Source organism: Kribbella sp. VKM Ac-2568 (genome assembly GCF_004345365.1).
Classification (GTDB): domain Bacteria; phylum Actinomycetota; class Actinomycetes; order Propionibacteriales; family Kribbellaceae; genus Kribbella; species Kribbella orskensis.
Genome location: NZ_SLVF01000003.1, coordinates 455,788 through 566,076, shown reverse-complemented (window position 1 = coordinate 566,076; position 110,289 = coordinate 455,788). Strand labels below are relative to the sequence as shown.

General features: G+C 68.7%; 114 protein-coding genes, 2 tRNA genes, 1 other RNA gene and 5 pseudogenes (1 of these 122 only partly in view). 63 read left to right on the top strand and 59 right to left on the bottom strand.

The window, feature by feature from the left end:
- Positions 1 to 159: 159 nt before the first annotated feature.
- Positions 160 to 1,053, top strand: a complete 894-nt coding sequence (locus tag EV648_RS10125) for a methyltransferase domain-containing protein (protein ID WP_132288102.1) — start codon at positions 160 to 162, stop codon at positions 1,051 to 1,053.
- Between the two features lie 74 nt (positions 1,054 to 1,127).
- Here EV648_RS10125 and EV648_RS10120 read toward each other — a convergent pair whose 3' ends face one another.
- Entirely contained in the window at positions 1,128 to 1,400 is a 273-nt protein-coding gene (locus tag EV648_RS10120; RefSeq protein WP_132288099.1) for a GlsB/YeaQ/YmgE family stress response membrane protein, read from the bottom strand.
- 221 nt (positions 1,401 to 1,621) lie between these two features.
- Between EV648_RS10120 and EV648_RS43970 the strand changes: the two are divergent.
- From EV648_RS43970 to EV648_RS10105, 4 genes and pseudogenes are all read left to right on the top strand, one after another.
- Positions 1,622 to 1,792, top strand: a pseudogene (locus EV648_RS43970) (DUF899 family protein); the annotation flags it as partial.
- A gap of 52 nt (positions 1,793 to 1,844) precedes the next feature.
- Positions 1,845 to 2,221 (top strand): annotated as a pseudogene (locus tag EV648_RS43965) (DUF899 family protein).
- Between the two features lie 140 nt (positions 2,222 to 2,361).
- Positions 2,362 to 3,258: a zinc metalloprotease HtpX gene (gene htpX, locus EV648_RS10110; RefSeq protein WP_132288096.1), complete on the top strand. Its 897-nt coding sequence runs from the start codon at positions 2,362 to 2,364 to the stop codon at positions 3,256 to 3,258.
- 2 nt (positions 3,259 to 3,260) lie between these two features.
- Positions 3,261 to 3,824, top strand: coding sequence for a hypothetical protein (locus EV648_RS10105; RefSeq protein ID WP_132288093.1), 564 nt, complete (start codon positions 3,261 to 3,263; stop codon positions 3,822 to 3,824).
- Between the two features lie 229 nt (positions 3,825 to 4,053).
- Here the strand turns inward: EV648_RS10105 and EV648_RS10100 are convergent, their stop codons facing one another.
- On the bottom strand, positions 4,054 to 5,076 hold the full coding sequence (locus EV648_RS10100; RefSeq protein WP_132288090.1) for a DUF4331 family protein: 1,023 nt from the start codon (positions 5,074 to 5,076) through the stop codon (positions 4,054 to 4,056).
- Between the two features lie 264 nt (positions 5,077 to 5,340).
- Complete coding sequence (locus EV648_RS10095) at positions 5,341 to 6,597, bottom strand: MFS transporter (RefSeq protein ID WP_132288087.1); 1,257 nt, start codon at positions 6,595 to 6,597, stop codon at positions 5,341 to 5,343.
- Positions 6,598 to 6,653: 56 nt separating this feature from the next.
- Here EV648_RS10095 and EV648_RS10090 point away from each other — a divergent pair, with 56 nt between their 5' ends.
- Positions 6,654 to 7,613, top strand: a complete 960-nt coding sequence (locus EV648_RS10090; RefSeq protein ID WP_132288084.1) for a DUF5937 family protein — start codon at positions 6,654 to 6,656, stop codon at positions 7,611 to 7,613.
- Between the two features lie 289 nt (positions 7,614 to 7,902).
- Here EV648_RS10090 and EV648_RS43960 read toward each other — a convergent pair whose 3' ends face one another.
- Positions 7,903 to 8,655: a hypothetical protein gene (locus EV648_RS43960; protein WP_241995046.1), complete on the bottom strand. Its 753-nt coding sequence runs from the start codon at positions 8,653 to 8,655 to the stop codon at positions 7,903 to 7,905.
- 12 nt (positions 8,656 to 8,667) lie between these two features.
- On the opposite strand from EV648_RS43960, the gene EV648_RS44730 reads away from it, so the two are divergent.
- Positions 8,668 to 8,793 carry a hypothetical protein gene (locus EV648_RS44730; RefSeq protein ID WP_255512835.1) on the top strand — a complete coding sequence of 42 codons (126 nt, stop codon included), beginning with the start codon at positions 8,668 to 8,670 and terminating at the stop codon, positions 8,791 to 8,793.
- Here the strand turns inward: EV648_RS44730 and EV648_RS43955 are convergent.
- Positions 8,751 to 9,182 (bottom strand): annotated as a pseudogene (locus EV648_RS43955) (SigE family RNA polymerase sigma factor); the annotation flags it as partial. The gene EV648_RS44730 and the pseudogene EV648_RS43955 overlap by 43 nt on opposite strands.
- Positions 9,183 to 9,450: 268 nt before the next feature.
- A tRNA-Ser gene (locus tag EV648_RS10075) sits at positions 9,451 to 9,538 on the bottom strand.
- Positions 9,539 to 9,660: 122 nt separating this feature from the next.
- Between EV648_RS10075 and EV648_RS10070 the strand changes: the two genes are divergently transcribed.
- Both EV648_RS10070 and EV648_RS10065 read left to right on the top strand, forming a co-directional pair.
- Positions 9,661 to 10,293 (top strand): CatB-related O-acetyltransferase, encoded by a 633-nt coding sequence (locus EV648_RS10070; RefSeq protein ID WP_132288078.1) that lies wholly within the window; start codon positions 9,661 to 9,663, stop codon positions 10,291 to 10,293.
- Positions 10,290 to 11,258: a GNAT family N-acetyltransferase gene (locus tag EV648_RS10065; protein WP_132288075.1), complete on the top strand. Its 969-nt coding sequence runs from the start codon at positions 10,290 to 10,292 to the stop codon at positions 11,256 to 11,258. Before EV648_RS10070 ends, EV648_RS10065 begins: the two co-directional genes overlap by 4 nt.
- On the opposite strand, the gene EV648_RS10060 is transcribed toward EV648_RS10065, so the two are convergent.
- Positions 11,255 to 12,073, bottom strand: coding sequence for a TIGR03620 family F420-dependent LLM class oxidoreductase (locus EV648_RS10060; protein ID WP_132288072.1), 819 nt, complete (start codon positions 12,071 to 12,073; stop codon positions 11,255 to 11,257). The genes EV648_RS10065 and EV648_RS10060 overlap by 4 nt on opposite strands.
- A 119-nt stretch (positions 12,074 to 12,192) precedes the next feature.
- On the opposite strand from EV648_RS10060, the gene ffs reads away from it, so the two are divergent.
- The 3 genes from ffs (at position 12,193) to EV648_RS10045 (ending at position 14,554) form a co-directional block, all read left to right on the top strand.
- Positions 12,193 to 12,289: signal recognition particle sRNA small type (ffs, locus tag EV648_RS10055), an RNA gene on the top strand.
- A gap of 81 nt (positions 12,290 to 12,370) precedes the next feature.
- Positions 12,371 to 13,189 (top strand): ammonia-dependent NAD(+) synthetase, encoded by an 819-nt coding sequence (gene nadE / locus EV648_RS10050; RefSeq protein WP_132288069.1) that lies wholly within the window; start codon positions 12,371 to 12,373, stop codon positions 13,187 to 13,189.
- Between the two features lie 192 nt (positions 13,190 to 13,381).
- Positions 13,382 to 14,554 (top strand): acyl-CoA dehydrogenase family protein, encoded by a 1,173-nt coding sequence (locus tag EV648_RS10045; protein WP_132288066.1) that lies wholly within the window; start codon positions 13,382 to 13,384, stop codon positions 14,552 to 14,554.
- Here EV648_RS10045 and EV648_RS10040 read toward each other — a convergent pair whose 3' ends face one another.
- Genes EV648_RS10040 through EV648_RS10030 form a run of 3 tightly spaced genes read right to left on the bottom strand, consistent with a single transcriptional unit; the run spans position 14,555 to position 16,269 of the window.
- Positions 14,555 to 14,938 (bottom strand): hypothetical protein, encoded by a 384-nt coding sequence (locus EV648_RS10040; RefSeq protein ID WP_132288062.1) that lies wholly within the window; start codon positions 14,936 to 14,938, stop codon positions 14,555 to 14,557.
- Positions 14,939 to 14,944: 6 nt separating this feature from the next.
- Entirely contained in the window at positions 14,945 to 15,409 is a 465-nt protein-coding gene (locus EV648_RS10035) for a MarR family winged helix-turn-helix transcriptional regulator (RefSeq protein WP_132288059.1), read from the bottom strand.
- Positions 15,406 to 16,269 (bottom strand): N-acyl homoserine lactonase family protein, encoded by an 864-nt coding sequence (locus tag EV648_RS10030; RefSeq protein ID WP_132288056.1) that lies wholly within the window; start codon positions 16,267 to 16,269, stop codon positions 15,406 to 15,408. Before EV648_RS10030 ends, EV648_RS10035 begins: the two co-directional genes overlap by 4 nt.
- Positions 16,270 to 16,370: 101 nt before the next feature.
- Here EV648_RS10030 and EV648_RS10025 point away from each other — a divergent pair, with 101 nt between their 5' ends.
- Positions 16,371 to 17,471, top strand: a complete 1,101-nt coding sequence (locus tag EV648_RS10025; protein ID WP_132288053.1) for a Gfo/Idh/MocA family protein — start codon at positions 16,371 to 16,373, stop codon at positions 17,469 to 17,471.
- A gap of 93 nt (positions 17,472 to 17,564) precedes the next feature.
- Positions 17,565 to 19,193, top strand: coding sequence for a long-chain fatty acid--CoA ligase (locus EV648_RS10020; RefSeq protein WP_241995011.1), 1,629 nt, complete (start codon positions 17,565 to 17,567; stop codon positions 19,191 to 19,193).
- On the opposite strand, the gene EV648_RS10015 is transcribed toward EV648_RS10020, so the two are convergent.
- Positions 19,190 to 20,011: a nucleotidyltransferase domain-containing protein gene (locus EV648_RS10015; protein ID WP_158293954.1), complete on the bottom strand. Its 822-nt coding sequence runs from the start codon at positions 20,009 to 20,011 to the stop codon at positions 19,190 to 19,192. The two genes, EV648_RS10020 and EV648_RS10015, sit on opposite strands and share 4 nt — an antisense overlap.
- A gap of 37 nt (positions 20,012 to 20,048) precedes the next feature.
- Here EV648_RS10015 and rfbA point away from each other — a divergent pair, with 37 nt between their 5' ends.
- The 8 genes and pseudogenes from rfbA (at position 20,049) to EV648_RS09980 (ending at position 27,389) form a co-directional block, all read left to right on the top strand.
- The gene (gene rfbA, locus EV648_RS10010) at positions 20,049 to 20,930 is read left to right on the top strand and encodes a glucose-1-phosphate thymidylyltransferase RfbA (RefSeq protein WP_132288047.1); all 882 of its coding nucleotides are present in this window, start codon (positions 20,049 to 20,051) and stop codon (positions 20,928 to 20,930) included.
- Positions 20,927 to 21,112, top strand: a pseudogene (locus tag EV648_RS45145) (aminoglycoside phosphotransferase); the annotation flags it as partial. The gene rfbA and the pseudogene EV648_RS45145, both read left to right, overlap by 4 nt.
- A 131-nt stretch (positions 21,113 to 21,243) precedes the next feature.
- Positions 21,244 to 21,783 (top strand): fructosamine kinase family protein, encoded by a 540-nt coding sequence (locus EV648_RS44725; protein ID WP_199234519.1) that lies wholly within the window; start codon positions 21,244 to 21,246, stop codon positions 21,781 to 21,783.
- Positions 21,784 to 22,146: 363 nt separating this feature from the next.
- On the top strand, positions 22,147 to 24,609 hold the full coding sequence (locus EV648_RS10000) for a DNA polymerase III subunit gamma and tau (protein ID WP_199234518.1): 2,463 nt from the start codon (positions 22,147 to 22,149) through the stop codon (positions 24,607 to 24,609).
- Between the two features lie 313 nt (positions 24,610 to 24,922).
- Complete coding sequence (locus EV648_RS09995) at positions 24,923 to 25,369, top strand: YbaB/EbfC family nucleoid-associated protein (RefSeq protein WP_132288041.1); 447 nt, start codon at positions 24,923 to 24,925, stop codon at positions 25,367 to 25,369.
- Position 25,370: 1 nt separating this feature from the next.
- Entirely contained in the window at positions 25,371 to 25,970 is a 600-nt protein-coding gene (recR, locus tag EV648_RS09990) for a recombination mediator RecR (protein WP_020391097.1), read from the top strand.
- On the top strand, positions 25,963 to 26,619 hold the full coding sequence (locus tag EV648_RS09985) for a DUF5063 domain-containing protein (protein WP_132288038.1): 657 nt from the start codon (positions 25,963 to 25,965) through the stop codon (positions 26,617 to 26,619). The genes recR and EV648_RS09985 overlap by 8 nt, the downstream gene beginning before the upstream one ends.
- A 113-nt stretch (positions 26,620 to 26,732) precedes the next feature.
- On the top strand, positions 26,733 to 27,389 hold the full coding sequence (locus tag EV648_RS09980) for a hypothetical protein (RefSeq protein WP_132288035.1): 657 nt from the start codon (positions 26,733 to 26,735) through the stop codon (positions 27,387 to 27,389).
- Here EV648_RS09980 and add read toward each other — a convergent pair.
- The 3 genes from add to EV648_RS09965 are packed head-to-tail and all read right to left on the bottom strand — an operon-like array spanning position 27,374 to position 30,179.
- Entirely contained in the window at positions 27,374 to 28,357 is a 984-nt protein-coding gene (add, locus tag EV648_RS09975) for an adenosine deaminase (protein WP_132288032.1), read from the bottom strand. The two genes, EV648_RS09980 and add, sit on opposite strands and share 16 nt — an antisense overlap.
- Positions 28,358 to 28,366: 9 nt before the next feature.
- Entirely contained in the window at positions 28,367 to 29,794 is a 1,428-nt protein-coding gene (locus tag EV648_RS09970; protein ID WP_199234517.1) for an MFS transporter, read from the bottom strand.
- Position 29,795: 1 nt separating this feature from the next.
- Positions 29,796 to 30,179 carry a nuclear transport factor 2 family protein gene (locus EV648_RS09965; RefSeq protein WP_132288026.1) on the bottom strand — a complete coding sequence of 128 codons (384 nt, stop codon included), beginning with the start codon at positions 30,177 to 30,179 and terminating at the stop codon, positions 29,796 to 29,798.
- A gap of 74 nt (positions 30,180 to 30,253) precedes the next feature.
- Here EV648_RS09965 and EV648_RS09960 point away from each other — a divergent pair, with 74 nt between their 5' ends.
- Positions 30,254 to 30,880, top strand: coding sequence for a TetR/AcrR family transcriptional regulator (locus EV648_RS09960; RefSeq protein ID WP_132288023.1), 627 nt, complete (start codon positions 30,254 to 30,256; stop codon positions 30,878 to 30,880).
- On the opposite strand, the gene dinB is transcribed toward EV648_RS09960, so the two are convergent.
- The gene (gene dinB / locus EV648_RS09955; RefSeq protein WP_132288020.1) at positions 30,855 to 32,054 is read right to left on the bottom strand and encodes a DNA polymerase IV; all 1,200 of its coding nucleotides are present in this window, start codon (positions 32,052 to 32,054) and stop codon (positions 30,855 to 30,857) included. The two genes, EV648_RS09960 and dinB, sit on opposite strands and share 26 nt — an antisense overlap.
- Before the next feature lie 71 nt (positions 32,055 to 32,125).
- On the opposite strand from dinB, the gene EV648_RS09950 reads away from it, so the two are divergent.
- Positions 32,126 to 33,355 carry an MFS transporter gene (locus tag EV648_RS09950; RefSeq protein WP_132288017.1) on the top strand — a complete coding sequence of 410 codons (1,230 nt, stop codon included), beginning with the start codon at positions 32,126 to 32,128 and terminating at the stop codon, positions 33,353 to 33,355.
- Positions 33,356 to 33,368: 13 nt separating this feature from the next.
- On the opposite strand, the gene EV648_RS09945 is transcribed toward EV648_RS09950, so the two are convergent.
- The 4 genes from EV648_RS09945 to EV648_RS09930 all read right to left on the bottom strand — a co-directional run bounded on the left by EV648_RS09945 (position 33,369) and on the right by EV648_RS09930 (position 35,309).
- Positions 33,369 to 33,797 carry a MerR family transcriptional regulator gene (locus EV648_RS09945; protein ID WP_132288014.1) on the bottom strand — a complete coding sequence of 143 codons (429 nt, stop codon included), beginning with the start codon at positions 33,795 to 33,797 and terminating at the stop codon, positions 33,369 to 33,371.
- A gap of 33 nt (positions 33,798 to 33,830) precedes the next feature.
- Positions 33,831 to 34,376, bottom strand: coding sequence for a dihydrofolate reductase family protein (locus tag EV648_RS09940; protein WP_132288011.1), 546 nt, complete (start codon positions 34,374 to 34,376; stop codon positions 33,831 to 33,833).
- A gap of 77 nt (positions 34,377 to 34,453) precedes the next feature.
- Positions 34,454 to 34,972 (bottom strand): SRPBCC family protein, encoded by a 519-nt coding sequence (locus EV648_RS09935; RefSeq protein WP_132288008.1) that lies wholly within the window; start codon positions 34,970 to 34,972, stop codon positions 34,454 to 34,456.
- Positions 34,965 to 35,309 carry a helix-turn-helix transcriptional regulator gene (locus EV648_RS09930; protein WP_132288005.1) on the bottom strand — a complete coding sequence of 115 codons (345 nt, stop codon included), beginning with the start codon at positions 35,307 to 35,309 and terminating at the stop codon, positions 34,965 to 34,967. Before EV648_RS09930 ends, EV648_RS09935 begins: the two co-directional genes overlap by 8 nt.
- Positions 35,310 to 35,571: 262 nt before the next feature.
- Between EV648_RS09930 and EV648_RS09925 the strand changes: the two genes are divergently transcribed.
- On the top strand, positions 35,572 to 36,840 hold the full coding sequence (locus EV648_RS09925) for an aspartate kinase (RefSeq protein WP_132288002.1): 1,269 nt from the start codon (positions 35,572 to 35,574) through the stop codon (positions 36,838 to 36,840).
- Positions 36,841 to 36,845: 5 nt separating this feature from the next.
- Positions 36,846 to 37,937 (top strand): aspartate-semialdehyde dehydrogenase, encoded by a 1,092-nt coding sequence (locus EV648_RS09920; protein ID WP_370452703.1) that lies wholly within the window; start codon positions 36,846 to 36,848, stop codon positions 37,935 to 37,937.
- A gap of 61 nt (positions 37,938 to 37,998) precedes the next feature.
- Here the strand turns inward: EV648_RS09920 and EV648_RS09915 are convergent, their stop codons facing one another.
- Positions 37,999 to 38,991, bottom strand: coding sequence for a helix-turn-helix domain-containing protein (locus EV648_RS09915; protein WP_132287996.1), 993 nt, complete (start codon positions 38,989 to 38,991; stop codon positions 37,999 to 38,001).
- 1,099 nt (positions 38,992 to 40,090) lie between these two features.
- Between EV648_RS09915 and EV648_RS09910 the strand changes: the two genes are divergently transcribed.
- Genes EV648_RS09910 through EV648_RS09845 form a run of 14 tightly spaced genes read left to right on the top strand, consistent with a single transcriptional unit; the run spans position 40,091 to position 56,258 of the window.
- Entirely contained in the window at positions 40,091 to 40,954 is an 864-nt protein-coding gene (locus EV648_RS09910) for an ABC transporter permease (protein ID WP_132287993.1), read from the top strand.
- On the top strand, positions 40,941 to 41,756 hold the full coding sequence (locus tag EV648_RS09905) for an ABC transporter ATP-binding protein (protein WP_241995009.1): 816 nt from the start codon (positions 40,941 to 40,943) through the stop codon (positions 41,754 to 41,756). The genes EV648_RS09910 and EV648_RS09905 overlap by 14 nt, the downstream gene beginning before the upstream one ends.
- Positions 41,757 to 41,758: 2 nt before the next feature.
- Positions 41,759 to 42,862: a glycosyltransferase gene (locus tag EV648_RS09900; protein ID WP_132287990.1), complete on the top strand. Its 1,104-nt coding sequence runs from the start codon at positions 41,759 to 41,761 to the stop codon at positions 42,860 to 42,862.
- Positions 42,859 to 44,181: a glycosyltransferase gene (locus EV648_RS09895; protein WP_241995008.1), complete on the top strand. Its 1,323-nt coding sequence runs from the start codon at positions 42,859 to 42,861 to the stop codon at positions 44,179 to 44,181. The genes EV648_RS09900 and EV648_RS09895 overlap by 4 nt, the downstream gene beginning before the upstream one ends.
- Before the next feature lies 1 nt (position 44,182).
- Positions 44,183 to 44,887, top strand: coding sequence for a hypothetical protein (locus EV648_RS09890; protein ID WP_132287987.1), 705 nt, complete (start codon positions 44,183 to 44,185; stop codon positions 44,885 to 44,887).
- A gap of 29 nt (positions 44,888 to 44,916) precedes the next feature.
- Entirely contained in the window at positions 44,917 to 46,110 is a 1,194-nt protein-coding gene (locus tag EV648_RS09885; protein WP_132287984.1) for a hypothetical protein, read from the top strand.
- The gene (locus EV648_RS09880) at positions 46,107 to 46,718 is read left to right on the top strand and encodes an acyltransferase (RefSeq protein ID WP_132287981.1); all 612 of its coding nucleotides are present in this window, start codon (positions 46,107 to 46,109) and stop codon (positions 46,716 to 46,718) included. The genes EV648_RS09885 and EV648_RS09880 overlap by 4 nt, the downstream gene beginning before the upstream one ends.
- Positions 46,715 to 47,806: a DegT/DnrJ/EryC1/StrS aminotransferase family protein gene (locus EV648_RS09875; RefSeq protein WP_132288744.1), complete on the top strand. Its 1,092-nt coding sequence runs from the start codon at positions 46,715 to 46,717 to the stop codon at positions 47,804 to 47,806. Before EV648_RS09880 ends, EV648_RS09875 begins: the two co-directional genes overlap by 4 nt.
- A 1-nt stretch (position 47,807) precedes the next feature.
- Positions 47,808 to 48,845: a Gfo/Idh/MocA family protein gene (locus EV648_RS09870; RefSeq protein ID WP_132287978.1), complete on the top strand. Its 1,038-nt coding sequence runs from the start codon at positions 47,808 to 47,810 to the stop codon at positions 48,843 to 48,845.
- Positions 48,842 to 49,900 carry a non-hydrolyzing UDP-N-acetylglucosamine 2-epimerase gene (wecB, locus tag EV648_RS09865; RefSeq protein WP_132287975.1) on the top strand — a complete coding sequence of 353 codons (1,059 nt, stop codon included), beginning with the start codon at positions 48,842 to 48,844 and terminating at the stop codon, positions 49,898 to 49,900. The genes EV648_RS09870 and wecB overlap by 4 nt, the downstream gene beginning before the upstream one ends.
- A gap of 4 nt (positions 49,901 to 49,904) precedes the next feature.
- Complete coding sequence (locus EV648_RS09860; protein ID WP_132287972.1) at positions 49,905 to 51,098, top strand: acyltransferase; 1,194 nt, start codon at positions 49,905 to 49,907, stop codon at positions 51,096 to 51,098.
- 28 nt (positions 51,099 to 51,126) lie between these two features.
- Positions 51,127 to 52,428 carry a nucleotide sugar dehydrogenase gene (locus tag EV648_RS09855; protein WP_132287969.1) on the top strand — a complete coding sequence of 434 codons (1,302 nt, stop codon included), beginning with the start codon at positions 51,127 to 51,129 and terminating at the stop codon, positions 52,426 to 52,428.
- Positions 52,425 to 55,025, top strand: a complete 2,601-nt coding sequence (locus tag EV648_RS09850; RefSeq protein ID WP_132287966.1) for a glycosyltransferase — start codon at positions 52,425 to 52,427, stop codon at positions 55,023 to 55,025. Before EV648_RS09855 ends, EV648_RS09850 begins: the two co-directional genes overlap by 4 nt.
- 39 nt (positions 55,026 to 55,064) lie before the next feature.
- On the top strand, positions 55,065 to 56,258 hold the full coding sequence (locus tag EV648_RS09845) for a glycosyltransferase (protein ID WP_132287963.1): 1,194 nt from the start codon (positions 55,065 to 55,067) through the stop codon (positions 56,256 to 56,258).
- Between the two features lie 69 nt (positions 56,259 to 56,327).
- Here EV648_RS09845 and EV648_RS43945 read toward each other — a convergent pair whose 3' ends face one another.
- Positions 56,328 to 56,468 carry a hypothetical protein gene (locus EV648_RS43945; protein ID WP_241995007.1) on the bottom strand — a complete coding sequence of 47 codons (141 nt, stop codon included), beginning with the start codon at positions 56,466 to 56,468 and terminating at the stop codon, positions 56,328 to 56,330.
- 2 nt (positions 56,469 to 56,470) lie between these two features.
- The gene (locus EV648_RS09840) at positions 56,471 to 57,076 is read right to left on the bottom strand and encodes a CocE/NonD family hydrolase C-terminal non-catalytic domain-containing protein (protein ID WP_241995006.1); all 606 of its coding nucleotides are present in this window, start codon (positions 57,074 to 57,076) and stop codon (positions 56,471 to 56,473) included.
- Positions 57,077 to 57,561: 485 nt separating this feature from the next.
- On the opposite strand from EV648_RS09840, the pseudogene EV648_RS45140 reads away from it, so the two are divergent.
- A pseudogene (locus tag EV648_RS45140) lies at positions 57,562 to 57,858 on the top strand (helix-turn-helix domain-containing protein); the annotation flags it as partial.
- A gap of 108 nt (positions 57,859 to 57,966) precedes the next feature.
- Complete coding sequence (locus EV648_RS43940; protein ID WP_241995005.1) at positions 57,967 to 58,473, top strand: hypothetical protein; 507 nt, start codon at positions 57,967 to 57,969, stop codon at positions 58,471 to 58,473.
- A 14-nt stretch (positions 58,474 to 58,487) separates the two neighbouring features.
- Here the strand turns inward: EV648_RS43940 and EV648_RS09830 are convergent, their stop codons facing one another.
- On the bottom strand, positions 58,488 to 59,363 hold the full coding sequence (locus EV648_RS09830; protein WP_132287957.1) for a hypothetical protein: 876 nt from the start codon (positions 59,361 to 59,363) through the stop codon (positions 58,488 to 58,490).
- Positions 59,360 to 60,358 (bottom strand): SPFH domain-containing protein, encoded by a 999-nt coding sequence (locus EV648_RS09825; RefSeq protein ID WP_132287955.1) that lies wholly within the window; start codon positions 60,356 to 60,358, stop codon positions 59,360 to 59,362. The genes EV648_RS09830 and EV648_RS09825 overlap by 4 nt, the downstream gene beginning before the upstream one ends.
- A 121-nt stretch (positions 60,359 to 60,479) precedes the next feature.
- Between EV648_RS09825 and EV648_RS09820 the strand changes: the two genes are divergently transcribed.
- Positions 60,480 to 61,163, top strand: a complete 684-nt coding sequence (locus EV648_RS09820; protein ID WP_132287952.1) for an NUDIX domain-containing protein — start codon at positions 60,480 to 60,482, stop codon at positions 61,161 to 61,163.
- Between the two features lie 7 nt (positions 61,164 to 61,170).
- Here the strand turns inward: EV648_RS09820 and EV648_RS09815 are convergent, their stop codons facing one another.
- Entirely contained in the window at positions 61,171 to 62,010 is an 840-nt protein-coding gene (locus EV648_RS09815; protein ID WP_132287949.1) for an oxidoreductase, read from the bottom strand.
- A gap of 86 nt (positions 62,011 to 62,096) precedes the next feature.
- On the opposite strand from EV648_RS09815, the gene EV648_RS09810 reads away from it, so the two are divergent.
- On the top strand, positions 62,097 to 62,996 hold the full coding sequence (locus EV648_RS09810) for a LysR family transcriptional regulator (protein WP_199234516.1): 900 nt from the start codon (positions 62,097 to 62,099) through the stop codon (positions 62,994 to 62,996).
- Positions 62,997 to 62,999: 3 nt separating this feature from the next.
- Here EV648_RS09810 and EV648_RS09805 read toward each other — a convergent pair whose 3' ends face one another.
- The 7 genes from EV648_RS09805 to lipB form a co-directional block, all read right to left on the bottom strand.
- Positions 63,000 to 63,884 (bottom strand): carbohydrate kinase family protein, encoded by an 885-nt coding sequence (locus tag EV648_RS09805; protein WP_132287943.1) that lies wholly within the window; start codon positions 63,882 to 63,884, stop codon positions 63,000 to 63,002.
- A 220-nt stretch (positions 63,885 to 64,104) separates the two neighbouring features.
- A complete protein-coding gene (locus tag EV648_RS09800; RefSeq protein ID WP_132287940.1) occupies positions 64,105 to 64,734 on the bottom strand; it encodes a CoA transferase subunit B in 630 nt (209 codons plus the stop codon).
- A 1-nt stretch (position 64,735) separates the two neighbouring features.
- The gene (locus tag EV648_RS09795) at positions 64,736 to 65,524 is read right to left on the bottom strand and encodes a CoA transferase subunit A (protein ID WP_132287936.1); all 789 of its coding nucleotides are present in this window, start codon (positions 65,522 to 65,524) and stop codon (positions 64,736 to 64,738) included.
- Between the two features lie 30 nt (positions 65,525 to 65,554).
- On the bottom strand, positions 65,555 to 66,661 hold the full coding sequence (locus EV648_RS09790) for a hypothetical protein (protein WP_132287933.1): 1,107 nt from the start codon (positions 66,659 to 66,661) through the stop codon (positions 65,555 to 65,557).
- A gap of 79 nt (positions 66,662 to 66,740) precedes the next feature.
- On the bottom strand, positions 66,741 to 67,448 hold the full coding sequence (locus EV648_RS09785; protein WP_132287930.1) for a carbohydrate-binding family 9-like protein: 708 nt from the start codon (positions 67,446 to 67,448) through the stop codon (positions 66,741 to 66,743).
- Positions 67,441 to 67,956 (bottom strand): hypothetical protein, encoded by a 516-nt coding sequence (locus EV648_RS09780; RefSeq protein ID WP_241995004.1) that lies wholly within the window; start codon positions 67,954 to 67,956, stop codon positions 67,441 to 67,443. Before EV648_RS09780 ends, EV648_RS09785 begins: the two co-directional genes overlap by 8 nt.
- Positions 67,957 to 68,001: 45 nt before the next feature.
- A complete protein-coding gene (gene lipB, locus EV648_RS09775) occupies positions 68,002 to 68,631 on the bottom strand; it encodes a lipoyl(octanoyl) transferase LipB (RefSeq protein ID WP_132288738.1) in 630 nt (209 codons plus the stop codon).
- Positions 68,632 to 68,724: 93 nt separating this feature from the next.
- On the opposite strand from lipB, the gene EV648_RS09770 reads away from it, so the two are divergent.
- On the top strand, positions 68,725 to 69,840 hold the full coding sequence (locus EV648_RS09770; RefSeq protein ID WP_199234514.1) for a serine hydrolase: 1,116 nt from the start codon (positions 68,725 to 68,727) through the stop codon (positions 69,838 to 69,840).
- Between the two features lie 50 nt (positions 69,841 to 69,890).
- Here the strand turns inward: EV648_RS09770 and EV648_RS09765 are convergent.
- Positions 69,891 to 69,967 (bottom strand) — tRNA-Pro (locus EV648_RS09765).
- 46 nt (positions 69,968 to 70,013) lie between these two features.
- Positions 70,014 to 70,952, bottom strand: a complete 939-nt coding sequence (locus tag EV648_RS09760; RefSeq protein ID WP_132287924.1) for a metallophosphoesterase — start codon at positions 70,950 to 70,952, stop codon at positions 70,014 to 70,016.
- A 26-nt stretch (positions 70,953 to 70,978) separates the two neighbouring features.
- On the opposite strand from EV648_RS09760, the gene EV648_RS09755 reads away from it, so the two are divergent.
- Positions 70,979 to 71,446, top strand: a complete 468-nt coding sequence (locus tag EV648_RS09755; RefSeq protein ID WP_132190434.1) for a GatB/YqeY domain-containing protein — start codon at positions 70,979 to 70,981, stop codon at positions 71,444 to 71,446.
- Positions 71,447 to 71,510: 64 nt separating this feature from the next.
- On the opposite strand, the gene EV648_RS09750 is transcribed toward EV648_RS09755, so the two are convergent.
- The 4 genes from EV648_RS09750 to EV648_RS09735 form a co-directional block, all read right to left on the bottom strand.
- A complete protein-coding gene (locus EV648_RS09750; RefSeq protein ID WP_132287921.1) occupies positions 71,511 to 73,904 on the bottom strand; it encodes a penicillin-binding protein in 2,394 nt (797 codons plus the stop codon).
- Positions 73,905 to 74,068: 164 nt separating this feature from the next.
- A complete protein-coding gene (gene lon / locus EV648_RS09745) occupies positions 74,069 to 76,420 on the bottom strand; it encodes an endopeptidase La (RefSeq protein ID WP_132287918.1) in 2,352 nt (783 codons plus the stop codon).
- A 181-nt stretch (positions 76,421 to 76,601) separates the two neighbouring features.
- Positions 76,602 to 77,723, bottom strand: coding sequence for an ArsA-related P-loop ATPase (locus EV648_RS09740; protein WP_132287915.1), 1,122 nt, complete (start codon positions 77,721 to 77,723; stop codon positions 76,602 to 76,604).
- Positions 77,720 to 78,670 (bottom strand): ArsA-related P-loop ATPase, encoded by a 951-nt coding sequence (locus EV648_RS09735; protein WP_132287912.1) that lies wholly within the window; start codon positions 78,668 to 78,670, stop codon positions 77,720 to 77,722. Before EV648_RS09735 ends, EV648_RS09740 begins: the two co-directional genes overlap by 4 nt.
- 61 nt (positions 78,671 to 78,731) lie before the next feature.
- On the opposite strand from EV648_RS09735, the gene EV648_RS43115 reads away from it, so the two are divergent.
- The 5 genes from EV648_RS43115 (at position 78,732) to EV648_RS09710 (ending at position 82,420) form a co-directional block, all read left to right on the top strand.
- Positions 78,732 to 78,893 (top strand): hypothetical protein, encoded by a 162-nt coding sequence (locus EV648_RS43115; protein WP_132190429.1) that lies wholly within the window; start codon positions 78,732 to 78,734, stop codon positions 78,891 to 78,893.
- Complete coding sequence (locus EV648_RS09725) at positions 78,890 to 79,351, top strand: RidA family protein (protein ID WP_132287910.1); 462 nt, start codon at positions 78,890 to 78,892, stop codon at positions 79,349 to 79,351. Before EV648_RS43115 ends, EV648_RS09725 begins: the two co-directional genes overlap by 4 nt.
- A 286-nt stretch (positions 79,352 to 79,637) precedes the next feature.
- A complete protein-coding gene (locus EV648_RS09720) occupies positions 79,638 to 80,468 on the top strand; it encodes an NUDIX domain-containing protein (protein ID WP_132287907.1) in 831 nt (276 codons plus the stop codon).
- Positions 80,465 to 81,256 (top strand): MBL fold metallo-hydrolase, encoded by a 792-nt coding sequence (locus EV648_RS09715; protein WP_132287904.1) that lies wholly within the window; start codon positions 80,465 to 80,467, stop codon positions 81,254 to 81,256. The genes EV648_RS09720 and EV648_RS09715 overlap by 4 nt, the downstream gene beginning before the upstream one ends.
- A gap of 216 nt (positions 81,257 to 81,472) precedes the next feature.
- Complete coding sequence (locus tag EV648_RS09710) at positions 81,473 to 82,420, top strand: type IV toxin-antitoxin system AbiEi family antitoxin domain-containing protein (RefSeq protein WP_132287902.1); 948 nt, start codon at positions 81,473 to 81,475, stop codon at positions 82,418 to 82,420.
- Between the two features lie 93 nt (positions 82,421 to 82,513).
- Here EV648_RS09710 and EV648_RS09705 read toward each other — a convergent pair whose 3' ends face one another.
- Positions 82,514 to 83,191, bottom strand: coding sequence for a Crp/Fnr family transcriptional regulator (locus tag EV648_RS09705; RefSeq protein ID WP_132190424.1), 678 nt, complete (start codon positions 83,189 to 83,191; stop codon positions 82,514 to 82,516).
- Positions 83,192 to 83,326: 135 nt separating this feature from the next.
- Between EV648_RS09705 and nth the strand changes: the two genes are divergently transcribed.
- The 5 genes from nth (at position 83,327) to EV648_RS09680 (ending at position 87,768) form a co-directional block, all read left to right on the top strand.
- A complete protein-coding gene (nth, locus tag EV648_RS09700; RefSeq protein ID WP_132287900.1) occupies positions 83,327 to 84,112 on the top strand; it encodes an endonuclease III in 786 nt (261 codons plus the stop codon).
- Positions 84,109 to 84,867 carry a TlpA disulfide reductase family protein gene (locus tag EV648_RS43935; RefSeq protein WP_241995003.1) on the top strand — a complete coding sequence of 253 codons (759 nt, stop codon included), beginning with the start codon at positions 84,109 to 84,111 and terminating at the stop codon, positions 84,865 to 84,867. Before nth ends, EV648_RS43935 begins: the two co-directional genes overlap by 4 nt.
- Positions 84,864 to 85,646 carry a CoA pyrophosphatase gene (locus EV648_RS09690; protein ID WP_199234513.1) on the top strand — a complete coding sequence of 261 codons (783 nt, stop codon included), beginning with the start codon at positions 84,864 to 84,866 and terminating at the stop codon, positions 85,644 to 85,646. Before EV648_RS43935 ends, EV648_RS09690 begins: the two co-directional genes overlap by 4 nt.
- Positions 85,643 to 86,815 carry a MarP family serine protease gene (locus EV648_RS09685; protein WP_132287897.1) on the top strand — a complete coding sequence of 391 codons (1,173 nt, stop codon included), beginning with the start codon at positions 85,643 to 85,645 and terminating at the stop codon, positions 86,813 to 86,815. The genes EV648_RS09690 and EV648_RS09685 overlap by 4 nt, the downstream gene beginning before the upstream one ends.
- Positions 86,816 to 87,057: 242 nt before the next feature.
- Entirely contained in the window at positions 87,058 to 87,768 is a 711-nt protein-coding gene (locus tag EV648_RS09680) for a GAF and ANTAR domain-containing protein (protein WP_132287894.1), read from the top strand.
- On the opposite strand, the gene EV648_RS09675 is transcribed toward EV648_RS09680, so the two are convergent.
- The 4 genes from EV648_RS09675 to EV648_RS09660 form a co-directional block, all read right to left on the bottom strand.
- Entirely contained in the window at positions 87,733 to 88,644 is a 912-nt protein-coding gene (locus tag EV648_RS09675; protein ID WP_132287891.1) for an alpha/beta fold hydrolase, read from the bottom strand. The two genes, EV648_RS09680 and EV648_RS09675, sit on opposite strands and share 36 nt — an antisense overlap.
- Before the next feature lie 29 nt (positions 88,645 to 88,673).
- On the bottom strand, positions 88,674 to 89,072 hold the full coding sequence (locus EV648_RS09670) for a phage holin family protein (RefSeq protein WP_370452701.1): 399 nt from the start codon (positions 89,070 to 89,072) through the stop codon (positions 88,674 to 88,676).
- 55 nt (positions 89,073 to 89,127) lie between these two features.
- Complete coding sequence (gene nhaA / locus EV648_RS09665; protein WP_132287885.1) at positions 89,128 to 90,333, bottom strand: Na+/H+ antiporter NhaA; 1,206 nt, start codon at positions 90,331 to 90,333, stop codon at positions 89,128 to 89,130.
- Positions 90,334 to 90,432: 99 nt separating this feature from the next.
- Positions 90,433 to 91,110 (bottom strand): haloacid dehalogenase type II, encoded by a 678-nt coding sequence (locus tag EV648_RS09660; protein WP_132287882.1) that lies wholly within the window; start codon positions 91,108 to 91,110, stop codon positions 90,433 to 90,435.
- Between the two features lie 51 nt (positions 91,111 to 91,161).
- Between EV648_RS09660 and EV648_RS09655 the strand changes: the two genes are divergently transcribed.
- Positions 91,162 to 91,743 (top strand): TetR/AcrR family transcriptional regulator, encoded by a 582-nt coding sequence (locus EV648_RS09655; RefSeq protein WP_132287879.1) that lies wholly within the window; start codon positions 91,162 to 91,164, stop codon positions 91,741 to 91,743.
- A gap of 1 nt (position 91,744) precedes the next feature.
- On the opposite strand, the gene EV648_RS09650 is transcribed toward EV648_RS09655, so the two are convergent.
- A complete protein-coding gene (locus tag EV648_RS09650) occupies positions 91,745 to 92,692 on the bottom strand; it encodes a glutathione S-transferase family protein (RefSeq protein WP_132287876.1) in 948 nt (315 codons plus the stop codon).
- A gap of 166 nt (positions 92,693 to 92,858) precedes the next feature.
- Here EV648_RS09650 and EV648_RS09645 point away from each other — a divergent pair, with 166 nt between their 5' ends.
- Positions 92,859 to 93,617 (top strand): GntR family transcriptional regulator, encoded by a 759-nt coding sequence (locus EV648_RS09645; protein ID WP_132287873.1) that lies wholly within the window; start codon positions 92,859 to 92,861, stop codon positions 93,615 to 93,617.
- Between the two features lie 240 nt (positions 93,618 to 93,857).
- On the opposite strand, the gene EV648_RS09640 is transcribed toward EV648_RS09645, so the two are convergent.
- Positions 93,858 to 94,298 carry a hypothetical protein gene (locus EV648_RS09640; protein WP_132287870.1) on the bottom strand — a complete coding sequence of 147 codons (441 nt, stop codon included), beginning with the start codon at positions 94,296 to 94,298 and terminating at the stop codon, positions 93,858 to 93,860.
- Positions 94,299 to 94,388: 90 nt separating this feature from the next.
- A complete protein-coding gene (gene acs / locus EV648_RS09635) occupies positions 94,389 to 96,323 on the bottom strand; it encodes an acetate--CoA ligase (protein ID WP_132288729.1) in 1,935 nt (644 codons plus the stop codon).
- A 264-nt stretch (positions 96,324 to 96,587) separates the two neighbouring features.
- Between acs and EV648_RS42530 the strand changes: the two genes are divergently transcribed.
- Positions 96,588 to 96,746 carry a hypothetical protein gene (locus EV648_RS42530; protein WP_206751935.1) on the top strand — a complete coding sequence of 53 codons (159 nt, stop codon included), beginning with the start codon at positions 96,588 to 96,590 and terminating at the stop codon, positions 96,744 to 96,746.
- Between the two features lie 213 nt (positions 96,747 to 96,959).
- Here EV648_RS42530 and EV648_RS09625 read toward each other — a convergent pair whose 3' ends face one another.
- A complete protein-coding gene (locus tag EV648_RS09625; protein ID WP_206751934.1) occupies positions 96,960 to 97,409 on the bottom strand; it encodes a MarR family winged helix-turn-helix transcriptional regulator in 450 nt (149 codons plus the stop codon).
- 36 nt (positions 97,410 to 97,445) lie between these two features.
- On the bottom strand, positions 97,446 to 97,799 hold the full coding sequence (locus tag EV648_RS09620; RefSeq protein WP_132287867.1) for a helix-turn-helix domain-containing protein: 354 nt from the start codon (positions 97,797 to 97,799) through the stop codon (positions 97,446 to 97,448).
- A gap of 80 nt (positions 97,800 to 97,879) precedes the next feature.
- Between EV648_RS09620 and EV648_RS09615 the strand changes: the two genes are divergently transcribed.
- Together EV648_RS09615 and EV648_RS09610 are read left to right on the top strand one after the other, a co-directional pair.
- Positions 97,880 to 98,506, top strand: a complete 627-nt coding sequence (locus tag EV648_RS09615) for an NAD(P)-dependent oxidoreductase (RefSeq protein ID WP_132287864.1) — start codon at positions 97,880 to 97,882, stop codon at positions 98,504 to 98,506.
- 285 nt (positions 98,507 to 98,791) lie between these two features.
- Positions 98,792 to 99,217, top strand: coding sequence for a MarR family winged helix-turn-helix transcriptional regulator (locus EV648_RS09610; protein WP_132287861.1), 426 nt, complete (start codon positions 98,792 to 98,794; stop codon positions 99,215 to 99,217).
- Positions 99,218 to 99,388: 171 nt separating this feature from the next.
- On the opposite strand, the gene EV648_RS09605 is transcribed toward EV648_RS09610, so the two are convergent.
- Positions 99,389 to 100,453 (bottom strand): hypothetical protein, encoded by a 1,065-nt coding sequence (locus EV648_RS09605; RefSeq protein ID WP_132287858.1) that lies wholly within the window; start codon positions 100,451 to 100,453, stop codon positions 99,389 to 99,391.
- A gap of 38 nt (positions 100,454 to 100,491) precedes the next feature.
- On the bottom strand, positions 100,492 to 100,791 hold the full coding sequence (locus EV648_RS43930) for a hypothetical protein (protein WP_241995002.1): 300 nt from the start codon (positions 100,789 to 100,791) through the stop codon (positions 100,492 to 100,494).
- Between EV648_RS43930 and EV648_RS44720 the strand changes: the two genes are divergently transcribed.
- A complete protein-coding gene (locus EV648_RS44720; RefSeq protein WP_255512804.1) occupies positions 100,784 to 100,918 on the top strand; it encodes a hypothetical protein in 135 nt (44 codons plus the stop codon). The two genes, EV648_RS43930 and EV648_RS44720, sit on opposite strands and share 8 nt — an antisense overlap.
- A gap of 251 nt (positions 100,919 to 101,169) precedes the next feature.
- Here the strand turns inward: EV648_RS44720 and EV648_RS09595 are convergent, their stop codons facing one another.
- Positions 101,170 to 101,610 (bottom strand): pyridoxamine 5'-phosphate oxidase, encoded by a 441-nt coding sequence (locus EV648_RS09595; RefSeq protein ID WP_158293952.1) that lies wholly within the window; start codon positions 101,608 to 101,610, stop codon positions 101,170 to 101,172.
- Positions 101,611 to 101,660: 50 nt separating this feature from the next.
- On the opposite strand from EV648_RS09595, the gene EV648_RS09590 reads away from it, so the two are divergent.
- Complete coding sequence (locus EV648_RS09590; protein ID WP_132287852.1) at positions 101,661 to 102,314, top strand: helix-turn-helix domain-containing protein; 654 nt, start codon at positions 101,661 to 101,663, stop codon at positions 102,312 to 102,314.
- An 86-nt stretch (positions 102,315 to 102,400) separates the two neighbouring features.
- On the opposite strand, the gene EV648_RS09585 is transcribed toward EV648_RS09590, so the two are convergent.
- The 8 genes from EV648_RS09585 to pseB all read right to left on the bottom strand — a co-directional run.
- On the bottom strand, positions 102,401 to 104,041 hold the full coding sequence (locus EV648_RS09585; protein ID WP_132287849.1) for a cation acetate symporter: 1,641 nt from the start codon (positions 104,039 to 104,041) through the stop codon (positions 102,401 to 102,403).
- Positions 104,038 to 104,379: a DUF485 domain-containing protein gene (locus EV648_RS09580; protein ID WP_132287847.1), complete on the bottom strand. Its 342-nt coding sequence runs from the start codon at positions 104,377 to 104,379 to the stop codon at positions 104,038 to 104,040. The genes EV648_RS09585 and EV648_RS09580 overlap by 4 nt, the downstream gene beginning before the upstream one ends.
- Before the next feature lie 90 nt (positions 104,380 to 104,469).
- Positions 104,470 to 105,276 carry a class I SAM-dependent methyltransferase gene (locus EV648_RS09575; RefSeq protein ID WP_132287844.1) on the bottom strand — a complete coding sequence of 269 codons (807 nt, stop codon included), beginning with the start codon at positions 105,274 to 105,276 and terminating at the stop codon, positions 104,470 to 104,472.
- A gap of 38 nt (positions 105,277 to 105,314) precedes the next feature.
- Positions 105,315 to 106,043, bottom strand: coding sequence for a cytidylyltransferase domain-containing protein (locus EV648_RS09570; protein WP_132287841.1), 729 nt, complete (start codon positions 106,041 to 106,043; stop codon positions 105,315 to 105,317).
- Complete coding sequence (locus tag EV648_RS09565; RefSeq protein WP_132287838.1) at positions 106,040 to 106,870, bottom strand: hypothetical protein; 831 nt, start codon at positions 106,868 to 106,870, stop codon at positions 106,040 to 106,042. Before EV648_RS09565 ends, EV648_RS09570 begins: the two co-directional genes overlap by 4 nt.
- On the bottom strand, positions 106,870 to 108,303 hold the full coding sequence (locus EV648_RS09560) for a hypothetical protein (protein WP_241995001.1): 1,434 nt from the start codon (positions 108,301 to 108,303) through the stop codon (positions 106,870 to 106,872). Before EV648_RS09560 ends, EV648_RS09565 begins: the two co-directional genes overlap by 1 nt.
- Positions 108,300 to 109,436 carry a UDP-4-amino-4,6-dideoxy-N-acetyl-beta-L-altrosamine transaminase gene (gene pseC / locus EV648_RS09555; protein ID WP_132287835.1) on the bottom strand — a complete coding sequence of 379 codons (1,137 nt, stop codon included), beginning with the start codon at positions 109,434 to 109,436 and terminating at the stop codon, positions 108,300 to 108,302. The genes EV648_RS09560 and pseC overlap by 4 nt, the downstream gene beginning before the upstream one ends.
- On the bottom strand, positions 109,429 to 110,289 hold the 3' portion of the coding sequence (gene pseB, locus EV648_RS09550) for a UDP-N-acetylglucosamine 4,6-dehydratase (inverting) (RefSeq protein WP_132287832.1). The gene runs 123 nt beyond the window's last position; only the last 861 of its 984 coding nucleotides appear in the window; its start codon lies beyond the right edge, outside the window — the gene reads right to left on this strand; it ends in the stop codon at positions 109,429 to 109,431. Before pseB ends, pseC begins: the two co-directional genes overlap by 8 nt.

Sequence of the window (110,289 nt, the reverse complement as noted above, 5' to 3'; positions counted from 1 at the left end):
GACCTCCCCCTGTCGAAGGGTGACACATCGCGCCCGCCTCAGGCGGACCTTTTTCGGCGAGAGGTGCTCCGGGGCGGGGTGCCGCGGTGGGCATAATGGCGCGCACTACAGTCGCGGTCTCGCCCTCGTCGGGGTGAGACGAGAGAGCGGGTTTTGTTGATGAGCGATGGACCGGGGTCGGCCAGGGTCGCCTGCATCATGTGTGCGACGAGCGGGCCGTTCCGCCCTCGCACGGCGAAGGACGGCTACGGGATCGAGGAGTGTCCGGAGTGTGGGCTGGTGCAACTCGTGCCTACCCCGACTGCGGAGACCCTCCGCGCACTCTATGAAGAGGAGTCGTACTTCGGCGGAGAGGGTTCCGGCTACTCGCAGTACGAGAGTCAGGAGACCGAGTACCTGGCCACGTTCCGCGAGGACGTGCGGCGGATCGCCGAGTTCGTGCCGCAGGGCAGGATCCTCGAGGTCGGCTGCGGGTACGGGTACTTCCTGAAATGCGCGCTCGACGCCGGCTATGACGCCTACGGGATCGACCTCTCACCGGCCGCCGTCGAACGAGCCGCCGAGTTGTACCCCGGCCGCGTGTTCCACGGGCTGCTCGAGGAGGTGCCTGAGATCGAGGGGCAGACCTTCGACGTCATCTTCGCCTCGCACTTGATCGAGCACATCACCGACCCGGCTGCCTTCCTTCGCACCGCGGCCCGCTTCCTCCGCCCAGGCGGCCTTGTCGTCATGGTCACCCCCAACATCAAGAGCCTCCTGGCCCGCGTCTCCGGCCGCCGCTGGGTCTCCTACAAAATCCCCGAACACGTCAGCTATTACGACCCTCAAACCATCACCGACCTGCTGTCCCGCACCGGCTTCACGGTCAGCGCCGTCGACCCGGCGTACCAGTACTACGCCGTCCCGTTCGTGACCTCCCGAGTCCGCGAACTCCTCCACCCCGTGTCCCGCTTGGTGCCACCTGTCGAACGCCTTTCGCTCCTCCGCGAGCGTCGCATCCGGGTCACCAGCGGATCCATGCGCGTCCTGGCGGCGCGCAACGCCGAGGCCTGAGTCTCGCGAGACCCCGAACGAAAGCTGGGCCGGTCGCCTGTGCAACCGGCCCAGCTTGTGTTTCGCGCCGTGCTTCAGACCCGCCTGGACGTGTTCCTGCCGGTCAAAGTGGATGCGGCGACGACGAGAACGGCCGCGACCAGGATGGCCACGAGCCAGCGCACCCAGTCGATACCGGCGCTGCCGTTGCCCCCGAACGCGGTGTAGATGAACCATCCGATGATCACACCGCCGATGCCGCACAGGATCGTGAGCCAGATCGGGATGTTGTCCTTGTTGCCCGGAGCGACGAACTTGCCGAGCAGTCCGATGATGATGCCCGCGACGATTACACCGATGATCTCCATGTCCCTGTCTTCCTTGTACCTCAACTGTGCGGCGCTGTGCCTCACAGCACGGCGAGGTACCCATGCCGAGAAACCGACAAACGGTCCGAAGTCCGTGGGTTACTCGGTCGCTGTCCGGGAGATCTGTTGAAGCCCTGAACTGAATAGCCGGGTCCGTGGACGGGAACCAGTTCGATGGTGAGCAGGCCGTGCCGGAACGAGACCAGTTGGGAGTGGTCGGGATGACGATCGGGAACCTGCCTGAGGTGGTGTCGCGCGAGGAGTGGCTCGCCGCCCGCAGGGAACTGCTGGCGAAGGAGAAGGAGCTGACGCGCGCCAGAGACCGGCTCAACGCGGACCGCCGTCGGTTGCCGATGGTCCGCATGGACAAGCCGTACGTGTTCGAGGGCCCGGACGGAAACAGTGAGCCTGCTCGACCTGTTCGAGGGCCGGCAACAACTGGTGATGCACCACTTCATGTACGGCCCGGACTGGGACCAAGGCTGCCCGAGCTGTTCCTCCGCCGCCGACGGGATCGGCCGATTGAGGCAACTGCACGTGCGCAACACGACACTCGTCGCGGTCTCCCGAGCGCCGTACGGGAAACTCGCCGCTTTCCGCTCCCCGGCATCAGCACCTTCCTGCGCGTCGACAACGAGGTCTTCCACACCTACTCCACCTACGGCCGAGGCATCGAAGAGTTCCACAACGGCTACCACTACCTAGACCTGACCGCCCTAGGCCGCCAAGAACCCTGGGAAGAACCCCAGGGCCGCGCAACCCCCCTCGGCCTCCAGGTAGGCGGCCCCGCCATGCGCCTCCCCGACGAGTACGACACCTGACCCCCGGGCTGTCCGTTGTTCCGGACGCGCGGCCGCCAACGCGAAGGCGAAGGCGAGCACGTTTTCGACATTGCCTTGGATCCGCGTGGAAAGCTGGACTACGCCTACCAGAAAGCAGCTGTAGATCCCGGGGTGTGCCGATGAGAACCCGCTTCAAGCCCGACCGTGGCCTGACCGGCCGGATGCTGGTCACTACCTTCCTGCTCGGGTTGCTTTATGTCGTCTTCGTCGCCTTGCTCATTGCCCTGACGAAGAGCGCGCTGGTGGCTGTCGTCATCGCCGGCGCGCTGCTGTTCTCGCAGTACTGGTTCTCCGACCGGATCGCGCTTTACGCGATGCACGGCCGCATCGTCACTCCGGAGGAAGCCCCGGAGCTGCACGGAGTGGTCGACCGGCTGTGCGCCCTTGCCGACATGCCCAAACCCACGGTGGCCATTGCCGACGTCGACATGCCCAACGCCTTCGCCACCGGGCGCAGCCCCAACAAGGCGGTGTTGTGCGTGACTACCGGGATCTTGCGTCGGCTGGACGCCAACGAACTGGAAGGCGTGCTCGCGCACGAGCTGTCCCATATCGCGCATCGCGATGTTGCCGTGATGACCATCGCCTCCTTCCTCGGCGTACTCGCCGGGCTGACCACTCGCATCGGCCTCTGGGGTGGCTTCGGCCGGAGCCGTGACCAGAACGCCACGGTGGTGGTGCTGACCGTCGTGCTCGTGTCGGCAGTCGTCTATGCGCTCTCCTTCTTCCTCACTCGAGCGCTGTCCCGCTACCGGGAACTGTCCGCGGATCGCGCCGCGGCCATCCTGACCGGCCATCCCTCCGCGCTGGCCTCGGCGCTGACCAAGGTCAGTGGCGAGATCGCCCGTATCCCGTCCCGCGACCTGCGGCAGGCTGCGGCGTTCAACGCGTTCTACTTCGCCCCCGCGATCGCGCCGGGCCTCAGCCTCTCCTCGCTGTTCGCCACCCACCCGCCGCTGGAGCGGCGTCTCGACCAGTTGGCCGGCATCGCCCGGGAGCTCGGGGAGCAGGGGTAGAGATGGGCCTCCTGGACATCCTGTTCGGCCGGACCAAACCCGTCCCCCCGAATCTCGACCAGCTCTTCGGACTGCCCGCCGCCGCGATCACCCTGCAGACCTCCACCGGGTACCGGCCGACCGGTACCGGCTCGGTGTGTTTCAAGGCCGCCGAGGGCGGCGGATTCGCCGCCCTGCGCGAGGAGGGCGACAGACTGCTCGCCCTGGATGATGGCAAGTACACCAGCCAGACCGACGCCTATGGCTACACGTGGCTGATCCGCCAGGTCGCGGACGACGACCTGGCTGGCCTGGCCACCGACCTGCACGGGGTGAACAGCGCCCTCGTCGACGCCGGCTTCGGCGCCGCGCTGCTGTGCACCCTGATCGCCTTCACCGACGGCACCCACCCACTCGGGCTCGTCTACCTCTACAAGCAAGGCACCTGGTACCCCTTCGCCCCGACCGGCCCGAACCGCCGCGACAACACCATCGAACTTCAGATCAGGTCGGCCCTCGAAAGCGACCTGCGGATCGAGACCGACCTCACCCGCTGGTTCCCGCTGTACGGCGCACCCGGTCTGTGACCCGGCGCGCGGGGGTTTCGGCCGCCGCAGAGGAACAACTGAGACGGAACGACTCCGGGGCGGCTCCCAGACTGGGAGCCGCCCCGGCTTTGTCGCTTCTCTCACAGAGTCGAGACCACGCTCCGACCTGTCTCAGTTCTCCACCCGCACAGGTATGACTTAGGGCTCCCGTGCTCGATCGCCATCGACAGGGGCGCGATGGCGTTACGGGTCCGAGGTCCCCGGTTGGTCACGCTGGAAGAACGTAAGGGAAGTTGCTGTCCCGCAGATGCTCGGATACGGACGGCTTCAGCCCTGAAGGTACCGCGGTGTTGGTGACGAGGGACAGCATTGCCTCGGGCGCGTTGTCGGCCTGCGTCCTGCCGTTGAAGGCGGCGAACCCGTAGGTCGCGGGCGTGCCTACCAGGTAGGGCATGACGTCGGGGAACAGCCGCCGGGCCACGGTCTGGCCGTAGCCCTGGGGGTCATCGGAGGTCCCGCTGGCCGCCACGACGGCGGCGACCTGCTCGCCGATGTACTGGCCCGTGGCGTTGAAGTCTTCGGACGGGTGCCGGGTGTTGGCGGGGTCGGAGAAGTCGGTGTCGTTGGGCCAGAAGATCGGCCACATCATGGGATGCCCAAAGCGGTTGATCTGCCGCCAGCCGCCCGCGTCGGTGGCAAGTTTGGTGGCGCACCACACGCTGGTGCGGGCGCCGGGTCGCAGCTGCGGGTGCTGGTGAGAGACTTCGAGGACGATGGAGTCGACGTGGGTGTTGGCGAAGCTGTTCTTCGCGTTCTCCGGTCGCCATCCCGACAGGTCCGGTGCGGTCCCGTTTGCCACCGCCCCGTTGACAATGGTGAGCAGCGACAGGTCGATGTAGAACGAGTCGCCGACGCGTCCGGCCCAGATCCGGGTGCCGCCCCCGCTGGCCGCCTCGCCGGTTCGGCCCTCCAGCACGAGTTCGCCATCTGCGGAGTCCTCGCGTGCCTGGTCGCCGGTGAGCGCGTGCAGCTGCAGGGCCTGCCGCCCGCCGGAGTCGGCTTCACCGAACGAGACCCGGTAGGTGAGGGCTTCGAAGTCCGCTCCGTCGAAGTGCACCTTGAACTCATAGCGCGCCTCCGGATGGAACCCAGGCTCGGAATGCAGGCCGTTGACGTTGGAGTTGACGTCCATGATGAACACCGTGTTGCCCTCGCCGTGGAAGACGTACAGGTCATCGATGTAGAGCTGGCCGGTCTGGCTTGCGAGCGGGGTGTCGAGGTGATGGGACATGCTGAGTTCCTCCTGACTTGGACCCTTAGGTGCGCCGCTGAGCGCCGGTAGTCCTACTCTGCTCCGTCCATATCGCAGCCGCCAGATCGGTGCGAGCGGGTGCCGGGTGTGGGGTCGGCGTAGCCGATTGCCTGCGACGCGACCGCAGGAGCCGCCCGACACGCGGCGGCTGCGAGCCGGCGAGCGATTGTCCGGGTTCTGTCGGTGTGGTCCTGAGTTCGATCGCCGTACGTCGCAGGCACAGCTGAGCATCGGGTCCTGGCATTAAGTGCGGGCGGGAGTGGTGCCGACTGGCGTGTTGCGCTGATCCCTGCGTGTGGCGGCGTGGTTCGCGACGACCGCGGTTGCGGTGCCGGTGGCTGCGAAGAGTGTGCCGAGCGCGATCCAACCTGGCGTGCCGTGGTCGATCGCGGTTGTGGTGACGACGGCAGGGCCGAGCATCAGGGCGAGTGCGTTGCCGGTTTGGCTGAGGCCTTGGTAGGCGCCGGCGCGAGTGGGGTCGGCGAGTTCGAAGGCCATGCCCCAGCCTCCTGCTTCGCCCTGCGTCTCGGCTGCAGAGGAGGCGAGGGCGGCGAGGAACAGGACGGCGATTGCTGCCGCGGCGCCGAGATGGCCTGCTAAGGCGAAGAGCAGGCAGGCGGTGAGCAGGAGCAGGCCCGCTCGGCGCACTGACCGCCCAGCGGTGCGCAGGTTCTGTGTGCCGCGGGAGGCACGGACCTGGAAGAGCGCTACAAAGGCGGTGTTCACGAGCAGGAGCGCGGATACGACGATGGTCGGGGCGTCGGTGTGGTCTGCCACCCACAGCGGGATCCCGACCGTTGTCAGCGCGAAGTGGACCGCGAGTACCGCGTTGAGGACTGTCGAGGCGACGTACGTGCGATCCCGTAGGGGGGAGCGTCCGCGTGACGCCTCGGCGCTACCGGAGGCGTCCATCCGTGCAGCCAGTCCGGCGACCCTGCGGCGCAGGCCAATCAGTGGGACCGTGCCGAGGATCGTGATCGCGCCGACGAGTACCACCGTTAGGCGGTATGCCATTGTGGTGTCGGCCATCAGAGCCAGTCCCGCGAGCAGGGTGCCGATGCCGATGAGGACGTTCATCACCACCCGCAGCCGGGCGCGGACAGCGACCCGCTCCGGGCCGACGTACCAACGGGCGAGCATCGTCATCTGGGCGGTGCTCTGCAGGCCGCGGGTGGCGGAGACGCAGGCCGCGACCAGGACGAAGCTGACGACGTTGCCGGCGAGGGCGTACGCCAGCAGCGAGGCTCCGTTCGCGGCCAGCGCCCACTGCTGGAGCCGATCGGCACCGCATCGGTCGCTCAGTCGCCCACCGGCGTACGACGCCAGGACGCCGACCCCTCCGGCGAGGGTGAGACCGATCCCGACGACGGCGGGAGACAGGCCGACTCCGCGGGTGAAGTACAGGGCGCTGACGGCGAAGAACATTCCACGGGACAGCGACATCGCGGCCACGGCGGAGGCGAGTGCGCGCTCGAGAGGATCGCGGAGGAGTTCAGGCACCTGACAGTTGTCGCATCCGGAGGTCCTCCGGTACCAACGATGTAGGGTATTGCTTCATGATCGAGTACGAGCTCGCGGGCAACGACCTCGGCGAAGTGCGTTTCGCGATCTCGCCGCTGAACGAGTTGGTCCTCTCCCTGCGGACCCTGCGCGACCCCGGCCGATTCCCGCTTCAACTGCCCTGGCTGCGCGCCACCGGGCCGACGCGTGCCGGGCTCGACCTGGAACTGCTCGGCGCGTTGACGAACGAGTCGCTGTGGACGCCGGACTTCCTCACTCCGCGGCCTTACACACCGCTCGGCAGGATCGACGACGAGTTGGCGGCGCTCACGGGCACACCGGCCGGCGTCGTACGCGCGGATCTGGCGGAGATCCATCCGGCCATGCTCCCACCGGTACTTCGGGGTCGGCCGGACAAGGTGCTCGACCGTGTGCTGGCAGCGCTGCGGGACTACTGGGAGGCCTGTTTCGAGCCGTACTGGGCGCGTATGCGGACAGTGCTCGAGGCCGACGTCGTCTACCGCGGCCGGGTCACGGCGCAAGCCGGTCTCGCGGCGATGTTCGCAGGAATCGACCCACATGTACGCCTCGACGACACCGTCCTCCGGGTACGTCTGCGCAGCGACTACTCCTACCGCACCTCGACCGCCGGTCGCGGCCTGACGCTCACTCCTTCGCTCTTCAGCCGGCGCGGATCGGTGCCGATCTCTCCCGAGGAGCCGCCGCACATCATGTACCCGGCACGCGGTCTCGGAACGCTGTGGGAGACCAAGACGACTACGCCGCCGACCGCCCTGGTGGGCCTGATCGGCCGTGTCCGTGGCCAGCTGCTGAGGCTGCTCGAGACGCCGACGTCGTCGACCGAGCTCGCCGTGCGCCTCGACGTCACGCCGAGCGCGGTCAACCAGCACCTGCGCGCACTGCGCGCGGCCGGCCTGCTCATCTCGGCCCGGCACGGCCGCTCAATCCTCTACCGCCGCTCGGACCTCGGCGACCGGGTCCTCCGCGGGGCGTAGATCATGTTTTCGGCACGCCTGGGGTTCGCGGCTTGATCTGGGCAGCTCGGCGGGAGAGATCTAGAACGGCTCGGACGGCGCGCAGCAGTCCGCTTGAGAGGGTCGTTGACACCCTCGTTGAGACCCTGGACGAAGGAAGGCCGGTCGCTGATGCAACCACGGCCGACACGGTTCGGCCCACCTGCTGCACTGGTCACGCTGGCGACGCCGCCACCAAGCCCGAGCACGCGACTGCCACCAACGCCGTCAAACAGCCCAACTCGCCTGATCACGAACTACGGCTGGAACTCTAGGAGATCACCTGCGGGCCGACTGTGCCTGTGATCTGCCAATCGGCGCCTGCGCGTTCGAGGCGGTAGGTGAGCCAGTGCGCGCCGGTGCATCCGGTCCACTGGCTGACGCGGACATCCAGCCGGTTACCTCCCGCTGGGTGGATCTCGCCGAGGGTGAGGATCGCGCCGCCCTCCAGGACCTGACCGCAGGCGGTACCGCCCTGCTTGGCCGCGTTCGGTTTGCTGACCCAGCGGACCGGCGCGACCTGGCGAATCTCCGCCGCGATCTGCTGCTGGATCGCGGGCGCGATCGGCGCCAGCGGCTCGTCGGTGAAGGTACCGTCGGCCGCGTTTGCCCGTGGGGCGTCCAGTACGAACAGCACCGGCCAACCCGCGCCCGGACGGTCCATGACGGTGATCGCCTTCATCACGGCGCCGTAGATCTTCGCGTCGGCGACGACGTGCCCGGACGTCGTCCCACCGGTCGGCCCAGTGCCCGGCCCACTGCCCGGCGCTGTGGCCGGTGTCTGGTTGGTCGTGCTGACCGTCGACCCGCCGATCGGCTCGTCCGGCCCCAGGCCACCGAGCAGGGTGGCCGAGATGGCGACCGCTGCGACCGAGGCAGCAGCCGCGACCGCGAGCCAGCGACCGCGGCGCGGCGTGCCGGGCATCGCCGGCAGCTGACGCTGGTCGGTCGCCTGGCGCTCGGCGTCGGCAAAGGTCTCCCGCAGCAGTAGCACCAGGTCGTCGTCGTCGTCGGTCTTCGGCATGGCAATGCCTCCGTGTCAGTATCAAGGCCCGGTACGCCGCTGCGCAGGCTCGCCAGCGCCCGGGCGGCGTTCGAGCGGACCGTGCTCGGCGAGCAACCCAGCACCGCGGCGATCTCGGCGTCCGGCAGATCTTCGTAGTAACGCAGCACCAAGACAACCCGCTGCTGCCGCGGCAGCAGCGCCAGCAACCGCCACATCGCGTCACGCTGGGCCTGCCGAGTGCTGGCGTCCTCGACACCAGGAACATCGCCCAACTCCGCGACCGGGACCTCCCGGCTGGTCATCCGCCGACGCCAACTGAGGAACTCGTTGACGACCATCCGCCGCAGGTACGCCTCCGGCCGGTCGGCCGCCGCGACGCGGTCCCAGCGCCGATACGCCCGCACCAGCACGGTCTGGACCAGATCCTCGGCCGTATGCAGGCTGCCCGACAGCATCAGCGCAAGCCGCAGCAACTTGCGCCCACTAGACGCCACCAGCTCATCGAACGAGACCGGCTCCACAGCCGCCTCCGGTACGAGGTTCATACCCTGACGACGCTCCAGCCTGCCCGATCTGCTGCATCACGCCGAGACAGCTACCGAAACACGGAGAGGTTAAGCGGTATTACAACGCGGCACTGGCGGCCGGATCACCCACCATCCCGCCAAGCTCATGCCATAGGGACAACTGAGACGGAAACTGAGACGGAACGACTCCGGGGCGGCTCCCAGATGTGGGAGCCGCCCCGGCTTTGTCGTTCCTTTCAGAGAGTGAAACCGCGCTCTGACCTGCGGTTTTGTGTCTCTCGGAGAGTGGCGGAGGATACGAGATTCGAACTCGTGAGGGGTTGCCCCCAACACGCTTTCCAAGCGTGCGCCCTAGGCCTCTAGGCGAATCCTCCAAGGCGAGAGGATACGCGAGACAGGGGTGGGGGGTGAAATCGGGGGTTGGGAGGGCCGCGGAGCCTGAGGTGGGTGGCAAAGGGGAGGAAGTGGGGGCCTGGCGGGGTTTTAGGGTCGGGGGATGGAGAGTGGGCCGGATCCTGGGCAGATGTATCCGATGGCTGGAGTTGAGCGCGTGGTGTTGCTCAAGCCGCTGGTCGAGTCGGAGCTGGTCGAGGTGGGGGAGTTCACGTACTACGACGATCCGGTGGCGCCGGAGGCGTTCGGGGTGGAGAACGTGCTGTACCACTACGGGCCCGAGAAGCTGCGGATCGGGAAGTACTGCGCGCTGGGCACGGGGACCACGTTCATCATGAACGGAGCCAACCACCGCATGGACGGGCCGTCGACGTTCCCGTTTCCGATCATGGGTGGTGCGTGGGCCGAGCACTTCGATCTGATTACCGGGTTGCCCGGGCGCGGGGACACCGTGGTGGGGAACGACGTCTGGTTCGGGTACCGCGCGATGGTGATGCCGGGCGTGCGGATCGGGCACGGGGCGATCGTGGCGTCGGGTGCGGTGGTGGTCGACGACGTACCGGACTACGCGATCGTCGGGGGCAACCCCGCCAAGGTGATCCGCAAACGCTTCGGCGACGAGGAGATCACCCGGCTGCTGGCGGTCGCCTGGTGGGACTGGGCGCCGGAGAAGGTGACCAGGAACGTCCGCAAGATCATGGCCGGCAGTGTCACCGAACTGGAGGAGGCAGAGTGAGGCTGCGGGAGATCACGCCAGATGACGTCGACGAACTCCAGGAGTTGATCGAGTCCGATCCGGGCTACACCGAGCGCATCACGGGCTATCCGCCAGGCCCGGCGGATGCGCAGAGCCTCCTGATGATGCGGCCCGAGGGACTGCCCGAGGACGCGAAGGTGGTGCTCGGCGCCTGGGAAGGGGATCAACTCGTCGCGGTGATCGACCTGCTCAAGGGATACCCGGACGAGCGTACGGCGTACATCGGGCTGCTGGAGGTCCACAAGAAGCACCAGGGCCGCGGAGTGGGCGCGGCGGCGTACAGGTTGCTCGAGGAGTACCTCGGGAGCGACTGGTGGAGGCTCAGGTTGGCGGTGGTGGATACCAATGCCGAGCAGGCCGCGGGGTTCTGGAGCCGGCAGGGGTTCGAGCCGACCGGCGAGGTGAAGCCGTACACCTACGACAAGCTCGAGAGCACGGTGCGGCTGTACGAGAAGCAGCTCACCTGGTCGCATCCGGGTCTCGGGGTACGGCGGTCCGGGATCGCCGGGCAGGGGTTGTTCGCCACCAAGGCGATCACCAAGGGCGAGGTGGTCTCCCGGCTGGCTGGGCGGAAGGTGAGCACGGCCGAACTCCGTGAACTGCTGAAGAATCCGCCGGTGGACACGATCACCCTGGCCGACGACGAGCATCTGGTTCTCCCCAGTGATCCGCGGCCGACCATTGCCTATGGCAACCACAGCTGTGATCCGAACCTCTGGTGGATCGACGCTGTCACCCTCGAGGCTCGCCGGGACATCGCACCGGGCGAGGAGATCACCAGCGACTACGGCACGAGCACGGGCACCGACTTCGAGATGGCGTGCGACTGCGGCTCATCGCTTTGCCGGGGGAAGATCACTGGCGAGGACTGGCAGCGTGACGAGTTGCGGGAGCGGTACGGCGACCACTGGATCCCCGCGCTGCTCAACAGGATCAGAGGCTAGGAGAGTACGGCGTCCGCCAGTGCGCGCCACTGGTCGATCGGTTGGGGGCCGGTGACGCCGGTGATCACGTTGATGGCGACGTGGTTCGCGCCGGCGTCGAGGTGTTCTGTCAGCTTCGCGGCGATGTCGGCCGGCGTACCCCAGGCGGCGAGCGAATCGACCACGTGATCGGGCAGTTCGGCGATCTCCTGGTCGCTGAATCCCTGCCGCTTCAACGAGGCGAGGTAGCCGGGGATCCGCGGGAAGAAACTGATCGTTCCCCGCGCGATCTCCCGGGCGCGGTCGGCGTCGGTCTCTACGACCGCGAGGTGGGATACCGCGAGCAGTTTGTCCGGGCCGAGGGTCTTGCGGGCTTCGGCCGTGTACTCGGAGCGGATGAGGAAGGGGTACGCGCCGGCCGTGCGGTCGCGGGCCAGCTCGAGCATCCGCGGGCCAAGCGCAGCCAGCAGACGGTGGTCGGTCGGTACTGCGGTCAGCTGGTCGAGATAGTTGTTCAGAGTGCTGAGTGGTCGCGGGCCGTGCGCTCCGCCGAGGCCTACGGTGAAGCGTCCAGGTGCAGACGCCTCTAACTGCGCGTATGTCGCGCTGACGTCGGCCGCGGTGTATCTGTCGACGGCGAGGATCCCGCTGACGAACCTGATCGTCTCGGTCGCCTGGATCAGGTCGACGATGGTCTGCAGTCCGGGCAACGGGCCGCCGGACAGCCAGATCGCTGGATAACCGAGCTCCTCCGCGGCAGCCGCTGCCGCCAGTGACTCGGGGCTGCTGTCCAGCCCGGTGGTGATCCCGAAGCGGCCGAAGTCGAGGTTTCCCATACAACCGGCAACCCGCGGTGGAGCTGCTCTATTCCGGTACTGCGGGCTGCCTGGCGGGGGTTCGCTGTCGCCGGTTGACCCGGTTTGCTGGATGGGGCCCTCGATCCCGTACACTCTTCGATGGTTCCCCGCGTGGCGGTATCTCGCCCAACTCCCCCAGGGCCGGAAGGCAGCAAGGGTAAGTGAGCTCTTCCGGGTGCGCGGGGAATCCTCATGTCCGGTGACTGACCCCCGGACGGCGCCCGGTGCCGGAGAAAATAGGCTGGTCTCGTCTGTCCACACCGACGAGGGAGTCCGATGAGCGAGCTCGACCGCCAGTACCTGCAGGAGCTGATCGTCGCCGAGCTCGGCGTGACGCCGTCGTTCGACCCGGACCTCGAGATCGAGCGCCGCCTCACCTTCCTGACGGATCAGCTCCGCCTGTCCGGCGCCTCGACGTACGTGCTGGGCATCAGCGGCGGCGTCGACTCCAGTACTGCGGGGCGCCTCTGCCAGCTCGCGGTCGAGCGGGTCCGCGCGAGCGGTGGGGATGCCACCTTCGTCGCGATGCGCCTCCCGTACGGCGTACAGGCCGACGAGGTGGACGCCCAGCGGGCGCTCGAGTTCATCCGCCCGGACGAGACGCTCACGGTCGACGTGAAACCCGCCACGGACGCGATGGTGGAGTCGGTCAAGCACTCGGATCTCGGCGACCGGGCGGATTACCACACAGGCAACATCAAGGCGCGCCAGCGGATGATCGCGCAGTACGTCGTGGCCGGCGCGCGCGGCGGGCTCGTGGTCGGTACGGATCACGCGGCGGAGGCGCTGATGGGGTTCTTCACCAAGTACGGCGACGGCGCTTGCGACCTGACTCCGCTGGCCGGGCTGACCAAGCGGCGGGTGCGGGCGATCGGATCACGCCTGGGCGCGCCCGACGAGATCACCGGCAAGATCCCGACGGCGGACCTGGAGACCAACAACCCGGGCCTGCCCGACGAGGTCGCGCTGGGTGTCACCTACGACCAGATCGACGACTTCCTCGAAGGCAAGCCGGTCGACGAGAAGGCCGCCGAAACGATCATCGCGACCCACCGCCGCACCACCCACAAGCGCGCCGTCCCCATCGCTCCCTAAGGCGCGGACGTCCACCACTCACGAAACCCTCGGTAGCCGAAGGCCGCAGGCTCGGGCCGAGCCCGCCGACTGAGATCCCGCGTCCTTGGTGAGTGGTGGGCGACCGGTGGACGCGTACTGCGAATCTCCATCAGCATGTGCTGCGCCCTAGATCGGCCTACGGTGGTTGAACACCGGATCGATGGAGGGCTGATGGTCGACTTCTCGCTCAGTGAGGAACAGCGGGCGATTCGCGAGACGACGCGCGAGTTCGTGCGCAGGGAGCTGATGCCGCTGGAGAACGAGGTGCTCAAGCGGGAGCGGGAGGGGTTGCCCGGGCTGGAGCCGGGCGTCGTGGACGAGCTCCGGCAGAAGGCGAAGTCGTTCGGCTTCTGGGGGCTGAGCACGCCCGAGGAGTACGGCGGGATGGACCTGTCGTCGGTCGACCAGGCGCTGATCACCAGCGAGCTGGCCCGGAGCTTCGTGCCGTTCTCGTTCGGCGGCGAGGCCGACAACATTCTTTTCGAGAGCAATGAGGAGCAGCGCAAGGAGTACCTGCTGCCGACCATCTCCGGCGAGCGGCGGTCCTGCTTCGCGATCACCGAGCCCGGGGCGGGCTCCGACACCCGCGCGATCCGCACCACCGCGCGACGCGACGGTGACGACTGGGTGATCCGGGGTGAGAAGACCTTCATCACGGGAGGCAACGAAGCCGACTTCGCCATCGTGATCGCGGTGACGGATGCGGAGAAGGGCTCGAAGGGGGGCTTCACCGCGTTCCTGGTCGACCGGGACCGCGGCTGGACCTCGGACGAGATCGTCACGATGGGCCCGGCGGTCCCGGCGACGCTGAACTTCGACGATGTCCGGGTGCCCCAGGATCATGTGCTCGGCGAGATCGGCCAGGGGTACGAGCTGGCGATGCGCTGGATCATGAAGGGCCGCTTCATCATCCCGGCCCGCGGGATCGGCGTCTGCGAACGCCTTCTGCAGTTGGCGATCGAGCACGCCAACACCCGTCAGACCTTCGGCAGCCCGATCGCCGACAACCAGGCGATCCAGTGGATGATCGCCGACTCCGAGGTCGAGCTGGAGGCGGCCCGCTGGCTGGTCCTGTACGCCGCCTGGACCGTCGACCAGGGCCGGCATCCCCAGCACGACAGCGCGATCGCCAAGCTCTACGGCACGAACACGGTGAACCGCGTCGCCGATCGGGTGCTGCAGATCCACGGCGGCATGGGCTACACCAAGGAACTCCCGATCGAACGCTGGTTCCGCGAGGTCCGCCTCTGGCGCATCTTCGAGGGCACCGACGAGATGCAGCGCCTGATCATCTCCCGCGACCTCCTCCGCGGCTACCGCAAACCCGGCGCCCACTTCCACTGACTACAGCGTGGAGAGGCCGAGCACCCGCTCGCGCAACCGCTCCAGCCGTACTGCGGCGATCCCGCGATAGGCAGAACGCAGTACTGCGGCCAGCGGGCCGGTGTGCTCGAACGAATGGGTGACCCGGCCGTCCTCGATCGACCAAATACCGTGCTCGTGGAAACCCGGGACCTGCCAGGTGATCTCCACACGGTCGCTGGTGATCGCGGTGTACTCGAGCCAGCCGCTGAGACCGGGGCGGACCCGGAGCGTGTAGCGGGTGCCGACGGAAGGGACGGGCGGGCCGTCGATGTGCAGGAAAGCCTCGTTCCACAAGGGAAGCGCGAGGGGATCGAGCAGAACGTCGACGGGTGATCCGGAGATGGTGAGAGTTGCTTGTTCCATGGGGTTTCAGGCCTCCTCGGCGGCGCGCCGGCGGGCTAGGGCTTCTCCGGCGGGGAAGGCCCCGGCCAGCGCGCGCAGCGTGATGATGGTTTCGTCCACCGGTTGTCCGGCGACGAGTTGTTCGATGCTGTCGTGCAGCACTTCCTCAGCCGCGACGATGCGCTTGCTGAGGGCCTTCCCTTCCGTGGTCAGGCTCAGCGCGAGGTAGCGGCGGTCGTCCGGATCCGTGTCGCGCTGGACCAGTCCCTGCGCGACGAGCCGATCGACCAGCCGGCTCGGGCTGTTCCCCGTCTCGCAGACGAGCAGTCCGCCCAGGGCGTTCAAGGTGAGCGGCCCGTGGTCTCGCAGTACGCGCAGAACCTCAGCCTGCGATGGCGTCACGCCCAGCGGCCGGAGCTCCGCCGCCAGCAGCCGGTTGCCCTCGCGCTGGATCGCCAGGATCAAGTAGCGCAGTTCCTCCGCGACCTTCACCAGCCCACCCCCGGCGCCGAACCACCAGCCGGTACGACGAGGCGCCCGGCCGCGGCGGGATCGTGGGCGGCCAGGACCACCAGGCCGCGGTGCTGCTCGCGCAACTCGTTGACCTTGGCAACGGACTGCCGGAGTTCCGATTTCTTCCCGACTCCAGGGACCTCCCCGGCCGCGAGGAGCTCCGCGTCGTACGTGAGATCCCCGACCATGAGCAGCGGCGGCTCGCCGGGGCGGCGTACGAGCATCGACAGCGAGCCCGGCGTGTGTCCGGGAGTCGGCAGCAGCACCAGGCCGCCGTCGCCGAAGAGGTCGTGGCCGGTAGTGAACGGACCGGTTTCCAGCGGCTCGAGGTGAATCCGTTCCCAGTGCAGATCGGGCCGATCGATGTGTTGCCGCAGGTAGCCGCGCGCGGCCGCGAGCGGGCGGCGCATCGACTTCCACTCGTCGTCCGCGATCACGATGCGGGCGTGGCTGAGCTCGGGCAGCCCGCCGATGTGGTCCTGGTGCAGGTGCGACAGGACGGCCGTGTGCACGTCGCGGATGTCGTACCCGTTGGCGGCGAGCAGGCGGGTCAACGTCTGCTCGGGACCGATCTCGAAGGTGGCGAGCCGGTCGTAGATCAGGCCGTTCAGCCCGCCCGGGAAGTAGTCGGGCTCGGTCACCGAGGCGCGGTCCTGGCCGGTGTCGAACAGCACCAGACCCTCTCGGTGCTCGACGACGTAGACGTTGATCGGCCGCGGTGGGGTCCAACTGCGCGAGGTGGCGAGCCAGACGTACAGATGCTTGTCCGTGGGGCCGACATGTTCGGGCCGGATGCGGACGGTGCCGGTGCTGAGCGCACTCACTCTGCTGATGTCCATGAGCAATAGATTACACGACATGTATGTCGTGTCAACTAATTGTTGAGCGGAGGCGACTGGGGGAGAATGCTTCCGGCGGGCCCAACCGATGAAGGGGTGACATGGCGACACTTCCAGCGGACAACGCCAGGCCGGGGCGGTACGGGATCGTCGGGAGCGGCTGGCGCACCGGCTTCTTCCACCGGCTGGCGGAGGCGATGCCGGACAGGTTCGAGGTCAGCGGTGTCGTCACCCGTACTGCGGAACGCGGCCAGGAGGTGGAACGGGAGTGGCGCGTCCCCACCTACCGCTCCGTCGGCGAGTTGGCGGTGGACAAGCCGGACTTCGTGATCGTCTCCGTACCGTGGGAGGTTGCTCCGCGGGTGACCACGGAACTCGTTGCCCTCGGCATCCCGGTGCTGAGCGAGACCCCGCCCGCGCCGGATCTCGAGGGTTTGCGCCGACTCTGGTCGGACGTCGGCGCGACCGGGCTCGTCCAGGTGGCCGAGCAGAATCCGTTCCTGCCGTCACATGCGGCGCAGGCGGCTCTGATCGACTCGGGAGCCCTCGGTCAGGCCACCTCGGTCCAGATGTCGTCCACGCACCTCTACCACGCGCTGGCGGTGGTCCGCCGGCTGCTCGACGCGGGGCGCGGGCCGGCCACGGTCCACGCCCGCAAGTTCGGCGCGCCGCTGGCCGATCCGATGGTTCGTGACGGCTGGTCGGGCAACGACGACCCGAAGGACGCCACCACCACGCTGGCGACCATCGACTTCGGCGGCGGCCGGACCGCGCTCTACGACTTCACCGACAACCAGTGGCACAACCCGCTCCGCCAGAACCGCATCGTGATCCGCGGCAGCCGGGGTGAACTGGTCGACGACCACCTCATCCGCCTCGCCGACGTCACCACGGCGGTGGAGTCACGGCTGGTCCGCCGCCAGACCGGCATCGACTTCAACCTCGAAGGCTTCGCCCTGGACCACTTGTCGCTCGACGGTCAGGTGCTCTACCGCAACCCCTTCCCGGACGTGCGACTGGCCGACGAGGACATTTCGATCGCGACCCTGCTCGACCGCATGACAACCTTCGCCCGCGGTGACGGCCCCCCGCCGTACCCGCTGGCCGAGGCCTCCCAAGACCACCTCCTAGCCCTAGCCATCGAGGAGTCCGCCCGCACGGGCGAACCCGTCACCACCGCCGCCGAACCCTGGTCGAACTGACTTCAGGGCCGATCGAGGAATTCCTCGACAGTGCGTTGTCGGGTCCCGGAGCGGTCATGGCCAAGCTGACACCAGGACTGGCAGAGTGTGGTCATGAAAGGTCTGATGCAGGACTTCCCGTTGTCGCTGGACACGATCTTCCGGCGGGCTGAGCAGCATTTCCCGGACAAGACCGTGCATACCGGCGGACCCGCGCCCACCACGACGACGTACGCCGAATGGGCGGCGCGGACGAGGCGGCTGGGTGGTGTGCTCGACACGCTCGGCATCAGTGCGGACGGGCGGGTCGGGACGTTCGCCTGGAACTCGGGACGGCACCTCGAGCTGTACTTCGCGGCACCGTGCACCGGGCGGGTCTTGCACACCCTGAACATCAGGCTGTTCCCCGACCAGGTCGTCTACATCGCGAACCACGCCGAGGACGAGGTCGTCTTCGTCGACCGGACGCTGCTCGGGCTGTTCCTCCCGCTGCTCGACCGGTTGCCGTTGGTCCGGCACGTCGTGGTGATGGACGACCTGCCGGCCGGAGCGCCGGGCGTGGAGGTGCCGGACGACCCGCGGTTCCACGACTACGAGGAGCTGCTGGCGGCGGCCGAGCCGGTCGAGTTCCACGTCGACGACGAGAACCAGGCCGCGGCGATGTGCTACACGAGCGGTACGACGGGCAACCCCAAGGGCGTCGTGTACTCGCACCGGTCGACCTGGCTGCACTCGATCGGCGTCCTCACCAACGCCGGGATCGGGCTGACCGAGACCGACACGGTGATGCCGGTGGTGCCGATGTTCCACGCGAACGCCTGGGGCCTCGCCCACGCGGCTCCGATGGCCGGCGCCAACCTGGTGTTCCCCGGGCCGGACATGACGCCGCAGGGGATCCTCAAGCTGCTGCTGGAGCAGGAGGTGACCCTGGCAGCGGGCGTTCCGACCATCTGGCAGGGGCTGCTGCCGCTGCTCGACGGGGTGGAGCTGCCGAAGCTGCGGCGAGTCCCGTGCGGCGGCTCCGCAGTGCCGCAGGCGCTGTCGGAAGCGTTCAGGGAGAAGCTCGGGAAGCCGATCCTGCAGGCGTGGGGGATGACCGAGACCAGCCCGGTCGCCACCGCGGCGCACGTTCCGGCTCGCTACGACGACCTGCCGGAGGACAAGAAGGCCCGGCTCCGTGCCCGGCAAGGACAGCCGCTGCCGGGAGTTGAAGTACGGATCGTCGAGCCTGGGTCGATCACGCCGCTGCCGTGGGATGACGAGGCGACGGGTGAGCTTCAGGTGCGGGGTCCCTGGATCGCGGCCGAGTACTACCGCCCCGACGAAGGTGTCGAGCTGAACACCGAGGACGGCTGGATGAAGACGGGCGACGTCGCGGCGATCGATACGTTCGGCTCGGTGCGGCTGGTCGACCGGACGAAGGACCTGGTGAAGTCCGGTGGCGAGTGGATCAGCTCGGTGGAGCTGGAGAACCTGCTGATGGCGCACCCGGCGATCAAGGAGGCGGCCGTCATCGGCGTACCGCATCCGAAGTGGGACGAGCGGCCATTGGCATGCGTAGTGCTGCAGGAGGGCGAGACCGCGACGTCGGCGGAGATCCTGGCCTACCTCGAGCCGCTGGTGGCGAAGTGGTGGCTGCCGGACGCGGTCGAGTTCATCGACGAGGTCCCGAAGACGAGCGTCGGCAAGTTCTCCAAGAAGGACCTGCGCTCGCGCTTCGCGGACTACCACCTGGAGAACTAGAAGGGCACGCCGAAGTGGCGGTGGAGGTGGGCGAGGGTCGCGTCGACGAAGGCTTGCGGCCACGGCTCGCCGGTGACCTCGGCGAGAGCTTTGCCTCGTCGGATGAACTCGCGGCAGAGGTATCGGTTCGCCGCGACGATGTCCGCCGGGTCGCAGCCTGCTGACGGGATCCCCTCCAGGCAGGTGCGCTGTTCGTCGGACAGATAGGCGTTCAGGCGCTTGGCTCCACCGGTACGGCGTACGCCGCGCTCGGCCAGCATCAGCGCGATGAGCTGGTCGCGGACGGCGCCGATTCCCTGGTGCCCGACGATCTGCTCGTCCCGGCCGAGCACGGTGACCAGGTTGCCCAGGAAGTAGAAGAACAACCTGACTTCCCGCTCCGGCCAGTACGGCGTACCCGGGCGACCTCCTGCGCGCGGCTGGTCGCCGTCGGGGAGGTGGGATCCGTCGCGGTCGAAGAGCACCCGGATCCCGTCGTACTGGAACCGGTCGAAACCCGCGCTCGGGTGCAGGACGAGGTCGACGTGCAGCCAGTCCGGCGTGATGCCGAGACCACCCAGCAGCCCGGGGATCCGGTCGGTGAGGACGGTCGGCCCGGCGATCGCGGTCATCGCCTCGGTCCAGTGCTCCTCGAACCAGGGAACGCTGTCGTCGGTGATGACGCAGTGCACGTCGACGTCGCTGAACTCGTCAGCCTCGCCGGTGCCGTAGCTGCCGGCCAGGTAGACGGCGAGGATGCGGTCGTCCTCAGGTAATACGGTGCGGGCCCGTTCGATGACGAGTTGCTGCCTGGCGTCTCCTGTCGGGTTGATGGTCACCCGCGACAGCGTAGGACCCGGCGGTATTGTGGCCGGAATGCGAGGGATCATCCTGGCCGGCGGTGACGGGACGCGGCTGCACCCGTTGACGATGGGGCTCAGTAAGCAGTTGCTGCCGGTGTACGACAAGCCGATGATCTACTACCCGTTGTCGACGCTGATCCTGGCGAACATCCGCGAGGTGCTGGTGATCACCCGGCCGGAGGACACCGCGCAGTTCCAGCGCCTGCTCGGCGACGGATCGCAGTTCGGGATGGAACTCTCGTACGCCGAACAGCCCGCGCCCGAGGGGCTCGCCCAGGCATTCCTGATCGGGGAGTCGTTCATCGGGTCCGAGCCGGTCGCGCTCGCGCTCGGCGACAACATCTTCTACGGGCCCGGCCTCGGGTTGCACCTGCAGCGGTTCAACGAGGTGGACGGCGGGGTGGTCTTCGCGTACCGGGTGGCGGACCCGTCGGCGTACGGCGTGGTCGAGTTCGACGACGACGGCCGGGCGCTGAGCATCGAGGAGAAACCCGAACGGCCGAAGAGCAGGTACGCCATACCGGGGCTGTACTTCTACTCCAGCGATGTCGTCGAGATCGCCAAGGAGATCAAGCCGTCGGATCGGGGCGAGCTGGAGATCACGGCGATCAACGCGAGCTACCTGGAGCAGAAGCGGCTGCAGGTCGAAGTACTGCCGCGCGGTACCGCGTGGCTCGACACCGGGACGTTCGACGCGTTGATGGCGGCCGGTGAGTTCGTCCGCGCGGTGGAGACGCGACAGGGCCAGAAGATCAGCTGTCCCGAGGAGATCGCCTGGCGCCGGGGCTTCATCGACGACGCCGGCCTGCAGCGCTGCGCCGACAACCACACCAAGTCCGGCTACGGCGACTACCTCCTCTCAGTCCTGGAGGAAGGCCGCCGCTCAGCCCCATGACGGACGAGCGATGGAGTGACGACCTCGCGCCGGCCGGCGTGGAGGTTCGCTCGGTGGAGGAGTTGACAGGCGGGTTCGCGAACACCGCTTGGCAGGTGACGCTGTCTGACGGCCAGACCGTGGTTGTGAAGTCTTCACGCGGCGCGCCGGACGACCTGTTCGCCATCGAAGCCGCAGGTCTGCGAGTACTGCGGGATCTGGGCGGCCTGCGTACTCCGGCCGTCGTCGCGGTCGGCGCCGAATCGTTGACGCTGGAGGCACTGACCTCCGGCAGCCCGACACAACTGAGTTCTGGGAAGCGGCCGGGCGGGCCGTGGCAGAGCTGCACGGCAAGACCTCCCCGCAGCACGGCTGGGACCACGACGGCTGGCTGGGCCTGCTTCCTCAGGAGAACCCTTGGGACGAGGACGGGCACCACTTCTTCGCGACCCACCGCATCCTGCGCTACCTGCGCGAGCCGAGAGTCCAGCAGGCTTTGGAGCTCGAGGACCTCGTGGGGCTCGAACGCCTCTGCGGCCGGTTGAGCGAGTTGGTCCCAGCGGCGCCGGCCGTGCTCACCCATGGGGATCTGTGGAAGTCGAACATCATCAGCACCACCACGGGTGAGCCGGTCTTCATCGACCCGGCCGTGAGCTGGACCTGGGCCGAGGTCGATCTGAGCATGGCCTACTGCACCGGCGGAATCCCCGAACCCTTCTTCGCCGCCTACCACGAGCTCCGACCCCCGGAGCCCGGCTGGCGCGACCGCCTCCAGCTACTGAACCTCCGCGAACTCCTCAGTGTCCTGGCCCACTTCGGCCCGGCGGGGGACTACGCAGTACGGGTCCGTGACGTCGTCAAGCGGTTCAGCTGATCATCACTCGCCGTACAGGGCGGGTCGTTGTGGTTGGTCCAGCGGAAGTTGACCGGGTCGGCGAAGGTGCCGGGGGTCTTGCCGAGACTCTGGATCACTGTGGCCGTGCCGTGGCGTGGCCGACGGCGTAGAGGTAGCCCGCGCCGGTGTCCTTGTCGATGCCCAGGAGGAGAGTGCCGTGCTGGCCGCAGCGGCTGGCCATCAGGGTCTCGTACCGTCCGGATGCTCGCCTTTGCGTGGTCCACCCCCAGTTGTGAATACCTATCCGGCTCGATGTCCGGAAGCGGCCCGAAGTTCAGGGGCGCCGTACGGGGATCAGGGCGTGGGGAGGAAATGTCGGGCGTCGGCGCTAGGGTTGCCGTCGTGGAAGCACCCCTAGCGTTGTACCGCCGGTATCGCCCGGAGAACTTCTCCGAGGTGATCGGGCAGGACCATGTCACCGTTCCGCTGCGGAACGCGCTGAGCAACAACCGGGTGAACCACGCCTACCTGTTCTCCGGCCCGCGCGGCTGCGGCAAGACCACCAGCGCCCGGATCCTGGCCCGCGCGATCAACTGCGAGAAGGGCCCGATCGCCGAGCCGTGCGGGGTCTGCAAGTCCTGTACCGACCTGGCCCGCGGCGGCCCCGGCTCCATCGACGTGATCGAGATCGACGCCGCCTCGCACGGTGGTGTCGACGACGCGCGCGACCTTCGTGAGCGGGCCTTCTTCGCGCCGGTCGAGAGCCGCTACAAGATCTACATCATCGACGAGGCTCACATGGTCACCACGCAGGGCTTCAACGCCCTGCTGAAGCTGGTCGAGGAGCCGCCGCCGCACCTGAAGTTCATCTTCGCGACGACCGAACCGGACAAAGTGATCGGGACGATCCGGTCCCGGACCCACCACTACCCGTTCCGCCTGCTGCCGCCGAAGCTGCTCGCCGACTACATGGCGACCCTGTGCGAGGCTGAGGGCGTCACGATCGCGCCGGCCGCGCTGCCCCTGGTGGTGCGCGCCGGTGCCGGTTCGGTGCGTGACTCGCTCAGTGTGCTGGACCAGTTGATCGGTGGCGCCGACGCGGACGGCGTCACGTATCAGCTGGCTGTCCAGTTGCTCGGGTTCACGCCGGACTCGCTGCTCGACGCCTGTGTCGACGGATTCGCCGCGCACGACAGCAAGGCCGTCTTCGAGACGATCGAGAAGGTCATCGAGACCGGGCAGGACCCGAAGCGCTTCGCCGAGGACCTGCTCCGCCGGCTGCGCGACCTGGTGATCCTGTCGGCCGTGCCCAACGCAGTCGCCTCCGGGCTGATCGAGGCCGCCGAGGACCAGGGCGAGCGCCTCCAGACCCAGGCGGCCGGTATCGGCCCCGCCGAACTGACCCGAGCCGCCGACATCGTCGCCGCCGGCCTCCTGGAGATGCGCGGAGCCACCGCCCCACGCCTCCAACTGGAACTGATCTGCGCCAAAGTCCTTCTCCCAGGCGCCGACGACTCCACCAACGGCATCCAAGCCCGCCTGGACCGGATGGAACGCCGCCTGACCATCACCGGCGCCCCAGCCGGTACTGCGCCGGCGGCTCCTTCACCTCAGCCGCAAGCAACTCCCCAGGCGCAGCCACCCTCGGCTCCTCAGCAACGGGCGGCGCGCCCACAAACGCCCGACCAGTCACAAGCGCCGGACCAGTCACAGGCACCGAGCCAGCCTCAGGCACCGAGCCAGCCTCAGGCACCGAGCCAGACTCAGGTCCCGGGCCAGCAGCAGGCGCCGGCGGGGCGGTCCCAGGGCGCGGCGGCCTCGCAAGCTGCGCCTCCCGCTGCCCAGGCGCCGGTCGACAACTCAGGATCGCGCTCCGGGGCGTGGGGAGACGAACCCGCATCCAGCTCCGCACAGTCGTCCGGGCGGTCGACCGCTCCAGCTCCGAGCGCACCCGCCGCCAGCGCTCCGTCGGCTCCCAGCGCTGCGCAGGCGTCCTCGGGGTCGGTGGGGTTGGCTGATGTGCGGCGGTTGTGGCCCGAGATCCTCGAGGCGGTCAAGGCCAAGCGGCGGTTCGCCTGGATCATGCTGAGCCAGAACGCGCAGGTCATCGCGATCGACGAGCAGACCCTCACGCTGGGGCTGGTGAACGCCGGTGCCCGCGAGAGCTTCGCGCGGTCCGGCAGCGACGAGATCCTCCGGCAGGCGATGATCGACACCATCGGCCTGAACCGCCGGGTCGAGGCTGTCGTCGACCCGTCGAGTGATCCCGGTGCGGCTCCTCCCGCGGCGCCGCCACCGCCGAGTTCTCCGCCTTCGTCGTCCTGGGATGCGGCGTCCCCAGCCGCTCCGCCTGCCGGTGGACCCGGCGGCACTGCTCCCACCGGCGGCACGGATGCGCCCACGAGCAACGGATCAAGTGCAGGTCCCGCTGGCAACCACTCGCAAGCCGGTACTGCGGATGCTCTCGCCGCGGGAGTTGCCGATGGTGGCGCGGTTGCCACCGCGGTGCAGTCGCCGGCCGCGGGCGACCAGGCGGTCGCGGTACAGGATGCTCCGGCGGCTAGTGATCAGGCCGCGCTTCAGTCGGATCAGCAGGCCGGGGGACCGCAAGCGCCGGCAGCCAACCCGGAACAGCTCTCCGCGGACCGCCGGGAACAAGCCGCCAGCAAGCGTCGCGCAGCTGAGGCGGCCGAGCAGACTCGGCGCGCCGCTCAGGTCCAGGTCGAGGAAGCTCCCCTCACCCCCGAGGAGGAAGCGGAGGCCATCGGGGAGGACGACGTGATCCTCGAAGAGGACTCCCGCAGCCACACCGACCTCCTCCGCGAAACCCTCGGCGCCCAGATCATCACCGAAGAGCCGAACTGACCCTTCGGGCCACCGCGGAGTGGTGCCGCGCTACCTGGGGAAGAGCCGCGGTGTGAACGTTTGCTGAATTCACAGGTTCTCCGTGTTCATCCACAGCGTGGAAGCGAGTAGGGGATTGTCGGCAGGCGGGAGCGGCGACGGCGCGCTACCTGCCATCCACAGGTTGTGGATAAAGGTGTCCACAACCTGTGGAGAAGGCTTGGGAGACTTATCGGTTTCCCGGTCTGGGTGACCGGCGGGTGGGGTTGTCCGGGCGACCGGCTAGGCTCGGGGAGCAAGTGGAACTGGGAAGCAGTTCGGACGGGAGATCGCGGTGTTCGACGGTGGCGGTTCGCAGGGCGCTGGTGGCTTCGACATGTCCGACCTGCTGGCTCAGGCGCAGCAGATGCAGAACCAGTTGATGGAGGCCCAGGCCAACCTGGAGAGTCAGGAGATCGAGGGCTCCGCGGGTGGTGGGCTGGTGACCGCGCTGGTGTCCGGCACGGGTGAGCTGCTCAGCCTGACGATCCACCCCCAGGCAGTCGACCCCGACGACACCGAGACCCTGGCCGACCTGATCGTCGCCGCGGTCCGGGACGCCTCGGAGAACGCCAAGGAGGTCGCGGCCCGGGCGATGGGCCCGCTGGCCGGCGGTCTTGGCGGCGGCCTGCCCGGCCTCGGCGGCCCGACGGATGATGACGCGGCCGAAGGCGGCCGTCCGGGGATCGGGTTCACGAACCCCGGTGGCACGACCGGTCTGCCCGGTCAGAACCCGGGCTGACGTGTACGAAGGGGCCGTCCAGGACCTCATCGACGAGCTCGGCCGGCTCCCCGGCGTCGGTCCGAAGTCCGCACAGCGCATCGCGTTCCACCTGCTCTCCGCCGACGAGACCGACGTACGGCGTCTCGCGCACGTGCTCGTGCAGGTGAAGGAGAAGGTCAAGTTCTGTGAGATCTGCGGCAACGTCTCGGAGGAGACGCAGTGCCGGATCTGCCGCGACCCGCGTCGCGACCTCGCGCTGATCTGCGTGGTCGAGGAGGCCAAGGACGTCGTGGCGATCGAGCGGACCCGCGAGTTCCGCGGCCGCTACCACGTCCTCGGCGGCGCGATCTCGCCGATCGAGGGGATCGGACCGGACGAGCTGCGGATCAGGGAACTGATGCAACGGCTCGCCAGCGGAGAGGTGACCGAGATCATCCTGGCCACCGATCCGAACCTGGAGGGTGAGGCGACAGCCACCTACCTGAGCCGGTTGCTCCGGCCCATGGGGTTGCGCGTCACCCGTTTGGCTAGTGGACTTCCAGTAGGCGGTGATCTCGAGTACGCCGACGAGGTCACACTCGGACGGGCGTTTGAAGGGCGACGATCGATCGATGACTGAATCAACCGATAGTCCGGTGGACATCGCGGACCGGGCGCTCGCGACGGACAGCGAGGACCTGCTCGATTTCGCCGAGCAGATCGCCGACCAGGTCCAGAGCTTCCTGATCTCCGTGCGCGACATCGCCGCGCAACCCGACGAGGACGGCATCGACGAGGGTCTCGCCTCGCTGCCGTACCTGCTGCTCGAGGTGAGCCAGTTGCTGCTCGCCGGCGGCCGGCTCGGCGCGTTCGAGGACTTCGTCCCGGAGGAGCGGTTCGAGAGCGACGCGGGCCCGGACCCGGACCTCGACGCGATGCGCGACCGCCTCGCGATCCTCTTCGAGGGCCTGGACGAGTACGCCGAGGTCTTCGATCCGTACGCCGCGCCGCCGGAGATCACCGTCAACCGGCTCTCCGACGACCTCACCGCGATCGCCACGGATCTGGTGCACGGCCTCGCCCACTACGAAGAGGGCCGGGTCGTCGAGGCGTTGTGGTGGTGGCAGTTCTCCTACGTCTCCACCTGGGGCGCGGCCGCGAGCGCAGTACTGCGGGCTATCCAGTCGCTGATCGCGCACGACCGGCTGGAGCCGGCCCACGACCCGGAGACCGAGGCAACCGACCGCGAACTCGTCGAGGTAGCCGAAGAAGTCGTCCAGCGCCGCTGACCAGCGCGTTCGAGCGAACCGCGGCCCACTCGATCACGAGGGTGGACCGCGGCGGGCCACGATTATCCACAGGCGACTGCGCGGATGTTCCCCGGAAGCGCTTGAATGTTCGGGTGTCCGTCTACGAACTGATCAGCCGGCTGCCTGACATCGACAAGGTGCGCAGGACCAGCCGGGCCCTCGCGGTGCTCGACGCGGTGCTGAGCCCGGAGCCGGAGTACCGGTACTACAGCTTCGACTCGCGCTGGTCGGAGACCGAGGAGACCGCGCTGATGCGCAACGGGTCGGGTGACGAGTACTCGATCGTCTTCTCACCCGCCGGTGCCATCGCGCAGGGCTTCGACCACGAGTCGCCGATGTCGCCGTGGGTGCACCCTTCGATGCAGTCGTGGCCCGGCTTGTTCATCGGTGTTCCGGACGAACTCGCGCCGGCGTTGGATGAACCAGCCTTCCAGGACGAGCAGGGCAACCGCTCCGTGACCGTCTGCTTCTGGCGCACCCCGGCTGATGACCGGTGGCACTGCGGCCCGGTCGAGAATGCCGCCAGGGACGGCGCCGACTGGCTGTTCAGCCTGCTGGCCGACGGTCGGCCCGAGGCATATCTGTCGTTTGCCGAGGACTACTACGAGGTCCCGCTCGAGCTCGACGCCGTCCATCACGTCTACGCGCAGCTGCCACTCACCGAGGAGATCGTCACCGCGCTGAACCCGGAGGTCCGGCTCAAGGACCTGAAGGACGACATCGCCGAGATCGGCTACCCGCGGCTCTGAATCCACTCGTCGACCCCGGCGAGTCCCGTCTCGATCAACGAGGCCGGCGCATCGCTGGTGGCGAGTGAGGTGCGGGCGATCTCGGCCAACTCCTCGTCGGACAGCCCGAGGGCGGATCGCGCGAGCTCGTACTCGTCGTACAGGCCGACGCTGAACATCAGCGGGTCGTCGGCCCCGAGCGAGCACCGTACTCCGGCCGCAAGCAACCGCGGCAACGGGTGCTCGGCGATCGAAGGCACCACCCCGAGCAGCAGGTTCGAGGTCAAACACACGTCGAGCGAGACTCCGCGCGAGGCCAGAAACTCCAGTACCAAAGGATCTTCGGCCGCGCGAACCCCATGCGCGACGCGAGTGGCGCCAAGCTCCTCCACGGCAGCACGCACACTCTCCGGTCCGGCCAACTCGCCCGCGTGAGGTGCACAAGTCAACCCCGCATCCCGCGCGATCGCGAACGCCTTCGCGAACACCTCGGCCGGAGCGACCGTGTCATTGCCGGTCAACCCCAGCGCGTGTACTCCGCGTCCGACATAGCGTGCCGCGTACCGGGCAAGATCCTCGGCGACCTCCGCGTCGGTATGCCGCTGGGCCGCCATCGTCAACCCGAAGCCCACGCCGTATTCGAGGCCGGCGGCGAACCCCTCGTCCAGCACGAGCTCCATCACCTCATCAGGCGTGCCGAGCGGCGTGAAGACATGCGGATCGAAGTGCGGCTGCACCCAGACGACACCGTCGGCGGCCGCGTCCGCCACCACTTCACGAACCAACCGGCGCATGTTCTCCGGCCGCGCGGTGCACAACTGGAAGGATGCCAGGAAGCACTTCTGGAAGTCGTCGAAGCTCGCGAAAACGCGCGGATCAGGTGCGTCGATCCCTTCCTGAACGGCGAGCTCCGCCATCGTCGACTGCCGCATCGCGCCCAGCAGATGAACATGCAATTCGGCCTTCGGCAACGACCTCAGATCCCTCACTCGAGCACCCTACCCGGCGGACCGCCTCCCAACCGTCAGGAACGCCGCAATCGCTGCAGTACAAAGGAATCCGGCCGCTCCGGCACTCGCTGTCGTGAACCCATGAACGGTGGCCGTAGCCCCCGATCCAGGGTGCGTCCGGAGGAAGCCGGCGGCCGCAGTAGCGGCGATTGTGCTGAGCAAAGCGGTGCCGAGAGAGGCGCCGATCTGCTGCGAGGTCATCACCATCGCGCCGGCCACCGCGGTGTCGGCTCCGGCGTCCAGCGTGGCGATGCTGTTGGCCGTCACCAGCACCCACCCGGTGCCGAGACCCACCAACAGGAACACCGGAGAGACGTGCAGCCAATAGCCGCTGTCGACCCTGACCAGACTGAGCAGTCCCAGCCCGGCCGCGATCGTGAGGAGTCCCGGGCTGAGCAGCCAACCCACCGACGCGCGGGCGAGGAGCGGACTCACCATCCGTACGCCGATCATCAGGCCCGCGGTGAGCGGGAGGAATGCCAGCCCGGCTTGGATCGGCGAATACCCGAGCACGTTTTGCAGGTAGAAGGTGAGGAAGAACAACGCCGCGAACATACCGACGGCTAACGTGAAGACGGCGAGGTAGGACGCGGCCCGGCGGCGGCTGAGTACCACTCGGAGTGGCAGCAATGGTGCCGAGACCCGGCTCTGTGCCCAGACGAAGGCGCCCAACGCGAGCACACCGACTGCCAGCGATCCGACAGTGATCGCCGCACCCCAGCCGTCGGACTCGGCCCGGGCGAAGCCATAGACCAAGGCCATCAGTCCACCCGTGGCAAGCAGTAGTCCGACGAGGTCGATCCGTACGCCGCTCGCCGGGGGCGCGGGCCGCACCGCGTACAGCACTCCGAATCCGGCGGCGACCGCGATCGGCAGGTTCACGTACATGCACCAGCGCCAGTCGAGGTAGGCCGTGAGGATGCCGCCGAGCACCACGCCCAAGCCGGAGGAGCTCCCCATGGCCGTCCCGTAGATCCCGAAGGCCTTGCCGCGTTCGGTCGGAGTCGGGAAGGTGGCGGCGAGCGTCGCCAGCACCGACGGAGTCAACAGGGCGGCGAACGCCCCCTGCAGTGCACGTGAGCCGATCAGCATCGTCGGTCCGGTCGCAGCGCCACCGAGCGCCGAAGCGAGCGCGAACCCGGTCAGCCCGATCAGCAGGCTGCGCCGACGGCCGAGCAGGTTCGACAGCCGTCCAGCCAGGAGCAGCAGGCTGCCGTACCCCAGAGCGAACGCGGTGATAACCCATTGGCGCCCTGGATCGGACAGGTCGAGGGAGGTCTGCACGGACGGCAGAGCGATGTTCATCACCGTCAGGTCGAGGCCGATCATCAGTTGCGCCGTCGACACCGCGGCCAGCGCCCACCACCGGCGCGGATCAGCGACCAACGTCGGCTGGGCGGGGTTGACCGTAGTCACCTCAGAACATTCCGTTCTGATTCGCGGCGTCCTCGGGGATCGGTTGCATGACATCCCAGTGCTCCACGATCTTGCCGTCCTCGAGGCGGAAGATGTCGACGATCGCGGTACCGCGCTGGCCGGGGACCCGGATCCCGTGCACGTGACCGATGACGTAGTCGCCGTCAGCGAAGACGCGCTTCACCTCGGCCCGCAGTTGCGGGAACTCGGTGGCCAGGTAGCCGAGGAAGTCCCGGAAACCCTCGATCCCGTCGGCGATCAACGGATTGTGCTGGACGTAGCACGGACCGATCAGCTTCGAGGCGGCCTCGAAGTCCCGCTGGTTGAGGCCGACCTCATAAAAGTCCAGGACGGTCTGCTTGTTGTCTTCCAGAGACGGGGGCATGGCGGATTCTCCTTAACTGAACAGCTGTAGTGCTACGACTGTAGCGCGACAGTTGTCCGACTACAATCGCCGGTATGGAAACCACGGCGAAGGACGGCGCGCGCGGGCGGAACCCGCGCGGCCAGGGTGAGCGGCTCCGGGAGGAGATCGTCAGCGCCGCCGTCCGGATGCTCGACAACCTGGCCGACGACCAGGCGCTGTCGCTGCGAGCCGTGGCCCGCGAGATCGGCATCGCGGCGACTTCCGTCTACATCCACTTCGCGGACCGTGACGCCCTCGTGCTCGCTGCGCTGGAGAGCTCGCATCGAGACCTGATGGAGTCGGTCCAGCAGGCTGCGGATGCCGCATCCGACCCAGTCGCTGTACTTCGTGCCCGCGTGCTGGTGCTCGGCAATTGGGCCCACCGGCACCCCGGCCTGTACAAGGTGCTGCACGAGAGCACGATCAATCAGCGGGCGGACGTGTCGTTCAAGCTCGTCCTCGGCCGGCAGCTGACCGAAGCGGTCCAGCGTTGTATGGACGCCGGCCTTGCTCCGGCCGACGATGCCGCGGTGGTCTCGCTCGACCTGCGGGCGGCCGTCCATGGCGCCGTGTCGATGAGGGTCAACCAGCCCGATCTGCCCTGGCCGCCGCTCGAAGAGCAGGTCGATCGGTATCTGGTGAAGCTCGTCGGGGTCAGTCCGGCAGCATCGGGACGGTGAGGCCCTGGTCTCGACCGAGGAGGACGGCGCGGGTGACCGCCTTGCTGCCGAACTTGTCGCGGACGTTGTCGAGCGCCGAGTCGAGCTCGTCGTTGCTGGCCTTGTCGAACGGCAGGGCCAGCTGAACGCTTCCCTCGTTCTCCAGGTTGGCGACCGAGACGCCGACCATGGTGATGCCCTGTCTCTCGATCAAGGGGCGCGCCGCCGCCATCAGCGCGCGGGCCGTGATCAGAATGGCCCGGGTCTGACCGGTTGCCTGAGGCAACGTATGGGACCGGGTCGCCCGGGTGAAGTCGTCGAACCGCAGTCGGAGCGTGACGGTTCTCCCGGCCCGCCCCGCCGACCGCATCCGTCGGGTCACCCGATCCACCAACCCGGCCAGTACTGCGTCCAGGGTCTCCGGCGACTTGGGGGATCGCCCGAGCGCGCGTTGTGAGCCGATCGAGCCCCGCCGCCGGCCGACCTCGATCGGCCGCGGGTCCCGGTTGTGCGCGAGCGCGTGCAGGTGCCGCCCGGAGGCCCGGCCTAGCATCGCGACCAGCGCGGCCTCCGGCAGGATCGCGACATCCCCGACCTTGGTCAGCCCGCGGTTGCGCAGCTTCTCCGCGGTCACCTCGCCGACGCCCCACAGTCGCTCCACCGCCAGCGGGTGCAGGAACTCGAGCTCCTGGTCCGGCGGCACCACCAGCAGCCCGTCCGGCTTGGCGACTCCACTGGCCACCTTGGCGAGGAACTTCGTCCGGGCCACCCCGACCGTGATCGGCAGACCCACCTGGGCCAGTACGTCGGCACGAAGGCGCCGGGCGATCTCGACCGGCGTACCGGCGATCTTGCGCAGTCCGCCGACGTCTAGGAACGCCTCGTCGATCGACAACCCCTCGACCAGCGGGGTGGTGTTCTCGAAGACCTTGAAGACCGCCTTGCTGGCCTCGGAGTACGCCGACATGCGGGGTTGCACGACGATCGCCTGCGGGCACCGCCGGAACGCCTGGCCGCCGTTCATCGCGGTCCGGACGCCGTAGGCCTTCGCCTCGTAACTGCAGGCGAGCACCACCCCGGCGCCGACGATCACCGGCCGGCCGCGCAGGCGTGGGTCGTCCCGCTGCTCGACCGACGCGTAGAACGCGTCCAGGTCGGCATGCAGGATGTTCGACTCGCCGCCCGACACGAACATATGTTCGCATACTCTCGTGCCGTAGAGATAGGGAGAAATCCCGAGGCGCGACGCAACCCCGACAGGACAGAATGCGGGTTATGGACCTGTCGGCTTACCGTGCGCTCTGGCAGACGCGAGGGGTCTTCGCCTTGCTGGCGTCGGCGCTGCTCGCCCGGCTCCCGGTGATGGCGGCCCTGGTGCCGGTCTCCTTCCTGGCGAAAGATGCGGCCGGCAACTTCGGTTGGGCCGGTGTGGTCGCCGGCGCCTACTCGGTCGGCATGGCCGTGGGCGGACCGATCTGGTCGCGGCTGGCCGACCGCCGCGGCGGCCGGCGTGTGGTGATCGGCACCGGAATGGCGTGGGGCGTGGCGATGGCCGTGCTCGCCTTGCTGCCCAACGACTGGTACCGCTTGATGCCTCTGGTGTCCGCGCTGGCGGGAGCGGTCGTCTCGCCGGTCACGTCGACACTGCGGGCCGCCTGGCCGCGTCTGGTGCAGGGATCCCGCCTGCGCGCGGTCTATGCGCTGGATGCGACGGCGCAGGAGGTGCTGTTCTCGATCGGGCCGTTGCTCGGCGCGGTGATCGTCAGCTTCGCCAGCCCGCGGGCCGGCGTACTGGTGGCGGCGGCGTCCGCGGCGGTCTCGATCTGGTGGTTCGGAGTCCGCCAACCCCCGGCGCTGCCGCACGACGAGTCGGCCGGGGCCCGGCTGACCGCGCCGCAGTTGCTCTGGCACCGGTACCGGCTGCCGCTGATCGTCGCTTTCGGCCTCTTCGTCACGGCCTTCGCGTCCATCTCGCTCGGCATCGTCGCCTTCGCGGACGACCACGGCAACCGGCTGATCGCCGGGGTGCTCGAGACTGTCTGGGCCGTCGGCAGCCTGATCGGTGGTGTTGTCGTCGGCGCACTGCCCGGGCGGCGCAACTCGTACGTCTGGCGACGGGCCTTGCTCGTCTCGATCGGGATGCTGGTCTGCGTGTTCGCGACCTGGTCGCCCGTCTCGCTGGCGATCGCCTTGCTGCTGTCGGGCTGCGCCCTGGCGCCGACGGTCGGAGCGCTCTACGAGCGGCTGGGTGCGATGACGCCTGACTCGGTGCGGACCGAGGTGTTCGGCTGGATGGGCAGCGGCGCGATGATCGGCGGCGCGGTCGGATCGAGCGTGGCCGGGCTCGTGGTGGAGACCTTCGGTGTCCGCTATGTCTGGCTGATGGCCTCGATCCTGGCCCTGCTCGCGACGCTAGCGGTCCTGCACGTTCCGCCGCACCGGCCGGAAGAGAACGAGGCCGAGGAGGAAGTCCCCAGCCTCGCTGTCACCACCTGATCAGTTCTGCTGATCAGTTCCGGGCCGCCGCATCCCGCGGTGGCGGATCGTTTCCGTCCTCCGCGGCCTGGTACGCGGCGATCTTCCAGTCGATCAGCTCGAGATCAGCCTCGAGCTGGGCGAGGTCCATCGCCACGCGTTCACGGTGTGCCCGCAGCAGGGCGAGCCGGCCGGCGCGCTGCTTGTCCCCGGCGCGGATCTGCTCGGCGAACTCCTTGACCTGCTCGACGGGCATCCCGGTCCGGCGGAGCCGCAGCAGGACGTCGAGCAGGCCGAGCGCGTCCGGGGTGAACCGCCGCCGGCCGCCGGTGTCCCGGGGCAGATCCCCGAAGAACCCCTCGCGGTCGTAGTACCGCAGTGTCTCCACCGGCAGGCCCGACACCCGCGAGGCCTCGCCGATGGTGACACCTTGAACCTGACCAAGCTCCTCAACAAGCCTCATCACCGCAGCATGCAACCTGGAGTGGGCTCCAGGTCAAGCCGCGCGGTACACCGAGTGCAGTACGCCGGTGCTGAAGGCGGTGCTGGAGATCAGCTCGAGCGGCAGCGGCTCCTCGTCCTCGACGAACAGCCTGGCGCCGTGCCCGACCGCGATCGGGTGGACCAGCAGGTGCAGCTCGTCGAGCAGCTTCGCCCGGAGCAGGGACCGGACCAGCGTCACGCTGCCGACCACGCTGAGGTCCTTGCCGTCGGTCTCCTTGATCGCGGCCAGCGTCTCGGCCGGGTCGCCCGCCAGGATCTCGGAGTTCTGCCACGCGCTGACATCGGTCAGCGTGGTGGAGATGACCAGCTTGCGGGTGTCGTTCATGTGGCCCGCCAGCTCGACGTCGTCGGTCGCGTTCGGCCAGTAGCCGGAGAACATCTGCCAGGTGTTCCGGCCCAGCAGCATGGTGTCCGCGTCGGCGGCCAGCGAGCCGACGACGCCTCCCATCTCTTCGTTGAAGTACGGGAAGTGCCAGGTCTCCGGCGCCTCGATGACGCCGTCGAGCGAGATGAACAGGCCTGCCGTGATCTTCCTCATGGTGGTACTCCCATCGGTGTCAGCTGGTTGCTTTCACCGACGCGTCGACCGGTCCGCGGCCCGATCGACATTTCGTCTCAAAGATTTTTCGCGGCTGCTTCCCAGTGGGGTTTGAGCTGCTCCTCGGCGTCGGACCACGCGACGTCCGCCGGGTCGCGACCCGCGAGGAACTCGTGCAGCCGGTTGAGGAAGTCCTCCCAGCCGCACCCGTAGTCGACCGCCGTCTTCTCGGTCACCAAGGAGTGCCGCAAGGTAAGCGCTGTCGCTTCCCCCTCCGCGTCGAGCAGTACCTCGACGCGCGAATCCTCCTCGCCCGGGAACGACCAGCTCACGGCCAGCCGGTGGGGCTCCTCGCACGTCTCGATCCGCAGTTCGGCGGTGTCCTCGGGGCCCATCGTGAGCCGGACTTCCGCACCGACCACCCGGTCGCCGGCGAGCTCGCCGATCCAGCGGGCGAGCCGCTCGGGCTCCGTCCAGGCGGACCACAGCTCCGCCGGCGTCGCGTCGTACGAGCGTCGCATCGTGACCGTACGTCGCTCGCGGGAGCGCGTGATCGTCCGCTCGGTCGGTCCGAAGAAGGTGAGCAGGTCAGGCATCGGGGGTGTCCTTCCTCGCGGCGCGGCGGCCACGGCGGATCTCGGTGTCGAGGGCGTCGAGGCGGTTCGTCCAGAACTTGCGGTACTTGTCCAGCCAGGCGTCGATCTCCTGCAACGGGCCGGTGTCGACCGCGTAGAGGCGGCGGGTGCCGTCGACGGTGACCGTGGCGAAACCGTTGTCGCGGAGCACCCGCAGGTGCTGCGAGACGGCCGGCTGGCTGATGCCGAACTCCGCGCCGATGGTGGTCGCGATGCTGCCGGCCGGCAGCTCTCCGTCGGCGAGCAACTCCAGGATCCGGCGCCGGACCGGGTCGCCGAGAATGTCGAAGGCGTGCATGTTGCCGAGTATTTCAGTGATGACTTATATAAGCAAGTGGTCCGTTCAGCCGGAAGGTCTCCGGCCGGATCGGGGCCCGGCGAAGGAACCTCCAGGCGTCGCCGGTCGGGGCCGAACGGATCGACCAGGTGGTGGTCGGCCCGCAGACAAGCGGGCTTTCACAGCTAGAATGACCACGATCGAACACGCCTGGTGCAGCGCCGCACGGCGTACCGCAACCAGTGTTGCCGCTGGGGATTCAAGCTATGAGGAGACACAAGCTGTGGGACGCGTCGTGCACAAGTACGGCGGTTCTTCGGTCGCTGACGCCGATTGCATCAAGCGTGTGGCCCAACGGATCGTCGCGACGAAGAAGGCCGGGAACGACGTGGTGGTGGTCATCTCCGCCATGGGGGACACCACCGACGAACTGATGGACCTGGCCCAGCAGGTCTCCCCGTTGCCACCGCCGCGAGAGCTGGACATGCTGCTCACCTCGGGTGAGCGGATCTCGGCCGCGCTGCTGGCGATGGCGATCGCGAACCTGGGCTACGAGGCGCGTTCCTTCACCGGTTCGCAGGCCGGCGTGATCACCACCGCCAGGCACGGGAACGCGCGCATCATCGACATCACCCCGGGCCGGATCGAGGACGCGCTGGCCGACGGCCACGTCGCGATCGTGGCCGGTTTCCAGGGCGTCGCCCAGGACACCAAGGACATCACCACGATGGGCCGCGGCGCGTCCGACACCACCGCGGTCGCGCTGGCCGCGGCGCTGGAGGCGGACTACTGCGAGATCTACACCGACGTCGACGGCATCTTCACCGCGGACCCGCGGATCGTGCCGGCGGCGAGGCAGATCCCGATGATCTCCTACGAGGAGATGCTCGAGATGGCCGCCTGCGGCGCGAAGGTGCTGCACCTGCGTTGCGTCGAGTACGCGCGGCGCTACAACGTCCCCGTCCACGTGCGCTCCTCCTTCTCGCAGAAGGAAGGCACCTGGGTCGTCGATGCGAAGGAACTGAAGAACATGGAACAGGCGATCATCTCCGGCGTGGCCCACGACCGCAGCGAGGCCAAGATCACCGTGGTCGGCGTGCCCGACAAGCCGGGTGAGGCCGCACGCATCTTCGAGACGGTCGCCGGCGCCGAGACGAACATCGACATGATCGTCCAGAACGTCTCCGCGGTCGCCACCAACCGGACCGACATCTCGTTCACGCTGCCGCGCTCCGACGGCTCCCGCGCGATGTCCGCGCTGGCCCGGATGAAGGACGAGGTCGGCTACGAGCAACTGCTGTACGACGACCAGATCGGCAAGGTCTCGGTGATCGGCGTCGGCATGCGCTCGCACCCTGGCGTTTCGGCGAAGTTCTTCTCCGCGCTCGCCGATGCCGGCGTCAACATCGAGATGATCTCCACGTCCGAGATCCGGATCTCGGTGGTCGTCGACGAGAACCTGGTGGACGCGGCGGTCACCGCGGCGCACACTGCATTCGACCTGGACGACGAGCACACCCAAGCTGTCGTGTACGGAGGAACTGGACGGTGACACCTGTGAGCGCTTTGGATCAGACCGAGGATCGGACCGGACTCCCCTCGCTGGCGGTGGTCGGCGCGACGGGCGCCGTCGGCACGGTGATGCTCACCCTGCTGTCCACCCGGCAGAACGTCTGGGGAGAGATCCGCCTGATCGCGTCCGAGCGCTCCGCCGGCAAGCGGCTCAAGGTCCGCGGCGAGGAGGTCGAGGTGGTCGCGATCAGCGCGGACGCCTTCGACGGCATCGACGTGGCGATGTTCGACGTGCCGGACGAGGTGTCCGCGCACTGGGCCCCGATCGCCGCCTCCAAGGGCGCCGTCGTGGTGGACAACTCCGGCGCCTTCCGGATGGACCCGGACGTGCCGCTGGTGGTGCCCGAGGTGAACGCCGAGGCCGCCCGCAACCGGCCGAAGGGGATCATCTCGAACCCCAACTGCACGACGCTGTCGATGATCGTGGCGATGGGCGCGCTGCACCACCGCTACGAGCTCGAGCAGCTCGTGGTCGCGTCGTACCAGGCGGCCTCCGGGGCCGGTCAGGAAGGTATCGACGCGCTCTACGACCAGCTGATGAAGGTGGCCGGCAACCGGGAGCTCGGCACCACGCCGGGCGACGTCCGCCGGGTGATCGGCAATGCGCTCGGTCCGTTCCCGGCGCCGCTGGCGATGAACGTGGTGCCCTGGGCCGGTTCGCTCAAGGACGACGGCTGGTCGTCGGAGGAGCTGAAGGTCCGCAACGAGTCCCGCAAGATCCTCAACCTGCCGGACCTGAAGGTCTCCGCGACCTGCGTCCGCGTCCCGGTGATCACCACCCACTCGCTCTCGGTGCACGCCCGCTTCGGCCGCGAGGTCGACGTCGACGAGGCCCGCGAGGTACTGCGGGACGCGCCCGGCGTGCTCGTCTTCGACAACCCGGCCGAGGCGGAGTTCCCGACCCCGGCGGACGTCGTCGGCACCGACCCGACCTGGGTCGGCCGGATCCGCAAGTCGCTGGACGACCCGCAGGCGCTCGAGCTGTTCGTCTGCGGCGACAACCTGCGCAAGGGCGCGGCGCTGAACACCGCGCAGATCGCCGAGGTCGTCGCCAAGGACTTCACCCCGGCGCAGTGATCGTCAACAGAACAAGGGCTCCGGGCGATTCGCCCGGAGCCCTTGTTGCTGTCTGCAACAGCTACAGCCAGCTCTCGCGGGCGGCGTGCAGGGCCAGCTGGAACCGGGTGCTCGCGCCCGTGCGGTTCATCAGGCGCTCGAGATAGCGGAAGAACGTCCGGCGGCTGATGCCCAACGTGCGGGCGATCGTGTCGTCGGCGGCACCGGTCGCCAGCAGCGCCAGCAGCCGTCGCTCGATCGGCTCCAGCCGGTCGTCCTCGGCGCCGACGGACGCGTGCAGCGGCAGGGCGCTTCGCCAGCAGAGCTCGAACATCCCGATCAGCGCGGTGAGCAGGCTGCTCGGCCGGATGATCAGCAGCGAGCGGTTCACGTCGGTGTCGCGCACCGACATCGAGACGAAGGCGATCGAGGAGTCGATGATGGTCAGCTTCGCCGGTACGTCGGGCAGCACCCGCGCCTGCTCGCCGGCCTCCACGCAGGGAAGGATGTTCTCGGTCAGGTAGCCCGGCACCTCGACGGACTCCGGCGAGTACACCACCCGGTAGGCGACGCCGCGCTTGAGCTGCTCGATCTCCTCCTGGTTCGGGCCGGCGCCGAGGTAGTACGGCGGGGAGTCGATGGCCAGGATCTCCCGCTGGGCGCTGCCCTTGATCTGGTGGATCCGCTCGACGATCGCGCTGCCGGTGACCACCTCGATCAGGTGCGTGGTCGACTCGTTGTGCACGGTCCGGCGGAACTCGTCGTACGCGTTCAGCACCTCGATCCGGGCCTGCTTCAGCTCGGACTCGCGGCGCAGCGTGAGCGCCTCCAGCCCGGCGTCGGGCGGCACCGGCAGGAACCTGGAGTGGTCGGAACCGGACCGGCGCGCGAGACCCGCCTGGACCAGCCCGCCGAGCGTGTCGTCGATGCCGGCGTCCCGGTCGGGCACCGCCTCGTCCAGCTCGGTGACCGAGGACGGCCCGGTCCGGAGCAGGTGCTGGTACACCTTGATCTCGTCGTCGGTCAGACCGAGCACCCGCAAATGGTCGGCACGCTCCGTGTCGGTCGAGCTCATGACTCTCCCCTCCTGCCGCGCGCGGTCACTGTGCGCTACCGCCACTCCAGCGTAGATCCATCAGCGAAACACCGATGGCACTGTCCGTATCCCGGCGGGTGCACCGAGCGATATTTGTTGTCCTGTCAGCATTCTTGTGCCGTGTCACCATCTGGCCACCATTTCCGCGCAGTTGTGAGCGAGAATTGAGGTCCAGCAGCCCGGCGACGGACCACCTGAGCGCCGCCGGGCTGCTGTTCCAATTCTGGCCTCAGTTCGCTCATCCGTCAGCGAACGCCGTTTCGGTTGGGTCTCGATCCCGGCGCATCGGTGCCCTCGCACTCCCGTGCCATCACCGGCTGTGCCGGAGGGTGTACAAACTGTGCATCTCCATCGTGAGGCCGATGAGGAGGGGGACCCCCGTGCAGCACCCAGCGCGTCAGGTTCTGCCCAGCCAGCACAGGGCCTTCGGCCTGGGTGCGATGACCGCCGCCCTGGTCATCGTGCCGTCCCACTCGGCGAGTGTCCGGACCACCTCCGCCCAAGGCGGGCCGGGCCCCCGGGTCGCCGGTGGAACCCCTGCGGGAACAGGTGAGATTCCGTGGATGGTGAGGCTGTCCACGGGAAGTGGTGCCACGACCGGCTCCTCTCAGCGACCGCTGACCGCCTTGCCCCGCACGGGTTCCACCGGCCACGTAGCACCCGTTCCGACGTACCGGGTGACCCGGAACACCTTCTGATCCACCGCCCTCGTCGTCCCCCATCGCGACGACGGTGAGGCCCCGGCAGACCCGCCGGGGCCTTACTGCATGGCGATTCGCTTCGCGAAGCTTGTCAAATGTATATTCGCGATAACGATCGGCAGGGGGGCGACTCTTTCGCTCGGGTCGCGACGTTTGGTAGCCGTCTGTACGTCGCTGCTCACCCAGGAGGCACGCTGTGTCGTCGGCAACGACGCCAATCCGCTACTCTGCTTCCGGTTTGCGTGGCCCCGTCGTCGTAGACCGCGGCCGCCGCCGAACATCCTCGATCGAACGGTGGTCGGCCGATTAGGCGAAGCGCGAATGACTACAGTTCGATCTTCGATGACTACGACCGTCCCCAGAGAGGCGTCGCCTGAATGAACGCGACTAGCGTCGACGAGGAGTTCAACCCGTCGGTGCATGTGTACGAGCCACACAAGGTGGGACTGCCGCCCCTGCGCCCCTACTTCAAGGCGCTGTGGGAGCGGCGGGAGTTCGCCGCCGAGATGTCCCGGACCGGGATCCGGGCGGCGAACACGAACACCTTCTTCGGCCAGGTCTGGCTGGTGTTGAACCCGCTGATGCTGGCCGGCGTCTACTACATCCTGGTGGAGATCATCTCCGGCGGCGGTAAGGGAGACGGGTCGGCCCGGTTCGCCCACATGTGTGGCGGCCTTTTCGCGTTCTACTACTTCTCCGGTGCGATGACGACGGCCGCCTCGAGCGTGGTGGGCGGCGGCAAGTTGCTGATGAACATGTCGTTCCCCCGGATGCTGCTGCCGCTGTCGGCACTGCGGACCGCGTTCTTCCGGTTCCTGCCGACCCTGATCGTGTACGCGGCCATCCACCTGCTGATGCGGCAGCCGTTGCACTGGGCGATGCTGCTGGCCCCGATCTTCCTGGTCCTGCTGACGATCTTCGCGGCTGGGATGGGGATGATCTTCGCGGCCATCCAGGTCTACTTCCGCGACACCACGAGCTTCCTGCCGTACTTCGTCCGGATCTGGCTCTACCTGTCGCCGGTGCTGTGGTTCGCCGAGGACGCGCCGGAGCGGTTCCGCCGCTTCATCGTCTACAACCCGTTGTACTCGTTGATCGGGGGCTGGACCGATCTGCTGGTGCGGGGCAACATCCCGGACCTGTCGATGTGGATCGGTGGGGTGCTGTGGGCGGCCGCCGCGGCCCTGGTCGGTGCGTTGTTCTTCATGTCGAGGGAGCGTGAGTTCGTTGTCCGTCTCTGAGGCCGAGAAGAAGGCGATGGAGAATAGCCAGCCGGTCCCGGCGGTCAAGGTCCAGGACGTGTCCATCACGTACCGGACCACGTTCGAGCGGGTCCCCACCTTCAAGAGCGCGCTGGTCCGGTTCGGTCGCGGTGAGCGCGCCGTCCGCGAGGTCAAGGCGGTCCAGAACGTCTCGTTCGACGTGAACCACGGCACCACCATCGGCATCATCGGCGCCAACGGCGCCGGCAAGTCCACCCTGATGCGGGCGCTGGCCGGCATCCTGCCGCCGACCGAGGGCCGGATCGAGGTGCACGGCCGGGTCAGCACCCTGCTGTCGCTCGGCGTCGGCTTCAACGCGGCGCTGTCCGGCCGCGAGAACGTCGTGCTCGGTGGTCTGGCCGCGGGCCTGAGCCGCAAGGAGATCCAGGCCCGGTACGAGGAGATCGCCGCCTTCGCCGAGCTCGAGGAGTTCATCGACATGCCGATGCGGACGTACTCGTCCGGCATGTTCAGCCGGCTGGCCTTCTCGGTCGCCGTGCACATGGACCCCGACATCCTGCTGATCGACGAGGCCCTGTCGGCCGGTGACGCGTCCTTCAAACAGAAGGCCGCCGCGAAGATGAAGGAACTGGTCACCAACAGCCGGACCATGTTCCTGGTCAGCCACGCGATGAGCAGCGTCAGGGATCTGTGCAACGACTGCATCTGGCTGCACAAGGGCAAGGTGATGATGCGCGGCGAGCCCAGCGAGGTGATCGCGGCCTACACCAAGTTCCTCCAGGTCGGGGAACAGGACTCCGTCACTCTCGAGGACCTCTGACGATGCGATCCGCCCCGGCACCGGACGTGGGCATCATCACGACCGGCCACGACGTCGCTGACGCACGGCTGCACAAGATCACCGCAGCCCTGCAGCAGCGAGGTCTGCACGTCGAGCTCTGGGGTCTGGGGGACCCGGCCGGCGGGCCCGCCGGGGCGGATGTGCACGCCCGGCTCCGGGGCAGCCTGGCGCGGCGACTCGCCCAGACGGCGGTGCTGCCCTGGCGGACGAAGGCCAAGGTGGTGATGACCGTTGATCCGGACATGATCCCGATCACCCGGCTCGTCGCCAGGCTGCGCGGCCGCAAGATGGTCGCGGACGTGCACGAGGACTACGGCCGGCTGCTGGCCGACCGTGCCTGGGCCAGAGGTCCGGTCGGGCTGCCGGCCCGCCTGATGGTGCTGGCCAGCTCCAAGCTGGCCGCCGGTGCCGACCTGACCGTGGTCGCGGACTCCCACCTGGCGCCGCACCAGGCGAAGAAGCGCCTGGTGGTCACGAACCTGCCGGTCCGCGCCTTCCTGGCCCCCTCCTGCCAGTCCGGCCCCTCCGGGGAGCCGAGGGCGGTGTACGTGGGCGACCTGCGCGAGAGCCGCGGTCTGTTCGACATGGTCGAGGCGATCGCGGCCGCCCCGGGCTGGTCACTGGATCTGGTCGGCCCGGTGGCTCCGGCCGACCGGGACCGGCTGGAGCGCCGGATCGAGCGGGCCGACCTGGCCGGCCGGGTCCGGCTGCACGGACGGCAGCCACCGGCCGCCGCCTGGAAGATCGCCGAGGGAGCCTGGGCCAGCATGGCGCTGTTGCAGGAGACCCCGGCGTTCGTCGAGGCGATGCCGTCCAAGATCTACGAGTACCTCGCCAGCGGGCTGCCGGTGATCTCCACCCGGTTGCCCCGCCAGACGAGGATCATCGAGGAGTCCGGTGGCGGTGTCCTGATCGACAACGTCGCGGAGGCGGCCGAGACGCTGCGCCGCTGGTCCGACGATCCAGGGGAGCTGGAGAAGTTGCGCGACTGCGCGCTCCAGTGGGCCATGGACAACCTGCCCACCATCACGCCGTACGACGAACTGGCCGACGCAATTCAGGACCTGCTGCGAGGAAGTGCATGACCGACGCCCGCCCACACATGCTGTACGTCGCCTGGGGTTATCCGCCCTGCCGAGGCGGCGGTGTCTACCGCGCGCTGGCGACCGCGAATAGGTTCGCCGAGCAAGGCTGGCGCGTCACCGTGCTGACCGCGGACCGCGAGACGTTCCACCGCTTCACCGGCGCCGACCTGACGCTGGAGGAGCGGATCCACCCCGACGTCGAGGTCGTCCGAGTGCCGTTCGAGTGGCCGATCCTGGAAGCCGACCTGCGCCGCTGGTCCCGGTCCCGGGCCAAGAACCCCAAGCTGTGGGCCAAGATGCGGACCAAGCGCGACCAGATTCCCTTCCCGGAAACGGGATACGGGCCGTGGCGCAGCACGATCGAGAAGGCCGCCGAGCGGATCCACAAGGCCAACAAGGTGGACCTGACGGTCGCCACGGCCAACCCGCACGTGGCCTTCACCGCGGCCTACCACCTGCACGAGAAGTTCAAGGTGCAGTACGTGATGGACTACCGCGACGCCTGGCTGCTGGACGTCTTCAGCGGCGACCGGCTGCACGAGCCGAAGAGCCGCGCGGCCCGGTGGGAGCGCAAGCTGGTGCAGTCCGCCCGGGAGGTCTGGTTCGTCAACGACCCGATCCTCGAGTGGCACCAGAAGCTCTACCCCGAGCACGCCGCCAAGATGCACACGGTGGCCAACGGGTTCGACCCCGACCTGGTGCCGGACACCCAGGACCGTGGCCCGGTCGCCGACAAGCCGCTCGTCTTCGGGTATGTCGGCACTGTCTCGCCGAAGGTCCCGCTGGCCGACTTCGTCAAGGGCTGGCAGCTGGCCAAGGAGCAGTCCGAGGACCTGCGTGACGCCAAGGCGAAGATTCACGGCTACCTCGGGTACTACGCCCAGCCGCGCGCGGACATGCTCGCGATCATCGAGGCGGCCGCCGACGACGGGGTCAGCTACGAGGGCCCGGTCGGCAAGGCCGAGATCGCCCGTGCGTACGACGAGTTCGACGTCCAGCTGCTGATGCTGGGCAAGGGCCGCTACGTCACCAGCGGCAAGGTCTTCGAGTACCTCGCCACCGGGTTGCCGATCGTCTCGGTGCACGACCCGGTGAACGCGGCGTCCGACGTACTGCGCGGGCATCCGCTCTGGTTCCCGGTGAAGGATCTGGAACCCGAGTCGATCGCCGAAGCACTGGTGGAGGCGGCCCGCTCCGCGCGCACCGCCGACGAGGGCATCCGGGCGAAGGCCCGGGAGTTCGGCGCCGGCTACCGGCGCGACCTGCAGCTGGATCCGCGGATCGAGGCGCTCGGTGCGCTGGTAGGGGCGGTGGCCTGAGATGAAGGTTGTGCTGCTCAGCACCCGCCGGCTTCCTCCGGCGTACTTCGACACTGTCCGCGCCGACCTGGGCGGCCGCCCGGACGTCGGCCTCGACGTGGTGGCGTGGGTTCCGCCGGCCGGTCCGGTCGACGGGCTGGTCGAGAGCTTCACGCTGATCGGCCCGGGCAAGATGCCGGTCGAGACGGTGCCGCCTGCCGTACCGGCGGACAGCGCGTCCACCCCGCCCGCCGATGCCGAGGCCGTTCCCGCCGACGTCAGCGAGGCCACCAAGGCTCCCGCTCCGGAGGCTGTCGCCGAGCCGGAGCCGGAGCCGGAGCCGGAGCCGGAACCCGCGCCCGCGGCGGCGAAGCCGCGGCCGACCGGCGCCAAGCGGGTCGTCAAGGCCGTGCAGTGGCGGTACCGCCGGCTGCGCCGGGCCGGTGGCAAGGTGCTGCCCAAGTCGATCAAGAAGGCGGCGCCGATCCGCAAGCTGACCGCCAACCGGCGCGGCAACGACCTGTCCAAGAACTACTGGACCCGGGTGCAGAGCCGGCCGGACGTGATGAAGGTCGTCGAGCAGGCCGATGTCGTGATCGCGCTGGACGCCGGTTCGATCTGGGCCGGCTGGCAGCTCGGCCAGCGCAGGACCGACACCCCGGTGGTGCTCGGGCTGCCCGCGGCTCGTCGTGAGCTGGACCGGCTCGTCGGGGCGGGGAATGGGTGAGTGAGGTCAGGTCAGAGCGGAGGGGTGCGGTGGCTGTGACCGCCCCCCGCTCCCTTCGCGACCACCTGCCGGCTCCGCTCGCCCGGACCGCGGGTGCGGTCCGGCGACGGCTGGTGGGCCTGCGCTACTCGTACGCGCAACTGCCCGCCTTCCCGCAGGTCTCGAACGACCCGGTCCGGCTGTTCGTCGGACCGACCAACTCGGCCGGCCAGGGTTACGCCTGGGCACGGTCTGCCCGCACTCTTCCCGGGGTGAACGCCGTGTCGTTCTCGGTGCACCGCCGGGGGCAGTTCCTGTTCGCCGACGACTACGGCGTACCGCTGTCCTGGTTCGGGCAGCCGCGGTGGCAGCGGGCCCAGGAGCAGCACGTCCTGGGCTCCTACACGCATGTCCTGATCGAGTCGCTGCGCCCGCTGTTCGGCGCGCGCGGCATCCTGGACGCGTCCGGCGAGATCAACCGGCTGGTGGAGTCAGGGATCAACACCGGGCTCGTCTTCCACGGCTCCGACATCCGGCTGCCCAGCAGGCACGCGAGGCGCGAGCGCTGGTCGCCGTTCAAGCCCGGTGACGACCTGACCGACCGGCTGGAGGCGCAGGCGAGCCGGTTCGCCGCGATCGTGGCGGACGCGGGGGTCCCGGTGTTCGTATCCACGGTCGACCTGCTGGACGACGTACCGACCGCCCATTGGTTACCGGTGGCGATCGATCCGGAGCCATGGCAGCGGGCGGCTCGTCCTTTGTTCTCGGGCGACCGCCCGATCGTCGTTCACGTGCCGTCGAACCCGCAGCTCAAGGGCACCGCGCGGATCGACGAGGTGCTGACCGGCCTGGCCGACCAGGGCCTGGTCGACTACCGCCGGGTCAGCGGCGTCACCCACGAGCAGATGCCCGCCGTGATCGGCGAGGCCGACATCGTCATCGACCAACTGCAGATGGGCCTGTACGGCGTCGCCGCCTGCGAGGCGCTCGCGGCGGGCCGGGTGGTGGTCTCGTACGTCGGTTCGGTGGTTCGCGACCGGATGCGTAGTCTGACCGGGCGCGAGGTGCCGATCGTCGAGGCGGATCCCGATTCGCTCGGCGCGGTCCTCGCCGACCTGCTCTCCGACCGTGCCGCGGCCGCCGAGCTGGCCGCCGCCGGCCCCGGCTACGTGGCGGAACTGCACGACGGGCGGCGCTCCGCCCAGGCACTCACTGATTGGCTGACTTCGAAGGAGAACGTGTGACGTCCCGGATCGCAGCTTCGGCTGACGTCGACGAGACCGCCGTCATCGGCGACGGATCGTCCGTCTGGAACCTCTCCCAGATCCGCGAGAACGCGGTGCTCGGGACCAACTGCATCGTCGGCCGCGGCGCGTACGTCGGTACCGGGGTGCGGATCGGGAACAACTGCAAGATCCAGAACGACGCCCTGGTCTACGAGCCGGCCGTGCTCGAGGACGGCGTCTTCATCGGTCCGGCCGTGGTGCTGACCAACGACCAGTTCCCGCGCGCGATCAACCCGGACGGCAGCCTGAAGAGCGCCTCCGACTGGGAGGCCGTCGGCGTGACGCTACGGCAGGGCAGCGCGGTCGGCGCCCGCTCGGTCTGCGTGGCCCCGGTCACGATCGGCCGCTGGGCCACGGTCGCCGCGGGTGCGGTGGTCACCAAGGACGTGCCAGACTTCGCGCTGGTCGCCGGGGTCCCGGCCCGCCGGATCAAGTGGGTCGGCAAGGCAGGTGTCCCGTTGCTGGAGGTGGGCGACGGCGAGTGGAAGTGCCCGAGCTCGGGCGAGATGTACATCGAAACCGATGGACGGCTGCGGCCGGCCGACGAAACTCTGGAGGAGAACTGATGGTGCAGCCGATTCCGGCCGCGAAGCCGATCATCGGGCAGGAGGAGCGGGAGGCAGTCGACCGTGTGATGCGCAGCGGAATGCTCGCCCAGGGTCCTGAGGTCGCTTCGTTCGAGCAGGAGTTCGGCGCAGCGCTGGTCTCCGGCCGAGCCTGCGTCGCGACCAACTCGGGCACCTCGGGTCTGCACCTCGGCCTGCTGGCCGCGGGCATCGGCCCCGGTGACGAGGTGATCGTCCCGTCCTTCACCTTCGCGGCGACCGCCAACAGCGTCGCCCTCACCGGCGCGACCCCGGTCTTCGCCGACATCGAGCCGACCTACTTCTGCCTCAGCCCGGCCGCCGTCGAGGCCGCCGTGACCGAGAAGACCAAGGCGATCATGCCGGTGCACCTGTTCGGTCACCCGGCCAACCTGACCGAGCTGCAGGCCGTCGCGGACAAGCACGGCCTGATGATCTTCGAGGACGCCGCGCAGGCGCACGGCGCGACCTGGAACGGCGCGCAGGTCGGCACCTTCGGCGAGTTCGCCATGTTCAGCCTCTACCCGACCAAGAACATGACGTCCGGTGAGGGCGGCATGAACTCGGTCGCGAACGCCGACATCGAGCGCCGGATGCGGCTGCTGCGCAACCAGGGCATGCTCAAGCAGTACGAGAACGAGCTCGTCGGCGTGAACAACCGGATGACGGACCTGCACGCGGCCATCGGCCGGGTGCAGCTGACCAAGGTGGCCGGCTGGACCAAGCAGCGGCAGGAGAACGCGACCTTCCTGGACGCGAACCTGCGCGGCGTGGCCGTGCCGACCGTGGCGCCCGAGGCGACGCACGTCTACCACCAGTACACGATCCGGGTGACCGAGGACCGCGACGGCTTCGCCGACGCGCTCCGCAACGAGCACGGCGTCGGCTGCGGCGTCTACTACCCGATCCCGAACCACCGGCTGCCCTCGTTCAAGCGCGAGCTGGACCTGCCGGAGACCGAGAAGGCCGCGGCCGAGGTGCTCTCGCTGCCCGTCCACCCATCGCTGTCCGAGGAAGATCTCGACCGCATCGTGACCGCGGTCGCGACCGTCGCGAAGGCTGGTGCCTGAGATGGCTAACCTGCGAGCCGGACTGATCGGTCTGGGCATGATGGGCCGGCACCACGCCCGCGTGCTCGGTTCCCTGGAAGGCGTCGACCTGGTCGCCGTCGCGGACCCGGGTGGCGACAAGCACGGCGTGGCCAACGGCCTGCCGGTGCACGAGAACGTCGAGCAGCTGATCGAGGCCGGCATCGACTACTGCATGGTCGCGGTGCCGACGCAGTACCACACCGAGATCGCCAAGACGCTCGCCGAGGCCGGCGTGCACGCGATGATCGAGAAGCCGCTGGCCGGCTCCTCGGCGGAGGCGGCGGAGATCGCCAAGGCCTTCGAGGCGGCCGGCGTGATCGGCGCGGTCGGCCACATCGAGCGGTACAACCCGGCGCTGCAGGCGCTGCGGGTGCGGCTGGAGGCCGGCGAGCTCGGCGAGATCTACCAGATCACCACCCGCCGGCAGGGTCCGTTCCCGGCCCGGATCGCCGACGTCGGCGTGGTGCTCGACCTGGCCACCCACGACATCGACCTGACGGCGTGGGTGACCCAGTCGCCGTTCGCCTCGGTGTCCGCGCAGAGCGCGCACAAGAGCGGCCGGCAGTACGAGGACCTGATCGCCGTCACCGGCATGCTGCAGGACGGCACCGTGTCCAGCCACCTGGTCAACTGGCTGTCCCCGATGAAGGAGCGCCTCACCGTCGTCACGGGTGAGCGCGGCGCCTTCATCGCCGACACCCTGCTCGCCGACCTGTCGTTCCACGCCAACGGCACCGTGCAGACCGCCTGGGACGACGTCGCGCACTTCCGCGGTGTCAGCGAGGGCGACATGATCCGCTACGCGATCGCCAAGCCCGAGCCGCTGAGGGCCGAGCACGAGGCGTTCCGCGACGCGATCCTGGGCAAGGAGACGGACATCGTCACCCTGCAGCAGGGTCTGGCCACGGTCGTCGTCGCCGAGGCCGTCATCCAGTCCGCGGCCGAGGACGGCCGGTCGGTCCGGCTGACCGACGCTCTCAACGGCGTGCTCGAGAGTGCTGGAGCCGCGCAGTCATGAAGGTCCTGAGCGTCGTCGGGGCGCGCCCGCAGTTCGTGAAGCTCGCCCCGGTGTCGGAGGCGTTCGCCGCCACCGAGCATCAGCACGTCATCGTGCACACGGGTCAGCACTACGACGCCAAGATGTCCGACGTCTTCTTCGCCGATCTGAAGATCCCCGCTCCCGACGTCCACCTGGGCGTCGGGTCGGGCAGTCACGGTGTCCAGACCGGCGCGATGCTGTCCGCGATGGACGCGGTGCTGGACGAGCACCGGCCGGATTGGGTGCTCGTCTACGGCGACACCAACTCCACCCTGGCCGGCACGCTGTCCGCGGTGAAGATGCACCTGCCGGTGGCTCACCTCGAGGCCGGCCTGCGCTCCTTCAACCGGTCGATGCCGGAGGAACACAACCGGGTGCTCACAGACCACGCGGCGGACCTACTGCTCGCCCCGACCCAGGTCGCGATGGACCACCTGGCCAACGAGGGCCTGAAGGACCGCGCCAGGCAGGTCGGCGACGTCATGACCGATGTCTGCTTCCGGGTCCGCGACGCGGTCAAGGACGAGCCGCTCGACCTGCCCGACGGCCTGAAGCGCGGCGAGTACCTGGTCTCCACCATTCACCGGGCCGACAACACCGACGACCCGGAGCAGTTGGCCGCGATCGTCGACGGGCTGGCCTCGCTCGACACCCCGGTGCTGCTGCTGGCCCACCCGCGGCTGGTCGCGCGTTGTGCCGAGTTCGGCATCAAGCTCGAGCGTCCGGGTGGTTCGCTGCACACCGCCGAGCCGCTGGCCTACCCGCAGATGGTCGCGGCGGTGCTCGGCTCGGTCGGCGTGGTGACGGACTCGGGCGGCCTGCAGAAGGAGGCCTTCCTGCTCGGCACCCCGTGTACGACGCTGCGCACGGAGACCGAGTGGACCGAGACGCTCGAGGACGGATGGAACATCCTCACCACCGACCTCACCAAGCTGCCCGAGGTGGCTGTGCGGCCGGTGCCGACGAGCGAGCAGGCCGCGCCGTACGGCGACGGCCAGGCGGCGGGTCGCGTCGTCTCCGCCCTCGCGGGGTAGCGACATGACGAAGGCCGCCGAGGAGAAGGAAGAGGGACAGGTCCGGGCCGCGCCCGCGCCGCTGGCTCATGACGAGCCGCCGGCGCCGGTGCCGGTGCCGGCGGATCCTGCCGCACCGCCGGCCACCCGGAAGCGGTTGCCGAGGGTCGAGTCGCTCACCGGTCTGCGCTGGTGGGCGGCGTTCTTCGTGTTCACCCACCACATGACGAACCTGGCGCCGCTGCCGATCTACAAGTTCCTCAAGTTCGGCACCTCCGGCGTGACCTTCTTCTTCGTCCTCTCCGGCTTCGTGCTGACCTGGTCGGCGCAGCCCGGGACGAAGGTCCGGACCTTCTACCGGCGCCGGTTCGCCCGGATCTGGCCGGCGCACGCCGTCGCCCTGCTGGCGGCGGTGTTCGTCTTCTACCGGATCCACCCGGACCCGGCGATGAGCTGGATCAAGCCCTTCGACATCGGCATCCTGCTGCTCTCGGTGGTGCTGCTGCACGGCTGGTCGAATGACCCGACCATCCTGTACTCCGGCAACCCGGCGTCGTGGACGCTGTCGGTGGAGGCGTTCTTCTACGCCTACTTCCCGTTCTTGCAGCGGGCCACGGTCCGGCTGAAGACGGCCGGCGGCCTGGTGATGTGCGTCGTGGTGGTGGCGCTCGGCGGCGCCTACCGGCTGGCGCTGTACAAGTGGCCGGACACCGTCCCGGTGCTGCCGCAGCCGGTGCTGCACTCGGTCGCGTTCATCTTCGGCATCGGCCTGGCCATCGCGCTGCGGTCGGGCTGGCGGCCGCGCTTCCCGTTCTGGCTGGCGTTCGCGATCTTTGCCGTTGGCATCTACACCCTGTACTACTCCGGCGAGCACCGGACGGTCCCGTTCGCCACCACCATGGCTCTGACCCAGAAGGAGATCCTGACCGTCCTGTACGGCCTGATGATCCTCGCGGTCGCGTCCCGGGACATGCGCGGCGGCAGGTCGTTGCTGCGCAGCCGCCCGCTGGTCGCGCTCGGTCAGTGGTCCTACTCCTTCTACCTCGTGCACGCGACGATCCTCTACGCGATCCGTGAGTTCCACGGCCTCGCGGGCCCCGTCGGCTGGTCGAACCTGACCTGGTACGCCGGTGTTCTCGTGCTCTCGATATTCGCCTCCTGGCTGCTCTACAAGTTCGTCGAACACCCGCTGGAGCGGCGCCTCAGAGGTCCCCGATGATGACTGATTCATACCTAGTGGAGTTCCCGTGCGAGTAGCAGTAATTGCCTTAGGCAAGATCGGGCTGCCGTTGGCGGTCCAGTTCGCGGCCAAGGGCCACCAAGTGGTCGGCGTCGACATCAACCAGGCCACCGTCGATCAGGTCAATGCCGGACAGGAGCCGTTCCCGGGTGAGGCCCACCTGGCCGAGCTGCTGGGCGAGACGGTCGGCGACGGCCGGCTGCGGGCTACCACCGACTACGCGGACGCCATCCCCGGCAGCGACGCCGTCGTCATCGTCGTACCTCTGTTCGTGGACGAGCAGACCGGCGAGCCGGAGTTCGGCTGGATGGAGAATGCGACCCGCTCGCTGGCCGAGAACCTGACCCCGGGCACCCTGGTCAGCTACGAGACCACGTTGCCGGTCGGCACCACCCGGAACCGCTGGAAGCCGCTGATCGAGGAGGTCTCCGGCCTGGTCGAGGGCCAGGACTTCCACCTGGTCTTCTCGCCGGAGCGCGTCCTCACCGGCCGCGTCTTCGCGGACCTGCGCAAGTACCCGAAGCTGGTCGGCGGCCTGTCCGAGGAAGGCGCCAAGCGGGCGATCTCCTTCTACGAGGCCGTGCTGGACTTCGACGAGCGCGCCGACCTCGAGCGCGGCAACGGTGTCTGGGACCTGGGTTCGGCCGAGGCGGCCGAGCTGGCCAAGCTGGCGGAGACCACCTACCGCGACGTCAACATCGGCCTGGCGAACCAGTTCGCCCGGTTCGCCGGCGCGAACGGCATCGACGTGCACCAGGTGATCGAGGCGTCGAACTCGCAGCCGTACAGCCACATCCACCGGCCCGGCATCGCCGTCGGCGGCCACTGCATCCCGGTCTACCCGCGGCTGTACCTGTGGACCGACCCGGAGGCGACTGTCGTCCGCGCCGCCCGTGAGGCGAACCTCGGCATGCCCGACTACACCATCGGTCTGCTCGAGGGCGCGTACGGCGACCTGGCCGGCGCCCGGGTGGTCGTGCTGGGCGCGGCCTACCGTGGAGCCGTGAAGGAGACCGCGTTCTCCGGCGTCTTCCCGACCGTCGAGGCGCTGAAGGCGCGCGGCGCCGAGGTGTTCGTGCACGACCCGATGTACACCGACGAGGAGCTGCAGCGCCTCGGCTTCGCCCCGTTCCACCTGGGTGAGGCGGTCGACGCGGCCGTGCTGCAGGCCGACCACCCGGAGTACAAGGAGCTGACCCCGGCCGAGCTGACCGGCATCAAGGTTCTCGTCGACGGTCGCGACAGCACCGACCCGGCTCGCTGGGCGGGTGTCCGTCGAATCGTGATCGGAAGGTCGGTGCGTCTGTGACGAGGTCCCCGGGAGATCTGCGGGTGGTGATGCTCGTCGCGAACGAGGTCACCAACGACAGCCGGGTCCGTAAAGAGGCTGCAGCCCTGACCGAGGCCGGAGTACAGGTGACTGTGCTCGGGATCTCGATCGGTGAGCAGTCGCGGGAGATGCTCGACGGCGCGATGGTCGTCCGGGTGGCGGTCCCGTTCACCCTGCGCGAGGAACGGATCTTCAACCGCGCCAGGCGGCGGAACTGGCGTCCGCCGCTGGTCGGCTATCCGTCCCGGCGCGCCATGATGGCCCGGAGCCAGCGGGTGCAGGCCGGTCTTCGGGAGCTCAAGTCCGACTCCGGTCATGCGATGAATGCCAAGCGGCCGGGTGCGGTCGGCGACCTGGCGTTCAAGGCCGGCGTTTTCGCTCGGCTGCTTCGGCGGGTCGGTTGGCAGACGGCACAGCAGGGCATCAAGGTCCGCAAGGGCGTCGGTCTTGGGCTGGACAAGCCGTTCCGGTTCGGCTGGCGCGCCTACGATGGCGTGAACCACCGGATCACCTGGCCGGCTCGCTGGCGCCGGGTGCACCCGGAGGCGATCGACCTCGAGATCGCGTTCGGCGACCTGGTCGACCGGCTCGAGCCGGACGTCGTGCACGCGCACGACATGCACGTGATCGGGGTGGCCACCCGTGCGGCCGGCCGCGCGAAGCTGCGGGGCAAGGACCTGAAGGTGATCTACGACGCGCACGAGTACGTGCCCGGCATCGCCCGGTACGGCGCCCGCACGCGCAAGTACATCGCCGCCTGGGCGAACCACGAGCGGGAGTACATCGGTGCCGCCGACCGGGTGATCACCGTCAGTTCGGCGATCGCGGACCGGCTGGAGAACGAGCACAAGCTGCCGCGCAAGCCCGAGGTCATCCTCAACACGCCGGACATCCCGGAGTCGGTCGAGATCGAGCGGGACATCCGGGCCAAGGTCCGGCTGCCCGCCGACGTGCCGCTGCTGGTCTACAGCGGCGGGATCACCCCGGTCCGGGGGATCGAGACCGCTATCGAGGCGCTGCCGGAGATGCCGGGCGTGCACCTGGCCGTGGTCTGCGTGCCGTCGACGATCCAGCCGGTCGTCGACACCCTGCGCACCCTCGCCGCCGAGCTCGGGGTCGAGGACCGGGTGCACTACCTGAACCCGGTCGCGCCGCAGAACGTGAGCGCGTTCCTCGCCACGGCGGACGCCGGCCTCATCCCGATGCTGCGCGCCCCCAACCACGAGATGGCGATGCCGAACAAGCTGTTCGAGTACAGCCTGGGCGGTCTGCCCGTGCTGGTCAGCGACATGGCCAGCATGAAGGAGTTCGTCACCCGGACCGGGATCGGCGAGGTCTTCCAGGCCGGGAACAGTGCCGACCTGGCCAAGCAGGCGAAGCTGCTGCTGAGCCGGCCCGACACGTACCGCGAACGGCTCGCCGACCCGGTGTTCCAGCGCGAGGCGGCGTGGAGTGGGCAGGCCGACAAGCTGCGCACGCTCTACACCGACCTGCTGGGCCGTGACCTCGAGCCGACTCCGGACACGTCGCCCGACTCGGTCGGACGGCGGCTGCTGATCGGACCGGTCAACAGCGCCGGGCAGGCGTACCTGTGGACCACCGCGCTGACTCGCGAGGTGCCGGAGATCGCGGCCGAGTCGCTGACCACCGGTAGCGGCACGTACGACTTCAAGGTGCACCGCACCGGGACATACGAGCAGTACCGCAGTGACCTTCGCTGGCAGCTCGAGACGACCTCCTGGGTGCTGCAGAACGTGACCCACGTGCTGTTCGAGGCAGGCCGGCCGATGTTCGGTCAGCTGCCCGGCCAGCTCTGGGCGCAGGACGTGGCGATGCTCGACGCGTCCAACATCAAGCACGGCCTGATCTTCCACGGCTCCGAGGTGCGCGACCCGGCCCGGCACCGCGCGAAGTACCAGTTCTCGCCGTTTGCGGACCGGACCGACGAGCTCACCATCCGGCTGCAGGCGGCCAACGACCTGCTCCGCCAGCACCTGGTCGGCTACGAGGGCAGCCGGTTCGTCACCACGCCGGACCTGCTCGAGTACGTCGAGGACAGCGTGTGGCTGCCGGTCGTGGTGAACCCGGACCAGCTGGCGTCGACGGCGCCGGTGCTGGACCGGGAGGTGCCGGTGGTGCTGCACGCGCCGTCGGCGAGTGCGCTGAAGGGTTCGGCGTTCGTCGACCCCGTGCTGACCGCGCTGGATGCCAAGGGCGTGATCAGGTACGAGCGGGTCCAGGGTGTTCCGCACTCGGAACTGGTCGAGCTGATCAAGAACGTCGACATCGTGGTCGACCAGCTGCTGCTCGGTTCGTACGGCGTCTTCGCGTGCGAGTCGATGGCGGCGGGCCGGGTCACGGTCGGCCACGTCGCGGACCACGTCCGGGACCTGCTGCCGACGGAGCTACCGATCGTGGAGTCGAACCCGGACGACCTGGCCGAGGTGATCGAGCGGCTGATCGACGAGCGTGAGGAAGCCCGCAAGCTCGCCGACGCCGGACCGCGATACATCCGGGAAGTGCACGACGGCCGCAAGTCGGTCGAGGCGCTGCTTCCCTTCCTGGGTGGCCGATGAAGCAGGCTGGATGGCCGATGAGTCTCGGCGGACGGTGAGATGCGGATCCTGATGCTGGCGCAGTCCCCGATCGCCGGGGACTCGCGCATCCTGCGGGAAGCGGCGGCGCTGACCGCGACCGGCCACACGGTTCACGTGGTCGGTCGCGATGTGCCGGACGCCTTCCTGGCCGATCACGGTGAGCTGGGAGCCGGCGCGAGCGTCGAGTCCGTCTCGCGTTCAGCCGGCCTCCGGGGCAGCGGGACCGGGCCGGTGGTCGGACACGGACGGCGTGGGATCAAGGTGCTCGGTCAGCGGATGGTCAGGTGGCTCCTGCTGCCCGAGCACCGGCTGCGCACCGAGAAGCAATGGCGTACCGCGGCCGCGGCGAAGCTGGCCAAGTTCGAGCCGTTCGAGGTCGTGCACGCGCACGACTTCAACACCCTCGAGCTGGCCGCGGAGTACGCCGGGAAGTGGTCGGCGAAGCTCGTCTACGACAGCCACGAACTCTGGTTCGACCGTGCCCTTCCCGGTCGCCCGACTCCGCTCTGGCGGATTCGTGGTCGTCGCTTCGAGACCGCGCTCGCCCAGCGGGCGGTGGTCGTCTTCACCGTCAGCGACGGGATCGCGCAACGGCTGCGGGAGCGAGGGCTGTCCGACGTCCGCGTCGTGCGGAACACCTTCCCGCGGGCCGAGGTCCCGGCCGAACTGCCTGACACCCCGGCTGGTCTGCTCTACGCGGGACGGGTCGGGGCCGGGCGTGATCTCCCGACCGTCGTCGAGGCTGCTCGGTTGCTGGCGCCGTTCCGCACCCTCTTGATGGGATCTGTGGACCCGAATTACCGGCTCGACCTGGGTGGCGTCGAGAAGGTGCCGGAGACTTCGATCGACGAGGTTGACCGGGTCCTGCAGGAGTCCGGTATCTCCCTGGTCACCCTGACCAACACCTGCGAGAACCACCGCTTGGCCCTGCCGAACAAGCTCTTCCACGCGGTCCGGGCGGGTGTCCCCGTGGTGGCCGCCGATCTGCCCGAGCTGCGGGCTGTGATCACGAAATACCACCTCGGCACGTTGTACGAGCCGGGCAACGCGGAATCCCTGGCGGCGGCGGTTCGTGCTGTCATCGCGGACTACCCGGGGTACGTGAGCGCAGTACGGGCGGCCGGTGACGAGCTGAACTGGGATCGCGACGCGGACCAGCTGGTCACCGCTTATGCGGCGCTGGCGAAACCACCGGCGAACGCCTCCAACTGATCGTCCAGGGGAAAGGCCCCGGCTCTCCAGAACTCTTGGGGGCCGGGGCCTATCTCGTTGTGGTACAGGTCAGCGCGAGGCTTGGACGAACTGCTCCATCAACTTGGCCGGGTCCTTCTCGGGCTCCGGCTGCGCCAGCCGGGTGGCCGGGATCCTTGGCTGCGGAGTCTTCGGGGTGTTGAGGCTGGTGGTGGCGCCGGTGAGCGGCAACGTCAGCGATGAATTGGACGGACCATCGTGATAGTCGCACCAGTGAAGGGGATCGACGGGTTGTCGAGCTCCACGGTGAGCACCAGGCCGAGGCGGTGGCCGGCCGCGAACACCACGTCGTCCGCGTTCAGCTCGAAGCTGAGGTCGTACCACATGCCTGACTGCAGGGACTCCTTGCGGTCCAGCGACTTGTAGTGGCCGACGTCCGCGAGCGTCCGGACCACCACGGAGGTGTCCGACACGGCCGTGTTGAGCTGGGTCTCGGCGTAGCACCCGATGTCGAGCGTGTTGCCGTCACCCCAGCACTTGCTGGTGTTCGGGATGTTCGACACGCTCGTGTAGCGGTTCGCCGTACCGTAGTCGACCAGCCGCGCTTTGATGCCTGCGGCAACCTTGTTGACCTGGACCCGGACCGACACCTTGCCGGTGCCGGAGAAGCTGACCGGGTCACTCGTCGCCGCGGCGATCGAGAGGCCGCCGGTGTTCGCATTCAGCGGCTTGCTCAGGTTCAGCTTGGTGTTCTTCACCCCGGCGGCGGGCCAGCGGGCCTCGTCGACGAACGAGCCGTCCTCGCGCTGCACCGTGGCCTGCGGCGTCCTGAGCAACACCCACCACCCCTGTCAGCACAGATCTCACCCGCCCGATCACTTTCCGTACAACTCACGGGGAAGAACTTCGAGTACTCCGCCCCACGCCACTCCTCCGTCGCCGCTCAGCGAATGCCAGGTGACCGCAGTGGAGCCAGTGACCAGCCGACAGGCCCCGAGGTAATTACCAGGCCGCCGCCAAGTGGCCAGGCGGCCGAAGCCTCACAAGAAGTCCCCCCGAACTGCCGTAGTGGCATCGCTGTACCGACCGACAGGAAGAGGTCGCCGACGCCGTCCACCTCCACGCCTACCGAGGCGGTTGAGATGCACAGAGGACCCAGTACTTCCTGTGCTTCCGTACGCCGCTCGCCCGTCCTCAGCAATTGCCAGGCACACGCGGTCAGGTGGCTGCGGATGGTTCGCTGCGCCGGCGGCTCGCCGGGCGGGGTGTGGTTCGCGAGGAAATCGATCAAGCGCGGCGGAAGTGAAGCGGGCAGTATCAGGGCATGGAGGACGCGTTCGGGAGGTTTGTCGAGGTGCTTGCGGGCTGCCTTGATGAGCCGGGGGTGTCGGGGGACGAACTGGCCGCCAGGTTGCATCTGTCGCGTTCTCAGTTTGATCGGGTGGTTGGTGCGGCGGCGGGTGAGGCTCCGGATCGGCTCAGGCGGCGGGTGTTGTTGGAGCGGGCCGCGTTCAAGCTCAGGACGACTGGCACCGGCGTGCTGGATGTGGCTGTGGAGGCGGGCTACTCGTCGCATGAGGCGTTCACGCGGGCCTTTGGGAGAGCATTCGGTACTGCGCCCGCGGTGTGGCGGGGGTCGGCGGCTGGGTTCTTGCTGGCGGCTCCGAATGACGTGCATTTCTATCCACCCGGCGGCCTTCGGTTGCCCGCGCGGAGGCAGGTGAGGTCGATGAACTTCGTCCCTGGTCTGATCGAGCACCATGTGGCCGTGGTCGGGCGGTTGCTCGACGCCGCGGCCCAGCGGGATCCGGCGCTGGAGGCTCAGCTGGACAAGCCGATCGAGCTGTCTGTGCTGAGCATCGACGTCGATCCGACGGTCAGGTCGCTGCTGGCCCGGTTGGTCGGGCAGTTGGAGATGTGGACCTGCGCGATGGCGAACGAGCCGTACGACGTCACCCAGGAGCGCGAGCGGACCCTCGAGGAGTTGCGCGAGCAGTTGGACCGGGTCGGGCCGGCGTTCGTCGCGACGGTGCGGCGGATCGATGCCGAGGATCGTTTCGACGAGACGTTCGTCGACGTCACCGGCGGTGACCCCTACGTCTTCACCGCTGCCGGCATGATCGCGCACATCCTCACCTACGCCGCCTACCGCCGCACCCTCGTCGTCGGCGCGCTCGCCGCCCTGGGAGCAGACGTCGAAGACGACCCACTCGCCTGGTTCAACCCATCACCCTGAACCGCGTCCTGGGCTCACCGCATCAACCTGAGCCGGGTCTCTGCGACGGTGATGTCGAGGCGCTGGCCCCAGGTGATCGTCAGGGTGTCCGACTCGATGCCGTCGCCGAAGACGACCAGGTCGGCCTCGGCGGTCACGGTCAGCCGATCTTCCAACGACAGCAGGCCTTCCGTGCAGCTCGTGCCGGTCGCCGGCGACGGCCACGCCTCTCGCACGAACCAGCACAATGCACGCTCTGTTGCCAAGGGCAACCGCAGCCTGCTCCCGCGCTCCTGCCACGCCGACCGGCACCACCCCGTGGAACCTGTTCCGGTGCCGACCAGCAGACCACTCGACGACTGCCTCTCCTCGAGCCCCTCGGGTGACGCCAGCCGGTACCGCGCCGACTGGTGGCTTCGATGCCCGACGTACACCTCGTTCAAAGCAAGCAACGTCTGCCCGTCATCGGTGCTCGCGGCAACCATCGTCCGCTCCTCGACGGTGCTCGACCGCAGCAGATCCGGTACTGCGGCCGGCTCGTGCGGCACCAGTACTCCGGGGTTGCGCCCGGGCTCGGGGTTGACCCCGATCACCGGCTGCCCGTCGAGGTACTTCGCCGCGTTCGCGACCAGCCCGTCCTGCCCGACCGCGATCACCAGATCCTCGGGCCCGAAGACGAACCGGTCGAGATCGTTGCGCTCAGCAACAGCTCGCCGCCAGTCCAGTGGGATCGAGGCGGACACCGTCGCCAGCGCCTCCTGCTGGGCCTGGTGACGCGCGTCCAGTTCGGCCAGGTCGCGCCCGCGGCTGGACAGGAAGAAGCCGGCCTGCTGGCGGGTGCCGTGCCGGGCGATGAGCTCGGTGAGCTCTGTCGCCCGGTGTACGACGACCGCCCGCGGTGGCAGGCTCATGCCCGGTCCCCGGCCGTCAGCTTGGTCAGCAGCGGGGTGATCAGGTCGGGCGTCAGGTTGAGCGTGCCGATCTCCGGCAGTGCGCCCTGCTTGATCGCCATCGCCAGGATCATCCCCTGGTCCAGCTCCGCGTAGGCCTCCAGCAGCGCCTTCTCGGCCGCGGCCTCGGCGGAACCGATCACCCGCTTCGCGTCAGCGTCGGCCTCGGCCAGCGACCGCCGCCGACCGGCCGCAGCCTCGGTCTCGATCCGCCCGGCAGCGGCAGCCTCGGTCGCGCGCTGGCGCTCGTTCTGCCCCTTCTGGGTGACCAGTTGTTCCTCGCGCCGCGTCAGCTCGATCTGGTTCTGCAGTTCGTTCTCGGCGATCGACCGCTCCCGCTCGACGGCCATCGCCCGCCGCTCGTACGTCGCCTTGTCCGCGGCCTGTTGGACCATCTCCCGGGTGGGAGTCTGCAGTGCGCGTTCCACGTCACTCTCGGCCCGTACTGCGACCACGCGGACGTCCTCCACGCCAATCCCGAGTCCTGTGAGCCGCTGGTCCTCGCGCAGCCCGGTGCTCATCGCCAGCCGGAGCGAGGCCATCCCCTCGGAGAGTGCCTGGGTGAGGTTCAGCCGGGCCAGCAGGTCGAGCGCGGTCTGCTGCGCGAGCTCGGTCAGCAGACCCCCGAGCTGCTCCAGCGGAGTGGCTCGCCACAGACCGGTGTCCGGGTCGATCCCGAAGTCGAGCCGGGTCGAGGCGAGTGCCGGGTCGGTCACCCGGTACGTCACAGTCGCCTGCACCACGACGTCCTGGAAGTCCAGGGTCCGGCCGTGGAACAGCAACGGCTGCTCGCGGTCGTCGATCGGGACCTCGCTCAGGGACGAGTTCAGCGCCCGGAACCAGAACGCCTGGCCGGCGCCGTCGTGCGCGACCTTGCCGTTGCGCAGGTGCCGTACGTGGGTGGTGGGGTTGGCCCGCAGGTGGCTGATGAAGCGGAACCGGGTGATGTCGGCCATCGGTCGTTCTCCCGTCTCGCCGCCCGGATCCGCCCGGCCGGCTCTGGATTCTCATTGCCGTCACCTTGACGATAAGAGCCTGGATCGCTTTTCGTCAAGGTGACGATTAGAGTGGTCGACCATGGACTTCTTGCCCCTGGGCGTGGCTGCCGACCTGGTCATCCTGACCGTTCGCGACGGCTCGCTGGAGGTGTTGCTGATCCGCCGCGGGATCGCCCCGCACAAGGGCCGCTGGGCGCTACCGGGCGGATTCGTCCGCCCCGAGGAGGACCTGGAGGCGGCGGCCCGGCGCGAACTGAGCGAGGAGACCGGCCTGCTCTCCGACCGGATCCACCTCGAGCAGGTCGCGACGTACGGCGAACCCGGCCGAGACCCGCGCGGCCGGGTGATCAGCGTCGCCTATCTGGCCCTCGTCCCGGATCTCCCCGCGCCGGTGGCCGGGACGGATGCGGCGTCGGCCTCGTGGGTGCCGGTCGCCGATGTGCTGGAGGACCCGAAGCGGCTCGCGTTCGACCACTACCGGATCCTCACGGATGCGGTCGAAAGAGCGCGGGCGAAGCTGGAGTACTCATCCCTGGCCACCGCGTTCTGCGCCCACGAGTTCACCATCTCGGAACTGCGGGGAATCTACGAGGCCGTCTGGGGCGTCTCGCTCGACCCGCGCAACTTCCACCGCAAGGCGACCAAGACCGACGGCTTCGTCATCCCGCTCGGCGCCACCACTACGCGCGACGGCGGCCGGCCCGCGCAACTCTTCCGCCGTGGGCCGGCCACCACCCTGTATCCACCTCTGACCCGCGGCTGACCCCGGCTCAGAGGTCGGTCGAGCGGGAGAGCTTCTCCCAGGTGTTCAGGTCGTCGGCGAGCTGCGCGTGCTTCACGCGGATGTTGTCGACGGCATCGTTCCCGAGCGCCAGCCTGAGCGGCGGGTTGTCGGCGTCGAGGGCGGTGAGGATCGCCGCCGCGGCCTTGGCCGGATCGCCCGGCTGGGTGCCGTCGGCGCTGTCGATCATGGCTCGCGTCGGGCCCACGGTCTCGGCGTACGCCGGGTTCTCGGGCGAGTGGTGGAGTCGACTGCCGCCGAACTCGGTGCGGAATGCGCCCGGCTCGACGATCAACGCCCGCAAGCCGAGCGGGGTGATCTCGGCGGCCAGCGACTCCGTCATCGCTTCCAGCGCGAACTTGGCCGAGCAGTAGGCGCCGAAACCGGGCGGTGACAGCTGGCCACCCTGCGAGCTGAGCTGGACGATCGTGCCGCTGCCCTGGGATCGCAGTACGGGGAGGACCGCCTGAGTGAGGGCGACCGCTCCGAAGAACATCGTGTCCATCAGGGCGCGCAGGTCGGCCTCGACGATCTCCTCCACCGCGCCGACCGAGCCGTAGCCGGCGTTGTTCACGAGTACGTCGATCCGCCCGAACCGGTCGAGAGTAGACGCCACGGCGGCGTCGATGTCGGCCTGCCGGGTGACGTCGAGGCCGACCACGTGCACGCGGTCGGGCGCAGTACGGGCGAGTTCTTCGAGGGTTCGCAGGTTGCGGGCGGAGGCCACCACGCGGTCGCCAGCAGCGAGGGCGGCGTCGGCGATGGCGCGGCCGAAGCCGGAGGAGCAGCCGGTGATCAGCCAGACCCGGCCTTCAGTGATTGATGACATGGCTCGACCGTAGGTTCGGCCGGCTGCCGTGCGGAAACAGTAATCGGCTGACCTGCCACAGCCACAGACTGTGGCAGGATCGAGGCGTGACTCCCGAACTCCGCCTGTTGCGGTCGTTCGTCGCGATCGTCGAAGAGGGCAGTCTGACCCAGGCGGCGGGACGGTTGCACATCGCGCAGCAATCCCTGTCCCAGCAGTTGCGCCAGTTGGAGGCCCAGTACGGCGCGGCGTTGCTCGAGCGCACGTCTCGCGGGGTCCGGCTGACGGTGGTCGGCAGGGTGTTGCTGCCCGAAGCCCGCAAGCTCCTGGCCGAGGCGGATCGGGTCACCGCACTGGTGCGGCAGGCCGCGTCGGGTGAGATCGGCCCGCTCCGGGTGGGTTTCCTCAGCTCCGTCGCGAACTACTTGATGCCGCCGGTCGTGCGGGCGTTCCGCGAGCGGCATCCGGCTGTCGACCTGCAGGCGCAGGAGGTGTCGATCGCCAAGCTGGTGGCCGGTCTGCGGAACGGCGAGTTCGACGCGGGCCTGACGCGACCACCTCTGGTCGACGACCTGGCGACGGAGCATCTGCTGGACGAGCCGGTCGCGGCGGTGCTGCCGGAAGGGCATCCGCTGGCCGCTCGCGACGAAATCGCCCTGGCCGAGCTGGCCGACGAATCCTGGTTGTTGACGGCCAGGAGTTCCTGGCCGCCATGGCACCGGGAGTACGACCGGGCCTTCGCGCGGGCGGGTTACGTTCCCCGCGTCGTGCAGCGGGGAACCAGTCCGCAGAACCTGCTCGCGCTGGTGGCCGCCGGCCTCGGGGTGACGCGATTGCCCTTGTCCACAAGGAGTTTGCGCAACGGCGGCGTCGTCTTCGTGCCGCTCGCCGATGACTACGCGGCGGTGATGCTCGCCCATCGCGACGAGCCGCCGTCGAAGTCGCTGGAACTCTTCGCCGACGTCGTGCGAGGCGTCAGCCGCACGCTCGACCCAGCACACCTCTGACAGTTATACGCGCAGCAGCATCAGTTGTTCGGCGGTGATCAGGTCGGTGTGAGTGCCGGGGGAGCCGCAGGCCCAGGCGCCGGCGATGGAGCCCGCCTCGGCCGCCTCCTGGTAGCTCCTGCCGTCCAGCCAGGTGGTGAGGAAGGCCGACACGTAGGCGTCCCCGGCGCCGTTCGTGTCGACGACCGGACGGCCCGGGATGTGTACTGGGCGAATGTGCACCGGCTCCCCGTCACGGACGTACAGGTAGCTGCCTTCGGAGCCGGCCATCGCGACCACCACCTGGGCCCGGCCGCTCGCGAAGATCCAGTCGATCGCCTTGTCCCGCAGGGCACTGGTCGACACGAAGACCACGTCCGCCGCCTGCGCGAAGTCCCGGTGGTACTCGTTCTCGCCGTCCCAGTCGTGCAGGTCGGTGGACACCGTGCAGTTGGCCGCCAGCACGTCCGGGAGAGCCCAGCGCGCGAAATCCATGATCGACACGTGCACGTGCCGGGCCCGGGCGACGTTGCCGCGCCAGAGGTTCGGGTCCACCCGTAGGCCCCACGGCTGCCGGCCGTCGTACAGGGAGAGGCGGCGGCCGTCCGGGCCGACCAGGTTGACCGATCGGCGGGTGCCGCTCGGGTGGATCGCGACCGCCAGCGGCAGGCCGAGGTCCGCGTACGCCGAGCGGATCCGCGCGCCCTCGGGATCATCACCGATGACATCGGCGAGTCCAGTGGCGAGGCCGAGCTGGTGACAGCCGAGTACGACGCCGTGGCCGGTGTGGCCGATGTAGGACCGAACCGGCTGGACGTGGACCGTCTCCTCGGGGGGCAGCGGCAGCCCCGGCACTCGCACGATGGTGTCGATTCCCACGCCGCCGATCACGAAGACATCCAGGTCCATGCATTCCATCCTCACCGAGGCCGACAACCGACAGGGGTCAAGGGTGGCCTTCGAGGGCACCGCGCGGAAGGGCTCAGGCGGGAAGGTCAACACATGGTCACGACGCGCGTACTGTTCGCGGTCGGCAGCGCAACCCGGAAGAGCAGCCGGAAGCGTGGCCGGCCAGGCGACCGGCCGGGTGATCGACGGAGCCCGCCGAAGCACCCGGACGATGCGCGGTTCATTGCTTGATCGGGGCTCCGGTCTTCTCCTGGAGCTCGTCGAAGGTGACGCCGTCGGCGAGTTCCACGAGCCGCAGGCCGTCGTCCGTCACGTCGAGGACCGCGAGGTCGGTGATGATCCGGTTGACCACGCCGCGGCCGGTGTAGGGCAGGTCGCACTCCTGCAGGATCTTGTGCGAGCCGTCCTTTGCGACATGCTCCATCAGCACGATCACCTTCTTGGCGCCGTGCACGAGGTCCATCGCGCCGCCCATGCCCTTGACCATCTTGCCGGGGATCATCCAGTTCGACAGGTCGCCGGTGGCCGACACCTGCATCGCGCCCAGGATGGCCGCGTCGATGGCGCCGCCGCGGATCATCCCGAAGGACAGCGACGAGTCGAAGTAGGACGCGCCCGGCAACGTCGTGACGGTCTCCTTGCCTGCGTTGATCAGGTCCGGGTCCTCCTCGCCCTCGACCGGGTACGGCCCGACGCCGAGGATGCCGTTCTCGCTCTGCAGCACGACGGTGACGCCGTCCGGGATGTAGTTGGGTACCAGGGTCGGCAGGCCGATGCCCAGGTTCACGTACGAGCCGTCCTCGAGTTCCGCGGCGGCGCGGGCTGCCATCTGCTCACGGGTGAGTGGCATCTCAGGCCTCCAGCTTCTCGCGGGCCGCCTCATAGGCTTCCCTAGGTTGTACAGTGCGCTTCTCGATCCGCTTCTCGATGTCCTTGCCTACGGCAACGACTCGCTGGACGTAGACGCCGGGCAGATGGATCTCGTCGGGGTTCAGCTCACCAGGCTGGACCAGCTCCTCGACCTGCGCGATGGTGACCCGGCCGGCCATCGCGGCCAGCGGGTTGAAGTTGCGCGCGCTGCGGTCGAACACCAGGTTGCCGTGGGTGTCCCCCTTCAGCGCGTGCACCAGGCCGAAGTCGGTGGTGATCGACTCCTCCAGCACATACGTCGTGCCGTTGATCTCCCGGGTCTCCTTCGGCTCCGAGGCCTTCGCGACCGAGCCGTCCTCGTTGTACTTCTGCGGCAGCCCGCCGTCCGCGACCTGGGTGCCGACGCCCGCCAGCGTGAAGAAGGCGGCGATTCCGCAGCCACCCGCGCGGAGCTTCTCGGCCAGCGTGCCCTGCGGGGTCAGCTCGACCTCCAGCTCGCCGGACAGGAACTGCCGGGCGAACTCCTTGTTCTCCCCGACGTACGACGAGGTCATCTTGGCGATCCGCTTGTCCGCGAGCAGGATGCCGAGACCCCAGTCGTCGACGCCGCAGTTGTTCGAGACGACACTGAGGCCGCTCACGCCCTTGTCGTGGATCGCACTGATCAGCTGCATCGGGTTTCCGCACAGCCCGAAGCCGCCGACCGCGAGGCTCGCGCCGTCGCCGATGTCGTAGACCGCGGCCTGCGGCGAGTCGTACGTCTTGTCCATCAGGCTGCTCCGTTGCACCTCTGGGCTGGGTCAGCCCGACTCTAACCAGCGCCCGGTTATCCGGCGAGAGCCGCCAGGTGTGGCCGGTGCCACAGGATCACCTTCGGCCGTGGCGATCGCCTCGAGTTCGCCGAGGGCCTCGGCCCGGGCCAGCTCACCGCTGTCGGGACACCCTTCCAGCGCCGCCAGCGCGAACTCCCTGGCCGCAGGGAGATCCCCGCCGTACCGGGCTGCTCTGGCGAGGCCGATCCGTGCGGCCGCGCACGTCTCCGCCGCGTTCCCGAGCTGCAGTGCGCGCTGGTAGTCCCTGCGGGCAGCAAGCAGCTCACCCAGGCGCAGGTGTAGGTCGGCGCGACGGCACAGCAGCAGCGAGGAGTCCTCGTCAGCTCCGAGCTCCTCCGTGACGGCCAGAGCCTGGCCGGTGAGCTCCTGGCACTGCCCCAACTGCCCCGACCAGGCCGCGAGCTCCGCAAGGGCGCTCAGAGCCAGTGAGACGCCCCACCGGTCTCCTATCAGCCGGAACTGCGCCAGAGCCTCCTGCAGGGCCTTCTCGGACATGTCAGGGTCGCTGCCGGTCAGCCGGGGGTATCCGGCGCAAAGCTCGATAACTGCCAGCGCCCACGGGTCGAGGCTGGTCGTGTTCCGCGCGAGCACGTCAGCGACCTGGCCCGGCGCGACGAATGGCCCGAACACGATCGACCACAGCAGCAAGGTCACTGGGTGCGTGAACGGCTCGTCCAGGCTCTGCACGACCAGCGCGGCCTGCTCGACATGCTCAGCCAGATCGAACCCGGAGTCATCCTGCTGACCGGCAGCCAGCAGTACTGCGAGCAGGTACTCCTCGCTGAGCCCGTCCGGCACCCGCGGCCCGAGCGCAGTCAGCACGCAGCGCGCGGACCTCGCGGCGTCACCGCGCAGACCATGCATCCACCAGTACGTCGACAGCCCGGCCACCAGTCGCAGGCCGAGCGGGGGATCGTGTTCGGCGGACCAGCGGATCGCCGAGTCCAGGCCGCCGGTCTCGGCCCGCAGCAATGTTGCCCAGCGCAACTGGTCCGGCCCGCGCAGGCGCCGGTCCGCACGGTGCACCAAGTCGAGCAGGTGCGCCGCGCGCCGGGCGCGAAGATCCTCGGCCATATGACTCATTGTCACCTCGCCCCGGATCGCCGCCCGGGCGGGGGTCACTCTGAGCGGCCGAACCTCTCGAGCCGGCCGATCAGGACGCGGTGAACTCGAGCACGCCCCAGTGGGCCGGCTTGTGCATGTCGACCACGTACTGCGGCGACCAGACCCAGAAGTCCTGTTGGCTCCCCTTGCGGTACCCGCCGTCCACGACCTCGTGGTCCCACTCGATCCGCATCAGGTTCATCCGCCACTCGTCACCGGGCCGCGGTGGCGTCTGACCCTGGTTGTACGTCGCGAGGTCGGTCCACGGCAGCGCGAACTCCACCGACCACCCGTTGTCCGTGTCCGACGGGTCGTTCAGCGTCCCGTCCACCTGTACTGCGGTCCGCAGGCCCGGCAGGTTCGTCGGGTCCACCGCCACGCCGCCCTCGGAGTACGGCTTGGGCAGGGTGAGTTCCCAGATCGTGCCGAGCGGGTTGATCTCGAACTCGTAGTAGTTCAGGCCGTCGCCGTCCGGGTCGAGGAACAGCTCGAAGTTGTTCTCCTCGAACAGCATGGTGTTGCGCTCGGCCATCGTGGACCAGACGTGCGGTTCCTCCAGTTGCGCGCCGACGTACAAGTACTCGTCGTCGTACAGCAGCTTCGCCCGGGTCCGGTACCGGGGCGTGGGCTGGTCGCCGCGGATGTCGACGAAGTCGGTCGTCCAGGGCGCATCGGCCCAGGCGGGGTGAGTCAGCGTGCCGTCGAGCGACGGCGTGGCGCCGGCGCGGTGGCACTGGTAGCGGGGGAGTTCAGACATCGGCTCGCTCCAACCATCCGGCGATCAGGTGTGCGACGAGGAAGGTGACTGCGGTCAGCACCGGGACGACAAGCAAGGTCCAGGTGGAGAAGAGGTCGTCCGACAGGAAGGCCAGCACGATCAGCAGCATGAACGCGACCCCGAGGAAGGCGACCAGCTTCGGGCGCGGCATCGCCAGCCGGGTCAGCGTGACAGCGGCCAGCACGATCGTCACGACCACGGTCAGCACCAGCAGCGGGAAGCCCATCGTGCCGCAGTTCGGCGAGTCCCGGACCCGGTCGCAGCCCTGCTCGCTCAGCCAGACCAGCGCCACTGTGACGAATCCGGCCAGCAGTCCGACCACCGCGAGGATCAGCAGCGGCGGCAACGGCGGCGCGTCGAAACGCCCCTCGTCGGCCTCTTCCGCGGCTTCCTCGTCGGCCTGTTCGAGCAGCTCCTCGAGGTCATCGGGCATGCCCGGACCGACCTCGCCCTCCGGCTCCTCAGACTCGACTCGCTCGTCACCCATTGCGGCAGGCTACCGACAAACCACCGACCGCCGCGCCACCGTCCGTCAGGAAGCGCCCAGTGCCCGCGCAACGGCATCGCGCAGTACGGCGTCGGTGGGCACCGGTACGCCGAGCTCGGCCGCCAGTTCGGCCAGGGAGACCATCGTCACGTCGTGCAGCCCACACGTCGTGAACGTGTGAAAGACGTTCATGTCAGGGTCGAGGTTGATCGAGAAGCCATGACTGGTGACGCCGCGGCGGATCCGCATCCCGATCGAACAGAGCTTGCGGTGGTCCTCCGTCCACACCCCGACCAGGCTGCTCGCACCCTTCGGGGTGTCGCGGCGGACCAACGGGAAACCGAGCGACCCGAGCGCCTCGATCAGTCCGTTCTCCACCCAGCGCACGATGTCCACCGGCCCGCGCTGCTTCAGGTCGATCACCAGATAGCCGACCAGTTGGCCCGGTCCGTGGTACGTCGCGAAGCCGCCCCGGTCGACCGCCACCGTCGGGATCGCCGCGGTCTCGGCCGGCAGGTCGTCCAGCGAGGTCCGGGGGCCGTAGGTGATCACCGGTGGATGGCTCAGCAGGAACAACCTGTCCTCGGCCTCACCCGCGATCCGCTCCTCGACCCAGGTCTTCATGTCCTTGCCCGCGACCTCGTAGTCGACCTCACCGAGATCTACCCGCTCCATGCCACTCACGCCCTACAGCCTAGGTCGGCCCCGATGGCGTCCTACGGTGGCAGCACTCGACGAAGGCAGCACTCGATGAGGAGATGGGGAAGCATGTCGAAGTTCGCTCCGGTCTGGCGTTCGCTGGAGGACCAGGTCGCGGCCGGCTGGGCGCCCGGGATCGTGGCCGGCGTCCGGCACCAGGGCGAGACCGAGTACTTCGCGACCGGGTCGCTCGCCTTCGGGTCGAGTGAGCCGATGCGGACGGGGACGCGGTTCCGGATCGCCTCGCTGAGCAAACCCGTCGGAGCCGTCGTTGCCCTGTCGATGGTGGAAGACGGGCTCTTCGGCCTGGACGACCCGGTGGCCGAGTGGTTGCCGGAGATCGCCGAGCCGCGCGTGCTCGTTTCACCTGAGGCTGAGGTGGACCAGACAGTGCCGGCGGACCGGCCGATCACCGTCCGGCACCTGCTGACGATGACGCTCGGCCTGGGCGCCTTCTTCACCGACGTCCCCGTGGCCAAGGAGTTCGCTGCTGTCGGGAACGGGCCGATGCCGCAGGCGTTCTCCGCCGACGAGTACATGGCCCGACTTGCGGCGGTCCCGCTCGCCTATCAGCCGGGGACTCGCTGGATGTACCACACGGGGATCGACGTGCTGTCCGTGCTGATCGGCCGAGTCGCCGGAGCCCCGCTGCACGCAGTACTGAAGGAACGGGTCGCGGATCCACTCGGGTTGACGGCCACGAGTTTCCAGGCAGACGGGGCGCACCTGCCCACGTCGTACCGGCCGACGGCGGACGGGGTGGAGGTCTTCGAGGAGTACGACGAAGCGTTCGCCGCGCCGCCGCAGTTCGAGAGCTTCGGTGGCGGGCTGGTTTCGACGGTCGAGGACTACCTGACGTTCCTCGGCGCGCTCGCGGACGACCGGTTGATCTCGCGGGAGTCGCGCGAGGAGTTGACCCGGGACCAGTTGACGGCCGAGCAGCGGGCCGGGACGACTGAGATGGCCGGGCCGGCCTGGTCGTGGGGGCTGGGCGTCGCGGTCGACACCGCGGTGACCGAACCGTGGACCGCGGTCGGTCGCTACGGCTGGACCGGTGGCGCCGGCACGAGCGCCTACACCGATCCGTCGCGCGACCTGATCGGCGTGGTGCTGAGCCAGCGGTTCATGGCCGGGCCGACGGAGAACTTCGGCTACTTCTGGGGACCACTCGCTGCAGTGGCGTGAGACAGAAAACAATCAGGGCCGGTCACTGATGAGTGACCGGCCCTGATCGGTGGTCGGGCTGACAGGATTTGAACCTGCGACCTCGTCGTCCCGAACGACGCGCGCTACCAAGCTGCGCCACAGCCCGAATTCGGCGTTAGCTTACATGCGCCCACCGCTGGGACGAAATCGGGTTATCCATCGACCCCGGTGACCCGCGGAACGAGCGTGAGCAACGTCGCTTCCGGCCTGCAGGCGAACCGCACCGGCGCGTACGGCGAGGTGCCGAGCCCGGCCGAGACGTGCAACGCGGACTGGCGTCCTTCGTAGCCCCAGGTGGTCATTCCCTTCACCCGGGAGGTGTCCAGGTCGCAGTTCGTCACCAGCGCTCCGTAGATCGGCACCGCGAGCTGTCCGCCATGGGTGTGCCCGGCAAGGATCAACGGATACCCGTCGCCGGTGAAGCCGTTCAGCACTCGCTGGTACGGCGCGTGGGTGACTCCGATCGACAGGTCCGCCGCCGGGTCCGCCTCGCCGGCGATCTCGTCGTACCGGTCCCTCTTGATGTGCGGGTCGTCAGTGCCGGCGAAGTCCAGGCGCAGGCCGTTCACCTTGAGGGTCGAGCGCGCGTTGTTCAGGTCGAGCCAGCCGGCCCGGGTGAAGCCGGCGCGCAGCTCCTCGAAGGGGAGGTCCGGGCCGTGCGGCTTGTGGCGCTGCTTGTGGGCCGGTAGCAGGTACTTGCCCGGGTTCTTGAAGTGCGGCTTCCAGTAGTCGTTGGAGCCGAAGACGAACACACCCGGAAGGTCGAGCAGGTCGCCGTGCGCACGCAGCAGCGGGGCCACCGAGTCGGGGTGGGCCAGGTTGTCTCCGGTGTTCACGACCAGGTCGGGCTCCAGCCCGGCGAGCTCCTGCACCCAGCGGATCTTCTTCTCCTGGGTGGGCATCAGGTGCAGGTCGGACAGGTGCAGCACCTTGACCGGTGTGGTGCCCACCGGCAGCACCGGCATCGTCACCCTGCGCAGGGCGAACCAGCGCACCTCCACGCCCGCGGCGTAGGCGACGCAGGCGGCGCCCACGCCGGTGACGACGGCAGCGGTCTTCAAGGTCGTGGCGGCAAGCCCCCGGAAACTCATTTCACCAGCCTGCCACAATCGTGGGCATGTCCAACTCCGAGATGAAGCAGCGCCTGCACGACGACATGACCGCGGCCCTGAAGGCGCGCGACGAGATCCGCAAGTCGACCCTGCGGATGGCGCTCACGGCCGTGACGAAGGCGGAGGTGGCCGGCAAGGAGGCCCGCGAACTGTCCGACGCGGAGGTCCTCGACGTGCTGACGGCCGAGGCGAAGAAGCGCCGCGAGTCCGTCACGGCGTACCGGGAGGCCGGCCGTGAAGAGCTGGCGGACAAGGAGCAGGCGGAGGCGGACATCCTCGCCGAGTACCTGCCGGAGCAGCTGACCGCCGAGGAGATCGCGGCCCTCGTCACCGAGACCATCGCCGCCACCGGAGCCGCCGAGCTCGGTCCGCGCGGCATCGGCAAGGTGATGGGCGCCCTGCAGCCCAAGGTCAAGGGCAAGGCCGACGGCGGCACCGTCTCCGCCGAGGTGAAGCGCCAGCTCGGCGCCTGACGCCTACTCCTGCTGACAGCGAAAGGGGCCTCGTCCGACCGGACGAGGCCCCTTTCTCAGTTCGCTACCTGCCGCACTTCGGGTACTTCGGGTGCCAAGGCGGACAGTTCGGGATCTGTGGCGGCGGCTTGCCGATGGTCGGAGGTGTGTTCGGCGGGTTGGGCGGCTGCCCACCACCCTTGCTCCCGTTGGAGATGTAGATCAGCACCTTCGACCCCTCAGGGGCTCCGTCGCGCTGCCGCGGGCTGGTGTAGGCGACTGTCCCCGCGGCTTCTTCCGAGTCCACCAGGCCCGGCGCGATCTCCGCCTGGAAGCCCGCTTGCTGCAGGATGCCGACGGCCTCCTGCGGGCTCTTGCCGTTGACGAACGGCAGATCCTTCACGTCGCCACGCATGGTCTTGTCGTTCGGCGCGGTGAAGCGGGTCGTCGGGAGACCCTTCAGAGCGCCTTCCATCGCGGTCTGCCAGACCGGTCCGGCGGTACCGGAACCCGAGGCGTCGCTCATCTTCTTGCCGTCGAGCGTCTGGCCGATCAGGTTCTTGTACGGCGGCTGCGCGTCCGCCACCACCGAGGCGGCGGCCATCTTCGAGGAGTAGCCCGCGAACCAGACGGCCAGGTTGGCGTTGATCGTTCCGGTCTTGCCGGCCAGGTCGCTGGGGCCGAACTTCAGCCGTCCACCGGTGCCGCCCGGCTCCATCACCTGGTGCAGCACGGCGTTCACGCCATCCGCGACCGCGGGATCGATCGCCTGCTTGCAGCTCGGCGGGGGCGTCTTGATCGGCTTGCCGTTGTAGCTGGTCACCGAGGTGATCAGCAGCGGCGTGCAGTACAGGCCGCGAGCAGCGAACGTCGCGTAGGCGTTGGCGAGCATCAGCGGGGTCACCGTGTCGACGCCGAGCGTCATGGACACGACCTGCTTGAGCGGCTGCCCGGTCTGCGCGTCATGCATGCCCAGAGCGGCCGCGACCGTCGCGATCGGGCACAGACCCACCTGCTGCGAGAGCTGCAGGAAGTAGGTGTTGGTCGACGCGCGCGCGGCGTCGATCATGGTCAGGTCGCCGTGGGCCTCGGTCGAGTTGCTCGGGTTGTAGTCGGGGTCCGACGTCGTCCCGGTGCAGGTGCTGAACTTCTTGCCGCTGAGGTTGATCGTCGGCGGGGACTGGATCCGGTGGTTGAGCGGGAAGCCCTGCTGGATCGCGGCGGCGATGGTGAACGCCTTCATCGTCGAACCGTTCTGGAACCCGCCGTAGCCGCCCGCGTAGGACTTCTCCACGTTGTAGTTGTACGCGGTGTGGTTCTTGCCGGCGCCGTACGGCCGGCTCTGCGCCATCGCCTTGACGACACCCGTGCCCGGCTCGATCATCGTGACCGCCGCGATCGCCTGGTCGGTCGGCTTCGAGTGCTCGTTGATCGACTTCTGCGCGGCGGCCTGGATCCTCGGGTCGAGGGAGGTCTTGACCAGGATGCCGGCGGTCTTGATGTAGTGGTCGCGGGCCTTGGCCGTCTTGCCGAAGGCCGGGTTCTCCAGCAGCTTGGAGACGATGTACTCGCAGTAGAACGGGTACTTCGAGTTGGCGCAGCCGTTCGGGACCGGCTGGATCTTGGCCGGGTTGATGACCGGGGTCTTGATCGCGTCGGTGGCCTGCTTGGCCGAGATGACGTTCAGTTCCTGCATGCGCCGCAGGACGACGTCGCGCCGGTCCTTGGCGCGCTTCTTGTTGTTGGTCGGGTCGTAGCCGGTGGGGTTCTTCACCAGACCGGCCAGCATCGCGGCCTGCGGCAGGGTCAGCTTCGCCGCGCTGGTGGAGAAGTAGTGCCGGGCCGCGGCCTCGACGCCGTACGTGCCGTCGCCGAAGTTCGCGAGGTTCAGGTACTTCTCCAGGATCTCGTCCTTGGAGAACTCCTTCTCGACGGCGACCGCGTACCGGAGTTCGGCGACCTTGCGCTGGTAGGTCTCCGCCGTCGCGGCCTGGATGGCCTCGGGGTCGTTGGCGGCGTTCGCCTTCTCGATCAGGCTCAGCTTCACGTACTGCTGGGTGATGCTGGAGCCACCCTGCTGGACCGCGCCCTCGGTCTGGTTGCGGAGCAGGGCGCGCAGCGTGCCCTTGGCGTCGAGCGCGCCGTGCTCGTAGAACCGGTCGTCCTCGATCGCGACGATCGCCTTGCGCATGATCGGGTTGATCTGGGACAGCTTGACCGGCACCCGGTTCTGCTCGTAGAGGTTGGCGACCAGCGAGCCGTCGGCGGCGACGATCTTGCTGTTCCGGGCCAGTGGGACGGTCTTCAGCTCCTGTGGCAGGTCCTGCAGTGTCTCTGCCGTCTTCTCGGTGCTGAAGCCTGCCAGGCCGGCGAACGGAATCGCCAGACCGGCTGCCAGAGCGCCCGAGAGAACGCTCACCCCCAGGAACAGGACCACTGACTGGACGACGCCCCGATCGCCCTTATCCCTTGCGCGCATGGGACAAGAGCCTACGTGATCAGGGAGCCACGCCAACTCCTCGGATGTGTTTTATGTCACGTCAACCGGAGCCTAGTTCCGGACGTCTGTTCAAGGCCCGAAATGCCGAACGGCCGGACCACCACGAGGGTGATCCGGCCGTTCCCGGTACTACGTGTTCCGCGTCAGGCGGCGAACTGCCGGGCGTCCACCTGGGCCGGTTCGAGGGCCAGGTCGAGCACCTGCCGGACGTCGCTCACGGGGTGAACCGTCAGCTCCGCCAGCACCGACTCGGGCACATCCTCCAGATCCGGCTCGTTCCGGGCCGGGATGAGGATGGTGGTCAGACCGGCCCGGTGGGCGGCGAGCAGCTTCTGCTTCACCCCACCGATCGGCAGCACCCGGCCGGTCAGCGACACCTCACCGGTCATCGCGACCTCGGAGCGCACCGGCCGTCCCGACAGCAGCGACGCGAGCGCCGTCGTCATCGTGACACCGGCTGACGGTCCATCCTTCGGGACTGCGCCCGCCGGTACGTGGATGTGGGTGTTCCGCTCGGCGAGATCGCTCACCGGCAGACCCAGTTCCGCACCGTGCGACCGCAGGTACGACAGGGCGATCTGCGCCGACTCCTTCATCACGTCGCCGAGCTGCCCCGTCAACGTGACTCCGGTCGGGCCGGTCTCCTTGTCGGCCAGCGACGCCTCGATGAAGAGCACGTCACCACCGGCACCCGTCACAGCCAGCCCGGTCGCAACACCCGGCAGCGCCGTACGCTCGCCCGATTCCGGCGTGAACTTCGGCGAACCCAGGTAGCTCTTCAGCTCCCCGGCGCCGATGGTCACAGACCCCAGGTCCTCGCCCAGGGCGAGCTTCGCCGTCACCTTGCGCAGCACCCGGGCGATCGAACGCTCGAGCTGCCGTACTCCGGCCTCTCGGGTGTACTCGCCGGCCAGCAGCCGCAGCGCCGAGTCCTCGATGGTGACCTCCTCGGCCGACAGACCGGCCCGGTCCAGCTGACGCGGGAGCAGGTGGTCGCGGGCGATGGTGACCTTCTCGTCCTCGGTGTAGCCGTCGAGCTGCACCAGTTCCATCCGGTCCAGCAGCGGCGCCGGGATCGAGTCGAGCACGTTCGCCGTGGCCAGGAAGACCACGTCGGACAGGTCGAGCTCGACCTCCAGGTAGTGGTCCCGGAAGGTGTGGTTCTGCGCCGGGTCGAGGACCTCCAGCAGCGCGGCCGTCGGGTCACCCCGGTAGTCCGCACCCACCTTGTCGATCTCGTCCAGCAGCACCACCGGGTTCATCGAACCCGCCTCGGTGATCGCACGCACGATCCGCCCGGGCAGCGCCCCGACGTACGTGCGGCGGTGACCGCGGATCTCGGCCTCGTCCCGGACGCCACCCAGGGCGACCCGGACGAACTTCCGGCCCATCGCACGCGCCACGGACTCACCCAGCGAGGTCTTGCCGACGCCAGGAGGACCGACCAGGGCCAGTACTGCGCCACTGCGGCGCCCGCCGACCACCCCGAGGCCACGATCCGCCCTGCGGCGGCGTACGGCCAGGTACTCGGTGATGCGTTCCTTCACGTCGTCCAGACCAGCGTGGTCGGCGTCCAGGATGGCGCGCGCCTCACGGAGGTCGTAGCCGTCCTCGGTCCGCTCGTTCCACGGCATCTCCAGGACGGTGTCCAGCCAGGTCCGGATCCAGCCGACCTCGGGGGACTGCTCCGCCGTACGCTCCAGCTTGTCGACCTCGGCGAGCGCGGCCTTCTGGACGTGCTCGGGCAGGTCGGCAGCCTCGACGCGGGCGCGGTAGTCCTCTTCCTCGGACTCGGCCTTGCCATCCAGCTCGGCCAGTTCCTTGCGGATGGCGGCCATCTGCTGGCGCAGCAGGAACTCCCGCTGCTGCTTCTCCATGCCCTCCTGGACGTCCTTCTGGATCGTCTCGGAGACCTCGAGCTCCGCCAGGTGGTCCTTCACCCAGCCGACCAGCTTGGTCAGCCGCTCGGAGACGTCAGGGGTCTCCAGCAGCCAGCTCTTCTGCTCGTTGTTCAGGTACGACGCGTAACCGGCCAGGTCGGCCAGCTCCGCGGGGTTGTTCACCTGCTTCACCGAGTCGATGACCTGCCAGGCTTCGCGGCGCTCCAGCACCGTGGTCACCAGGGCCTTGTAGTCACGAGCGAGCTCGGCGGACTTGTTGTCAGTGGTTTCGTCCAGCACGGTCGCGCCGACCCACAGGGCCGCGCCGGGACCGGTGGTCCCCGCGCCGATCAGGACCCGGGCGGTACCCCGGATCACGGCTGCCTGGGCGCCGCCCGGCAACCGGCCGATCTGCTCGATCTCACCGAGCGTTCCGGCCTTCGCATATTTCCCGTCCAGGCGCGGCACCAGCAGTACCTGGTCCTGGCCCGAGGCCTGCGCGGCGTCGATGGCAGCGCGCGCCTCGGAGTCCGCAAGGCGCACCGGCACGACCATTCCAGGCAGCACCACGATGTCGTCTAGCGGGAGAACGGGAAGGTTCAACGTCTCTGTCACGCTGTCACACCCTCTGTTGAAGATTGAGTCTGACAGGCTCAACCACAGTCCCCACCAGGTCATTCCCGGGCCTGTCGAGCGTTCGCTGAGAGTGAAAACCAGCCCAGAACCGTCCGGTTTCCGCCCGTGAGAGCGCGGTGACGGAGCGATCTGGTGGGCGGTGCCGTGGGCGGAGGGGGTGTCAGGCGGTGAGGAGATCGCCGATGGTGCGCAGGCCGGTGAGGTCGTGGACGTCGTCGGGCAGGGCCGGGACGTCGACGGTCGCGATCGCGCGGTGGCCGCGGCGGAACCGGTCGGCGCGTTTCCGGTCGCTGACCACCTGCTGCATCTTGTCGGCGTGCAGCCGCAGGACGGCCGCGGTCAGTTCGGACTTGCCGGCGGTCTCGAGCTTCTCGGCCGCGGCCATGGACTGCTCGGCCGACAGATCGGGGACGTGGGTGGTGGTCACCCGGTTCAGCACGACGCCGGCCAGCGGCATCTGCTCCTCGCGCAGCCGCTCGGTGAAGTAGGACGCCTCGCGCAGGGCGTCGTTCTGCGGTGAGGCCACCACCAGGAAGGCGGTGTGCGGCTCCCGCAGCAGTGCGACCGTCTGGTCGGCCCGCTCCCGGAACCCGCCGAACAGCGTGTCGAACGCGGCCGCGAACGTCTGCACGTCGGTCAGCACCTGCGCGCCGAGCACCTTGTTCATCACCGACATCGCCAGGTTCACCCCCGCCGACATCAGCCGCAGCGGTCCCCGAGCGGGTGCCAGCAGCAGCCGCAGGAACCGCCCCTCCAGCAGAGAGGCCAGCCGCTCCGGAGCATCCAGGAAGTCCAGCGCCGACCTCGACGGAGGAGTGTCGACCACGATCAGGTCCCAGTCGCCGGTGCGTTCGGCCTGCTTGTGTAGCTGGCCGAGCTTCTCCATCGCCATGTACTCCTGCGTCCCCGCGAACGACGACGACAGCGCGACGTAGAAGGGGTTCGCCAGGATCTGCTCGGCCTTCTCGGGGGTGGCGTGCGCGAGCACCACCTCGTCGAAGGTGCGCTTCATGTCCAGCATCATCGCGTCGAGGCGGCCGCCGTTCGCCGGGTCCGCGTCGGCGACGGCGCGAGGCGTGTTGTCCAGCTCGGTCAGGCCGAGCGACTGGGCCAGCCTGCGCGCCGGGTCGATGGTCAGTACGACGACCTTCCGCCCGCGCTCGGCGGCGCGCAGACCGAGGGCGGCGGCTGTCGTCGTCTTGCCGACGCCACCGGAGCCGCAGGTGACGATGATGCGCGTCCCGGGGTCGTCGATCAGCGCGTCCAGGTCCAGCGTGCTCACGAGCGCAGCTCCTCGGCCAGGTCGAACAGGGCGCCGTGGTCGATCCCGTCCGGCAGCAACGCCACCTCGGTCACCTTCTTGCCCAGGGCATCGATCCGGTCGCGGTTCTCCCGTTCCAGCCCGACCCGTACGGCGTGGTCGCGCGCCTCTTTCGTCAAGGCGGCGACCATGTTCTTGGTGGCCGTGAAACCGGCCGCCCGGAGCCCGCGGGTCAGCTCGACGGCGGGGAGTTTCTCCTTCACCGCAAGGGCGAGCGCGTCGTCGTCGAGCGGGCTGTTGCGCACCATGTTCACCACGATCGACCCGATCCTCAGGTCCAGCTGCTCCAGCTGTTCCACCGCGTCGAGGGTCTCCTGGACCGGCATCTCCTCCAGCAGCGTGACCAGGTGGACCCGGGTCACGTCGGAGCGCAGCATGCCCATGATCGCGTCCGCCTGGTTGCGGATCGGTCCGACCTTGGCCAGGCCGGCCACCTCCTGGTTCACGTTCAGGAACGGCCCGATCCGGCCGGTGGGGGGCGCGTCCAGTACGACGGCGTCGTACGCGAGGCGGCCGTGCGACTTGCGCCGTGTGGCCTCGTAGACCTTGCCGGTCAGCAGCACGTCCCGCAGGCCCGGAGCGATGGTGGTGACGAAGTCGACGGCGCCTACCTTGTCGAGCGCCTTCCCGGCCCGGCCGAGGTGGTAGTACATGTCCAGGTACTCCAGCAGGGCGGCCTCGGCGTCCACCGCCAGCGCGAACACCTCGCCCCCGGCCGGTCCTACCGCGATCCGGCGTTCGACGTACGGGAGCGGCGGTACGTCGAAGAGCTGCGCGAGCCCCTGGCGGCCCTCGACCTCGACCAGCAGGATCCGCTTGCCCTGGTCGGCCAGCGCGAGCGCCATGGCAGCAGCCACCGTCGTCTTGCCGGTCCCGCCCTTGCCGGTGACCACATGCAGCCTCGCCATGACCTCCAGCGTAGGGCGTAGGCCACGTCACACTTCGAGAGCCGCCCGTTAGAGTCCAGCTATGAAGAAGTTCGAGTACTTCACCGCGCCACTCCTGGTCCACTCGACCAAGGAGATCCTCGACAACTTCGGGCAGGACGGCTGGGAGTTGGTCCAGGTCATCCAGGGGCCCAACCCGGAGACGCTGGTCGCCTACCTGAAGCGGGAGATCACCGAGTCATGAGCCACCCGGAGGAGAAGCTGGCCGAGCTCGGCCTGAAGCTGCCCGAGGTCGCCAAGCCGGTCGCCGCGTACGTGCCCGTGGTGCGCACCGGCAACCTGGTCTACACGTCCGGACAGCTGCCGCTGCGTGAGGGAGCCCTGATCGCCACCGGCAAGAACGGCGACGGTGTCAGCGCCGAGGTGGCGGTCGAGTGCGCCCAGCAGTGTGCGCTCAACGCCCTGGCCGCGATCAAGTCCGAGATCGGCGACCTGGCGAACATCACCCGGATCGTCAAGGTGGTCGCCTTCGTCGCCTCGACCCCCGACTTCACCGGCCAGCCCCAGATCGCCAACGGCGCCTCCGAGCTCCTCGGCCACGTCTTCGCCGAAGCCGGCCAACACGCCCGCAGCGCCGTAGGCGTCCCCGTCCTCCCCCTGGACGCCCCAGTAGAGGTCGAACTAATCGTCGAGGTCGCCTGACCCACCCCGGCTCCCACCCACCAGGCGGCAGCGCACCACCGAGGCGGCGCCGCCGGGCGGGTCACCCGCCCGGCACTCCTTCTCCTGTTGTCCGCCCGGAGGGCGGGCGCCAGGGGGCGCCGGGTGCAGTTGTTCGCCGGCCGGAGGTTCCGCTGGCAGCCGTCAGGCGCGTCCACCGGCCTGAGGTACCTCGCGGGTGCTCCGCCCGAAGGGTGGGGCGGCAAGGGGCATGGCGTGCGGTTGAGCGCCGGGCGGCTGGCGGAGGTTCTTCGAGGTGGAGGTGGAGATGGTTCGGGATCTGAAGGCGCAGTTGCTCTCCGGGCGGATGGCGGCTGAGGCGCTGTCGTTTGTGCGGGAAGGGCGGGTGGCGCTTGAGCCGCGGCCTGCTTCGACAGTGATCCTGCTCCGGGACGCATCCGAAGGACCTGAGGTCTATCTGCTCCGGCGGCAGCAATCGATGGCGTTTGCTGCGGGGATGACCGTGTTCCCAGGCGGCCGGGTGGACCCGACCGATTCCTCGATCGCGGATTCGTGGTCTGGGCCGTCGCCCAAGTGGTTCGGGGAGCGGCTCGGGTGTTCCGCGGAGACCGCCGCCGCGTACGTCGCGGCCGCAGTACGGGAGACCTTTGAGGAGTCCGGCGTACTCCTGGCCGGCCCATCGACCGAATCCGTCGTCGGCGACACCACCGGTGACGACTGGGAGGCGGACCGGGTCGCGCTGGAGTCCCGCGAGCTCGGCTTCGCCGACTTCCTGCACCGCCGCGGTCTCGTACTGCGAGCCGACCTGCTCGGCGTCTGGGCGCACTGGATCACCCCCGAGTTCGAGCCGCGGCGCTACGACACCAGGTTCTTCGTCGCCGCGCTCCCCGCGGGCCAAGTGACCCGGGACGTGACGAGCGAGTCCGACCAGGTCGCGTGGCTCCGCCCGGCGGACGCGGTCAACGCGGTGGAGGCCGGCGAGATGCTGATGCTCCCGCCGACGTACCTGTGCTGCCGCGACCTGATCCCGTACGACGCTGTCGCCGACGTGCTGGCGGCCTCCACCGAGCGCGAGGTCCGGCCGATCCTCCCGACCGTGCGGGTGGAGAACGACCAGGCCTACCTGGAGACCACATGACAGTCGAGGCAGTCACGCCGTACGCGTCTCGCGTCCTCGCGGCCAACCCCGGCCCGATGACCCTGGACGGCACGAACACCTGGATCCTCCGGGCACCCGAGTCCGACACCGCCGTCGTGGTGGACCCCGGGCCGATGCTCGAGGAACACCTCCGCGCCGTGCTCGACGCAGTCGCGCAGTACGGGTGCACTGTGTCGATGGTGCTGCTGACGCACGGGCACTTCGACCACTCCGAGGGCGCCGCGTGGTTCGCGCAGCGGGCCAACAGCGCGGTGCGGTCGGTGGATCCGGCGTTCCGGATCCCGACCGACCACGCGCACGGGCTCGCCGAGGGAGACGTGATCACCTCGGGCGAGTTGCGGATCGAAGTACTGCCGACGCCCGGCCACACGATGGACTCGGTCTGCTTCTGGCTCCCGCAGGACGGGTCCCTGCTGACCGGCGACACCGTGCTCGGCCGCGGCACGTCGGTGGTCGCCCATCCGGACGGTGCCCTCGGCCCCTACCTCGAATCCCTGGAAAGCCTCCGCGCCTTCGCCAACTCCCCAGCCGGCGTAGACCGCCTACTCCCAGGCCACGGCCCGGTCATCGACGACCCCGGCGCCGTCCTCACCTTCTACCTGGAACACCGCCACGAACGCCTGACTCAAGTCCGCGAAGCCGTAGCCACCGGCCACACCACCCCAGAAGCCATCGTCGCCCACGTCTACGCCGACGTCCCCCGTCCCCTCTGGCCCGCCGCCGAACGCTCAGTCCGAGCCCAACTCGACTACCTCAACGCCCTCTGACGGGTTAAACCCCCGCAGCGCGGAACGCCTCCGAGGGGTGCACCCCCGGCTCTCCCGAACGTCCTTTGAGGGGTTAACCCCTCAAAGGACGGGTTGCCCCGGCAGAATCTCAGGGGGCACCCCAGACGCTGCGGGGTTAACCCTTCAGAGGGCGCTTATCCACAGGTGGCGGTGTGAGGCGAGCGGCGGGGGTGACGACCGGGCGATGCTTGGGAGGTGAATCCCAGGTTGAAGGTGATCGCGGCGGGACAGGGCGGGGTGTTCAGCCGCGCACAGGCCTTCAGTTGCGGGTACACCCGCGAGCAACTGCGGGAGCGCCTCGGTGACGGTCGCTGGCAGAAGGTTCGCTACGGCCAGTACGCCGAGCGAGTGGACCTGGGCCACCTTGCTCCGTGGGATCGTGAGACGTGGCGACACCGGCAACTCGCCTACGCGGTCGCGAACTCGATGCGTCCGGGGACGGTTGCTCTCAGCCACCACTCGGCGCTGGTGCTGCACGGAGTACCGCTATGGGGTGTGGGCCTGGGCGAGGTGCAGATCAGCCGGCTGGACGGACGCCGTGGTGGTCTGATCGCCGGGGTCCGCCACCATCGGGGCAAGCTACCGGCGACCGAACTGACGGAGGTCGAGGGTTTGACGGCCACGACCGTACCGCGCGCCTTGGCCGAAACCGCGTGTACGACGTCGTTCGAGGCGATCGTGGTGAGTGCCGATGCCGTACTCCGTGCGCACCACCTGAGTGCTGAGGCGGTGCTTCAGATGCTCGACAGAATCGAGTTCTGGCCGGGAAGCGCCACGGCGAGAGCGGCTCTCTCCTTTGCCGACCCGCTGTCCGAATCGGTCGGAGAGTCGCGTCTACGAGTGCTCCTCCACAACCAGGGTTTCCCAACGCCGATGCTGCAGGCGGAGTTCGAGGACTCCGACGGGTTCATCGCGCGCGTCGACTTCTACTTCCCGGACCACCGCACCGTCGTCGAGTTCGATGGACTGGTGAAGTATGCGGGCGGATCCCGGGAGGTCCTCGTTCAGGAGAAGGTCAGGGAGGACCGCCTGCGCGCACTCGGTCTCGAGGTCGTCCGGTTCACCTGGGCAGATCTCGCGCGGCCGACCGACGTCGCAGTACGAATCCGACGGGCCTTCGCCCGTGCCCGTCCTGCTGCCTGAGGAATCCTCCGGGGTTGACCCTCAAGCGGGTGGGTTGCCCCGCGAGATTCCGAGGGTGCAACCCACCGTCTGAGGGGTTAACCCCTCAGACGGCTAGCGGGCGCGGCGTTGGAGGCGCTCTACGTCCAGAAGTACTACGGAGCGGGGTTCGAGGCGGACCCAGCCTCGGGAGGCGAAGTCGGCCAGGGCCTTGTTGACGGTTTCGCGGGAGGCGCCGACCAGCTGGGCGAGCTCCTCCTGGGTGAGGTCGTGGTGGACGTGGACGCCGTCGTCGGCGGTCCGGCCGAAGCGGCTGGCCAGATCGAGCAGGGCCTTGGCCACGCGGCCCGGTACGTCGGAGAAGACCAGGTCGGCCACCACGTCGGAGACCTTGCGGAGGCGGGACGCGAGCTGCAGGAGCAGGCCGCGGGCCACCTCGGGACGGCCGGCCAGCCAGCGGAGCAGCTCGTCGTGGGTCAGCGACATCATCGAGGCGTCGGTGACTGCCGTGACCGTGGCGGAGCGCGGTCCCGGGTCGAACAGCGACAGCTCGCCGAACATCTGGCCGGGGCCGAGCACGGCGATCAGGTTCTCCCGGCCGTCCGCGGAGGTGCGGCCGAGCTTGACCTTGCCCTCGACGACGACGAACAGCCGGTCGCCGGAATCGCCCTCGTGGAACAGCACCTGGCCGCGGCGCAGCCTGCTCTCCGTCATCGAGGCGGTCAGCGCTTCGGCTGCCTCGTCGTCGAGCTGACTGAACAGCGGTGCCTGTCGGAGCACTGCGGCGTCCACGAATGGGCCTCCTCGGACCTTTGACCACAAGCCTTCGAAGGGGCTGCGAGCCCCCTCGGCACCGGGCTGTTTACACCCGGTCGCCCCAAAACCGTAGCCCCTCGGGTGTCGGGACCGCCACGTAGGCTGGCCTGCATGCCCACCCAGCGTGTCGCGGCGCCAGTTCAGGCGTCCCTCGGAACCACCCCGTCGGTGCCGGTGAAACTGCCCCGGAAGGCCCCGGTCTTCACCGATGAGACCCACACCCAGCTCGTCCGCCGGGCCCGGAAGATGCACAAGGTGCTCACCGAGACCTATCCGGACGCTCACACTGAGCTGGACTTCACCACCCCGCTCGAGCTCCTGGTCGCCACCATCCTGTCGGCCCAGACCACGGACGTGACGGTCAACAAGATCACCCCGACGCTGTTCGCGAGGTATCCCGACGCCAGGGCGTACGCGGAGGCCGACCGCGAGGAGCTGGAGGCGATCCTCAAGCCGACCGGGTTCTTCCGGGCCAAGACCAACAGCCTGATGAAGCTCGGCCAGGCCCTGGTCGACGACTACGACGGGATCGTGCCGGCCAAGATGGAGGAGCTCGTCAAGCTCCCGGGCACCGGCCGGAAGACGGCGAACGTGGTGCTCGGCAACGCCTTCGGGGTACCCGGCATCACCGTCGACACCCACTTCGGCCGGCTGGTCCGCCGGTTCGGCTGGACCGAGGAGACCGACCCGGTCAAGGTCGAGCACATCATCGGCGACCTGTTCCCGAAGAAGGACTGGACGATGTTGTCGCACCGGCTGATCTTCCACGGCCGTCGCCGCTGCCACGCCAAGAAGCCGGCCTGCGGCGCCTGCCCGATCGCCCAGTGGTGCCCGTCCTACGGCACCGGCCCGACCGACCCGGAGCTCGCCGCGAGGCTGGTGAAGGTCCCCGCGTGACCCTCCCATCGCCCCGTACTGCGCTCCGCCGCGCCGCGCGCACAGCCGCAGTGCCGCGCTGGAAGGCGCTTGGGGCGGACTCCCGGGCGGCGGCCAGTGGCGCGGTGCAGCCCCGTGCGGAGCAGCCCCGTGCGGTGCTGCAGCGCACGGCGCGTGGTGGAGCGCATGTGTGGGTGCTTGCGGTGGTGGTTGTGATGGGGTTGCTGGCGGCCTGTGGGTCGGAGCAGAACGGGGCTGGGAACCAGCCCTCGAGCGGCGGGTCGCAGAGCCGGAGCATCGCCGGCGCCGACAAGTTGGCCGCCTGTCCGAGTGTTCCGTCGCGGCCGCCGGTGGCGAACGCGCTACCCGACATCAGCCTGCCCTGCCTCGGCCACGGCCCGGACGTGCGGCTGTCGGCTCTGCGCGGACCCATGGTGGTCAACGTGTGGGCGCAGTGGTGCGGTCCGTGCCGCAAGGAGGCTCCCTACCTGGCCGAGCTGAAGAAGAAGGCCGGGGGCAAGCTCCAGTTGCTCGGCATCGACTACGCCGATCCGCGGCCCGAGCTCGCGGTGAAGTTCGCGACCGAGCAGCAGTGGGACTACCCGCACGTCGTCGACGACGAGAAGGCGACCCAGCAGGCGCTCAAGATCGCCGGGCCGCCGTTGACCGCTTTTGTCGACCAGGAGGGCGCGGTCGTCTACGTCCATCGCGGCGAGCTGACCTCGCAGCAGCAGCTGGACCAGTTGGTGCGGGAGAAGCTGGGGGTGACCTGGTGAGGACCAGCGCGACGTTCGACGTGGAGCTGCCGGGCTGGCTGCACACGCTGGCGATGGCGTCCAAGCAGGTCGACCCGGAGGAACTGTCCCGCTTCGTCCCGCCGGACGACCCGGAGATCCGGCAGTCCGCAGTACTGATCCTGCTTGCTGATGGCAACGATGATGATGCCGGTGGCAACGGCCCGGACGTGTTGCTGACCGAGCGGTCCTGGACGTTGCGATCGCATGCTGGGCAGATGGCGTTCCCGGGCGGCCGGGCCGACGAGGGCGATGGCACCGGCGTCGACGGGATGATCCGGACCGCGCTGCGCGAGGCGGAGGAAGAGACCGGCCTGAACCCGGCCGGGGTCGAGGTGTTCGCCGTGTGGCCGTCGCTCTGGGTGCCGGTGAGCAACTTCGGGGTGGCGCCGGTGCTGGGCTGGTGGCGCGAGCCCTCGCCGGTCGCGGTGGTCGATCCCGCCGAGGTGGCCTCGGTGCACCGAGTGTCCATCGCGGCGCTGACCGACCCGGCCAACCGGATCAGCTGCCTCCATCCCTCTGGTTTCACCGGTCCCGCGTTCACCATCGGTGACCTCTACATCTGGGGCTTCACCGCCGGTCTGCTCGACAAATTGCTGACGCTCGGCGGCTGGGCGCGGGACTGGGACCCGGCCAACGTCGTACCGTTGCCCGACCGACTGGTCGAGGCGGCCTGGCGGAGTGAGGGCCGGCGGTCGGAGGATGTGCGACGGCTGACGGCCATCGAGCACGATCTGGGGCGTCCGGAGGGTGTGGAGTGAGCGGTCTCGATATCGCGCTGCTGGTGATCACCGGACTCGTGGCGATCTCCGGATACATCGAGGGGTTCGTCCTCGGTGCCTGCGCGACGCTCGGCCTGCTCGCGGGTGCGGCGGTCGGCGTGTACGGCGTACCGCGGGTGCTGGACAACTTCTCGCCCAGCGTCGAGGTGTCCTTCGCCGCCCTGGTCCTGGTGGTCCTCCTGGCGTCGATCGGGCGGACGGTCGGGGCGCTGCTCGGCTCCAAGTTGCGCAACCGAATCTCCTGGAAACCGGTGAAGGCCGTCGACGCGCTGGGTGGCGCCGCCCTGGCTGCAGTCTCGGTGCTGGTCGTGTCGTGGGTGCTCGGCGTGGCGGTCAGCGGTGCGCGGATCCCGAGCGTCACCTCGGCGGTGCGTGGTTCGCAGGTGCTGGCGAAGGTCGACGAGGCACTGCCGGGTGGTGCTGATCGGGCGCTGCAGGCGTTCAACGACGTGGTCAACACCGACCTGTTCCCGCGGTTCCTCGACCCGTTCGTGCCGGAGCGGATCCGCGAGACCCAGCCGCCGGACAGCACGATCGCCCGGCAGCCTCCGGTGCGCGACGCGTACAGCCGGATCGCCAAGATCACCGGTGTCGCCAACTGTTCCCGTGGCCTGGAGGGCAGCGGGTTCGTCTACGCCCCGCAGCGGGTGATGACGAACGCGCACGTGGTGGCCGGCGTCAGCAACCCGAAGGTGGAGGTCAACGGCCGCTCCTACAGCGGGACCGTCGTCCTGTTCGACCCCAGCGTGGACGTCGCCGTGATCTACGTGCCTGAGCTGAACATCAAGCCGCTGAGCTTCGATCCGGAGGGCAAGGCGGACGCGGCGGCGGTCGTGCTCGGCTACCCGGAGAACGGGCCGTTCGACTCCGAGCCGGCTCGGATCCGGTCCGAGGAGCGCCTCCGCGGTCCGGACATCTACGGCGACAAGACGGTGACCCGGCGGGCCTTCTCGATCTGGGCCCAGGTCCGCCCGGGCAACTCCGGCGGTCCGCTGCTCTCGTCGAAGGGCAAGGTGTACGGCGTGGTCTTCGCAGCGTCGGTCGAGGACAACCGCACCGGCTACGTGCTGACGGCGGAGCAGGTGGCCGACGACGCCGCCACCGGTGCCCGGGCCACCCAGGAAGTCTCCACCCGTAGCTGCACCTGACTCCCAGGACGCGACTTTCGCTCCTGATGAGGTGAGCACGACCGTCGCTGGAAAAGGCTCGGTTGCTCACTGTCAGTTGTCTGCCCGCCTGTCTGAGAATTCCTTGCTCTGATGGCTTGACTATTGGGCAGTTATAGCGACAATTTTCCTGCAGGCATCACTGCCGAAAATCTGTCCTCGTCAACATAGATATCCGCGTCGCCCCGCGCGGACCAGCGGAGATCCCGGAGGTGGCCGCGAGCATGACCGAGCACACGGTCGAGACCGCTGCGGCGTTCGCGCGGTTGGCCTTGGAGCTGCATCAGGAGGACGGGGTCGAGGAGACGATCGACGCCGTCGCGCGGTTCGCATTGAATGCGGTCAACTGCACCCAGGCCGGCATCCTGCTCGCCGGGCGGAGTGGGCGGCTCGATCTCGGGACGACCACCGATCCGGCCGTCGAGAAGGCCGACCTGCTGCAGCTCGAGCTGGGTCAAGGGCCGGCCCAGGCGATCGTGGCAGACCGCGAGGCCGTGGTCGTGGTGCCGGACCTCGCGTCGGACCATCGCTGGCCCTTGTGGTCGGGCGCCGTCGCCGATCTCGGACTGCGGACCGTGCTGGCGGTCCGGTTGCAGGCGCATGACAAGACCGTCGGGGTGCTGGAGCTGTTCAACAGCGATCCGTTCGCCTTCGATGACGACGACATCGCCGTCGCCCACATCCTGGCCAGGCACGCGTCCGTCGCGGTCGGGACCGCCCGGCAGGAGGAGACCCTCTGGCAGGCGATCGACGCGCGCAAGCTGATCGGGCAGGCGCAGGGGATCCTGATGGAACGGTTCGGCCTCGACGGCGACCGCGCGTTCGCAGTACTGCAGCGCTACTCGCAGGACAACAACGTCAAGCTGCGCGAGGTCGCCCGTCGGCTGGTCGATACCGGCCTACTCCCCAAGGGAAGCAAGCCAGTCCAGCAGTAGCGCGTTGAGCAGCTCGGGCGTTTCCTCGTGCGGGAAATGCCCTGCACTGGTCAGCACCTGGTGACGCAGCGGACCTTCGACCAGCCCCGCCGGGGTGGTCATGCTCGTCGCGTTCACGGCGCCGTCCATCGCTCCATGGACCTGCAGCACCGGTACTGCGATCGGCGTCCGCATGCGAGCGGAGTACCGGCGGCCGTCGGGGCGCAGGCGGGACCGCAAGAACCACCGGTGGTACTCCAAGGCGCAGTGCGGCGCGGGCCAGACCTGGAGTGCGGCCCGATAGCGGCGCGAGGCCTCGGCATCGGGGAAGCTGCCGCCGGGGGCGGACCACGCCCGGAGCATCTGCTCGATGTGGATGCCGTCGTGGGCGAGCAGTCGGCGCTCCGGCAGGATCGGCAGCTGGAACCATCCCGCGTGCGCCACGGACTTCAGCTGGCCCGACCGCATCAGCATCAACGGGTGTGGTGCCGACACGGCGGCCACGCCTCGGACCTGCTTGGGTACGAGCACTGCCGCGGACCACGCGGCGAACCCACCCCAGCCATGTCCGACGATCACCGCATCGCCGGCTCCGAGCGACCTGATGACCCCGGAGATGTCGGCGGCTGCGGTGAAGGGGTCGTACCCGCGTGGCGTCTTGTCGCTCGCGCCGTAGCCGCGCAGGTCCATCGCGACAGCGCGATAGCCGGCCGCGGCGATCACGGGCAACTGGTGACGCCAGGCCCACCAGAACTCGGGGAAGCCGTGCAGGAACAGGACCAGTGGATCGTCTGCCGCTCCGCACTCGGCGACGTGGAACCGTGCTCCGTTGGCCGCGACGAGCGAGTGCGACCAAGGTCCGTCGACGAGCAGGTCGGAGACCCCCGCGGGACTCAAACCACTAGGACGTAGCTGACAGACACGTCCTAGTCGCCCTTCCCGATCGCCTTCAGCGCCTCGACCGACTCCTTCGAGGTCTCGATCGCGCGCTGCGGGCCCTTCGCCTTGCGGAGTTGCCGCCTGCCGATCAGGATCAGCGCGGCCGCGATCAACAGGTAGAACACGGCAACGATCAGGAACGACAGCGCCGGGTGCAACCCGAGCGCGGTCAGCAGGTACGCCAGCGCGATGGACAGCAGGATGACCGCCAGCAGTGCCAGGAACACGGCACCGCCGAACAGCCCCGCGCCAGTCCCAGCCGCGACGGCGGTGGACTTCAGCTCGGCCTTGGCCAGCTCGATCTCGCTGCGAACCAGGTTGGACAGGTCCCGGCTGGCATTGGCGACGAGTTGCCCGACAGTGGGCTCATCCTCGGTCTGCCCCATCGACATGGCACTCCTTCCGCGGTTCGGTGACCCGACACTAGCCTGTCCCCACGCCTCAATCGTCGGCGTACGCGCGGTTGCGGTGGAAGAGCAGCACCGCGGCGATCAGCGCGGCCAGCAGCGACGCGATCAGGACGGCCGCCTTGGCCCGCTCGATCTGGGCGGTGTCGTCGCCGAAGGCGAGCTGGGCGATCAGCAGCGCGACGGTGAATCCAATCCCGGCCAGCACCGAGACCGCGCCGACGTCGCGCCAGGAAAGGTCCGAGTTCAGCTCCGCCCGGGTGAAGCGCGCGGTCAGCCAGGACCCGCCGAACACCCCGATGATCTTGCCGAACAACAGCCCGCAGACCACCCCGATCGCGACCGGGTCCGTGAGCATCTCCCGCAGCGCTTCCCGGCTCAGCGTGACCCCGGCCGCGAACAACGCGAACACCGGTACTGCGACCCCGGCAGACCACGGCCTCAACCGATGCTCCAGCCGCTCGGCCGGGGACCTCGCCTCACCTTCGTCCGGCAGCACCCGGGTGACGAGCCCGAGCGCGACCCCGGCGATCGTCGCGTGGATGCCCGATTCGTGCATGAACCACCAGGCCCCGAGAACGACCGGCACGTACAGGAACGGAGTACGGAACCGGAAGCGCTGCAGCACGGCGAACGCGGCGATCAGGGCCAGCGAGGCGAGCAGGGCGAGCAGATTGAGACCGTGGGAGAAGAACACGGCGATCACCAGGATCGCGCCGAAGTCGTCGACCACCGCGAGGGTGAGCAGGAACGCCCTGAGTGCGCTGGGCAACGAAGATCCCACGATCGCCAGCACCGCAAGGGCGAACGCGATATCCGTTGCCGTCGGCACCGCCCAGCCGTGCGGCTTGCCGCCGTCCGCGGTCAGGTTGATCACCAGGTAGATCAGCGCCGGCACCGCCATCCCGCAGATCGCCGCGACCACCGGCACGACGGCCTCGCTGAGCTTCGACAGCGTGCCGACGACGAGCTCGCGCTTGAGCTCCACCCCGGCCAGGTAGAAGAACAGGGTCAGCGCGCCATCCGTCGCCCACTGCTCGACCGTCAGCGGCCCGAGCTGCGCGTCGCGGAGGTGGTGGTACTCGTCCTGCCAAGGAGTGTTCGCCCAGATCAACGCGATGACCGCGGCGCCGACGAGCACCAGGCCGCCGGTGGTCTCGGCGCGCAACGTGTCCGCGAGGAAGGCGCGCTCGGACCCCAGGATGCGTGGGAAGGCTCGTCGTTTCTGCAGCAACCGCACGGGCGGCCCCCTTCGCTCGGGCGTCTTTGGTCCAGCCGCCGACCAGACTTCCCGGCACACCAAGCCGCCCGCGCCCAGCGGTCGGCTCTGCCCGCGATTCTATCGAGCCTCCAACGCCTTCGCGAGCGCCAGGAGATCCGGAACCACCAGATCAGGCGCAAGAAATGCCTCCGGGTACGGCGTGGCGCGCCGGTCCAGGTAGAACCCCTGCAACCCAGCCCTCCGGGCTCCGTCGATGTCCCACGGATGCACCGCGACCAGCGCCATCCGCTCCACCTCGACGCCGCAGACCTCAGCGGCGTACTGGTACGCCGCGGGGTGTGGCTTCCATCGGCCGGGGGATTCGACGTCCAGGCGGTGCTCGAGCAGCGGGAGGACGCCTGCCTCGGCGAACATCCGCTCGGACATCGCCGCGGCCCCGTTGGTCAGGGTGACGAGCCGCACGCCCAGGTCCTGGATCCGCCGCAGCCCGGGCGCGACATCGGGATAGACCTGCAGTTCGCCGAATCCGGAGAGCACGCCGCCGATCGTCGCCTCGTCCGAAGCGAGCCCCGCGCCGGCCAGCATCGATCTCAGGACGTCGGCGCCGATCGTCCGGAAAGCGCCGTACGAGCCGGCCGCCGTCAGTGCGAACCCGTCCCGCAAGGTGGCGGCGAACCAGGTGTCCAGGCTGTCACCGGGCAGGCCGGCGCCCTCGAAGCGCGTCCGCAACGACTCCATGTCGGACAGCGTCTCGTTCACGTCCAGCACCAGAACCTCGGGTCGGATTGCGGTCATCGCGGCACACCCCTTATCTTGGACCAGTCGTTCCAAGATAAGGGGGATCAGGTGCCGGATGTCAAACACTTCGACACGGCCGAGGCGCTGGCCGTGGTGGAGCGGTTGTTCTGGCGGCGAGGGGTGGCGGCGACCGGGATCCAGGACATCGTCGGCGCGACCGGGCTCAGCCGTTCGAGTCTGTACAGCTCCTTCGGTGGCAAGGAGGACCTCTACCTGGCCGCGCTGCAGCGGTATCTCGACCAGCGGTCGCGGCCGATGTTCGACCGGCTCGCCGCGGACGATCGGGGGCTGCCGGCGATCGCGGACTTCTTCGAGCGCCTGCTCCGGCTGCGCTGCTCAGGCGAGCACGCAGGCTGGGGTTGCCTGGTCTCGAACGCGCACACCGAGGAGCCGTCCGACGCCACCCGGGCCGTGCTGGACCAGCATCACGCGGGGCTGAGCGCAGCCTTCGCGCACGCCCTGGAGGTTGCTCGGGGCAAGGAACAGCTCAGGCCTGGGCTCGACCTCGACGCGACGGCCGAGATGCTCACGCTGCTCGCCTACGGCGTCAACCTTCGGTCTCGTTCGGGGGCATCACGGGCGACGCTGCGTACCGGAGTACAGGCTGCGCTCGGGTCGTTGGGGCGCTGAGTCAGTCGGTCCAGACGCGGGGGTCGGGGCCCTTGGGGATGATGCCGTTCGGGTTGATGGTGTCGTGGGTGCCGTAGTAGTGCCGCTTGATCTGGTCGAAGTCCACCGTCTCGCCGAAGCCGGGTGACTGGTAGAGCCGGCGCGCGTACGCCCACAGGTTCGGCTGCTCGGTCAGCTTCGACCGGTTGCACTTGAAGTGCCCGTGGTAGACCGCGTCGAAGCGGACCAGCGTGGTGAACAACCGGATGTCGGCCTCGCTGAGGGTGTCCCCGAGCAGGTAGTCACGATCCGCCAGCCGCTGCTCGAGCACGTCGAGCCGGGCGAACAGAGCGTCGTACGCCGCCTCGTACGCCTCCTGGCTCTTCGCGAAGCCGCACCGGTAGACGCCGTTGTTCACATCCGTGTAGATCTCCGCGATCAGCTGGTCCATCTCGTCGCGCCGGTCCGGGATCAGCCGCGGCGCGTCCGGCCGGTGGAAGTTCACCCACTCGGTCGAGAGGTCCAGGGTGATCTGCGGGAAGTCGTTCGTGACGACGAGCCCGGTCACGGTGTCCACGATCGTCGGCACCGTCACCCGCCCCTCGTACTCCGGATCGGTGCCGAGGTACGCCTCGGACAGGTAGCTGATCCCGAGCACCGGATCCCGGTCGTTCGGGTCGAGGGTGAACCGCCAGCCCTTCTCGTCGCGGATCGGGTCGACGATCGCGAGGCTGATCGCGTCCTCCAGGCCGAGCAACCCGCGCACGATCAGGGCGCGGTGGGCCCACGGGCAGGCGAGGCTCACCACCAGCCGGTACCGGCCCGGCTCGACCGGCCAGCGACCCTGATCGTCGGGCCCGTCGCCGGGTGCCGAGGTGGAATCGCGGCTGATCCGGTCGGTGAACCGGTTGCCCTGGCGCTTCCATTCACCCGTGGAAGTACTCTCTTTGACCACCTCTGCGCGGCTCATGTCGTCAAAAGTACCCAGCCTTGATTAGATGGTTGCTGGCCGTGCTGGGGAGCCGGACAGTACTGTCGGGCTCACGGTTCAGTTCGATCGACCAGGAGCACGCTTTTGTCGGCTCGCGACCCCCGGTAACCGGTTTGCCGGGCACATTCCCAGGGATACTGACGCCATGGCCCGCCCAAGGAACAACCCCGGCGACCTCGCCGAGCTCCCCACCGAGCTCCGCAGCGACCGGCCGAAGGGTGACCAGATCCGCGAGATCCTCCAGACCCTCACCCGCAACCTCTCGGCCGGCACCGTGCTGCCGTCCGAGCGAGTGCTGGCCGAGCGGTTCGGGGTCGCCCGGATGACAGTCCGCCAGGAGGTGGACCGGGTCGTTGCCGAAGGCCTCGCCGCCCGCCGGCCCGGTGGCGGCACTTTCGTCGCCGAGCCACGCCCGGCCCGGATGCTCACCTCGTCGTTCAGCGAGGACATGCGCGCCCGCGGGATCGTGCCGGGCGGCAAGGTGCTCGAGCACCGCATCAGCACCGCCGATGAGGCGCTGGCCGCGGAGCTGGAAGAACCAGTCGGCACTCCGGTGCTGCACCTGGTCCGCCTCCGCACGGCCGACGGCGAGCCGATGGCGATCGAGCGAACGTCCCTGTCCCTGTCGCGCTACCCGGGCCTCGACGAGCTCGACCTGAGCGAGGTCTCCCTGTACGACTCGCTCTCCTCGCGCTGGGGCGTCACGCTGGGCATGGTCTCCGCCTCGATCATCGCCGCCCCACCGGACAAGTCCGACTGCGAGCTCCTCGGCATCGACGCCACCACCCCGTGCCTCATCATCACCTCGGCGCCCCGCACCGCCTCAGGGGAAGTCATCGAGTTCGGCCGCTCCGTCTACCGCTCCGACCGCTACGAAATAACCATCGCCTACCGCGCCACGTGACCCTGCCGCACGCAGCTGCGTGATCAACTCACGCGTACCTGCTGCGCGGTACGTCTCAGCACGACGTCGCCCGGGCGACCTCCGCCGCTTCACGCACGGCCGCCAACTGCGTCTCTGCAGCCCGCGCAGCCACCGCCAACGCCTCGGTCAGATACCGCTCAGCTCCACCCATGCCTCGAACCTACTGGCTCAAGAGGCTTGGGAACGGTCATCCGCAGATCTCCGGTAGACCACTTCCGGTCACAGGTACACGGATGCGACACCGAGGGCGAAGGCGGTGCCGGCTAGGGCGAGCATGGTGGTGGCCAGGACTATTAGTTGGCGCTGGAGGGTGGGGCGTTCCGTGGAGGTGGCGAAGACCCGGCGGGGCCAGTGGCGCCAGGAGACGTACCAGAAGATGGCGGTTGCTGCTAGCAACAGGACTGCCTTGAGGGCGTGCAGCCACCAGTGTTGGTGGTCCAGCAGGAGGAGGATGCCGCCGGTGGCGGCGATCGCCGCGATCAGGCCGATGACCTTCCATCTGTTGCCTGAGGCAATGACTGCGGTGAGCGCCTCGCGACTGTCCTCGTCCGGGCCGAAGAACCTCTTCAGCTTCGGCTGCACGACGAAGAGGGAGTACGCCATCCCGCCCACCCAGGCAGCGGCAAGCCCGGCATGCACGATCGCGATCACGGCAGTCATCCCCAGATAGTCCCACTCGACCGTGTCTCGAAACCCGAAACAGCCTGTACTCCGGGACCGGAGTACAGGCTGTCTTCGTGGAGCTGAGGGTTAGTCCTCGTCGGACTTGCCGGAGGCGAGGTTGGTCCTGATCAGGTCCATGACGGTGGAGTCGGCGAGGGTGGTGACGTCGCCTACCTCGCGGTTCTCGGCCACGTCGCGGAGGAGGCGGCGCATGATCTTGCCGGAGCGGGTCTTGGGGAGTTCGGCGACGACCATGATCTGGCGGGGCTTGGCGATCGGGCCGATCTCCTTGGCGACGTGGTTGCGGAGTTCCTGGACCACGTCCGGGCCGCCGTCACCGGCCTCCGAGCGGAGGATGACGAAGGCCGCGATCGCCTGACCGGTGGTCGGGTCGGAGGCGCCCACGACGGCGGCCTCGGCGACCTTCGGGTGGGAGACCAGGGCGGACTCGATCTCGGTGGTGGACAGCCGGTGGCCCGACACGTTCATCACGTCGTCGACCCGGCCGAGCAGCCACAGGTCGCCGTCCTCGTCCTTCTTGGCGCCGTCGCCCGCGAAGTACATGCCGGGGAAGCGCGACCAGTACGTCTCCTTGAAGCGCTCGTCGTCGCCCCACAGGGTGCGCAGCATGGCCGGCCACGGTTTGGTCAGCACCAGGTAGCCGCCGGAGCCGTTCGGCACCGGCTTGCCCGCGTCGTCGACCACCTCGGCCGAGACGCCCGGGATCGCCTTCATCGCGGCGCCCGGCTTGCCGGCGGTGACACCGGGCAGCGGGGAGATCATGTGCATGCCGGTCTCGGTCTGCCACCAGGTGTCGACCACCGGCGCCTTGTTGCCGCCGATGTTCTCCCGGTACCAGATGTAGGCCTCGGGGTTGATCGGCTCGCCGACCGACCCGATCACCCGCAGCGTCGACAGGTCGAACTTCTCCGGGATCTCCTTGCCCCACTTCATGAAGGTGCGGATCGCGGTCGGAGCGCAGTACAGGATGGAGACCTTGTACTTCTGGATGATCTCCCACCAGCGGCCCTGGTGCGGGGTGTCCGGGGTGCCTTCGTAGAGCACCGAGGTGGTCGCGTTCGCGAGCGCGCCGTACACGATGTAGCTGTGGCCGGTGACCCAGCCGATGTCGGCCGCGGTCCAGTAGATGTCGGTGTCGGGCTTGAGGTCGAAGACAGCCCACTGCGTGTACGCCGTGCCCACCAGGTAGCCGCCGGTCGTGTGCAGGATGCCCTTCGGCTTGCCGGTGCTGCCGGAGGTGTACATGACGTACAGCGGGTGCTCGGCGTCGAACGCCTCAGGCGTGTGCTCGGGCGACTGCTTGCCGACGAAGTCCTCCCACCACAGGTCGCGGTCCTCGACCATCGGGGTCTCCTGGCCGGTGCGCTTCACCACGAGCACGTTGCGCACGTCCGGGCAGTCGACCAGCGCGGCATCGACGGCCGGTTTCAACGCGGCCGGAGCGCCCCGGCGGTAGCCGCCGTCGGAGGTGATCACGACGCGGGCGTCGCAGTCCAGGATGCGGCCCTTGAGCGCGTCCGCGGAGAAACCGCCGAAGATGACCGTGTGCGGGGCACCGATCCGGGCGCAGGCGAGCATCGCGACCACGGTCTCGGGGATCATCGGCATGTAGATGGCGACCACGTCACCGGCCTGGACGTTCAGCTCGAGCAGCGCGTTGGCCGCCTTGCTGACCTCATCCTTCAGTTGGGCGTAGGTGATCTCGCGGGTGTCGCCGGGCTCGCCCTCGAAGTAGTACGCGACCTTGTCGCCGAGGCCGTTCTCCACGTGCCGGTCGACGCAGTTGTACGCCGCGTTCAGCTTGCCGTCGGCGTACCACTTGGCGAAGGGCGGGTTGCTCCAGTCCAGCGTCTGGGTCGGCTCGACGGCCCAGCTGAGCCGCTTCGCCTGCTCCGCCCAGAAGCCCTCGAAATCTGCCTCGGCCGCCTCGTACGCGTCCGCCTTCACGTTCGCGTTCGCCGCGAGCTCGGCGGGGGGCTCGAACCGGCGCTCCTCGTGCATCAGGTTCGACAGCGCATCGGACTGGTTGGACTCGGAACTGGTCACGTCGCGGACTCCTCGTTGAGAGCTGCAAGACAACGGAACGCCCGGGCGCTCCGGTCCCCTTTCTACCAACGCCGGACCACCCGCGGTACTGGTGCATCGCCCAGCCGCCCCCGATCTGCGCCGAACGGCCCCCTTCGTGAACAGGATCACAGCGGAAACCAGGCCGCCCCGCGCCGCATCGGAGCACTTGTCCGCCGGCGAGACAGAGGAGAACTCGTGATGCAAGCCGCGACCGCGCAGTACCCGTCCATCCCGACGGACCAGGCCGAGGCGCCCCGCAAGATCTCCCGCGCCGCCCGCCGCCGCGTCCACGCCCGCGAACGCCGCGTCCGCCGTACCCAGCGGTCCCTCCGCGCTCAACTCCCCACCGCGTGGTGACTCGGTCTAGCCTCGCCGGCCGGTCCCGGCAGCGAACCCGTCCAGAGCGGACAACACCTCAGCCGCCTGCCACAGCCGATTCCGCTTCCTGTCACTGAACTCCTTGATCACCCCCGCGTGCTCGAGCTGCCGGTCTATCCGTTCTTAAGATCTTCAAAATTTTCGGATCTACTGAGGAGCACTACCAACAGACCTACCAGCGATCGGATCGGCTCAGCTTCCCGTGTGGTGGCCCAGGACCTTCGCCAGTAGGGCTGTCAGTTGGTCGCGTTCCGCGGGAGAGAGCGGGGCGAAGATGGTGGATTGGGCTTCTTTGACGAGGTCGTCCAGCCGGCTGTGCTGCCGGCGGCCGGCGGGGGTGATGGTGATGATGTTGCGGCGGCCGTCTTCGGGGTCGGGGGAGCGTTCGACGTAGCCGTCCGCGGTGAGTTCGTTGATCGCGGCCACTACGTCGCTGCGGTCGATGCCGGTACGCCGGCCGAGTGACGCCTGGCTCGCGGGTCCGAACTCTGCCAGGGTCGCCAGCAGACGGTAGTGGTACCCGCGGGCGTTCCCCGCGGCGAAGGCCTCTCCCACGATCCGCTGGGCGTGCATCGCGCTCTGCGTGAGCAGCCAGCTCGGCGTCTTCAGCAACGCGCTCGGGGCCAGTTCGTCATCCGCCACTCCGCGAGTCTAGCCATCTGTTGGCCACCCCCACGATCAGGCTTCGCGGGCGTCCAGGAGTTCGTCCCAGTGGTCGGCAGCCCACTCGCAGGCGATCCGCATCGGCTCGAGCATGCTCCGCCCGAGCGGCGTCAGCTCATAGACGACCCGCCGCACCGGTACGGCGTACTCCGTGCGCCGGACGAGTCCGTCCCGCTCCAGCGAGCGCAGGGACTGGGTCAGCACCTTCGGGGTGACCCGGTGCAGCGGCACCCGGAGTTCGGAGTACCGGCGGGGGCCGTCTTCCAGGCAGCGGATCACCAGACCCGCCCACTTGTCACCGCCGAAGCGGATCGGGTTCAGCGAGGACGGGCAGATCTCGTCGAACATGTCCGGCCGCAACGGTTCCATCCGGACAGCGTAGTGAGTATCCGGGTGGTAACCAGGTCTCCGCCTACGGTCGGCCGCAGCAACCGACCAAAGGGGATGAGATGAGCAAGGTACTGGTGTTCGGCGCAGGTGGGCGAGCAGGCCGGGCGGCCGTCGAGGAGGCGAGTCGCCGCGGTCACGAGGTCACAGCCGCGATGCGCAACCCCGGCAGGTACGCCGAGTTGGACGGTGTCGCCGCCGACGTCACGGATGCCGAGCGGATCGCCGAACTCGCCGCCGGGCAGGACGCCGTCATCGCGGCCGTGTACGACGGCGGGACGGATCCGGCCGAGTTCTACCCGAAGGCGGCCACTGCGTTGGTGAACGGTCTCGCCAAGGCAGGGGTGTCACCGCTGGTCTGGGTTGGCCTGGCCTCGCTCCTCGCCACCGACGACGGAACACCGCTGATGGATACACCGGACTATCCCCAGGAGTACCGGGGCTTCTACCTCGCCCACGCGGCCGCGCTCGAGGTGTTCGCGAACTCCGACCTGGACTGGGTATCGATCGCCCCGGCCGGCGACTTCGACCACGAGAATCCCGAGCGCACCGGGACCTACCGCGTCGCACCGGCGTCCGCCGACAGCCGGATCTCATACGCCGACCTCGCGCTAGCCCTGATCGACGAGATCGACGAGATCGACGAGCCGCGACACCACCATGCTCTCCTGGGTATCGCGCCTGCATGAGGTGATCACTCTGGGCCCGCTTGTCCGTCTACAACACGCCGTGGTCGCTGAAGACCTTCGACGGCAAGGAGTAGAGCCTGCTCCGCGCGGCCGCCCGCGACGTACTGCCGGAATCCGTTGCCGAACGCAAGAAGAGCGCGTATCCGCACACACCCCCGGGGCGCGGCGTACCTGCGCGCGTTGATCTCGCACGCGCGGGAGCTCCGGACATCCCGGCCGCTTGGCGGCGAGATCTCCTTCCACGCCGGATGGTGTGCCAGGATTGCGCATCCGGCGTGGAGGGAGATGGTCAGGATCGAGCAGGAAACGCTGCAACTGCTGGTCGGCATGCACCGAGTCGTGCGACACCTGCGCCGCAACGGCACGGCCACCGCACTGCACCCGACCCAGTTCATCGCGCTCCTGCTGATCGCCGACGAGCAGCCCATCAGGATCGGCACGATCGCCGCGCGGGTGCCGTGCTCCCAGCCGACCGCGACGACGACCGTCGCCGGGCTGGAGACGGCCGGCCTGGTACGCCGGGAACAGGACACCCTCGACGGACGGGCCACCGTGGTCGTGCTGACACCGGCGGGCGCGGAGATGGTCAGCGCCGCCGGTCGCCACGCAGCCGAAGACCTCGCCAAGCTCCTCGACCGCCTGACCCCCGAAGAGCGCACGCTGGTCCTGTCCGCCGGTGCAGTGCTCTCGAAAATGGCCGACGGCCTCTAGGCCATCCGGCTAGCGAAGGCGGGGCATTGCGGGGCAGCCCAGGGCAGATTTCCAAAAGGCGTGCCTGGGCAGGATCGAGCGGGGTAAAGTACGAAGTGCCTCGGGACAGGAGAGTCCCTTGGAAGTGGACCCGGCAGCCTACCGGACGGTGGGTGAGCCGGGTCTTGCGCTTCAGACCTGCCTCAGTTGGCAGAACGGCGCCACCGCCTGCCGCCACCGCCCGCCGCGCACCCAACTCCACACGACGGCATCAGGAACCCACAACAGCGGATCCGCTTTGGGCACCAGTAGGTCCCACCGCAGCGTGTCGAAACAACCGAACCGATCCCGCGCCTCATGGAGCAGGCGGCGATCCTGGGCAAGGATGGATTCGTCTCGCTCGATCACGAGGCGCTCGGCGGTCGGTGCGATATCCCGCACGATCCCCTGCAGGCACAGATGTCGAGCCGCCAAGGTGTCGGTGTCTGCCCGATACAGATCCACCATCAGGTGAAAGCCCTTGATCACCTCGATGATTCGCTGTCGCCGGGCATGAGTTTCGTTGTTGAAGTGCAAGCGTTCCTGCCCCGGCAAGAGGAGGCTGCGAAGGGCTTTGCGGTTGACTGCGACTTCGTCGGCGGGAACATGGGCCGCCGCCAGAGTCAGACCGCGGGACTTGTTCTCGTCGACGAACACGTGGACTGGCATTGCTCTTCCCCCAGGCGGACCCGACTGCAAAGCCCGAGCCTTGCACACTGAAGGCCTTGTTTCCTTGAGGGTTGGGCCAGCTGGTCGGGGCAGTTCGGGGCAGTTCGGGGCAGATTCTGAAAGGCCTGTCTGAGCAGGTGGAGCGGGGGTAGATTTGCTGATGCCTTGGGGCAGCAAAGTCCCCTGGAAGTGGATTCGGCAGCCTACCGGACGGTGGACGAGCGGGGTCTTGCGCAGAGAAACGGCCGCCGAAGGGTTTGGACCTCGGTGGCCGTTCTGTTCTACGTCGTCAGTTGCGGACGATCGTGACGTCGTTGTCGTGTTGCGGATGTCTACTGCGTTGTTGGTGAGGGTCAGGTTGTTGAAGGTGGCGGTGCCGGCGGCTGGGCCTTCGCCGGGTTCGGGGAGTTCGTTCGCCCAGATGCCGAAGCCGGATCTGGCATCGAAGGCGTCGCCGGATTTGCGGGCGCCGGAGATGGAGATGTTGGTGAGGACGGTGTCGGCGATCGGGAAGAGTCGTTGCCCACCCACGTAGTCGGTCTGGAACATGATCCCGCTGTACGTCGGATCGACGATGTCGACGTCGTTCAGCCGGATGCCCTGGAAGACCTTGGTGGCGGAGTAGATCCAGATGCCGGGGAACGGCTGAAGTTGTACGACGCGGAGGCGGTGATCGTGGTGAAGGCGGTCGCGCGCTGCTCGCGACCCAGGATCGAGAACGTCTGGGTGCGGTTGCCCCAGGCAGAGTCCGGGTTGAGCCGGATCACGATCGAGCTGAGGTCGGCGTTCGAGCCGAGCTCGGTGGTCAGGGTGGCGGGGTTGCCGTTGCCCTCCCAGTAGGTCTGCACGTTGTCGTCGTTCCCGTTGATCGCGACGAAGGTGTGCACGAACCCGGATGCCGTGATCGGCTTGCCGAGCGCGAGGTTGCTGCCCGGGCCGGTGCTGCCGGCGCGGGTGACGGTGTTGCTGTTCGGCGACTGGTTGCCGACGGCATCCTTCGCGCGGACGAAGTAGCTGACCGAGACGCTGGCCGGCTGGTTGTCGGTGTAGGTGAGGACGTTGCCGGCGACGCTGGTCCGCGGCTCGCTGTTGGCGTAGAGGTCGTACGCCGTGACGCCGACGTTGTCGGGTCGAGGCGTTCCAGGTGAGCAGGATCTGGCAAATTGCAGAGATACTCTAGAAGTTACTCAAGTTTTGCCAAATTCTTGCGCAGCGCTGACTCAGCGTTACGGCACCGCTATGCGAGCGTCAACGGTTCATGACGGTCAATCGGTCGAGGTGTCCGAGCTGAACCAGCGGACCGGCCGGAAGGTGAGCAGGATGACGATGTTCTCCGGGTCGCCGAGTTCTCCCTGGACGTAACCCTGGGCGTGCTCCTCGGGCAGGTAGCGCCGCGCGATCCTCAGCATCTGCTCGGGCGTGGGCGGAGCGACCGCGACGAGTTCCGCCTCGACGGTCACGTACGCCGGCGGCATCGCCTCCCGCTGGACGACCAGCGTCACCACGCCGGCCTCCTTGATCCGCTCGATCCGCTTCGGCGCCCGCCGCTGGGTGCCGGTGAACATGGTGATCTCGCCGCCCGGCTCGTAGGCGTAGAACGTCGGCACACTGGTCGGCGCCTGCCCGGCGTCGCCCGCCACGCTCAGGACGCCCACGTGGGTGTCGGCCAGAAACTCTTCGCGCTGTTGCTTCGTCATTGTTGTCATGTAGTAAGCTTCATAAAAGCAAGTATGATCTGTCAAGTAGAGTAGGCAATATGACGACAAAGACGTACGGCCAGTACTGCGGGGTCGCCCGCGCGCTGGAACTCGTCGGGGAGCGCTGGGCGCTGCTGATCATCCGGGACCTGCTGGTCGCGCCCAAGCGGTACACGGATCTGCGCGCCGGGCTGCCGAAGATCCCCACGAACGTGCTCGCCACCCGGCTGAAGGAGCTCGAGCAGGCAGGCATCGTCACCCGCCGGGTCCAGCCCAGGCCGTCCGGCGCGATCGTCTACGAGCTCACCCCGTACGGCGCCGATCTCGACCAGGTGGTGCTCGCCCTGGGCCGTTGGGGTGCGCGGTCGCTCGGTGAGCTCAGGCCGGGCGAGATCGCCACGGCGGAGACGCTGGTGATGGCGTTACGGTCCACCTTCGAGCCGGGGGACGCCAAGGCGACGTACGAGTTGCGGTTCGGCGAGGTGGTCGTGCACGCGATCGTCGATGGGGAATCACTGGAGGCAGCGCCCGGTCCGCTCCCGGACGCGGATCTCGCGATCGAGGCCTACGCGCCGCTGAGCCCGTTGCTGAACGGGGAACTCGATGCCAAGGCGGCCCTCGGGGCGGGCATCGTCAGCACAAACGGGTCCGTTGCCGCGCTGGCCCGCTTCGCCAAGCTCTTCCGCATCGGCCCGACGCCCGCTGCCAACTAGCGCGACCGGCCGGTGCCTCCTCCTCTCCCTGAGACGGCGCACGCCTCGACAGAGCGTGCGCCGTACAGGGTCTGGCAGAGGATCGGTCAGTGCTTCGAGGCAACCTCCGCGCCGGCGCCGGTCAGGGCGCGGACGGAGAGCTCGTTGTAGCGGTTCGCGCTGGACTTGTCCCTGCCCAGGTAGGTGCCGACCACGCCGAGCAGGAAGCCGAGCGGGATCGAGACGATGCCCGGGTTGGACAGCGGGAACCAGGAGAAGTCCGCGTCGGTGATCATCGACGTCGGCGAGCCCGAGACGACCGGCGAGAAGATCACCAGCACCACGGCGGAGATCAGGCCGCCGTAGATGCTCCAGACCGCGCCGGAGGTGTTGAACCGCTTCCAGAACAGGTTGTACAGCAGGGCCGGCAGGTTCGCCGAAGCCGCGACCGCGAAGGCGAGCGCGACCAGGAACGCGATGTTCAGCTTCTGCGCCGGGATGGCCAGCCCGATCGAGATCGCGCCGATGCCGATCGCGGCGAACCGGGCCACCCGGATCTCCTCCTTCTCGGTGACCTTGCCCTTGGCAATGACATTGACGTACAGGTCGTGCGCGAACGACGACGCCGAGGTCAGCGTCAGGCCCGCGACCACCGCCAGGATGGTGGCGAAGGCGACGGCCGCGATCAGCGCGAGCAGGATCGCGCCGCCGATCGAGCCGGAGCCACCGCCGACGACCTCGGCCAGCAGCACCGACGCGGTGTTGCCCTTCGAGGCGGCCACCGCGCTGTCCTTGCCGGTGTCGAGCAGTGCCGCGGCGCCGAACCCGAGGGCCAGCGTCATCAGGTAGAAGGCGCCGATCAGCCCGATCGCCCACTGCACGGACCTCCGGGCCGCCCTGGAGTCCGGCACGGTGTAGAAGCGGATCAGGATGTGCGGCAGACCCGCGGTGCCGAGGACGAGCGCGAGGCCCAGCGACAGGAAGTCGATCTGGCCGACGAGGTCCTTGCCGTAGAGCAGGCCCGGCTGCAGGAACGCCTCGCCCTTGCCGGACTTTTCGGCGGCCGCGCCGAGCAGCTCGGACGGGTTGAAGTGGAACTTCAGCAGCACCAGGAACGTGATGACCAGAGTGCCGCTCATCAGCAGCACGGCCTTCACGATCTGCACCCAGGTGGTGCCCCTCATGCCGCCGATGGTCACGTAGATGATCATCAGCGCGCCGACCAGCACGATCACGCCGGCCTTCAGGGTGTCGCCCGTGACGCCGAGCAACAGGCCGACGAGCGTACCGGCGCCGACCATCTGGGCCAGCAGGTAGAAGATCGAGACCACGATCGTCGAGGTCGCGGCGGCGGTCCGGACCGGCCGCTGCCGCATCCGGAAGGCGAGCTGGTCGGCCATGGTGAACCGGCCGGAGTTCCGCAGCAGCTCGGCGACCAGCAGCAGGGCGACCAGCCAGGCGACCAGGAAGCCGATCGAGTACAGGAAGCCGTCGTACCCGTAGAGCGCGATCTGGCCGGAGATGCCGAGGAAGGAGGCGGCGGACATGTAGTCGCCGGCCACGGCCAGGCCGTTCTGGGAGCCGCTGAAGTTGCGGCCGCCGGCGTAGTAGTCGGCGGTCGTCTTGTTCTGCCGGGACGCCCACCAGGTGATGTAGAGCGTGATGGCGACGACCGCGGTGAACAGCGAGATGGTGAGGGCCTGGTTGCCCGGCTCGGCGTCCGCGAGCGGGACGAGAAGACTGGTCACCGGCGGCGCTCCCTCTTGTACTTGGCGTTCAGCCCGCTGGCGAGCGGATCCAGCCTCCGGTTCGCAAACCGGCCGTAGAGGGCCGCGATCATGAAGGTCGAGACGAACTGGAGCAGCCCGAAGATCAGCGCCACGTTGATGTGCCCGATCACCTGATGACTCATGAAGTCACGCGCCCAGTTGCAGCAGGCGACGTACAGGAGGTACCAGGTCATGAACGCGATGGTCCAGGGCACCACGAAGTTCTTGTACCGGCGTTTCAGCTCCTGGAAGTCGCGCGCCTCGTGCACGGCCTCATACGCACGAGCCTCGCGGTCGTGCACTACTTCCTCAGACATCTGCACTGCACCCTTCGGTCGGAAGGCGAACAGGTGCACGTTAGCCGCTTGTCGAGCATTTGTGACCGAATGCAACCAAACCGTTTCAGGTCACAGCGGTGGTGCGAGGGGCGCGTCCAGGGTGCGGCGGTAGTTCGCGAGGTCGCTGGGGCGGGTGCGGTAGCAGTTGGTGAAGTAGGGCACGCGCAACGGCTCCGGCGGCCTCGCGGTGCTGTCGTAGATCGCGTCGATCTGCTCCAGTACCGACTCCCGCCGGGACTCGGTCAGGACGGCGACCCGCGAGTGCGACTGGGCGAGTTGCCGCAGCCCGTTGCGGTCCAGGTCGTGCCAGTGCCGGAACCGGGCCGTCTCCACCATCGAGAACAGGTCCGACTGGAGCAGGATCGGCATCGGGTCGAACTCGTCGTTCCCGGCCAGGAAGTCCTCGCCGATGATCGCCCGGTGCAGCCGCCGGACCCAGGGGACGACGGTGTCGTGGTTGTTCCAGAGCAGTCCCAGCACGCCGTGCGGCCGCAGTACCCGGGCGATCTCGGGCAGGGCGCGGGCGTGGTCGAACCAGTGGAAGGCCTGTCCGACGAGCACCGCGTCGACCGAGCCGTGCGCGAGCGGGATGGACTCGGCGGCTCCGACCATCGTGTCGACGCCGGGAACGCGCCGGCACAGCGCGAGCATCTCCTCGGACGGATCGACGGCGACCACGTCGTGCCCGAGAGACGCGGCGACCTTGCTCAGCTTGCCGGTCCCTGCCCCGAGATCGAGGATCTGGAGCCGGCCGGGACCCAGGATCCAGGTCAGCGCGTCGGCAGGAAACGTCGGCCGGCCCGCGTCGTACGCGGCGGCGACGGCGCCGAAGGATCGCGCGCGACCGGCATCAGGACCTGAGTCATCGGTGGTCATCACAGCAAATCATGCCGTAGCCACCGCCTTGCGGGGCGTTACTCGCCGAGCTTCTTCTGTTCGATGTGCGCGTTGAGCGCGGCGAGCTCGGGGTGCGCGGCCATGATCTCGACCAGATCGGCGCAGTTCAGCGTGGTCGCGGCGTAGTCCTCGATCATCGTGGTCAGCAGCAGCCGGTCATCCTCGGTGTCCAGCGTCAGCCGGTACTGCGAGCCGCCGCCCTGCCACGGGAGGTTGAGCAGCCGGACGTCCCCGCCGCGGTTCTGGTGCAGGTAGGACGTGACGTGCTCGCGGTCGGCCTGCAGGGTGGCCTGGGCCTCGGCCCGGAGCAGCTGCGGGACCGAGAACACCTCGTAGTCCATGCCGCGCGGGTAGGTCCGCTCGAGGCAGTTCGACACGTACAGGTTCTCGTCGTTCTCCGCGCGGTACCGATCGACGCCCGCGGCAACGACCTCCGCGTCGATCAGCGGGCAGTCCGAGGTGACCCGGACGACCGCGTCCAGCTCGTGTTCGCGGGCCGCGCCGGCGAACCGGGAGAGCACGTCCAGCTCGCTGCCACGGAAAACCGGGACCCCGGCCTCGCCGGCCAGCCCCACGATCGGGTCGTCGTCGGCGTTCGTGGTGGTTGCCACGATCACCGGAAGCCCGGTCCGGGTCAGCCGGTCCAGGTGGTGCTCGAGGAACGTCCGCTTGCCCGCGGTCAGCAGGACCTTGGCGGGCAGCCTGGTGCTCGTCGCGCGGGCCTGGGTGATGATGCCGATCTTCACGAAACCGCCTTCAGCGTGGTCCACCTGAACAACTCACGGATCTCCGCCGGACCGGCCAGGTGCTCGACCCCGAGCTCGGTGTCGGTGAACGCCCGGGCCAGGTCGAGCGGCACGTACGGCTGGTTCATCTCGGGCCACAGCCGCTTGATCCGGGCCTGGCCGCCGAAGGACGGATGCTCGTTCTCCAGCAGCATCGGGTCGCCGTACACGCCGGGCTGGAGGCCCAGGGAGGCGCCGTACAGCACGGCCGAGCTGAGCCGGTTGGAGGCGACGCGACGGTGTTTGCGGACCTCGCGGAGCTGCTTCAGCAGGAAGTTCGTGTCCGTGCCGAGCCAGTGCAGCCCGCGGTACCCGTGGGTGATCACCCGGAAGCCGGCCCGCTCGTAGACCTGCCGGATGGCCGGGTTCTCGTACTCGTTCCAGTACAGGCAGACGGTGACCGGGCCCTTCTCGTGCTCGTTGATCGAGGCAACGATCCGGCCATGATCGCCCAGCACGTGCTGGCCTTCCCAGCCGTGGAACGGGTAGAAGATGGTGCCGGCGGCATCTTTCGCCGGGCTGGCCAGCTCCGGGTGCACCTTCAGCAGGTAGAGCCAGGTGGCGCCGATCACCGAGTAGTTGCGCAGCCCCATCGACCAGCCGCGCCGCCGGACGCTGTCGGACCAGACGAACTTCGGCATCCCGTCGACGAAGGCGGTGCCGAACGCGAACCCGTCGAGGATGTTCCAGCCGTGCTGCAGGTAGCCCCAGATCCCCGGCGCGCCGGGCAGCCCGGCGTACGAGGCCATCACGTGGGCGTGGCCGTAGAAGTGGTTCGCGTGGTGCATCAGCGACCCACCCTGCGGCGGACCCGGCGGACCCTGCGGCGGGCCCGTCTGACGACCACCTTCGCCGGGTTCATCACCGCGATACCGATCCGGTACGGACGCGACCGTCGGATGCTGCTCAGCTGACGCTCGAAGTAGATGGCCTGCGTGGCCGCCTCGGACAGCTCCTTGGTGAGACGGGCGATGGTGGCGAGCTGCTCCACACTCCCGACCGGCTCCGGCTGCTTATTGCCTGGGGCAACGGATGCCCAGAGTGCCTCTGTCAAGGTGATTCCGGCCATCGACGCGAACAGCGCGGTCAGGCCGCGGGTGCTCTCGCCGACCGTCCACGACTGCCTCGACCCCGCTTCCAGTGAGCGCCGCACGAAGCGAGCCAACTGCGAGATCACGAGCGCCTCGCCGCGACCCGCGACCGGCTCACCCTCCCCGAACACCTGGTACGACGCACCGTCGACGATCACGTTGTCCGCCGACGAGATCGAGGCGGTCTGGGTGTCCTGCGCCAGCAACCACGACACGTAGCCGGGCACCGTACGCCGGATCGCCGCCTGGTCGTCGACCCGCAAGGCATCGAGGAGGTATTCCTCCAGCAGGATGCCGGAGCCGGTCGGCACGGCATCAGCGGGCAAAACGTCAGGCACGTCGGTGGCGCCGATCACGAAGTACCAGCCCGGGGCCAGTTCCGTGCCGAGGCCGGCGGCGATCGCGTCCTGCATCAGGCGATACGGATCGGTCATCATCGGGCCGGCGTATCGCGACGCGACCGCTCGGCTGATCGTCACGCCCGCCAGCGGAGTATCGGTCTCGGTCAGCGCGACCGAGGGGTCCGCCAGGTCCGGATAGACGGCGTACGTCGTCGCGGACGTGCCGACGGCGGCGTGGACAGCCTTCAGCCCGGCCGGCGGTTCGACGCTGCCGAAGAGGTCGCGGGGCCAGGCCTGGTCGCCCGGGACGGTGGCCAGGTTCGGCTGGATCAAGCGCTCGATGCCGAAGGAGTTCTCGGCCGCGAGCAACAGCCGGCCCTCGGGAGCCAGCCGCGCCTGCAGGGCAGCGAGTGCGTCGGCCCAGGTCAGCACCGGCGTGTCAGGTCCCACCAGCCGATGCAACCCGTCCAGCGCGACGATCACGTCGTACGTGTCCTCGGAGCTGAAGCGATCGAGGGCCCCGCAGTAGACCCGACCCGGGATCAGTGCGGCGATCTCTTCCGCATCCGGAGCGGATCGGACCAGCGCGTCCACGGAAGCGGTCGCGCCGACGACCTGCTTGAGCAGTTCGAGCGTGTGCGGACCGGCCACCAGTACGGAGTCCGTCGGCTTCAGCACGGCTTCCAGCAGAGCCGCTGGAACACGACCGCCGGTCGCGGGACGCCCGTCGCGAGGAGTGAGGTCGGACCAGTTGAGCATCTCGGCCCCGACCATGACCAGGCCCGTCACCGGACCAGCTTCGTCAGCGTGTCGACCACCCGGTCGACATCGGAGTCGGTCAGGTCCGGGAACATCGGCAGCGAGATCTCCTCGCGGTAGTACTGCTCCGCATTCGGGCACATGCCGCGCTGATAGCCCTGTTTCGCGAACACGGGATGCCAGTAGACCGGGATGTAGTTCACCTGGACGCCGATCTCGGCCGCCCGCAGGCCTTCGAAGATCTCGCGCCGGCGACCGCCGAGAACGCGGACCGGGTAGAGGTGCCAGGCCGGGTCCACGTCCGCGCGCTGGGGCGGAGTACGGAGGCCGTCGACGTCGCTCAGGGCCTCGTTGTACCGCGCGGTGATCTCGGCCCGGCGCTTCTTGAACGCCGTGAGCCTGCGCAGCTGGGACAGCCCTAGCGCGCAGGCGATGTCGGTCAGGCGGTAGTTCACGCCGAACTCGTGGACTTCCTGGTGCCAGGGACCCTCGTCGGTGATCTCGAACCGCTCGGGGTCCCGGACCAGCCCGATGAAGTGGAACTCGTGCGCCTTCTGCCCGACCGCCGGGTCCTTGGCGACGACGGCGCCACCCTCGCCGGTGGTCAGGTTCTTGGTCGGGAAGAACGACAGGGTGGTGACGTCGGCCAGGTCGCCGACCGGGCGGCCGCGGTAGAAGCCGCCGACCGAGTGCGCGGCGTCGTCGAGCGTCCTGGCGCCGACCGAGTCCGCGATCGGCTGCAGGGCGTCGTAGTCCGCCGGGTGGCCGGCATAGTCGACGGCCGCGACGACCTTCGTGCGCTCGGTGACGGCCGCCTCGACGGCCGCCGGGTCGAGCAGCGCGGTGTCCTCCTCGACGTCGGCGAAGACCACCTTCGCGCCGAGGATCGCGGCGCAGGACGCGGTCGCGACGAACGTCATCGGCGTGGTCACGATCTCGTCGCCGGGGCCGACGCCGAGCCCGGCGTACGCCATGTGCAGGGCGGCGGTGCCCGACGTGCAGCTGACCGCGCGGTGGCCGCCGGTCAGCTCGGAGACCGCGTTCTCGAACGCGGTGACGGCGGGTCCGGTGGTGAGCCAGTCGCCGCGGAGGACGGCGGTGACCGCCTCGATGTCCTCCGCCGAGATCGACTGGCGGCCGTAGGGAAGCATCGGATCAGACATCGCTCTCTAGGATCTTGCGGATCTCGTCGATCGTGTACCACTGGTCGTTGGTGTCGGAGGCGTAGTGGAAGCCGTCGGGCACCGGGGTGCCGTGCGGCGGCGGGGTGTAGCCCCAGGTCGCCAGGTCCGGCTGCAGCACGTAGCGGTTGCCGATCGCGAGCGCGCGGCGGCCCTCCTCCGGGCTGATCATCTCCTCGTGCAGCTTCTCGCCCGGCCGCAGCCCCATGTCGTGCATCTTCGCGCCCGGCGCGATCGCCTGGGCCAGGTCGGTGACCTTCATCGACGGGATCCGCGGCACGTACAGCTCGCCGCCCATCATCTGCTCGAACGAGTCGACGACGAACTCGACCGCCTCCGGCAGCGTGATCAGGAACCGGGTGCAGCGCAGGTCGGTGATCGGCAGCGACTGGCCGGCCGCGTGCAGGGCCCGGAACTTCGGGATGATCGAGCCGCGGCTGCCCATCACGTTGCCGTACCGGACCACGCTGAAGCGGGTGTCGTAGGCGGCCGCGTAGTGGTTCCCGGTGATGAAGAGCTTGTCGGCGGTCAGCTTGGTCGCGCCGTACAGGTTGATCGGGCTGGAGGCCTTGTCGGTGGACAGCGCGACGACCTTCTTGACGCCCGAGTCGATGGACGACTCGATCACGTTCTGTGAGCCGACCACGTTGGTCTGGACGAACTCCCACGGGTTGTACTCCGCGGTGTCGACCTGTTTCAGCGCGGCCGCGTGCACCACGTAGTCGACCTTGTGCATCGCCCGGTTCAGCCGGGCCCGGTCGCGCACGTCGCCGATGAAGAACCGCAGTCGCGGGTCGTCGCCGAAGTACTGCCGGACCTCCCACTGCTTCAGCTC

What these genes read in the sequence shown, in the direction of transcription:
- EV648_RS10125 (WP_132288102.1), top strand. Translation starts at nt 160, where the DNA reads ATGAGCGATGGACCGGGGTCGGCCAGGGTCGCCTGCATCATGTGTGCG.
- EV648_RS10120 (WP_132288099.1), bottom strand. Translation starts at nt 1,400, where the DNA reads ATGGAGATCATCGGTGTAATCGTCGCGGGCATCATCATCGGACTGCTC.
- htpX (WP_132288096.1), top strand. Translation starts at nt 2,362, where the DNA reads ATGAGAACCCGCTTCAAGCCCGACCGTGGCCTGACCGGCCGGATGCTG.
- EV648_RS10105 (WP_132288093.1), top strand. Translation starts at nt 3,261, where the DNA reads ATGGGCCTCCTGGACATCCTGTTCGGCCGGACCAAACCCGTCCCCCCG.
- EV648_RS10100 (WP_132288090.1), bottom strand. Translation starts at nt 5,076, where the DNA reads ATGTCCCATCACCTCGACACCCCGCTCGCAAGCCAGACCGGCCAGCTC.
- EV648_RS10090 (WP_132288084.1), top strand. Translation starts at nt 6,654, where the DNA reads ATGATCGAGTACGAGCTCGCGGGCAACGACCTCGGCGAAGTGCGTTTC.
- EV648_RS43960 (WP_241995046.1), bottom strand. Translation starts at nt 8,655, where the DNA reads ATGCCGAAGACCGACGACGACGACGACCTGGTGCTACTGCTGCGGGAG.
- EV648_RS10070 (WP_132288078.1), top strand. Translation starts at nt 9,661, where the DNA reads ATGGAGAGTGGGCCGGATCCTGGGCAGATGTATCCGATGGCTGGAGTT.
- EV648_RS10060 (WP_132288072.1), bottom strand. Translation starts at nt 12,073, where the DNA reads ATGGGAAACCTCGACTTCGGCCGCTTCGGGATCACCACCGGGCTGGAC.
- nadE (WP_132288069.1), top strand. Translation starts at nt 12,371, where the DNA reads ATGAGCGAGCTCGACCGCCAGTACCTGCAGGAGCTGATCGTCGCCGAG.
- EV648_RS10045 (WP_132288066.1), top strand. Translation starts at nt 13,382, where the DNA reads ATGGTCGACTTCTCGCTCAGTGAGGAACAGCGGGCGATTCGCGAGACG.
- EV648_RS10040 (WP_132288062.1), bottom strand. Translation starts at nt 14,938, where the DNA reads ATGGAACAAGCAACTCTCACCATCTCCGGATCACCCGTCGACGTTCTG.
- EV648_RS10030 (WP_132288056.1), bottom strand. Translation starts at nt 16,269, where the DNA reads ATGGACATCAGCAGAGTGAGTGCGCTCAGCACCGGCACCGTCCGCATC.
- EV648_RS10025 (WP_132288053.1), top strand. Translation starts at nt 16,371, where the DNA reads ATGGCGACACTTCCAGCGGACAACGCCAGGCCGGGGCGGTACGGGATC.
- EV648_RS10020 (WP_241995011.1), top strand. Translation starts at nt 17,565, where the DNA reads ATGAAAGGTCTGATGCAGGACTTCCCGTTGTCGCTGGACACGATCTTC.
- rfbA (WP_132288047.1), top strand. Translation starts at nt 20,049, where the DNA reads ATGCGAGGGATCATCCTGGCCGGCGGTGACGGGACGCGGCTGCACCCG.
- EV648_RS09985 (WP_132288038.1), top strand. Translation starts at nt 25,963, where the DNA reads ATGACTGAATCAACCGATAGTCCGGTGGACATCGCGGACCGGGCGCTC.
- EV648_RS09965 (WP_132288026.1), bottom strand. Translation starts at nt 30,179, where the DNA reads ATGCCCCCGTCTCTGGAAGACAACAAGCAGACCGTCCTGGACTTTTAT.
- EV648_RS09960 (WP_132288023.1), top strand. Translation starts at nt 30,254, where the DNA reads ATGGAAACCACGGCGAAGGACGGCGCGCGCGGGCGGAACCCGCGCGGC.
- dinB (WP_132288020.1), bottom strand. Translation starts at nt 32,054, where the DNA reads ATGTTCGTGTCGGGCGGCGAGTCGAACATCCTGCATGCCGACCTGGAC.
- EV648_RS09950 (WP_132288017.1), top strand. Translation starts at nt 32,126, where the DNA reads ATGCGGGTTATGGACCTGTCGGCTTACCGTGCGCTCTGGCAGACGCGA.
- EV648_RS09945 (WP_132288014.1), bottom strand. Translation starts at nt 33,797, where the DNA reads ATGAGGCTTGTTGAGGAGCTTGGTCAGGTTCAAGGTGTCACCATCGGC.
- EV648_RS09940 (WP_132288011.1), bottom strand. Translation starts at nt 34,376, where the DNA reads ATGAGGAAGATCACGGCAGGCCTGTTCATCTCGCTCGACGGCGTCATC.
- EV648_RS09935 (WP_132288008.1), bottom strand. Translation starts at nt 34,972, where the DNA reads ATGCCTGACCTGCTCACCTTCTTCGGACCGACCGAGCGGACGATCACG.
- EV648_RS09930 (WP_132288005.1), bottom strand. Translation starts at nt 35,309, where the DNA reads ATGCACGCCTTCGACATTCTCGGCGACCCGGTCCGGCGCCGGATCCTG.
- EV648_RS09915 (WP_132287996.1), bottom strand. Translation starts at nt 38,991, where the DNA reads ATGAGCTCGACCGACACGGAGCGTGCCGACCATTTGCGGGTGCTCGGT.
- EV648_RS09910 (WP_132287993.1), top strand. Translation starts at nt 40,091, where the DNA reads ATGAACGCGACTAGCGTCGACGAGGAGTTCAACCCGTCGGTGCATGTG.
- EV648_RS09900 (WP_132287990.1), top strand. Translation starts at nt 41,759, where the DNA reads ATGCGATCCGCCCCGGCACCGGACGTGGGCATCATCACGACCGGCCAC.
- EV648_RS09895 (WP_241995008.1), top strand. Translation starts at nt 42,859, where the DNA reads ATGACCGACGCCCGCCCACACATGCTGTACGTCGCCTGGGGTTATCCG.
- EV648_RS09890 (WP_132287987.1), top strand. Translation starts at nt 44,183, where the DNA reads ATGAAGGTTGTGCTGCTCAGCACCCGCCGGCTTCCTCCGGCGTACTTC.
- EV648_RS09870 (WP_132287978.1), top strand. Translation starts at nt 47,808, where the DNA reads ATGGCTAACCTGCGAGCCGGACTGATCGGTCTGGGCATGATGGGCCGG.
- wecB (WP_132287975.1), top strand. Translation starts at nt 48,842, where the DNA reads ATGAAGGTCCTGAGCGTCGTCGGGGCGCGCCCGCAGTTCGTGAAGCTC.
- EV648_RS09860 (WP_132287972.1), top strand. Translation starts at nt 49,905, where the DNA reads ATGACGAAGGCCGCCGAGGAGAAGGAAGAGGGACAGGTCCGGGCCGCG.
- EV648_RS09845 (WP_132287963.1), top strand. Translation starts at nt 55,065, where the DNA reads ATGCGGATCCTGATGCTGGCGCAGTCCCCGATCGCCGGGGACTCGCGC.
- EV648_RS43940 (WP_241995005.1), top strand. Translation starts at nt 57,967, where the DNA reads ATGAACTTCGTCCCTGGTCTGATCGAGCACCATGTGGCCGTGGTCGGG.
- EV648_RS09830 (WP_132287957.1), bottom strand. Translation starts at nt 59,363, where the DNA reads ATGAGCCTGCCACCGCGGGCGGTCGTCGTACACCGGGCGACAGAGCTC.
- EV648_RS09825 (WP_132287955.1), bottom strand. Translation starts at nt 60,358, where the DNA reads ATGGCCGACATCACCCGGTTCCGCTTCATCAGCCACCTGCGGGCCAAC.
- EV648_RS09820 (WP_132287952.1), top strand. Translation starts at nt 60,480, where the DNA reads ATGGACTTCTTGCCCCTGGGCGTGGCTGCCGACCTGGTCATCCTGACC.
- EV648_RS09815 (WP_132287949.1), bottom strand. Translation starts at nt 62,010, where the DNA reads ATGTCATCAATCACTGAAGGCCGGGTCTGGCTGATCACCGGCTGCTCC.
- EV648_RS09805 (WP_132287943.1), bottom strand. Translation starts at nt 63,884, where the DNA reads ATGGACCTGGATGTCTTCGTGATCGGCGGCGTGGGAATCGACACCATC.
- EV648_RS09800 (WP_132287940.1), bottom strand. Translation starts at nt 64,734, where the DNA reads ATGCCACTCACCCGTGAGCAGATGGCAGCCCGCGCCGCCGCGGAACTC.
- EV648_RS09795 (WP_132287936.1), bottom strand. Translation starts at nt 65,524, where the DNA reads ATGGACAAGACGTACGACTCGCCGCAGGCCGCGGTCTACGACATCGGC.
- EV648_RS09790 (WP_132287933.1), bottom strand. Translation starts at nt 66,661, where the DNA reads ATGGCCGAGGATCTTCGCGCCCGGCGCGCGGCGCACCTGCTCGACTTG.
- EV648_RS09785 (WP_132287930.1), bottom strand. Translation starts at nt 67,448, where the DNA reads ATGTCTGAACTCCCCCGCTACCAGTGCCACCGCGCCGGCGCCACGCCG.
- EV648_RS09780 (WP_241995004.1), bottom strand. Translation starts at nt 67,956, where the DNA reads ATGGGTGACGAGCGAGTCGAGTCTGAGGAGCCGGAGGGCGAGGTCGGT.
- lipB (WP_132288738.1), bottom strand. Translation starts at nt 68,631, where the DNA reads ATGGAGCGGGTAGATCTCGGTGAGGTCGACTACGAGGTCGCGGGCAAG.
- EV648_RS09770 (WP_199234514.1), top strand. Translation starts at nt 68,725, where the DNA reads ATGTCGAAGTTCGCTCCGGTCTGGCGTTCGCTGGAGGACCAGGTCGCG.
- EV648_RS09760 (WP_132287924.1), bottom strand. Translation starts at nt 70,952, where the DNA reads ATGAGTTTCCGGGGGCTTGCCGCCACGACCTTGAAGACCGCTGCCGTC.
- EV648_RS09755 (WP_132190434.1), top strand. Translation starts at nt 70,979, where the DNA reads ATGTCCAACTCCGAGATGAAGCAGCGCCTGCACGACGACATGACCGCG.
- EV648_RS09750 (WP_132287921.1), bottom strand. Translation starts at nt 73,904, where the DNA reads ATGCGCGCAAGGGATAAGGGCGATCGGGGCGTCGTCCAGTCAGTGGTC.
- EV648_RS09735 (WP_132287912.1), bottom strand. Translation starts at nt 78,670, where the DNA reads ATGGCGAGGCTGCATGTGGTCACCGGCAAGGGCGGGACCGGCAAGACG.
- EV648_RS43115 (WP_132190429.1), top strand. Translation starts at nt 78,732, where the DNA reads ATGAAGAAGTTCGAGTACTTCACCGCGCCACTCCTGGTCCACTCGACC.
- EV648_RS09725 (WP_132287910.1), top strand. Translation starts at nt 78,890, where the DNA reads ATGAGCCACCCGGAGGAGAAGCTGGCCGAGCTCGGCCTGAAGCTGCCC.
- EV648_RS09720 (WP_132287907.1), top strand. Translation starts at nt 79,638, where the DNA reads ATGGTTCGGGATCTGAAGGCGCAGTTGCTCTCCGGGCGGATGGCGGCT.
- EV648_RS09715 (WP_132287904.1), top strand. Translation starts at nt 80,465, where the DNA reads ATGACAGTCGAGGCAGTCACGCCGTACGCGTCTCGCGTCCTCGCGGCC.
- nth (WP_132287900.1), top strand. Translation starts at nt 83,327, where the DNA reads ATGCCCACCCAGCGTGTCGCGGCGCCAGTTCAGGCGTCCCTCGGAACC.
- EV648_RS09680 (WP_132287894.1), top strand. Translation starts at nt 87,058, where the DNA reads ATGACCGAGCACACGGTCGAGACCGCTGCGGCGTTCGCGCGGTTGGCC.
- EV648_RS09670 (WP_370452701.1), bottom strand. Translation starts at nt 89,072, where the DNA reads ATGGGGCAGACCGAGGATGAGCCCACTGTCGGGCAACTCGTCGCCAAT.
- EV648_RS09660 (WP_132287882.1), bottom strand. Translation starts at nt 91,110, where the DNA reads ATGACCGCAATCCGACCCGAGGTTCTGGTGCTGGACGTGAACGAGACG.
- EV648_RS09650 (WP_132287876.1), bottom strand. Translation starts at nt 92,692, where the DNA reads ATGAGCCGCGCAGAGGTGGTCAAAGAGAGTACTTCCACGGGTGAATGG.
- EV648_RS09645 (WP_132287873.1), top strand. Translation starts at nt 92,859, where the DNA reads ATGGCCCGCCCAAGGAACAACCCCGGCGACCTCGCCGAGCTCCCCACC.
- EV648_RS09640 (WP_132287870.1), bottom strand. Translation starts at nt 94,298, where the DNA reads ATGACTGCCGTGATCGCGATCGTGCATGCCGGGCTTGCCGCTGCCTGG.
- acs (WP_132288729.1), bottom strand. Translation starts at nt 96,323, where the DNA reads ATGCACGAGGAGCGCCGGTTCGAGCCCCCCGCCGAGCTCGCGGCGAAC.
- EV648_RS42530 (WP_206751935.1), top strand. Translation starts at nt 96,588, where the DNA reads ATGCAAGCCGCGACCGCGCAGTACCCGTCCATCCCGACGGACCAGGCC.
- EV648_RS09620 (WP_132287867.1), bottom strand. Translation starts at nt 97,799, where the DNA reads ATGGAACCGTTGCGGCCGGACATGTTCGACGAGATCTGCCCGTCCTCG.
- EV648_RS09615 (WP_132287864.1), top strand. Translation starts at nt 97,880, where the DNA reads ATGAGCAAGGTACTGGTGTTCGGCGCAGGTGGGCGAGCAGGCCGGGCG.
- EV648_RS09610 (WP_132287861.1), top strand. Translation starts at nt 98,792, where the DNA reads ATGGTCAGGATCGAGCAGGAAACGCTGCAACTGCTGGTCGGCATGCAC.
- EV648_RS09605 (WP_132287858.1), bottom strand. Translation starts at nt 100,453, where the DNA reads ATGTTCCAGACCGACTACGTGGGTGGGCAACGACTCTTCCCGATCGCC.
- EV648_RS09595 (WP_158293952.1), bottom strand. Translation starts at nt 101,610, where the DNA reads ATGACAACAATGACGAAGCAACAGCGCGAAGAGTTTCTGGCCGACACC.
- EV648_RS09590 (WP_132287852.1), top strand. Translation starts at nt 101,661, where the DNA reads ATGACGACAAAGACGTACGGCCAGTACTGCGGGGTCGCCCGCGCGCTG.
- EV648_RS09580 (WP_132287847.1), bottom strand. Translation starts at nt 104,379, where the DNA reads ATGTCTGAGGAAGTAGTGCACGACCGCGAGGCTCGTGCGTATGAGGCC.
- EV648_RS09575 (WP_132287844.1), bottom strand. Translation starts at nt 105,276, where the DNA reads ATGACCACCGATGACTCAGGTCCTGATGCCGGTCGCGCGCGATCCTTC.
- EV648_RS09565 (WP_132287838.1), bottom strand. Translation starts at nt 106,870, where the DNA reads ATGCACCACGCGAACCACTTCTACGGCCACGCCCACGTGATGGCCTCG.
- pseC (WP_132287835.1), bottom strand. Translation starts at nt 109,436, where the DNA reads ATGTCTGATCCGATGCTTCCCTACGGCCGCCAGTCGATCTCGGCGGAG.